At 64.4% G+C, this 115,343-nt stretch carries 83 protein-coding genes, 8 other RNA genes and 2 pseudogenes (1 of these 93 running past the window's edge); 38 read left to right on the forward strand and 55 right to left on the reverse strand.

The genetic code is table 11. The annotated features are described in order from the left end of the window. Window positions 1-55 precede the first annotated feature (55 nt). The 14 genes and pseudogenes from XdyCFBP7245_RS09910 to XdyCFBP7245_RS09975 all read right to left on the reverse strand — a co-directional run bounded on the left by XdyCFBP7245_RS09910 (window position 56) and on the right by XdyCFBP7245_RS09975 (window position 16,870). Complete coding sequence (locus XdyCFBP7245_RS09910; protein WP_104615517.1) at window positions 56-358, reverse strand: DUF262 domain-containing protein; 303 nt, start codon at window positions 356-358, stop codon at window positions 56-58. A 41-nt stretch (window positions 359-399) separates the two neighbouring features. Continuing rightward, window positions 400-3,177, reverse strand: a complete 2,778-nt coding sequence (locus XdyCFBP7245_RS09915) for a DEAD/DEAH box helicase (protein WP_104615518.1) — start codon at window positions 3,175-3,177, stop codon at window positions 400-402. 11 nt (window positions 3,178-3,188) lie between these two features. Beyond that, window positions 3,189-3,695: a hypothetical protein gene (locus tag XdyCFBP7245_RS09920; protein WP_104615519.1), complete on the reverse strand. Its 507-nt coding sequence runs from the start codon at window positions 3,693-3,695 to the stop codon at window positions 3,189-3,191. Then, a complete protein-coding gene (locus XdyCFBP7245_RS09925; protein WP_104615520.1) occupies window positions 3,695-6,916 on the reverse strand; it encodes a site-specific DNA-methyltransferase in 3,222 nt (1,073 codons plus the stop codon). Before XdyCFBP7245_RS09925 ends, XdyCFBP7245_RS09920 begins: the two co-directional genes overlap by 1 nt. A gap of 12 nt (window positions 6,917-6,928) precedes the next feature. Continuing rightward, on the reverse strand, window positions 6,929-7,930 hold the full coding sequence (locus XdyCFBP7245_RS24035) for a hypothetical protein (RefSeq protein WP_104615521.1): 1,002 nt from the start codon (window positions 7,928-7,930) through the stop codon (window positions 6,929-6,931). Continuing rightward, complete coding sequence (locus XdyCFBP7245_RS09935) at window positions 7,930-10,659, reverse strand: DUF499 domain-containing protein (RefSeq protein ID WP_104615522.1); 2,730 nt, start codon at window positions 10,657-10,659, stop codon at window positions 7,930-7,932. The genes XdyCFBP7245_RS24035 and XdyCFBP7245_RS09935 overlap by 1 nt, the downstream gene beginning before the upstream one ends. Next, on the reverse strand, window positions 10,659-10,889 hold the full coding sequence (locus XdyCFBP7245_RS09940; RefSeq protein ID WP_104615523.1) for a helix-turn-helix domain-containing protein: 231 nt from the start codon (window positions 10,887-10,889) through the stop codon (window positions 10,659-10,661). The genes XdyCFBP7245_RS09935 and XdyCFBP7245_RS09940 overlap by 1 nt, the downstream gene beginning before the upstream one ends. A gap of 529 nt (window positions 10,890-11,418) precedes the next feature. Beyond that, window positions 11,419-11,613, reverse strand: a pseudogene (locus XdyCFBP7245_RS09945) (IS3 family transposase); the annotation flags it as partial. A gap of 41 nt (window positions 11,614-11,654) precedes the next feature. Next, window positions 11,655-12,005 (reverse strand): hypothetical protein, encoded by a 351-nt coding sequence (locus XdyCFBP7245_RS09950; RefSeq protein WP_104615524.1) that lies wholly within the window; start codon window positions 12,003-12,005, stop codon window positions 11,655-11,657. Window positions 12,006-12,269: 264 nt separating this feature from the next. Next, window positions 12,270-12,512 (reverse strand): hypothetical protein, encoded by a 243-nt coding sequence (locus tag XdyCFBP7245_RS09955; protein WP_104615525.1) that lies wholly within the window; start codon window positions 12,510-12,512, stop codon window positions 12,270-12,272. A 55-nt stretch (window positions 12,513-12,567) separates the two neighbouring features. Next, on the reverse strand, window positions 12,568-13,119 hold the full coding sequence (locus XdyCFBP7245_RS09960; RefSeq protein WP_104615526.1) for a glutathione peroxidase: 552 nt from the start codon (window positions 13,117-13,119) through the stop codon (window positions 12,568-12,570). A gap of 84 nt (window positions 13,120-13,203) precedes the next feature. After that, window positions 13,204-13,410 carry a hypothetical protein gene (locus XdyCFBP7245_RS24905; RefSeq protein WP_386276053.1) on the reverse strand — a complete coding sequence of 69 codons (207 nt, stop codon included), beginning with the start codon at window positions 13,408-13,410 and terminating at the stop codon, window positions 13,204-13,206. Window positions 13,411-14,110: 700 nt separating this feature from the next. Then, window positions 14,111-15,631, reverse strand: a complete 1,521-nt coding sequence (locus XdyCFBP7245_RS09970) for a DNA recombination protein RmuC (RefSeq protein WP_211287674.1) — start codon at window positions 15,629-15,631, stop codon at window positions 14,111-14,113. Between the two features lie 231 nt (window positions 15,632-15,862). Further along, window positions 15,863-16,870 carry a zinc-binding alcohol dehydrogenase family protein gene (locus XdyCFBP7245_RS09975; RefSeq protein ID WP_104615529.1) on the reverse strand — a complete coding sequence of 336 codons (1,008 nt, stop codon included), beginning with the start codon at window positions 16,868-16,870 and terminating at the stop codon, window positions 15,863-15,865. A gap of 96 nt (window positions 16,871-16,966) precedes the next feature. On the opposite strand from XdyCFBP7245_RS09975, the gene XdyCFBP7245_RS09980 reads away from it, so the two are divergent. Further along, window positions 16,967-17,878, forward strand: coding sequence for a LysR family transcriptional regulator (locus XdyCFBP7245_RS09980; protein WP_104615590.1), 912 nt, complete (start codon window positions 16,967-16,969; stop codon window positions 17,876-17,878). A gap of 385 nt (window positions 17,879-18,263) precedes the next feature. After that, window positions 18,264-19,679 (forward strand): amino acid permease, encoded by a 1,416-nt coding sequence (locus XdyCFBP7245_RS09985; protein ID WP_104615530.1) that lies wholly within the window; start codon window positions 18,264-18,266, stop codon window positions 19,677-19,679. A gap of 435 nt (window positions 19,680-20,114) precedes the next feature. Here XdyCFBP7245_RS09985 and XdyCFBP7245_RS09990 read toward each other — a convergent pair whose 3' ends face one another. The 3 genes from XdyCFBP7245_RS09990 to xopAH all read right to left on the reverse strand — a co-directional run bounded on the left by XdyCFBP7245_RS09990 (window position 20,115) and on the right by xopAH (window position 24,615). After that, complete coding sequence (locus XdyCFBP7245_RS09990) at window positions 20,115-22,589, reverse strand: GH92 family glycosyl hydrolase (protein WP_104615531.1); 2,475 nt, start codon at window positions 22,587-22,589, stop codon at window positions 20,115-20,117. A gap of 268 nt (window positions 22,590-22,857) precedes the next feature. Next, a non-coding RNA gene (locus tag XdyCFBP7245_RS09995) (sX9 sRNA) lies at window positions 22,858-22,934 on the reverse strand. 172 nt (window positions 22,935-23,106) lie between these two features. Then, entirely contained in the window at window positions 23,107-24,615 is a 1,509-nt protein-coding gene (gene xopAH, locus XdyCFBP7245_RS10000; protein WP_104615532.1) for a XopAH/AvrB family type III secretion system effector, read from the reverse strand. A 582-nt stretch (window positions 24,616-25,197) separates the two neighbouring features. Here xopAH and XdyCFBP7245_RS10005 point away from each other — a divergent pair. Then, a non-coding RNA gene (locus tag XdyCFBP7245_RS10005) (sX9 sRNA) lies at window positions 25,198-25,268 on the forward strand. A gap of 54 nt (window positions 25,269-25,322) precedes the next feature. On the opposite strand, the gene XdyCFBP7245_RS24910 is transcribed toward XdyCFBP7245_RS10005, so the two are convergent. The 6 genes and pseudogenes from XdyCFBP7245_RS24910 to XdyCFBP7245_RS10030 form a co-directional block, all read right to left on the reverse strand. Continuing rightward, entirely contained in the window at window positions 25,323-25,526 is a 204-nt protein-coding gene (locus XdyCFBP7245_RS24910; RefSeq protein WP_244907795.1) for a TonB-dependent receptor, read from the reverse strand. Continuing rightward, on the reverse strand, window positions 25,469-26,155 hold the full coding sequence (locus XdyCFBP7245_RS10010; RefSeq protein WP_244907796.1) for a hypothetical protein: 687 nt from the start codon (window positions 26,153-26,155) through the stop codon (window positions 25,469-25,471). The genes XdyCFBP7245_RS24910 and XdyCFBP7245_RS10010 overlap by 58 nt, the downstream gene beginning before the upstream one ends. Before the next feature lie 394 nt (window positions 26,156-26,549). Beyond that, window positions 26,550-26,942 (reverse strand): DUF2628 domain-containing protein, encoded by a 393-nt coding sequence (locus tag XdyCFBP7245_RS10015; protein WP_104615533.1) that lies wholly within the window; start codon window positions 26,940-26,942, stop codon window positions 26,550-26,552. A 146-nt stretch (window positions 26,943-27,088) separates the two neighbouring features. After that, on the reverse strand, window positions 27,089-28,837 hold the full coding sequence (locus XdyCFBP7245_RS10020; protein ID WP_104615534.1) for a sensor domain-containing diguanylate cyclase: 1,749 nt from the start codon (window positions 28,835-28,837) through the stop codon (window positions 27,089-27,091). Between the two features lie 144 nt (window positions 28,838-28,981). Beyond that, a pseudogene (locus XdyCFBP7245_RS10025) lies at window positions 28,982-30,148 on the reverse strand (glycerate kinase); the annotation flags it as partial. A gap of 84 nt (window positions 30,149-30,232) precedes the next feature. Continuing rightward, window positions 30,233-31,471 (reverse strand): dipeptidase, encoded by a 1,239-nt coding sequence (locus tag XdyCFBP7245_RS10030; protein WP_104615535.1) that lies wholly within the window; start codon window positions 31,469-31,471, stop codon window positions 30,233-30,235. Window positions 31,472-31,780: 309 nt separating this feature from the next. On the opposite strand from XdyCFBP7245_RS10030, the gene XdyCFBP7245_RS10035 reads away from it, so the two are divergent. Continuing rightward, window positions 31,781-33,631, forward strand: a complete 1,851-nt coding sequence (locus tag XdyCFBP7245_RS10035; RefSeq protein WP_104615536.1) for an Svx/AvrXca family virulence/avirulence protein — start codon at window positions 31,781-31,783, stop codon at window positions 33,629-33,631. 336 nt (window positions 33,632-33,967) lie between these two features. Here XdyCFBP7245_RS10035 and XdyCFBP7245_RS10040 read toward each other — a convergent pair whose 3' ends face one another. Together XdyCFBP7245_RS10040 and XdyCFBP7245_RS10045 are read right to left on the reverse strand one after the other, a co-directional pair. Further along, entirely contained in the window at window positions 33,968-34,288 is a 321-nt protein-coding gene (locus tag XdyCFBP7245_RS10040) for a hypothetical protein (protein ID WP_104615537.1), read from the reverse strand. 321 nt (window positions 34,289-34,609) lie between these two features. After that, the gene (locus tag XdyCFBP7245_RS10045) at window positions 34,610-35,776 is read right to left on the reverse strand and encodes a class I SAM-dependent rRNA methyltransferase (RefSeq protein WP_104615538.1); all 1,167 of its coding nucleotides are present in this window, start codon (window positions 35,774-35,776) and stop codon (window positions 34,610-34,612) included. A gap of 264 nt (window positions 35,777-36,040) precedes the next feature. On the opposite strand from XdyCFBP7245_RS10045, the gene XdyCFBP7245_RS10055 reads away from it, so the two are divergent. Both XdyCFBP7245_RS10055 and XdyCFBP7245_RS10060 read left to right on the forward strand, forming a co-directional pair. Then, complete coding sequence (locus XdyCFBP7245_RS10055; RefSeq protein WP_104615539.1) at window positions 36,041-36,997, forward strand: TerC family protein; 957 nt, start codon at window positions 36,041-36,043, stop codon at window positions 36,995-36,997. 351 nt (window positions 36,998-37,348) lie between these two features. Beyond that, window positions 37,349-38,134, forward strand: a complete 786-nt coding sequence (locus XdyCFBP7245_RS10060) for a rhomboid family intramembrane serine protease (RefSeq protein WP_104615540.1) — start codon at window positions 37,349-37,351, stop codon at window positions 38,132-38,134. Window positions 38,135-38,635: 501 nt separating this feature from the next. Here the strand turns inward: XdyCFBP7245_RS10060 and XdyCFBP7245_RS10065 are convergent. Continuing rightward, complete coding sequence (locus XdyCFBP7245_RS10065; protein ID WP_170068599.1) at window positions 38,636-39,736, reverse strand: glycerophosphodiester phosphodiesterase; 1,101 nt, start codon at window positions 39,734-39,736, stop codon at window positions 38,636-38,638. A gap of 77 nt (window positions 39,737-39,813) precedes the next feature. Between XdyCFBP7245_RS10065 and XdyCFBP7245_RS10070 the strand changes: the two genes are divergently transcribed. Then, window positions 39,814-39,888: non-coding RNA, sX9 sRNA (locus XdyCFBP7245_RS10070), on the forward strand. Between the two features lie 104 nt (window positions 39,889-39,992). On the opposite strand, the gene XdyCFBP7245_RS10075 is transcribed toward XdyCFBP7245_RS10070, so the two are convergent. Beyond that, window positions 39,993-42,299 carry a TonB-dependent receptor gene (locus XdyCFBP7245_RS10075; protein WP_104615541.1) on the reverse strand — a complete coding sequence of 769 codons (2,307 nt, stop codon included), beginning with the start codon at window positions 42,297-42,299 and terminating at the stop codon, window positions 39,993-39,995. A gap of 198 nt (window positions 42,300-42,497) precedes the next feature. On the opposite strand from XdyCFBP7245_RS10075, the gene XdyCFBP7245_RS10080 reads away from it, so the two are divergent. Next, complete coding sequence (locus XdyCFBP7245_RS10080) at window positions 42,498-43,337, forward strand: acid phosphatase (RefSeq protein WP_104615542.1); 840 nt, start codon at window positions 42,498-42,500, stop codon at window positions 43,335-43,337. A gap of 781 nt (window positions 43,338-44,118) precedes the next feature. Continuing rightward, the gene (locus tag XdyCFBP7245_RS10085) at window positions 44,119-47,163 is read left to right on the forward strand and encodes a TonB-dependent receptor (RefSeq protein WP_104615543.1); all 3,045 of its coding nucleotides are present in this window, start codon (window positions 44,119-44,121) and stop codon (window positions 47,161-47,163) included. A 102-nt stretch (window positions 47,164-47,265) separates the two neighbouring features. Here XdyCFBP7245_RS10085 and mnmE read toward each other — a convergent pair whose 3' ends face one another. The 6 genes from mnmE to rpmH form a co-directional block, all read right to left on the reverse strand. Further along, window positions 47,266-48,609: a tRNA uridine-5-carboxymethylaminomethyl(34) synthesis GTPase MnmE gene (gene mnmE, locus XdyCFBP7245_RS10090; RefSeq protein WP_104615544.1), complete on the reverse strand. Its 1,344-nt coding sequence runs from the start codon at window positions 48,607-48,609 to the stop codon at window positions 47,266-47,268. A 95-nt stretch (window positions 48,610-48,704) separates the two neighbouring features. Continuing rightward, window positions 48,705-48,781, reverse strand: a non-coding RNA gene (locus XdyCFBP7245_RS10095) — sX9 sRNA. A 120-nt stretch (window positions 48,782-48,901) separates the two neighbouring features. After that, window positions 48,902-51,607, reverse strand: a complete 2,706-nt coding sequence (locus XdyCFBP7245_RS10100; protein WP_104615545.1) for a polysaccharide deacetylase family protein — start codon at window positions 51,605-51,607, stop codon at window positions 48,902-48,904. 90 nt (window positions 51,608-51,697) lie between these two features. Continuing rightward, complete coding sequence (gene yidC / locus XdyCFBP7245_RS10105; RefSeq protein ID WP_104615546.1) at window positions 51,698-53,422, reverse strand: membrane protein insertase YidC; 1,725 nt, start codon at window positions 53,420-53,422, stop codon at window positions 51,698-51,700. A gap of 25 nt (window positions 53,423-53,447) precedes the next feature. Next, window positions 53,448-53,885 (reverse strand): ribonuclease P protein component, encoded by a 438-nt coding sequence (rnpA, locus tag XdyCFBP7245_RS10110; protein ID WP_104615547.1) that lies wholly within the window; start codon window positions 53,883-53,885, stop codon window positions 53,448-53,450. A 38-nt stretch (window positions 53,886-53,923) separates the two neighbouring features. Continuing rightward, a complete protein-coding gene (gene rpmH, locus XdyCFBP7245_RS10115) occupies window positions 53,924-54,064 on the reverse strand; it encodes a 50S ribosomal protein L34 (protein WP_002805908.1) in 141 nt (46 codons plus the stop codon). 242 nt (window positions 54,065-54,306) lie between these two features. Here rpmH and dnaA point away from each other — a divergent pair, with 242 nt between their 5' ends. The 14 genes from dnaA (at window position 54,307) to XdyCFBP7245_RS10190 (ending at window position 69,409) form a co-directional block, all read left to right on the forward strand. Beyond that, the gene (gene dnaA, locus XdyCFBP7245_RS10125) at window positions 54,307-55,614 is read left to right on the forward strand and encodes a chromosomal replication initiator protein DnaA (protein WP_104615548.1); all 1,308 of its coding nucleotides are present in this window, start codon (window positions 54,307-54,309) and stop codon (window positions 55,612-55,614) included. A gap of 276 nt (window positions 55,615-55,890) precedes the next feature. Continuing rightward, window positions 55,891-56,991, forward strand: a complete 1,101-nt coding sequence (dnaN, locus tag XdyCFBP7245_RS10130) for a DNA polymerase III subunit beta (RefSeq protein WP_005991691.1) — start codon at window positions 55,891-55,893, stop codon at window positions 56,989-56,991. 1,001 nt (window positions 56,992-57,992) lie between these two features. Beyond that, the gene (recF, locus tag XdyCFBP7245_RS10135; protein WP_104615549.1) at window positions 57,993-59,099 is read left to right on the forward strand and encodes a DNA replication/repair protein RecF; all 1,107 of its coding nucleotides are present in this window, start codon (window positions 57,993-57,995) and stop codon (window positions 59,097-59,099) included. 256 nt (window positions 59,100-59,355) lie between these two features. Beyond that, the gene (gene gyrB, locus XdyCFBP7245_RS10140; protein ID WP_104615550.1) at window positions 59,356-61,800 is read left to right on the forward strand and encodes a DNA topoisomerase (ATP-hydrolyzing) subunit B; all 2,445 of its coding nucleotides are present in this window, start codon (window positions 59,356-59,358) and stop codon (window positions 61,798-61,800) included. 67 nt (window positions 61,801-61,867) lie between these two features. After that, complete coding sequence (locus tag XdyCFBP7245_RS10145) at window positions 61,868-62,704, forward strand: CPBP family intramembrane glutamic endopeptidase (RefSeq protein WP_104615551.1); 837 nt, start codon at window positions 61,868-61,870, stop codon at window positions 62,702-62,704. A 205-nt stretch (window positions 62,705-62,909) separates the two neighbouring features. Continuing rightward, window positions 62,910-63,716: a M48 family metallopeptidase gene (locus XdyCFBP7245_RS10150; protein WP_104615552.1), complete on the forward strand. Its 807-nt coding sequence runs from the start codon at window positions 62,910-62,912 to the stop codon at window positions 63,714-63,716. A 286-nt stretch (window positions 63,717-64,002) separates the two neighbouring features. Continuing rightward, entirely contained in the window at window positions 64,003-65,199 is a 1,197-nt protein-coding gene (locus XdyCFBP7245_RS10155) for a tetratricopeptide repeat protein (protein WP_104615553.1), read from the forward strand. Between the two features lie 152 nt (window positions 65,200-65,351). Further along, entirely contained in the window at window positions 65,352-66,023 is a 672-nt protein-coding gene (locus XdyCFBP7245_RS10160; RefSeq protein ID WP_033897859.1) for an energy transducer TonB, read from the forward strand. Between the two features lie 85 nt (window positions 66,024-66,108). Next, window positions 66,109-66,870 (forward strand): TonB-system energizer ExbB, encoded by a 762-nt coding sequence (exbB, locus tag XdyCFBP7245_RS10165; protein ID WP_005912445.1) that lies wholly within the window; start codon window positions 66,109-66,111, stop codon window positions 66,868-66,870. 46 nt (window positions 66,871-66,916) lie between these two features. Next, window positions 66,917-67,339 (forward strand): ExbD/TolR family protein, encoded by a 423-nt coding sequence (locus tag XdyCFBP7245_RS10170; RefSeq protein ID WP_005912447.1) that lies wholly within the window; start codon window positions 66,917-66,919, stop codon window positions 67,337-67,339. A gap of 3 nt (window positions 67,340-67,342) precedes the next feature. After that, window positions 67,343-67,756, forward strand: coding sequence for an ExbD/TolR family protein (locus XdyCFBP7245_RS10175; protein ID WP_039411682.1), 414 nt, complete (start codon window positions 67,343-67,345; stop codon window positions 67,754-67,756). A 256-nt stretch (window positions 67,757-68,012) separates the two neighbouring features. After that, window positions 68,013-68,088, forward strand: a non-coding RNA gene (locus tag XdyCFBP7245_RS10180) — sX9 sRNA. 468 nt (window positions 68,089-68,556) lie between these two features. Beyond that, window positions 68,557-68,964, forward strand: a complete 408-nt coding sequence (locus XdyCFBP7245_RS10185) for an ExbD/TolR family protein (protein ID WP_104615554.1) — start codon at window positions 68,557-68,559, stop codon at window positions 68,962-68,964. A gap of 368 nt (window positions 68,965-69,332) precedes the next feature. After that, a non-coding RNA gene (locus XdyCFBP7245_RS10190) (sX9 sRNA) lies at window positions 69,333-69,409 on the forward strand. Window positions 69,410-69,540: 131 nt separating this feature from the next. Here the strand turns inward: XdyCFBP7245_RS10190 and XdyCFBP7245_RS10195 are convergent. From XdyCFBP7245_RS10195 to cls, 3 genes are all read right to left on the reverse strand, one after another. Next, entirely contained in the window at window positions 69,541-70,305 is a 765-nt protein-coding gene (locus XdyCFBP7245_RS10195) for a pyridoxine 5'-phosphate synthase (RefSeq protein ID WP_104615555.1), read from the reverse strand. Between the two features lie 11 nt (window positions 70,306-70,316). Beyond that, window positions 70,317-70,586, reverse strand: coding sequence for a hypothetical protein (locus XdyCFBP7245_RS10200; protein ID WP_104615556.1), 270 nt, complete (start codon window positions 70,584-70,586; stop codon window positions 70,317-70,319). Window positions 70,587-70,657: 71 nt separating this feature from the next. After that, the gene (cls, locus tag XdyCFBP7245_RS10205; protein ID WP_104615557.1) at window positions 70,658-72,118 is read right to left on the reverse strand and encodes a cardiolipin synthase; all 1,461 of its coding nucleotides are present in this window, start codon (window positions 72,116-72,118) and stop codon (window positions 70,658-70,660) included. A 139-nt stretch (window positions 72,119-72,257) separates the two neighbouring features. Between cls and XdyCFBP7245_RS10210 the strand changes: the two genes are divergently transcribed. Beyond that, window positions 72,258-73,352: a PA0069 family radical SAM protein gene (locus XdyCFBP7245_RS10210; RefSeq protein ID WP_104615558.1), complete on the forward strand. Its 1,095-nt coding sequence runs from the start codon at window positions 72,258-72,260 to the stop codon at window positions 73,350-73,352. 265 nt (window positions 73,353-73,617) lie between these two features. On the opposite strand, the gene XdyCFBP7245_RS10215 is transcribed toward XdyCFBP7245_RS10210, so the two are convergent. Both XdyCFBP7245_RS10215 and XdyCFBP7245_RS10220 read right to left on the reverse strand, forming a co-directional pair. Then, window positions 73,618-74,319, reverse strand: a complete 702-nt coding sequence (locus XdyCFBP7245_RS10215) for a 2OG-Fe(II) oxygenase (protein WP_104615593.1) — start codon at window positions 74,317-74,319, stop codon at window positions 73,618-73,620. Between the two features lie 359 nt (window positions 74,320-74,678). Further along, a complete protein-coding gene (locus XdyCFBP7245_RS10220; RefSeq protein ID WP_104615559.1) occupies window positions 74,679-76,019 on the reverse strand; it encodes an outer membrane protein transport protein in 1,341 nt (446 codons plus the stop codon). Between the two features lie 217 nt (window positions 76,020-76,236). Here XdyCFBP7245_RS10220 and XdyCFBP7245_RS10225 point away from each other — a divergent pair, with 217 nt between their 5' ends. The 3 genes from XdyCFBP7245_RS10225 (at window position 76,237) to XdyCFBP7245_RS10235 (ending at window position 78,338) form a co-directional block, all read left to right on the forward strand. Then, complete coding sequence (locus XdyCFBP7245_RS10225) at window positions 76,237-76,929, forward strand: rhomboid family intramembrane serine protease (RefSeq protein WP_104615560.1); 693 nt, start codon at window positions 76,237-76,239, stop codon at window positions 76,927-76,929. Window positions 76,930-77,037: 108 nt separating this feature from the next. Continuing rightward, window positions 77,038-77,355, forward strand: coding sequence for a DUF1820 family protein (locus XdyCFBP7245_RS10230; RefSeq protein ID WP_055852962.1), 318 nt, complete (start codon window positions 77,038-77,040; stop codon window positions 77,353-77,355). Further along, window positions 77,355-78,338 (forward strand): D-2-hydroxyacid dehydrogenase family protein, encoded by a 984-nt coding sequence (locus tag XdyCFBP7245_RS10235; RefSeq protein ID WP_104615561.1) that lies wholly within the window; start codon window positions 77,355-77,357, stop codon window positions 78,336-78,338. The genes XdyCFBP7245_RS10230 and XdyCFBP7245_RS10235 overlap by 1 nt, the downstream gene beginning before the upstream one ends. Before the next feature lie 630 nt (window positions 78,339-78,968). On the opposite strand, the gene XdyCFBP7245_RS10240 is transcribed toward XdyCFBP7245_RS10235, so the two are convergent. Both XdyCFBP7245_RS10240 and XdyCFBP7245_RS10245 read right to left on the reverse strand, forming a co-directional pair. After that, window positions 78,969-80,528: a S41 family peptidase gene (locus XdyCFBP7245_RS10240; RefSeq protein WP_104615562.1), complete on the reverse strand. Its 1,560-nt coding sequence runs from the start codon at window positions 80,526-80,528 to the stop codon at window positions 78,969-78,971. Window positions 80,529-81,033: 505 nt separating this feature from the next. Further along, entirely contained in the window at window positions 81,034-82,338 is a 1,305-nt protein-coding gene (locus XdyCFBP7245_RS10245; RefSeq protein WP_104615563.1) for a murein hydrolase activator EnvC family protein, read from the reverse strand. A 97-nt stretch (window positions 82,339-82,435) separates the two neighbouring features. Between XdyCFBP7245_RS10245 and XdyCFBP7245_RS10250 the strand changes: the two genes are divergently transcribed. Together XdyCFBP7245_RS10250 and XdyCFBP7245_RS10255 are read left to right on the forward strand one after the other, a co-directional pair. Next, entirely contained in the window at window positions 82,436-83,092 is a 657-nt protein-coding gene (locus tag XdyCFBP7245_RS10250; RefSeq protein WP_104615564.1) for a hypothetical protein, read from the forward strand. Window positions 83,093-83,147: 55 nt separating this feature from the next. Beyond that, window positions 83,148-84,974 (forward strand): M28 family metallopeptidase, encoded by a 1,827-nt coding sequence (locus XdyCFBP7245_RS10255; RefSeq protein ID WP_104615565.1) that lies wholly within the window; start codon window positions 83,148-83,150, stop codon window positions 84,972-84,974. Between the two features lie 264 nt (window positions 84,975-85,238). Here the strand turns inward: XdyCFBP7245_RS10255 and XdyCFBP7245_RS10260 are convergent, their stop codons facing one another. Together XdyCFBP7245_RS10260 and XdyCFBP7245_RS10265 are read right to left on the reverse strand one after the other, a co-directional pair. Next, window positions 85,239-85,682, reverse strand: a complete 444-nt coding sequence (locus XdyCFBP7245_RS10260) for a PepSY domain-containing protein (RefSeq protein WP_170068600.1) — start codon at window positions 85,680-85,682, stop codon at window positions 85,239-85,241. A 246-nt stretch (window positions 85,683-85,928) separates the two neighbouring features. Further along, window positions 85,929-87,041 carry a glycoside hydrolase family 5 protein gene (locus XdyCFBP7245_RS10265; protein WP_104615566.1) on the reverse strand — a complete coding sequence of 371 codons (1,113 nt, stop codon included), beginning with the start codon at window positions 87,039-87,041 and terminating at the stop codon, window positions 85,929-85,931. A 402-nt stretch (window positions 87,042-87,443) separates the two neighbouring features. On the opposite strand from XdyCFBP7245_RS10265, the gene XdyCFBP7245_RS10270 reads away from it, so the two are divergent. Continuing rightward, a non-coding RNA gene (locus XdyCFBP7245_RS10270) (sX9 sRNA) lies at window positions 87,444-87,519 on the forward strand. Window positions 87,520-87,541: 22 nt separating this feature from the next. Here the strand turns inward: XdyCFBP7245_RS10270 and XdyCFBP7245_RS10275 are convergent. Beyond that, on the reverse strand, window positions 87,542-88,591 hold the full coding sequence (locus XdyCFBP7245_RS10275) for a glycoside hydrolase family 5 protein (protein ID WP_170068601.1): 1,050 nt from the start codon (window positions 88,589-88,591) through the stop codon (window positions 87,542-87,544). Between the two features lie 670 nt (window positions 88,592-89,261). Beyond that, window positions 89,262-90,338: a glycoside hydrolase family 5 protein gene (locus XdyCFBP7245_RS10280; RefSeq protein WP_104615567.1), complete on the reverse strand. Its 1,077-nt coding sequence runs from the start codon at window positions 90,336-90,338 to the stop codon at window positions 89,262-89,264. Window positions 90,339-90,643: 305 nt separating this feature from the next. On the opposite strand from XdyCFBP7245_RS10280, the gene XdyCFBP7245_RS10285 reads away from it, so the two are divergent. Then, the gene (locus tag XdyCFBP7245_RS10285; protein WP_104615568.1) at window positions 90,644-91,702 is read left to right on the forward strand and encodes an NAD(P)-dependent alcohol dehydrogenase; all 1,059 of its coding nucleotides are present in this window, start codon (window positions 90,644-90,646) and stop codon (window positions 91,700-91,702) included. Window positions 91,703-91,862: 160 nt separating this feature from the next. Here the strand turns inward: XdyCFBP7245_RS10285 and XdyCFBP7245_RS24485 are convergent, their stop codons facing one another. The 5 genes from XdyCFBP7245_RS24485 to XdyCFBP7245_RS10315 all read right to left on the reverse strand — a co-directional run bounded on the left by XdyCFBP7245_RS24485 (window position 91,863) and on the right by XdyCFBP7245_RS10315 (window position 99,987). Then, window positions 91,863-92,690 carry a hypothetical protein gene (locus tag XdyCFBP7245_RS24485; protein WP_244907797.1) on the reverse strand — a complete coding sequence of 276 codons (828 nt, stop codon included), beginning with the start codon at window positions 92,688-92,690 and terminating at the stop codon, window positions 91,863-91,865. A 32-nt stretch (window positions 92,691-92,722) separates the two neighbouring features. After that, window positions 92,723-94,204 carry an FAD-dependent oxidoreductase gene (locus XdyCFBP7245_RS10300; RefSeq protein ID WP_104615570.1) on the reverse strand — a complete coding sequence of 494 codons (1,482 nt, stop codon included), beginning with the start codon at window positions 94,202-94,204 and terminating at the stop codon, window positions 92,723-92,725. A gap of 582 nt (window positions 94,205-94,786) precedes the next feature. After that, a complete protein-coding gene (gene gltB, locus XdyCFBP7245_RS10305) occupies window positions 94,787-99,259 on the reverse strand; it encodes a glutamate synthase large subunit (protein ID WP_104615571.1) in 4,473 nt (1,490 codons plus the stop codon). A 210-nt stretch (window positions 99,260-99,469) separates the two neighbouring features. Further along, window positions 99,470-99,546: non-coding RNA, sX9 sRNA (locus tag XdyCFBP7245_RS10310), on the reverse strand. 60 nt (window positions 99,547-99,606) lie between these two features. Then, the gene (locus tag XdyCFBP7245_RS10315) at window positions 99,607-99,987 is read right to left on the reverse strand and encodes an I78 family peptidase inhibitor (protein ID WP_104615572.1); all 381 of its coding nucleotides are present in this window, start codon (window positions 99,985-99,987) and stop codon (window positions 99,607-99,609) included. 56 nt (window positions 99,988-100,043) lie between these two features. Between XdyCFBP7245_RS10315 and XdyCFBP7245_RS10320 the strand changes: the two genes are divergently transcribed. Continuing rightward, window positions 100,044-101,357, forward strand: a complete 1,314-nt coding sequence (locus XdyCFBP7245_RS10320) for a DNA topoisomerase IB (protein WP_211287675.1) — start codon at window positions 100,044-100,046, stop codon at window positions 101,355-101,357. Window positions 101,358-101,489: 132 nt separating this feature from the next. Here the strand turns inward: XdyCFBP7245_RS10320 and XdyCFBP7245_RS10325 are convergent, their stop codons facing one another. The 4 genes from XdyCFBP7245_RS10325 to XdyCFBP7245_RS10340 all read right to left on the reverse strand — a co-directional run bounded on the left by XdyCFBP7245_RS10325 (window position 101,490) and on the right by XdyCFBP7245_RS10340 (window position 104,423). Then, window positions 101,490-102,413: an MlaA family lipoprotein gene (locus tag XdyCFBP7245_RS10325; protein ID WP_104615574.1), complete on the reverse strand. Its 924-nt coding sequence runs from the start codon at window positions 102,411-102,413 to the stop codon at window positions 101,490-101,492. A gap of 73 nt (window positions 102,414-102,486) precedes the next feature. Next, window positions 102,487-102,699, reverse strand: coding sequence for a hypothetical protein (locus tag XdyCFBP7245_RS10330; protein ID WP_115584238.1), 213 nt, complete (start codon window positions 102,697-102,699; stop codon window positions 102,487-102,489). Between the two features lie 545 nt (window positions 102,700-103,244). After that, window positions 103,245-103,853, reverse strand: a complete 609-nt coding sequence (locus tag XdyCFBP7245_RS10335) for a DedA family protein (protein WP_104615576.1) — start codon at window positions 103,851-103,853, stop codon at window positions 103,245-103,247. Between the two features lie 6 nt (window positions 103,854-103,859). Next, a complete protein-coding gene (locus XdyCFBP7245_RS10340; protein ID WP_244907798.1) occupies window positions 103,860-104,423 on the reverse strand; it encodes a class I SAM-dependent methyltransferase in 564 nt (187 codons plus the stop codon). A 428-nt stretch (window positions 104,424-104,851) separates the two neighbouring features. Here XdyCFBP7245_RS10340 and XdyCFBP7245_RS10345 point away from each other — a divergent pair, with 428 nt between their 5' ends. The 3 genes from XdyCFBP7245_RS10345 (at window position 104,852) to XdyCFBP7245_RS10355 (ending at window position 109,444) form a co-directional block, all read left to right on the forward strand. Then, window positions 104,852-106,237: an efflux transporter outer membrane subunit gene (locus XdyCFBP7245_RS10345; RefSeq protein ID WP_104615578.1), complete on the forward strand. Its 1,386-nt coding sequence runs from the start codon at window positions 104,852-104,854 to the stop codon at window positions 106,235-106,237. Next, on the forward strand, window positions 106,234-107,424 hold the full coding sequence (locus XdyCFBP7245_RS10350; protein WP_211287672.1) for an efflux RND transporter periplasmic adaptor subunit: 1,191 nt from the start codon (window positions 106,234-106,236) through the stop codon (window positions 107,422-107,424). The genes XdyCFBP7245_RS10345 and XdyCFBP7245_RS10350 overlap by 4 nt, the downstream gene beginning before the upstream one ends. 70 nt (window positions 107,425-107,494) lie before the next feature. After that, entirely contained in the window at window positions 107,495-109,444 is a 1,950-nt protein-coding gene (locus tag XdyCFBP7245_RS10355) for a MacB family efflux pump subunit (protein WP_170068602.1), read from the forward strand. A gap of 75 nt (window positions 109,445-109,519) precedes the next feature. On the opposite strand, the gene XdyCFBP7245_RS10360 is transcribed toward XdyCFBP7245_RS10355, so the two are convergent. Then, the gene (locus tag XdyCFBP7245_RS10360; RefSeq protein ID WP_104615580.1) at window positions 109,520-110,884 is read right to left on the reverse strand and encodes a sensor histidine kinase; all 1,365 of its coding nucleotides are present in this window, start codon (window positions 110,882-110,884) and stop codon (window positions 109,520-109,522) included. Next, window positions 110,881-111,555 (reverse strand): response regulator transcription factor, encoded by a 675-nt coding sequence (locus XdyCFBP7245_RS10365; RefSeq protein ID WP_104615581.1) that lies wholly within the window; start codon window positions 111,553-111,555, stop codon window positions 110,881-110,883. The genes XdyCFBP7245_RS10360 and XdyCFBP7245_RS10365 overlap by 4 nt, the downstream gene beginning before the upstream one ends. 389 nt (window positions 111,556-111,944) lie before the next feature. Here XdyCFBP7245_RS10365 and XdyCFBP7245_RS10370 point away from each other — a divergent pair, with 389 nt between their 5' ends. From XdyCFBP7245_RS10370 to XdyCFBP7245_RS10380, 3 genes are all read left to right on the forward strand, one after another. Next, window positions 111,945-112,610, forward strand: a complete 666-nt coding sequence (locus XdyCFBP7245_RS10370; protein ID WP_104615582.1) for a response regulator transcription factor — start codon at window positions 111,945-111,947, stop codon at window positions 112,608-112,610. Continuing rightward, window positions 112,607-113,998 (forward strand): ATP-binding protein, encoded by a 1,392-nt coding sequence (locus tag XdyCFBP7245_RS10375; RefSeq protein ID WP_104615583.1) that lies wholly within the window; start codon window positions 112,607-112,609, stop codon window positions 113,996-113,998. Before XdyCFBP7245_RS10370 ends, XdyCFBP7245_RS10375 begins: the two co-directional genes overlap by 4 nt. A gap of 464 nt (window positions 113,999-114,462) precedes the next feature. Beyond that, window positions 114,463-115,343 carry the 5' portion of an efflux RND transporter periplasmic adaptor subunit gene (locus XdyCFBP7245_RS10380; protein ID WP_211287673.1) on the forward strand. 325 nt of this gene lie beyond the right edge of the window, so the window shows 881 of its 1,206 coding nt (coding positions 1-881); it begins with the start codon at window positions 114,463-114,465; its stop codon lies beyond the right edge, outside the window.

Consider the following 115,343-nt stretch of genomic DNA (forward strand, 5'->3'; position numbering starts at 1 on the left):
ATTCTCTACTTTCGAATGGCAAGGTAATCGGGGGTGGGTCAATCAACCCCGGACTCTAAACCCGATCGCTACTCAGGGCGGGGGGACGTCGCGCGCACAGCAGCAGGAAGAAGGTGGTCAGGCGCTGCTGGCCGTCGATTACCTCGTAGTGGTTCTTCTGCTCGGTGGGCGACACCAGCACGGTGCCGATGAAGTACTCCCGCGTCGTGCCCTCATCGATCTGCTCGCCTATGTCCTCCAGCAGCTGATGCACTTCCTTGTCCGTCCAGACGTACTCGCGCTGGTAGTCGGGGACGATGTAGAAGCACTCCCGGAAGGCTTCCTCGATGCTGTATTTGTGGTTCTCGATACGGGCCATGTTTCCTGTCCTTTTCTTTTTCTATGCGCCGCGTTGCGACGTCAGGCGCTTTGCGCGACGATCTCGACGTAGCCGATCAGCTCCGCCGAGTAGCTGCCGTCGCCATTCGCAGCCCCCTTGTGCTTCAGTTCCCGCTGCAAGGTCGGCTCCACGACGTGGGTGAACAGTTCGCTTCGTTGCTCGGGCCGAAACATCGGTGTGGTCGGCGGAGCCTGTAGGTACTGCTCGCAAAGGCGTTCGACTGTGGGGATGCGCGTGCCGTCCTGTTTCACGGCGATGGGCTGCACCACCACGCGACGCTCGCCGTTGCCGAGCGACGCTTCGACCATCCACAGCGACAACAGCACCGGCTCGTCCATGTCGCCCGACACGGCGATGCCGATTTCCTCCGGCGGCACGCTGCGCCAGCGACCCAGTTCCTCCTGCACCAACGGGTGATCCAAACCCATCAGTTGCAGCGCATCCTGATTCGTCGCCGCTTCTCGGTTCAAGGTGAAGCGGGCGCGGCGCGCGCCTTCGGCGGTGACGAGGTCGTAGGTCGCATCGTCGACCTTGACCAGCTTCTGCTGGCGATCTGCGACCGCCGCCGAGAGGAAGCGCACCAGCCGATCCAGACTGGACGACACGTCCGAGAAGGGCTTGTAGTCGTCGAGGCTGAAACCGTCGAGATCTTGGAACAGATCGAACACCACCTGCCGCGCCTCGCGGGAGTTCGACAACGCCGCTTCCAGTTCCACATGCGTGCGCTTCAGTTCCGGGTCGGACAACGCCTCCTGATACAGCCGGTCGTAGTTCAGGCGTTCGGACAACTGCCCGAGAATCTGCGCGCGCAGGTCTTCGGCCACGTTGCCTTGCTCATCGACCTTACCCACCGTGCGCGCGATCTCGGTCAGCTTCTCGTCGAGCAGCAGGAAGATACGGCCTTCAATGGTGTCCGACAGCACCAGGTTGTAGACCTGCGCCGTGTGGCTCTGGCCGTAGCGGTGGATGCGCCCGATGCGCTGCTCCATGTCCATCGGGTTCCACGGCAGGTCGAAATTGAACAGGATGCGGGCGAACTGCAGGTTGATACCTTCGCGCCCGGCCGCCGTGCAGACCAGCACACGCGGGCCGTCCCTCAGGCGGAAGCGCCGTTCCGCCGCCACCTTGGCTCCGTGGTCGCCGCCGCGCAGCACCACCACGCCCTGGCCGGGGAAGGTCTGTTCGATCTCGCGGGCGATCATGTCCACCGTGCCGAGGTAGGTGGCGAAGATCACGATCTTCTCGGTCGGGTTCTGCCGCCACAGCGTGCCCAAGCCATCGAGCAGCTTCTGCATTTTGGTCTCGCGCTCTGCCGGGAACACGCGCAGCAGGTCGCCGATGCGCAGACGCTCCTCGGGCAGATGCAGGTTCACTACCGCCGACGCGGCTTCTTCCGCGTGCGAGGACGAATATTCGCTGGCGTACGGGTCGGAGGCCATTTCCAGCGCCTCCTCGTCCAGCTTCTTCACCAGCCGGTACTTCAGATCGGCCAGCACGCGATCCACCTCGCTGCGCCCGACGCTGTCGCGCGACAGGTTGAACTCCTGATGGATCAGCTCGCGCGCCTCCTCGGTCAGGCGCTCGCGGCCCTCGATGTCCAGTTCCTTGTCGCGCAGAAACGCCTCGTGCAGCGTCAACATCAGCAGGCGGCGCTTCAATGTGCGGCGCACGGCGGCGAAGCTCGATGCTGCGATCTTCTGGAAGATCGCCATCAGGAAGCCCAGCGCGCGCCCCTGGCCACCCTGACGGCGCGCAAGGTCAAAGCCGTCCTCCAGATACTCGCGCAGCTTCTCGTAGAACAGCCGCTCGGCTTGCACCATCACGAAGGATTCGGTGTGAACCCAGCGCCGCGCGAACAGCGGTGAACCATCGGGCTGGCAAGCGTCGGCTTTGGTGCGGCGGAACATCACCGTGTTCAGCCGGTGCCGTTCTTCCAGCATCTCTTCGGGGCTGCGGAACAGGGTCGGGTTCAACAGTTGCGCCAGCATCCAGAACTGGAAATGGTTGCCCTGGTGCGGCGTGGCCGACAACAGCAGGAGGTCGCGCGAATGATCTTTCAGCGCCTCGGCCAGCTTGTAGTTCTCGGTCTTGCGTACCTTGCCGCCGGTGCGGTAGGCGGTCAGATGGTGCGCTTCGTCGAACACCACCAGATCCCAGCGCGGCGCGTCCAGCAGGCGCTTGATGCGCGCCGGGCGCTTCAAGGTGTCGATGCTGGCGATCAGCCGGTCGTGCTTGGCGAAGGCATTGGTCTTGCGGTCGGTGATGTCGCCCTCGGAACCAAACACCTCGAACTCGAGGTTGAACACCTCATTCAATTCGCGGTGCCAGTTGTTCACCAAGCCTGCGGGCACCACCATCAAGGCGCGGGTCAATTCGCCCCGGCTGGCCAGCTCACGCAGGATCAGCGCGGTTTCGATGGTCTTGCCCAGACCCACCTCGTCGGCGATCAGGTACCGCCGCGGTGACGCGGTGGCGATGCGGTGCGTCAGCACCACCTGATGCGGCAGCAGGTCGATCTTGGCCGAAGTCAGCGCCGAGGCGCTTTCCATCATCGGCAGCGCGTGCGCCTCGTAGGCCAGCCACGCCTTGCGCCCGCGCTCCGCGCTGCCGTCCACGGCGCGCAGGATGCGCTCGGTGCGCGTGAGTTCACGCCGCAGCGACGCCACCGGCACCCGGCGTTCGCCGACGCCGAAGAACGCACGCAGATAGCCGTCACGCGCCGGGTCGAGAACGACGCCCTGGCCGTACTCGTGGTGAGTGATGCGCTCGCCGGGTTGGAACTGAATCTCTGCCGTCACTCAGCCGTCCCTCAGGTAATCCGCAGGTGGAACAGGCCAGCGGGCTTGCCGCCGTCGCGCAGCAAGATTTCCTGCGGGTACTCGTTGGCTTGGCCCCACAGGATGCGGCCGAGGTCGATCTGATGCCCGTGGGGCGCGTGACAGAGCCAGCCCACCTCATCGGTGGCTGGGTGCGCCCTGACGCGGTTGTGGCCGCCGGGCAGCCAGAACACCAGCGCGCCATCGCTTCCCCAGTCGTCCTGAAAGGACAGGATGGCGGGCTTGATCGCGTCGCCCAGCCACGCCTCGGCATCCGTGGGCGTCAGCAGATCGAGGCTGCCATCCAGCCCGGCCACCACCAGCGTCTTGCCGCCATTGCTGGGCAGATCGTCCGGCCAGCTGCCCGGTGCTTTGCTGGCGCGCAGAAACTGGCGCAGGCTCCACACCTCGCTGGCCGCGCAGATCTGATTGCGCGCTTCTTCGTCCCACACCCAACTGGTGCCGCGCCGCTGCCACACCGTGTCGCGCAGTTGTCGCATCACTCGTACTCCCCATCGTCATCGAACAAGGAACCCTGCGCGGGCTGGGGTGCCTGGCTGGCGTGCCATGCGTTGTAGATGGACACCGCACGCGAGGCCGCGTTGCGGGTGGTCTGATCCGGGCCGTTGCGGTGTAGCCATTCGAGCAGCGGCTTCAGCGCGACGTGCGGCTTGAAGTTGTCGTTCTTCAGCGTGTCCGAGGCATTGATGCCGCTGCCGTCAAAGCACGCGCCGATCAGCACCAGCGCCTGATCCAAATCGGACGTGAGGCGGCGGCGGTGCTTGCCTGACCATTCGCGGGCGAAATCCAGCGCATCGGTGCGGGTGAAGACCTTGTTCTTCTCCGCGCACCAGCCGCGCTGCACGAACTCGTCTGGCGTGGTGATCGAGCCCTTCAGGAACTTCTGCAACTGGTCACGCTTCAGCTCGGCGGCATGGCCGAAGGTGCGCAGGAACTGCCGCGAAATCGGCTCGGCGTTGACCGGCGGCGCTTCCTTGCCCTTGTCGGCGTCTTCGTCGATGAGCTGGTTGATGCCGACCAGCGCATCGCGCACGGAGATGGTGCGGCCTTCGTCGACATAGACCTTGCCGTAGTGGCGCGAAAAATATTCCAGCGCCTTGCCACGCCGGATCACCTGGATGTCGGCGGCGGGCAGGCCTTCCTTGGCGTGGTTCTCCAGCATCGCCTGCAACTGGCGCACGTCGGCCATCACCTCGCGGCGCATCCGGCCCCAGCTCACCGGCTTGGGTTCTTCGGTGCGCTTGCGGCAGACGTGGATGATGTCGTACTCGATGGTCTGCGACCCGAAGGTGCCCGGTTTCGCGCCTTCGCCCTTGGTCTCGTCGGAGCGGATCGGATACGTCGCTTCGAGGTAGTAGCCCGCGTCGAACAGCGACTCCAGCACCGCCACCCACGGCTCGTCCTCGCTGTGGTGGAAAGTGAAGGCGAGGATGCCGCTGGGCTTGAGCGCGCGATGCGCCTCGCGCCAGCACTGGGTGAGCAGGCGCTGGTAAAAGCCGTCCGGGTCTTCCGGCTCGCGCGCGCGATTGGCGACTGCCTCCAGCGACTTGGGTGTGTAGTCGGGGCGGAAGTAGTCGGGATACTCGTCCTTCAACGCAAGGCGCAGCCAGACGTAGAAGAAATCGGCCAGTTCCGAGTAGTGCAGAAGCCCGCCGAAAGGCGGATCTGTAACGACCAGATCGAGGCTCGTCGTTGGGATATGACTGAGGTCCGTGGACGAGCCTTGGAACACGCCGACTTCGCCAACGGGATCGCCCGGATAGACCTTCTCGCTCTTACCCGTGATTTGGGCGCCCAGTTCTGGTGATCGTCGTATCAATGACTCAACGGCGACCGATTCCCATGGAGTGATCGCCCATTCGCGCCCCTCGACAACACCTTCAACACATGAGATCCAGTTGCCGCGCCCAAGGGACGAGAACACGCAGTTCTCAATAATGTTGCTCTTGGGGTGGTAATTGTTGTTGCTCATGTGCGGAGCCAAGCCGTCTCGACTGATGTCCCAGAAGCAAAACATGTTCTGGTTCCGCAGATACTGCTGATACGAGCCGAGCACGTATTCCCGCACCTTCCAGTCATAGCTGCCAGCTTCAACAATGGCCTTGAGCAGTTGCGCATGAATCAGCAACTGGCGTGGATTGAACATCGTCCACCAGTGCGTGTAGCCGTGGTTCGGAATCCCGCCGTTGTTCATGTGGGTCATGAATCCATACGGCACTTCGGAACGCGGCCAGTAGTCCCTCAGGTCGTTGTCCTTGCGCGCTTCCCATTCCGCGAACGCGGCGTCGTATTGCCGCGCGTGCGCGACGTCGTAGGCAGCGAAGAAGCGCCCGCCGTAGGGCTTGCCCGCCGCGTCGCGCTTGGGCGCGTAGCCCTGCACCGCGTAGGCCGCCATCGGCCCGGTCTTGCCCGTGGCCTTGATGGTGGTCAGCACATCCTGCACCGTGCCGCAGGCCGAACAGGCGTAATGCGACTTCTTCGGCACCGTGCCTTTCTCGGGCACGAACGTGACGCCCGTTTCCGGGTCGGTCACTTCATCCGGCAGCGAGCCGCGTACTTCCAGTAGACGAATCGTCTCGGCGCGTGCTGCATCCCATCGCGTGGTGGTCGTCACCTCGTCCTGCGCCGAGCCGCCGTAAGGCTGGCCGTTCGCATCCTGCTTCGCCTCGCCCGCCAGCCACTGCGGATGCACCAGCAGGCTCAGCTCCACCTTCTTGTTCTTGCCCTTGCCGAGATTCACCATCGCGGTGTGCCCGCAGTGCGGGCAGATCACGCCTTTCCTGCGGTCGAGCACGGAGTACGGCGCTTCGCTCGGCGCGACGTAGAACGGCGCGTCGGGAGCCATGCGCGCGGCTTCTTCCTCCACATCGAATGCTTCGCCGCACTTGCCGCAGCTGTGTTCCCACGACTTCACCGTCAGCGTCTTCACCGCCATCACCGGACTGCTCATGATCGGCGTGCGGTGGCCGCAGCCTGTCACCTGACAAGGCCCGTGCTTGGCCCAGAAGGTGTAGATGATTTCCGGGCCTTCGTAGCGGAAATCCTTGCGCTCGTCGCGCGGGATGGCGAGCGGGTCGAATTCGGCGGGCATTGCCTTGTTCGTCGGCAGGTGCGTCCATGTGCCTCGTTCACCCTGCGGGCCGTCGCAGAAGTAGTACGGCATGATCTGCGGCTTGACCTCGGCCTCGATGTCGGCGAGCAGCTTCTTCACTTCCTCCAGATCGACATTGGCCAGTTCTTGCTTGACCACGAACCACGCGACGGGGTTGAGGTCGTTGCCGACCATCTGCATCCCGAGGCGCGAGCCTTCCACCAGCGTGGTGCCGCCGCCCATGAAGATGTCGGCCACCTTCAGGTGCTTGAACGCGCCGCGCTTCTGGTGGTTGGCGTAGTAGTTGTCCCACACCAGCTTGGCCGCGTGGGAAGGGTCATCCGGCGCTTTGGTGGCCGCCGCGATCAGCATCGAGCGGAACACGCTGGAGCGCCGCCGTGCCCACCACTTTGACATCTGGTAGATCGGCTTGCCCGCGTTGCCTTCGATGATCGCCACCTGATTGACGGGCAGGATCGGGAAGTCCACCTCCAGGCAGGTCTTGGGACGGTTGGGGTCGTTGAAATCGACGGTTTCGAGCGCGACCGCCTTGCCAGCGCCGACGGCCTTTGCGACCTCTTGAGCGAGTAGTTGTTTTTTGGTGGCCATCAGCCGCAATCCTTACTTGGTCAGCTCAACGAAGGGCGACAGCACTTCCAGCAGCGACAGGCCGCCATGCGTGAGCGTCGGGTAGCCGCCCTGGCTGCGCCATTTCCTGCGGCCCAAGGCCAGAAGGTGCGCGCCGTGCGGGCTGGTGATCTGCAAGGCGACGGGCGGCGCGAATGGGCCACAGTCGTTTTGTGTCAGGCCCGCACCCGGCTTGCTGCGCCCGCTTGAAAACGTCTGCTTGAGGAACTGGCCGACGTCGCCATCCGCGTCGGGGAAGTAGCCGGTGGCCGCGTAGCCATGGTCGGAGGTGATGACCAGCCGCCGCCCGGTGGCGAGGCGCTCAACGAAGGCCCAGAAGGCGTCACTGGTCAGTTGCTCAGCCGCGTCCTTGGTCAGCGGCTCCAGCCCCTGGCCTGCGCCGGAGCCGTCGTGCAGTTTGGCATCCGGCCAGTGGTGCCAGAAGATCTGGTTCGGCGCGCTGCCGATCAGGTTCTCGCAGTCCTTCCACGGCAAGTCCACCGTCTCGGTGCTGGCGGCTTGCAGCTTGTGCGCGAGGCCTGCTCCATTGCTCTGGAGCTTGCTGCGGCTGGCGAAGCCGAGCGCGCGGGCGAACTCGTCGGTTTCGCCGGGCAACTCAGAGGCGCAGGCAGCAACCTCGTGCGTGGTGAAGCCGCGCTCCTTCGCCCCCTGCAACAGCCACGGCAGTTCACGCAGCGAGAGGCCATCGAGGATGAGCACCGCCTTGGCGCTGAAGGGTTCTGCCCACCAGCGCAGCAGGCGATCCGAGGTGCGCTCCACGCTGCCGCCGAAGGCTTGCCACAGATCCCAGCCGCTGGAGGAGAGGAACAAATCCAGCTCGCCGATTTCGCGGTCGCGCTTGACGACTTCGCTGGGCGCGTTGCCTGCGGCCAGAGGCTTCGACGCGATCCCGACCGCGTGGTCGATGATGACGCGCCAAGCGTCGGCGTCCGAGCCTTGCGTCAGCGATTGCAGTGCGCTGGCGGTGAGTGCCATCAGTCGTCCTCCTTCTCGAGGTTCAGCTCGAAGCTCATGCCTTCGGGCAGCTTCTTGAGCAGTTCCTTGAGCTGCGCGCCGGTCGCGGCAGACACCTTGATGGACACCTCCGCCACCTTCGTGGCCGGGCCGATGCCCCAACCCTCGATCTTGCCGATCAGGTTGAGCGGCGACGTGGCCGGGTTCGACAGCGGCGTGCGCGGCTTGGTGGTGCCGGGTTCACCGCCGAAGATGCCGCCCGGCGTGGGCGTTGGCGTGGGAGCGGGAGAACCACCAGGTGTGGGTTCGGGCACGCCCGGCGTGGGGGCAGCGCCACCGCCCGGCGGAATACCCCCCGGCGGCGGCGCGGGCGGCGTGGAGCCGCCGGTCGCGGGCACGGCCGAGGGCAGCATCACGAACACGTCGTCGAGGTGGCGGCCCGTGAGGGAGAGCTTGGGGCGCAGACGCCGCCACGCGGTATCTTCGTCCTCGCCCGGATTGGTTTGCAGGTACTCCATGCCGCGCACGTTGATGGCGACCTTGCCCTTGGCGCACAGGCGCAGCAGGCGTTCCTTCATCGCCGTTTCGCCCAGCCACGGGATGCAGTCCTGTCCGGCCGGGCGCGGCTCCTGAAGCTCGCGCAGCAGCTTTCCGACTGATTCGTTGTTGCCGGCGTATTCGAGTACCAGTTCTTCGAAGTCCTCCGGTACGAACAGATCGCCGGTCAGTGCCTCCTCGATGGCTTCGGGAATCTGCGAACCCTGCTTGTCGAGGCGTTCGACGCTGAACTTGCACTGCGCGGGGTCGGCGAAATTCCAGCGTTGCAGCACGGCGAAGCGGTCGAAGCGCTTCTTCAGGTTGTCGCGCAGCGTGTTCTCGAATTCCTTGTGCAGCTTCTTGTATTCGGGGTTCTGGCCGCTCCATTCCTGCGCCTTCATTTCGGCGCGGGCGAGGATGAGCAGGTCGCGATCCATGAAGGAGTTGGTGCTGCCTGCGCGCGGCAGCAGGAAGCGCACGGTGTTGCGGCGCTTCTGCAACTGGTCTTTGATCCAGCGGCCCAGCGTGGCGTCGAGCTTGTCGGCTTCCTCGGGCAGCACGAGGATGGGCAGACGGTCGTCCCACTTGTCGGGCTGCTCGGCTTCATCGAGCGCTGTCCACGGATCGTTGACCCACGATTTCGGCAGGGCGATCACGCGGAAGGTCTTGGCGACCTCGTCGCTACCGCCGATGACGTAGCGCACCTGCTTGGCGAGCTGGGCCTGATCGGCACCGTCGGCGAACAGCTTGTCGTTGCGCGCGTAGGCCATGAGCTTGGCGCGCGGGTTCTCTTCCTCGCGGAACAGCAGCTTGGTGCCTTCCTGGTGGATGTTGAAGCTGTTCTCGACGATGGTCGCCAGCTCGACCTGGAAGGCGTTGTCGTCCACCGGCTTGTCGCGGGTGATGTCCAGTTGCAGCGTGGGCGGTTCGGCACCGGCGAGGTTGCCCACAGCAATCGAGCGCAGCCACAGCGCGCCGACGATCTCCTGCAGGTGCGGCGCGATGCTGGCGTGGTCGTGCCGCGCCTCCTGCACTGAAATGATGTTCTGCTGCGCCTTCTCGCGCAGCGTGCGATGGTGCTGGTTGGCAACGGCTTCAAGCAGAGCGCCGATGCCGGAGGCATCGTCGTCCAGCCGGAAGTCGGCGGCGGTGAGCACCGGCACGGCGTCGCCACGGCTCTTGTAGGTGTTGGCGAGGATGCGGATCAGGTCGCGCGTTTCCTGCGCGTCGGTGGCGATCAGCACCTGCTCTTCGAGCAGGCGCAACAGGTGCGGCGCGTAGGGCCACGATTCGGTGAACTCGCGGCGCTTGCGCTCCTGCTCGGCAGGCGGCACGTCGAGCAGGCGGAAGGATTCGGCGACGTGCTGCGCAACCAGCGATTCGATGGTGCCGCTGGCGATCTGCAAGCGGTTGTCGAACAGGCGGTGCAGCAACATCCGGCGGCGATCCTGCTGGATGCGCTCGGCGCTGCCGCCCGCCTTGAAGTCGATGGCGACCGGGTTGACGCGATGCACCTGCTGGTAGGCATCGCTGCCGCCGTTGCGCACCGAGATGACCAGCACCAGCAGGTCGGGGCGCTCTTTGGCGATCTCCGAAAGAATCTGGATGAAGTTGAACGCCCAGTTCTTCCACGGGTACTGCTTGGTGTTGGTGAGGCCGTCGTACCACGTCTGGAACTCGTCCAACAGCAGCATCGTCGGCTTGTTCTGCAGCAGCTCGATGATGAGCTTGTCGGACGGGATTTCCGTCTTGGACGCGCCTTGCCCCTCCCACTTGCCCTTGATGTAGGTGCCGTGCGGATGGTTCTCGAACAGCACGTCCCACAGGAACTTGTAGCGGTGACGGTGCAGGCTTTCGCCGATGACGTGCATCCCATCGCGCAGCGTGATCTTGCCGAGGTTGGGTTCGGCCAGCGTGGTCGCCCACGCATTGAGCCACGCGCCCGTCGAGATAGGATCGGTGACCGCGTGGTAGAGCGCGGCCATCAAGTGAGACTTGCCGAGGCCGCGTTCGCCGATCACGACCACGGGGCGTCCCTGATTGGGGCCGACGGCCTCGATTCCCTTCAGCAGGTCGTGCGTGGGATAGGTGATCTCCAGGAACTGCTGGGCCGCGATCTGGGTCGCGCCCGTGTGCTGGTCGTTGGACAGCTCGATGGCTGTGCCCTTGAGGCGCTTGCCCCGAAATTCTTCTCGTAGCGTCAGTCCAAGCATTACTTCCGATCCCCCTTGTTCGATGCCTTGCTCGCGGCGCGTTCAGGACCGCCCGCCGATTGCTGCTTGATCCAGCTCTCGATGTCGCTGCGCGAGAACCGCCAAGTCCCGCCGAGCTTGAACGCCGGGATCTCCCCGCTCGCCGCGAGCCGATAGATCGTGCGCTTGCCTGCCTTCAGGTAGGCCGCGACCTCGTCCAAGGTCAGGATGTCGCCATCAGGCTCTGCCATTGCCGTTCCTATGCAGACGTTGAATTTTTATTGCCAAGTCTTGCAGATTTTCCCACAACACGGCGACGGTGACCAGTCGGAACCTGGGCCCGAACTTCAATCGGTTTCTGGGGTGAACGGGGCGATGGACTGGCCGCGTACTGGTGGCCAGTGTCCGACTCGAAACGGCCAAATTCTCTAAGGCGTGTCCAAAGGGCCGGACGCGTTACTATTTACGCGAGAACGCGGACGCGGGTTCGATTCCCAAATCCACCACCACACAACGGTCCTAAGAAGACCGACTAAGGCCGGGAATTCTCGCAAGAGGTTCCCGGCCTTTTTCATGGGCGCGGCTAGCAGCGACGCCGCTAGCGCCATCGCCTGCGCTCGCCACTGCCTGCCGCGTCAATTAGTGACGCGGGCTGTCGACTCGGATGTTGTGGCGATCGACCCTGCGAGAGGGCGGTCACACGCGTGGGCTAACGCAACGTCGCCGCGGAGTTGGTCGAACTGAACCGCCCCGGGAATCGCGGAGGCTGTTTGATCGAAGTCAGGCTGCCATCGCGGCGGCTTGACTGGCGCGTTGTTGATAGTAGTTTGCTTCGGCTTCTGCTGGCGGGATGTAGCCGATGGATTGGAGCAGGCGCCGGCTGTTGAACCAGCTCACCCATTCCAGTGTGGCCAGCTCTACCGCCTGGCGGGTCTTCCATGGCCCGCGGCGATGGATCATCTCGGCCTTGTAGATGGTCGGCAGGGATTCATGTAAAAACCTTTGCTGCCAGTGAGTTAGCTCACTTTTGGCTGTTTTTTACATGAATCCCTGCCGACCCTCTCATAGGGTTCAAGGCAATCGAGATCGCCGATCGCGATGCCGTCTTCCCGGTAGTGATCGACCAGCGAATGAACCTGATCGTGGAGTTCGACACTTCGGACGAGCAGACCGTCATTGCCGAACATACCGAACGGCATCTCGATGACGAAAAGGCCGTTGGTCGTGCCGTAGCCGAATGTGCGTGCAAACAGCGCGTAGGAAGGCGGCAGCGGGCCGATCTGCGCTTGGAGGTCTGAAATCTCGTCGGCAGATGCCGTGCGCGTGATGGTCGCACGATCAAAAAGCTGGGTGAGGTCGTCGGTCATCCCGGGTTCCTTCGAAAAGACGCCAGGCCAGTCGCTCGTTATCAGCCGGCGCAGCAAGTGCTCGCCTCCAACGCCGCGTCTACTGCTGGTGCGCTGTCGTTGCGAGGCGTAGGTGATTCGTTAGCGTCGCGCGGATCTCCATCATTTCCCCTGCCTCGCCGCGGCCGCGCTTGATTCGCGTGCCTGGTTTGGCAGGACATGCTCGATGCAGGCGGTTACTGTCATCTTCAATCGCAAGAAAATCGACGCATCATCTGCGCGTGGTCACATCCGTTTGCGGAGGCTTGGGATTTTGAACGATAGCCAGGAAGCCAACAGGCAAAACGCAAAGCCGACCACAAGCACAACCGCAATCATTGGCCACTTTTCCATCCATTCGATACGGTAAAAGCACGTTGCCGGCTCGCCATTGATGAGCGCGCCATCAGGACATGGATTGGCCAGGCGGCTGTGGTACCACAGCGCCAGACCGGTGACGCAGGCAAGCACGCTGATCAAGATCAGCATCAGAACACCGGCTCGAACGCGTGTCTTGCCTGGCATTGAAGGACGGCTGCCTGCGTTATGCAGCCGCAGCCAATGCGGCATCCACCGCTGCGCGCAGGCGTGCATCGTCGGCCGGCACATCCGGAGCGAAGCGCTCGATGACGGCGCCGTCGCGGGCGATCAGGAATTTTTCGAAGTTCCACAGCACGCCCGGTGCGGGGTTTGCGGCGATGCCGTAGCCGGCGAGTTTCTCGCGCATCGGGCCATCGCCGGTGGCGCTCGGGCGCGCGCTGGTCAGAGCCTGATACAACGGATGGGTGTCTGCACCGGTGACGGCGATCTTGGAGAACATCGGGAAGGTGACGTCGTAGGTGAGCTGGCAGAACTGGGCGATTTCCGCCTCGCTGCCGGGTTCCTGGCCGTTGAAGTCGTTGGCCGGGAAGGCCAGCACTTCCAGGCCCGCCGCATGCTTTTCGCGGTACAGCGCTTCCAGGCCTTCGTATTGTGGGGTGAGGCCGCACTTGGAAGCGACGTTGACCACCAGCAGTACCTTGCCGCGGTAGTCGGCCAGGGTGGCCGGTGCGCCGTCGATGCGTGTCACCGGAATGGCGTGGATGCTGGAAGTCATGGGTGCGTCCTGATTGGCGGGAAGCACCAGAGCATAAACCGCCGGGCGCGCGCGAGCGATGTCGCCCGCGCGCGCATCAGCCGGTCAATCGATACACAGCGCCGCCTGGCCTTTGCCACCCACCACAGCCTGGCGGCAGCCGAAACGATCGCTGTCGCGTTGGCAGGTGCCGGTGGTGACGGTACCGGTCGGCACGATGCTGGTGACCAGACAATCGCCGCTGCAATCGGCCTTGTCGGTGCAGGTCTTGCCGGCATCGGCATACGGCACGATGCAACGCGGAATCTGCATGCGGCCTACCGGACGTAATTGGCCGCCTTTTGCGGTGCACGCGGCTGCGTCGGCAGACACTGCATTCGCAGGCGGTGACGCACTCGCTGCAGCGCCGGACTTGGCGGGCGGCGTAGCGCTACATGCGGTCAGCAGCAGCGCGCACATCATTGGGTGGATCCATCGAGCCGCCATAGAAATCTCTTCTCGGACAAGGTGCATGCAAGCATCGCGGGAGCGCTGTCTGCGTGATGTGGTTGGAATGCGACGCAGAAAGATAACGTCTTGAACCTGCTGTTGTTGTAGGAGCGCAGCCGGGCGCGATGAGGCGTTATCGGTACAGCCCCGTCGCGCCCGGGTGCGCTCCTACGATGGGCTGTGTGTTGGCTGGCGTCTGCGGGTGGATCATTCCTGCTCGTCGCAGGGAGCGCAGTCGGTGCCGTTTGCGGCGGCCGGCGTTGTAGGAGCGGACCTGGCCGCGATGGGGCGTTATCGGTACAGCCCCGTCGCGCCCGGGTGCGCTCCTGCGATGGACTGTGTGTTGGCTAGCGTCTGCGGGTGGATCATTCCTGCTCGTCGCAGGGAGCGCAGTCGGTGCCGTTTGCGGCGGCCGGCGTTGTAGGAGCGGACCTGGCCGCGATGGGGCGTTATCGGTACAGCCCCGTCGCGCCCGGGTGCGCTCCTACGGTGGGCTGTGTGTTGGCTGGCGTCTGCGGGTGAATCATTCCTGCTCGTCGCCGATGTCATCGTCGGTGCCGTTGTCGGCATCGTCCAGCAACGCTTGGGATTGGTCGCCGGACAGCGTTTCCACGCCGCGCAGGCGGCGTTCGATGGTGCGGGTCTTGCGGCTGGCTTCGCCGAGGCTCTTGCCGACGGTGCTGATCTGCCGCTCGGCCTTCTCCAGAATATTGGCGAACTTGCCGAACTCGCTCTTCACTGCGCCCAGCACCTGCCAGACCTCGCTGGAGCGTTTTTCGATGGCCAGCGTTCGGAAGCCCATCTGCAGGCTGTTGAGCAGGGCGGTGAACGTGGTCGGGCCGGCCAGTACCACGCGATGTTCGCGCTGCAGCAGATCGACCAGGCCGGCGCGGCGGATGACTTCGGCGTACAGGCCCTCGGTGGGCAGGAACATCACCGCGAAATCCGTCGTGTGCGGCGGGCTGACGTACTTGTCGCTGATGGATTTGGCCTGCACGCGGATGGCGCGCTCCAGCTGCGCGGTCGACTGCTTGATCGCATCCAGGTCGCCCTTTTCCTGCGCGTCGATCAGGCGTTCGTAGTCCTCGCGCGGGAACTTGGCGTCGACCGGCAGCCACACCACCGTGTCGTCGCCGCGCCCGGGCAGGCGGATGGCGAAGTCCACCGCTTCGGCGCTGTCGGGTTTGACCCGCACGCCGCGCGCGTACTGCTCCATCGTCAGCGTCTGCTCGAGGATGTTCTCCAGCTGCACTTCGCCCCAACCGCCGCGGTCCTTGACGTTGCTGAGCACGCGCTTGAGATCGCCGACGCCGGTGGCCAGTTGCTGCATTTCGCCCAGGCCGCGTTGCACCTGTTCCAGGCGCTCGGAAACGAGCTTGAAGGACGCATCCAGGCGCGTGTTGAGCGTGGTCTGCAGCTTTTCGTCGACGGTGGCACGCATCAGCTCCAGCTTGCTGGCGTTGTCGCTTTGCAGGCTGGCCAGTTGCTGTTCCAGCGTGGCGCGCATCTCGCCGATGCGCAGTTCGTTGCGCTGGGTGAGTTCGCTCAGGCGCTGGCCAAGCGCTTCGGTGAAGCGTTGCTGCGACTCGCCGGCTTCGGCGCGGCCCTTGCGGGCATCCTCGGCCAACGCTTCGCGCAACGCGGCCATATGCGTGTCGGTACGTGCGATCAGGTCGGTCAGTTGCTGGCCGAACACGTGGATGCGGGTTTCCTGCTGCTGGCCGAAGCCTTCGAGCTGGGTGCGCAGTTCGGTGAGCCGCAGGGTCAACAATTCGCCGGTGCGTTGCTGGGCCAGGCTGCTTTCTTCGCGCGCCTTGCGGGCATCTTCGCCAAGGGCGTCGCGCAGCAAGTCCAGACGTTGATCGGTGCGGGTGGACAGCTCGGTGAGGTTACGCGCGAAGGTTTCCAGACGCGCATCCTGCTGCCGCGCCAGGCCTTCGAGTTGCTCGCGCAGTTCGCCGCGGCCGTCGCGTTGTTCGGCGCGCAGCGCCAGTTCCAGACCGGTGGTGGAAGGACGCCGCAGCAGGGCGAGCAGCTGCAGCACGAGGACTGCAACCAGCAGTCCGAGAAGGATCAGGGATTCGGATGACATGCGCGCAGTGTAGCGGGGCCGGTCGCAGCGGCTGCGTCGGTGCAATGCGGGTTGGGTCGTCGGCGATCACGGCGCAGGCGCCTGGGGCTGTCCGAAGCCGGCATGCCGTCCAAGCGCTAGCTCGGTGGCAAGCACGCGTTGTTCGGCGTGCCGGAACGCTGCGCGATCGCGACGTCAGCGCCGTCAGAACCCTTCCAGCACCAGCTTGCCGCGGGTGCGATGCGATTCCAGTGCGGCGTGGGCGCGGCGCAGGTTGTCGACGCTGATGCGGCCGTAGTGCTCGCCCAACGTGCTGCGCAGCGTGCCGCTGTCCACCAGCGCGGCGACGCGGTTGAGCAGGTGGTGCTGGGCGATCATGTCGTCGGTGGCGAACAGCGAGCGGGTGAACATGAATTCCCAGTGCAGCGACGCGCTCTTGCGCTTGAGCGGCAGCACATCGAGCGTGGCCGGGTCGTCGATCAGCGCCAGCTGGCCTTGCGGTGCGAGCACGTCCACCAGCTGGGCAAAATGCTGGTCGCTGTGGGTCAGGCTGGCGACGTGCTCGACCTGAGCGATGCCGATGCGCTGCAGGCCCTCGCTCAGCGGCTGGGTGTGGTCGATGACGTGGTGGGCACCGAGCGCGTACACCCAATCCTGGGTCTGCGGGCGCGAGGCGGTGCCGATCACGGTCAGCTTGGTCAGCGTGCGCGCCAGCTGCACCAGGATCGAGCCGACGCCACCGGCGGCGCCGACCACCAGCAGGGTCTGGCCCTGCCCGCCGTCTTCGGCGATGCGCAGGCGGTCGAACAGCAATTCCCAGGCGGTGATTGCGGTCAGCGGCAACGCGGCGGCCTGAGCGTCATCGAGCGTGGCCGGCTTGCGCCCGACCAGGCGTTCGTCCACCAGGTGGTATTCGGCATTGGTGCCGGGGCGATTCAAGGTGCCGGCGTAGTACACCGCATCGCCGGGCCGGAACAGGCCGACCTCGCTGCCCACCGCATCGACCACGCCGCTGGCGTCCCAACCAAGCACGCGCGGCGCGTCGACCGCGGCATTGGCGCGCACCTTGGTGTCGACCGGATTGACCGAGATGGCATGGATACGCACGCGCAGGTCGCGCGGGCCGGGCTCAGGCAGCGGCAGCTCGAGCGCGACCAGCGCGCGCGGGTCGTCGATGGGCAGACCGTGCTGCGGGTAGGCGATGGCTTTCATGGCGGGCGTCGTGCGGGGAGAGGACTACATGGTCGGCCGCCGGGATTAAGAGAAAAACGGGCAAACTGCGCAAGCACTTTCACAGCTGGAGTGAAGATGGTCCGCTTCGACGATTTGGCGCTGTTCGTGCGCACGGCAGCGCTGGGCAGTTTTTCCAATGCCGCGCGCGAGGCCGACCTGCTGCCCGGCCAGGTCAGCGCGGCGGTGGCGCGGCTGGAGCGGGCCCTGGACCTGCGCCTGTTTGCGCGCTCCACGCGCAGCCTGCGGCTGACCGCCGAGGGCGAGCAATACCTGCCCTACGCACGCCAGGTGCTGGAGCTGCTGCGCGATGGGCGCGAGCAGGTGCGCGGGCGCGACAGCGAACTGCAGGGCGTGCTGCAGGTGACCGCCCCGTCGGATCTGGGCCGCAATGTGCTGCTGCCGTGGCTGACCGAGTTCCGCGCCGCACATCCACGCCTGCGCCTGCGCCTGCATCTGTCCGACCAGGTGGCGGACCTGTATCGCGCGCCGGTGGATGTGGCGTTCCGGCTGGGGCGTATCGACGATGCGGAGCATGTGGCGCTGCCGTTGGCGCCGCACAACCGGCGCGTATTGGTCGCCGCGCCGTCGTATCTGCAGCGGCACGGGCAGCCGGCCACGCTGGATGCGCTGCGCGAGCACGCCTGCCTGTTGTATCTGCTGGCCGGGCGCGCCTACGACCGCTGGCAGTTCGCGCTGGAGGGGCGTCGCCACATCGTGCCGGTGCGCGGGGCGATGCTGTGCGACGACGCCGACATCGTGCGGCGCTGGGCCGTGGCGGGCGAAGGCATCGCCTACAAATCCTGGCTGGATGTGTGCGCCGACGTGCAGGCCGGGCGCTTGCAGGTGCTGTTCCCGGACTGCGGCGACCGCCTGCCGCTGCACCTGGTGTGCCCGCATCGCAAGCAGTTTTCGCCGGCAGTACGGCAGTTGTACGCGCTGTTTGCGCAGCGCTGCCAGGCGATGACGGCGTTGTATCCGCTGGCTTGATGTGCGGTGATCCTGCTGCGTTAGAAGATCGGCGCGTTGGATGGACATGCGCGCTTGGGCGCGTGCCGGCCGCTGGCACGCACTCGGTCAACAGCGCTCGCCGCCTGCGATCTGCACTGGAGTCACGTCCCGCCAGACATTCCGTAGTCCGGCATCCACGTCCGGCCAAGCCAGCCCCAGCGCCACAAGGTCTACTCCGGCTGTCTTAAGTCCAGGCGATGGCGCGTTCGTTGCGGTGATCGCGTCATGGATGTTGCGACTGGTCATGCTGCTGCCAGATGGCACGCGCGCCCTGCCCGCTGCGGCCGCATGACCTTGGACAGATAGCTTTGCTGCAGCGCGTTGGGCGACACTCGGCGATTCTTTTGGTTCCTTCGAGGTCCGCATGTCGTCTTGGCTCCGGCGCAAATCCATCGATCAGGTCACCGTGCACGAGGCCGGCCGGCAACTGGTGCGCAGCCTGAGTTGGCCGCACCTGATTGCGCTGGGGATCGGGGCGATCGTCGGCACCGGCATCTACACGCTGATCGGCGTGGGTGCGGACAAGGCCGGCCCGGCGGTGCTGCTGTCCTTCGTGGCCGCCGGCATCGTGTGCGCCTGCGCGGCGCTGGCGTATGCGGAAATGGCCACGATGATGCCGGCCGCCGGCAGCGCCTACACCTACAGCTACACCGCGCTCGGCGAGAGCATCGCCTGGGTGGTGGGCTGGAGCCTGGTGCTGGAGTATTCGCTGGTGGTCAGTACCGTGGCGGTGGGCTGGTCGGGCTATTTCGTCGGGTTCCTGCAGTGGTTGGGGGTCAACCTGCCGCATGCATTGATTGCCGGGCCGCACGCCGGCGGCATCGTGAACCTGCCGGCGGTGGTGATCACCTTTTTGGTGGCCGGCATGTTGATGGCCGGCACCAAGGAAAGCGCCACGCTCAATGCGGTGCTGGTGGTGCTGAAGATCATTGCGCTGGGCGTGTTCGTGGCGATCGCCTTGCCGGCGTTCAACAGCGCCAACCTGCAACCGTTCATGCCGTATGGCTTCTCCAAGGCGATGGGGCCGGACGGCGTGGAGCGCGGAGTGATGGCGGCGGCAGCGATCATCTTCTTTGCGTTCTACGGGTTCGATGCGATTTCCACCGCCGCCGAAGAGACCAAGAACCCGGGGCGCGATCTGTCGATCGGTATCGTCGGTTCGATGATCGGCTGCACGCTGATCTACGTGCTGGTGGCGCTGTCGGCCGTGGGCGCGTTGAGCTTCACCGTGTTCGGCAAGAGCCCGGAGCCGTTGGCGTTGATCCTGCGCGAGCTGGGCCACGGCAAGGCGGCGTTGGTGATCGGTGCGGTGGCGATCATCGCGCTGCCGACGGTGCTGCTGGCGTTCCTGTACGGGCAGAGCCGGATCTTCTTTGTGATGTCGCGCGATGGGCTGTTGCCGCGTGGTTTGTCCAAGGTCAACGCCCGCACCGGCACGCCGGTGGCGATCACCTTGTTCACCGCGGTGCTGGTGGCGGCGTTGGCGGGTGTGGCGCGGCTGGACAAAATCGCCGCGTTGGCCAATGCCGGCACGTTGGCCGCGTTTACTGCCGTGGCGGCATGTTTGCTGGTGTTGCGCGTGCGCGAACCCACCCGTGCGCGGGCGTTCCGCACGCCGCTGGCCTGGGTGGTGGGGCCGGTGGCGATCCTGGGCTGCCTGTACCTGTTCTGGAGCCTGCCGAGCACCACGCAGGGCTGGTTCCTGGTCTGGAACGTGCTGGGCGTAGTGGTGTATGTGGCGTATGGGCGGCGCAATAGCCGGCTGGCGAAGGCTGGTTAGTCCCTTCTCCCATCGGGAGAAGGTGCCCGTAGGGCGGATGAGGGGCGCCCCAGATATCTTTCAGTGCCATGCATGACGAACGCGTCGCCACGCGCCTTCAAGAGTGAATCATCGACGGGAAGGTCTTCGCGCTAACGGTCCTGTGCTGCGCGACTGCTTGCGGATGCGCGCTGACCACTCCCTTCTCCCATCGGGAGAAGGTGGCCCGAAGGGCCGGATGAGGGTACGGGCGAAGCCTGGTGTTATCCAACTTGGTCAGGGGCTTCGCTCCGTACCCTCACCCCAACCCCCGCTCCGCGCCCCGGCCCGCGCTAGCAGCGCGGGCGCTCCCAGGCACGCGCGCCAGTGGCGCGCAAGCTGTGCCTTATCGCCCCGGGGGAGAGGGGCTTCAAGCTGCGCGCTGCTGGTCAGTGCTTTCGGCGTCGAGGCTTCCGGTTACTGCGCTGCTGCAGGCGTGGCGCAGAACGAGGTTGGGAGTGCATCCGCTTGGGTGCCCCAGCCTTGCGTGGGCGCCTGCTTGGTGAGCGCAAACGACAACGTGCCGCCTTGCTGCAATTGCGCCCAATCCAGGAAGACCTTGGTCTGCGGCGTGCCGTTCAAACGCACGCCCTGCACGTACTGCAGCGCGCGGCCATCGGCGCCCGGGGCGTCGATGCGCAAACGTTTGCCGTTGCCCAGGTCCAGCGTGGCGCGCTTGAAACGCGGCGTGTGCAACAGGAACTCGCCGCTGCCAGGCACTGCCGGATACAGCCCCAAGGCGCTGAACAAATACCATGCCGACATCGTGCCGAGGTCGTCGTTGCCGGTGACGCCATTGGGCGCATTGGTGAACAACTGCTGCGCGGCGCGCACCACGGTGGCGGTCTTCCACGGCTGGCCGATCAGCGTGTACATCCACGGCGCGTGCAGGTCGGGCTCGTTGTTGGGGTTGTAGCGGTACTGGTTGTAATAGCTGTACGGGCCGACCACCCAGTGCGTGCGCGCGCCGTTGAGCGGGTCCTTGAGCAGGTCGTCGTAGGCGAAGAAGGTGTCCAGGCGTTTGCCTGCCTGGTCGCTGCCATGCATGGCCTGCAGCATGCCGGGGATGTCCTGCTGCACCAGCCATTGGTATTGCCAGGCAGTGCCTTCGTGGAAGCCATGTTGCGAGCGTGGGCTGTACTGGTCGTTGGACGGCGCGTACCAGCTGCCATCTTCCAGGCGTGGACGCGGGAAGCCGACAAAGCTGGTGTCCGCATCGCGCACCGTGGCGTCCCAGACGTGATGCCAGTTGCCGCCGCGCGCGCGTAGCTGGGTGCTGTCGTCGGCATGGCCCAGGGCTTGGGCCATCTGTGCGAGCGCGCAATCGGCCAGGGCGTATTCCAGCGTGGCCGAGCCGCCGTGGTGCGGGTCCACGTCCATGCCCTTGGAGGGAAACGCGCGGTCGTATTGCACGAAGCCATTGGCGAGATAACTCGCGTTGCCCGAACGCCCGGAATGCCGCGAGTTGATCGGCGGTTGGCCGAAGGCGTTCTGCCGTAGCGCGGCGTAGGCCTCGGCCTCGTTGCCCTGCAGCGCGCCGAAGCGCCACAGGTCGACCAGGAACGGCGTCACCGGGTCGCCGGTCATGATGTTGGTGTCGTAGTTGGCGTAGCCCCAACGCGGCAGCCAGCCGCCCTGCTGATGGATCGCCAGCAGCGAGCGGCCGATGTCGCGCGCGCGCTGCGGGCGCAGCAAGGCGAGCAGCTGATTCTGCGAGCGATAGGTGTCCCAGAGCGAAAAGTACTCGTAGTAGGTCCAGCCCTCGGCACGATGGATCGCATCGTCATAGCCGCGGTAGCGGCCATCGGCATCGCTGCCAGTGAGCGGCTGCAACAAGGCGTGGTAGAGCGCGGTGTAGGCCACGCTGCGGTCGTCCTTGCTGGCGCCGTCCAGCTGCAGGCTGGCCAGTTCTTTGCGCCAGACCTGCTGCGCGCGCTGGCGCATCTGCTCCAGGCTCAGCAACGTGCCGCCCTGCATGCCATCGGCACGCAGATTGGTGCGTGCGCCGTCGGCATCCACGTGCGAGATGGCGCTGACCACGGTCACCGCGCGCGCGTCCTTGCCCTTGCCCAGCGGGAAGCTGAGCCAGGCGCCATTGGGTTTGAGCTCGCCCCCCATGCCGTGACGCGCGCCGGGCACGCCGCCGTCTTCGCCCCACACCCCGTGCGCGGTGAACGGGCGGTCGAATTCCAGCCGGAACCAGGTGGTGTATTCGTGGCCGCCACAGAAACTCTGCGTGACCAGCTTGCCTTCCACCACGCGGTCGCCGACCAGCTGCACCTGGCTACCGATCACCACGTGGCGGTCGTTGGCCTGGGCCACGTTGATCAACAGATGGCCGGTGTCGGCGCCGGGCGCGAAGGTGTAACGCTCGGCAGCGGCGCGGGTGAGTGCAGTGGCTTCGGCGTCGATGCCGCCGTAGTCGGTGAGCCGCACCTTGTAATAACCGGCCTGGCCCACTTCGCCGGCATGCGTGTAGCGCGCGGCATAGCGCTTCTGGTCGAAGGTCTTGGCGTCGGCGGTGTCGAAATCGCCGCCCGGGCCGATGCTGCCGGTCACCGGCAGGATCGACACCTGCCCGCCCTGCTCCCAGCAACCCGCGCCGGACAAAAACGAATGCCCAAAGCCGCGGATGTTGGGGTCGTCATAACGCCAGCCGGCGTAGTGCGCGCCGATCGGGCTGACCTGGATCAGGCCGAACGGGGCGGACGCGCCGGGATACGTATTGCCGTCGTCCTTGCTGCCGATGAAGGTGTTGACCTGCGCCGGGTCCTGCGCGGCCAGCGGCGGCGCAACCGCCATGCCGAGCAGGCAAAGGGCAGCGGCGCGACGCCACAGCGAGGTTGATGGAAGAGGCAACAAAGAGCGATACGATGCAACAGCAAAGACCATGCAAGACACCTCGGAGAAGAGGGCGGCCGGGGCCGCAGGTGAGAGCGCGCGTACCGGTCGCCGCAAGACGCGGCGACCGGCGCAGGACGAGCGTGCGCGAAGACCGACGCATGCCACAACCCCGGATGGCGTCAGGCGCAGCAATTACCTTGTCTGGATGCACCGCTCTACGTCGCACTCACTCCGCACAGAACACGCGCCGATGGCGACGCAGCGGAGGATTGCCACGTCCTGATTGCCCTTGAATTCAGCCAAACAGCTTAAGAGCGGCTCACACACCGTACCGAGCAGTCGTCAGGTGGGTGCGGACGGCGCTCTCAGCACCGGGGTGGACGCGTGGACCATGCCGCACCGAGCAACGGCCGCGCCCGCCTGGCGGTGGGCACAGTCGTTTTGTTAGCTGCTCTTAGGAATCGTCCAGGCGGCACGGCGGTGTGGCACGACCTGGTCAGGGCTCCGACATGGTGCCCGCGTTCTCTTGGACCAACCTCCACTCCGGCCGACTCCTGGCGGCGCGTCAGTCGCGCGTGGAGGCAAGCGTTTGGTGATCCGGCGGTTCGAACAGATCTGCGTAGCGCGCACTGAAGCTTTCACGGTCGGTGACGAAGGCTTCCAGGTCTGGCACATTTCCGCGCGCGAATGGGGGCAGCTCGACCCCATGCGCGTTTGCCAAGGCACGGATGGCCAATTCGGTCTTTGCCGCGCTTCCTCGCCGGTCAGGCATCGCATGAGCCATCCACCAATGCAGGTTGCCAAGCGCCGGCATCAGCTCGGCGGGATCGTGGCGTCGGGCAACCAGGTCGCCGAACAAGTTCTCGACATGGTTCATGATCGGCTGTACCAGTTCGAAAGGAGTGTGCTGGATGCAGAATGGAAAAGCGGCGGCTTCAACCGGTCCATCCTGTTCTGCGCGCCCCTGTTGGGCGAGCGGGTGGTGAAAGTCGTCCGGATTCACTGCCAGCCGTAGCTGGGTGAGCGGAATCTTTTCCCCATTCAATTCGCCCACCATTTCGAAGACGTCATGCGCCATGAACCCGTCGGGCGTCGTCAGCCCAGCATCCGCAGCAAGGCCATTGGCTTGCCGAACCAGCGGAAGCTGGCGCACTCGTTGTCGCAGATGCGCATAGTGCGGTGAGAGGGGTGTGGTGACGTTGGTCTGCCGTGGGTAACCAGCCGCAAATGGCTGAGCATCCCCTTCTTTCGGTTTGCCGGGACCACCTGGCTGCGCTGTTTGCTGGGTGGCCCAGCTATGACGCGCTGCGCCCGAGAAATCCCACAGTTGGCGGAAGGTCTGGATCTGCCCGCTTGCGATGCGTGCGCCTCCTTCCCGGGCCGTGGAATGAAAGCGGCGACCATACTGTTGATTTTCTGGTGTCGATTCCTGGTTGACGCGTAGATCTGGCCACCGTGCCACACCGGTCAACGCAATCTGTGTGGGCGAGAGTTTGCTTTGCGCCACAGGTCCTGGCAGTGCGTGACGGATGGGTGGCGATACGGCGGTGAACAGATGGTCCAGCCCCTGCGTACCAGGTGCCAGCGCCGCCGATGCCGCGGCCTTTAGCAACATCTTGGGTCCGTGCGTCGTGACGGATTGAATTGCCGGCTCATGGAAAAGACTGCTCTCGATGTGCAGCCTGCGTGCGCCTTGCTCTTCGGCGTAGAGCAGCTGCAACTGCACATCCGAACTGATCCGTTGCTCTGGAGTCAGCGCCTCGGAGGGACGGTGGCGCTGTAGATCCACGGTCACTTTTTCGCCCGGTCTGGACAGTGCCATCTCGATACCTGCCAAGGCCGCATTTACCGGCTGCATTGGCAGTGTTTGATGACTCGCACCTTCGGAAGTGTTCGCTGTTTCCTTCGTGCCGGCACAAAGCATGCCGGGAAGCGCTTTTCTCACCTTCCGTTTGAGTCCGCTCAGGGGGCCGACGGCGGTCGTCGATGCCTGCGGCGCATCTCTCAGTTGCGGTGACTGCGGTGTATCGCTCGAGGCAATGCCGCTGTGCGATGGCGCTTTGTTGATCTTCATAAGATCCGGTAGTGCAGGACTACGGTGTTTGTTTTTTGAACATAGCGCACAACGACTTGCATTCAGACGATGGGCTGAGAAAGTGGTGGCGCTTCAAGCGAAGCGTTCGTCTGCCCTAACCAAAAATGCAACAGTTCTGGCGGTGTCCCCCGGACCCGAAGCACCAGGAGACGTCTGCGCGCAGCTGCGGTGCTCCAAGCATGCGAACACGTCCGTGCTGCAGTTTGTGGATCGTGAGCGCACAAGGAGGTAGAAGACCGGCGCGCCTGCAAGCGCAGTGTCTTGGATCCACCGCATCGGTTCGAGCCGGTTCCAACGGGTGCCGTCCTCACCCGTTTTGCAGCGAGCAAACGTCATTGGAAATCTCGTCGCTCAACAGCGCATTGGCAGCCATAGCCCATTTTTGAATACGGTCGGCAGGGACGCGACCACGCTGCCCAGCAGCTGCTTGACGCCGATCAGGCGCGAGGCCTTGCGCAACTGACCAATGCTGAGCACCTCGATACAGCCGAAGAAGGCATTCGGAAATCATGCCGATCTTGACCGTTCAACCGACGCTCGGCGTCTTCGGCGACTTTTTGCAGGCCGCCTCCTTGGTTCTGAGTGCGCCGTCCACATCCACATGACGACTGCTCGCTACGTTTTTGTTGGCCGCTCTGAACGTATCGAGCCGCATTCATGACGACATGCGGTGGGCGATGGTCGGCTCAGAAATCGAACACGTATTCTGCCGCGATCTCGCGGCCGATCGGGCTGAACAGGCGACTGTTGTAGCACTCGTAATCGAGTTTGTACGGGTCCTTGTGGTTGTAGCCAGTGCTGTTGAAGACGTTGTTGACGTAGAGATTGAGCTTCATCGCCGGGGTGATGCGGTAACCGAGATTGACGTTCCAGGTGATCGCCGCGCCCACGCGGCCGTCGTATTTGCGTGTGCTCTGGCCGACGGTGGGGCTGGCCGGATCGGTGTCGGTGTCGGTGCAGCCGGCACGGTCGTCGGGCACGCCGCCATCGGCAAACGGTACGCAGCCGCCGGGTTGTCCAGCCGGCCCAGGCCCCAGTGCGAACGCACGCCGGGCACCGCGCCGACGCGGTCGCCGTAGACGGTGGCGTTCCAGTTGCCATAGAGCCAGTTCACGCTGCCGCGCAGCTTGCTGCGGATGTCGCGGTCGCGGCGCTCGGGGTTGGGGTCGGTGCGGTAGGTCTGCTCGCGCATCGAACGCAGCTTGGTGTAGTCGAGCCAGAGCGAGAAATCGCCGATGCCGGTCTTGAGCTGGTAGCGCGCCGACAGATCGATACCGCTGACATCGCGCTGGGCCAGGTTGATCGGGCCGCGCTCGATGGCGGTGATGGCGCCGCTGCCATGGCGGTGCACGCGCGCCAGGATCGAGGCGCAGTAATCGGCGCCGCCCCGGGTGGACCAGGCCTGGCCCGGGGCGACGGTCAGCCCGGTGCGGCAGCCGGCTTCGTCACGCAGGATGGTGGTCTCGTCGATGTCGCGGATTTCCTTCTCCAGGTGGATGCGCACACGGCGCCGCAACAATCCCGGCGGGCTCTAGCGGACCAGCTGTTGCGTAATTCCTTGCAGATCAATTGCTTGACGCGTTCAGCGATTGCTGACGGAAATTGCCAGCTGCGCTAAAGGATGAGGTCGTCTTGGGCAGGGGCTGGCCGGCGGTTTGACCGCTGCGGGTGTCCTTCTCCCGTGTACGGGAGAAGGTGCCCCGAAGGGGCGGATGAGGGCCGTGTTTCAGGCAGGAATCCGTCCTGAAAGCATCCATCCCCGGCCTTCAAGGCAGAAGCGACGACACACCAGCAACGGCGCGGGCGATGGCTCGCCAGTGTGGTGGCATCCACAAAAAAGCCCGGTCATCGGACCGGGCTCGGCAACACGTTGGCGGCGGCGGGAGGGGCCGGCGCTGCGGTGTGCGGTGACGTCAGATCCAGCGCATGCCTTCGAACGGGTTCCAGCTGGTGCTGCCCTTCGCCTTGTCCAGGTAATAGGCGTAGTTGGCGATCATGCCGGTCAGCAACGACAGCGGCAGCCACAGCACATTCTGGAACGCGGCCGGCAGGAACGAGGCCACGATGCTCAGCACGATGCTGATGCCGATCAGGCTCAACGCCTTACGCCACAGGCCGATGATGAAGAAATAGATGACGCCGAAGAAGAAGGCATAGAAATTCATGCCGATCTTGACCTTGTCACCAAAGCTCAACGTCTTCAGCGCTTCCTTGTACGCCGGCTCCTTGGGGCCGCCATGACGGTCGAAGAAGTCGAAGCGGAATTGCCACTTGGGGTTGAGCTGGGTGCGATCAAAGGTGTCCATTCCAATCCATGTAGTTGAAAACGGTTACATGATAGGCGATCGCGTATTCAGGAGCACGTGTTTTGCAGCGAACTCGGCAATCCGCGGCCGACCCACACCGGCCGGGGATTACCCGGCCACCCCCAACCATCTCCCAACGCCAGCCGCTACCGCTGCTGGTTGACCCCGCTGCCGCGCCGTGCGCGTCGCAGGGCGTAGAGCGAATGGTCGGCGCGGTCGACCACCGCGGTCAGCGCTTCGCCTTCCTGGCGCAAGGCCGTGCCCAGCGTGAACAGGATCGGCGCATCGTCGCTGGCCGCCATGTAGGTGCGCACCAGCTCTTGCAACTGCTGCTCGCTGGCCTGGTGCAGCAGCACCAGAAACTCATCGCCGCCCAGCCGGACCAGGTGGTCCTGCCGGCGCAACGGGGCATTGAGAAACCAGGCCATCTGCACCAGCACTTCATCGCCGCGCTGGTGGCCGTAGGTGTCGTTGATCAGTTTGAACTTGTCCAGGTCCACCACCACGCAGCCCCAGCGCACGCTGGCATCGCGCTTGTCCAGGTCGTCCAGGAAGCGGCGATTGAAGCAGTTGGTCAGCGGGTCGGTGAACGACCATTCCAGCAGCTGTTTTTCCTGCTGATGCTGGTTGGTGATGTCCTGGGCATGGGCCAGGACGATGGTGGCGTCAGACTCCACGTCGAGCACGTTGTGGTATTTCCAGTGGCGCAGGCTGCCATCGCCGGCCACCAGCTCGATCACGCCTGAATCCTGGCCGTCGAGCACCATGCGCGACAGGTAGCCGCGCACGCCGTCATGCCGTTCCGGGCGGATCAGCTCGAACAGCGAGCGGCCTTCCATCTCCTCCACGCTGCGGCCCAGCGAGCGCGCGGCCGCCGGGTTCACGCTGACCAGCCAGCCATCCATGTCGTGGGTGCAGATCAGCCCCAGGCTGTACTGGAACATCTTGCGGAACTTGCGCTCGCTGGCCGCCAGCGCGTCCACTGCGCGATGGCGGTCGGTGACGTCCTGGATGGCACCGATCAGGCGCATGCGACCGTCGACATGTTCCACCGCGCCGGTGCTGTGTACCCACAGGCGGCGGCCGGTGCTGCTGATCAACGGCAGTTCCAGATCCCAGGGCGTGCCCTCGTGCACGCACAGTTCCACCGCCTCGGTGATGACCGCACGCGCTTCCAGCGGGTAGAAGGTGACCGCTTCGGCCAGCGTGGGCTGGTAGCCCGGCGGCAGGTCGTGCAGCCGGCAGGTTTCGTCCGACCAGGTCAGCGTATTGGCGCTCACATCCACTTCCCAGCCGCCGACGCCGGCCACCCGCCCGGTGCGCTCCAGAAACGCTTCGCTCTCGCGCAGGCGCTGCTGCAGCCGGGCATTGACGTCGGCGCGTTCGAGCATCACCCGGCGCTGCTCCAGACCTTCGGCAGCGACCTTGGCCAGCTGTTGCAAGGCCGCCAGCTGGGCCAGCTGCAGCTGACGCGGGCGCTGGTCGATCACGCACACCGTGCCCATGCGCAGGCCATCGGGCAGCACGATGGGGGCGCCGGCGTAATAGCGGATGCCGGGTGTATCGGTGACCAGGGCGTTGTTGCAGAAGCGTGGGTCGGCCGGCGCGTCGGGCACCTCCATCACCGCGTCGTCCTGGATGGCGTAGGCGCAGAACGCCAGCTCGCGCGCGGTTTCGGACACCCCCGGCAAGCCGATGTTGGCCTTCCACCATTGCCGATGCTCGTCCACCAGCGACACCAGCGCGATCGGCGTGCCGGCGATGGCCTGCGCGGCCGCCGCCAGGGCATCGAAGAACGGCTCGGATTCGGTATCGATCACATGCAACAACGCCAGCCGCGCCAGACGCTGCGCTTCGCTGGTGGTGGATGACTCAACGGTGTCGCGCTGATTCAACGGCAAGCTCGCTCGTACCCGTGCAATCGGTCCAGTCTAGCGGACTGGGCATCCGTGCCCATCGGGGCTTGCGTGCGCCAGCACACAGGATGCGTCGTGGGCGCTGTCGGGGCCGTTGGCGGGTGCTGGCCGTGTCCGTGCCGCCCCGTGTTGGCTGCGGTCGGTGGCAGACCACAGCGTGCCGCCCGCCTGCAGCACCGCCGCCACGTTACGCGCGGTGATGCGCACATTGCGGGCAGCATCGGCCAATGCCTGCTCCAGGCTGCAGGCGCCAGGCACTACCGCAAACATCGCAGCGATGCCCTGCGCGTGCAGCTGTTCAGCGCCGTGGCCCAGCGATCCGGCAATGGCGATGACCGGCGTGCCGTGCCGCTGCGCCAGGCGTGCCACGCCGACGGGCGTCTTGCCGCGCAGGCTTTGGCTGTCGATACGGCCTTCGCCGGTGATCACCAGATCGGGTTGCGCGATCAGCGCCTCCAGCCCCAGCGCCTGGGCGACGACCTCCACGCCCGGACGCAACTGCGCGCCCAGGAAGGCCAGCAACCCGGCGCCCAGCCCGCCGGCCGCACCGCCACCAGGCAGCGCGTGCAGGCGCACGCCCAGATCGCGCTGCACCACATCGGCGTAGTGCCGCAGGTTGGCGTCGAGCTGGCGCACCATCGCTGCGGTGGCGCCCTTCTGCGGGCCGAACACCGCCGCGGCACCGCTCGGGCCGATCAGCGGGTTATCGACATCGCAAGCCACCTCGACGTGGCAATCCTGCAGACGTGCATCCAGGCCAGCGATGTCGATGCGCGCCAGCGCCGCCAGTGCCGCACCGCCGGGGCCGATCGGCGTGCCATGCGCATCCAGCAGCCGCGCCCCCAGCGCTTGCGCCATGCCGGCGCCGCCATCGGTGCTGGCGCTGCCGCCGATGCCGATGATGAAACGCCGCGCGCCGGCATCCAGCGCGGCCAGGATCAACGCACCCACTCCGGCGGTGCTGGCATGCAACGGCGCGCGCTGCGCCGGCGGTATCAGGGCCAGCCCGCTGGCGGCGGCCATTTCGATCACCGCGGTGGCGCCGTCGCCGGTCAGACCGAAAAAGGCCTGTACCGGCGTGCCGAGCGGGCCGCTGACCGTGCATGTGATCACCCGCCCGCCAGTGGCAGCGACCAACGCATCCACGGTGCCTTCGCCACCATCGGCCATGGGCACGGTGGTGTAGTGCCACTGCGGGAACACCTGGGCAAACCCGGCTTCGATCTGCGTGGCCACCTCCAGCTCAGACAGGCTTTCCTTGTACGCATCCGGGGCGATGACGACCCTCACCAGCGACACGCCTGCGATAGAGGACACCACGCGGCTGCGCCGATGCGCTGCGGCGATGCCACCTGCAAGGTGCAACGCATCGCCCTACGTCGCCTTGGCCTGCCTGGCCGCGTAGTCCTGCGCCTGTTGCATCACCCGCAGCAGGTTGCCGCCCCAGATGCTGGCGATCTGCGCTTCGGTATAGCCCTTGCGCAGCAGCCAGGCGGTGATGCGCGGGAGCTTGGAAACATCGTCCAGCCCGACCACGCCCCCGCCGCCGTCCCAATCCATGCCGATGCCCACATGGTCGGGCCCGACCACGGAAAGCACGTGCTCCAGATGCGCGAAGAAGTCCTCTTCGGTGGCGCGCTTGATCGGGTAGCGCGCATCCAGGTCCTTGAGTGCGGCGCTCAGGGCGGTGCCGTCGGCGATCTTGACGTGTTCCCAGCCGCCATACTGGTCGGTCAGCGCCTTTTCGGCGGCCTTGCGCTCGGGGCTGGCGCCACTGTCGACCAGATAGCCGCCGTAGGAATTCACCTGGATCACGCCGCCGTGCTCGGCCAGCACCTTCAGCCGTGCGTCGTCGATGTTGCGCGGATGATTGAAGACCGCACGGGCGCCGCTGTGCGAGAGCACGATCGGCACCGGCGATAGCGCAATCAACTGATCGAACACCGCATCGGAAGCGTGCGATTGATCGATCACGATGCCCAGCGCCTGTGCCTGTTGCACCAGTTGCCTGCCGGCAGGGCTCAAGCCCTTCCACTCCGGCCCCTTGGGGTCGGTGGCCGAGTCGGCGAACTCGTTGTTGAGAAAGTGCACCGTGCTCATCAGGCGCAGCCCTTGAGCGTAATAGAAGCGCAGCAGCGTGGGGTCGGCCGCCAGCGGGCTGGCGTTTTCCATACTGATGTACACCACGCGCTTGCCGTCGGCCTTGATACGTGCGGCATCGGCAGGCGTGGTAGCGGCAGCGAAGCGCTGCGGTTGTGCGGCCAGCAGATTATGGATCTTCATCAGCCGCTGCAGCCCGGCATCGCGGTCGTCCAGGTGCGCGGTCGCACTGCGATCGCCCTGGGCGGTGTAGACCGCCCAGAAGCCGCCATCGAGCGCGCCTTCGACCATGCGCGGGTAATCCACCTGCGATAGCCGGTTGCCAGCATGCGCCTGCAATACGTCGAAGTCGGGCCGCTCCAGATTGGCCGGCGTGTCCAGATGCGAATCCAGCGTCACCAGGCGCTTTTGCAGCGCGGTGGCGCGCGCCAGTTCGGCCTTGGAAAACTCCAGCGCGTGCGCCGAGCCAGCCAGGCTCAGCAACACGGCCACACATAACAGTTGCAGGTTCATGCGCGCTCGCAGACAGGTGGGGTCCTCCGATCATAGCCGCAGCGCGGCCGCGCGCTGGCCGCGCATCGTGCACGCAAATGGCCCCGTCATGGCCCGCACAAGTTCAACCAGCGCCACACCACGAGCGCCGAACACGTTGCAGTTATAAAAAATACATAGTCAAAGCAATTGCGCGGCGGCCGCCGCTACGCACACTTGCGCGGCCGTCGCTGGCGGCAGTCCCCCACTCCCGATACCGCAGACCGCCGTGCTTTGAGCGCGCGACGTGCGGGTGTGCGCAACACCTTCCCTCTTTGGCGAGACCCCTCTATGTCCATCGCATCGCGTGCGCTGCACAGGCGCTTGCTCATCCTTGGTTTGATCGCCACCGGCCTGGGCGCGGCCTCTGCCGCGAGTGCGGCCTGCACCGCCGGGACCTGGACGGCGCGCGTCAACGAAATCGGCATGCCGCCGGTGCGCTACGAAACGGCGCATTTCGCTTTGCGCTGGAATGGCGACGGCGTCTCCGATGCGGATGTCCGCGCCGCCGGCGAGCATCTGGAAATGGTCTGGGATACCTTCATCAATCGCCTGCAGTTTCCCGAGCCGTTCTGCAATGTCGCCACCAAGTACAAGGCCAACCTGCACCTGGATCCGAGCTTCGGCCTGAGCGGCGGTGCAACCGGCAGCGGCGGCATGGGCATGTGGATGGCGCCGGGCGGCCTGCGCGACCACTGGGGCTTGGCGCACGAACTCACGCATGCGCTGCAGTACCAGGCAGGCGGTTTGCAGGAGTCCGAATACACCGGCTGGATCTGGGAATCGCACGCCAACTGGATGACTCACCAGCTGCCGGAATTCCACGGCAGCGACGTGCATTGCTCCAGCATGCTGGTGAACTACCCGCACGTGTATCTGGGTTCCACGCGCGACCGTTATTGCAACTGGCAGTTCATGGAGTATCTGAAGAACCGCTACGGCTACGCCATCATCAACGACATGTGGAGCAAGGCGCCGCGCATCGACAACCCGGCGCGGCGCAGCGCCGATCCGTTTTCGGTGATCAAGACCAACATGGGTTGGACGCAGTCGCAACTGAACGATGTGTTCGGCGACTGGGCGATGCGCAACGTCAACTGGGATTACACCAATCCCGACGGCAGCGACCAGGGCGTGCTGTATCGCGCGCGCTATGGCAGCAATCTGTCGTTCGACCCGCAGCGCACCCAGGACTGGGACAACCGCGACCGCGCGTTGCGCATGACCGTGCTCGACCCGGTGGCCGGCCAGGCCAACCGCTATCGCGTGCCGTTCGAATGGGCACCGCAGCGCTGGGGCTACAACTTGGTGCAGCTGATCCCCGCCAGCGGCGCCACCACGATCCAGGTCGCCTTCGAGGGCCAGGTGCAGAGCGCAGCAGCCGTCACCAGCCTGCCCGGCCTGCTCAACGACCCGACCAGTATTCCCACACCGGACTCGGACTGGCGCTGGGGCGTGGTGGCCATCGACAGTGCCGGCAAGGCCCGTTACAGCACGCTGCAGCGCGGCGCTCAGGCCAGCGTCGGCATGCCGCTGAAGAGCGGCGACCGCGCGGTGTATCTGATGGTGATGGGCGCGCCCAGCACCATGCAGCAGATCAAGTGGGACCAGTCGTACTACGCGATCTACCGCTACCCGTGGAGCGTGACGCTGACCAATGCCGCGCCAGCCGGCAGCCAGCCCAATGCGCCCACGCCCACCCCGGTGGGACGTCGTCACGCCAACGGCGGCGGCTGGGTCGCCAATACCGCCAATGTCGCCTCCACCGCCTACGTGGGGCCACGCGCACGCGTGCTGGCCGGCAATGTGCTGGGCAATGCGCGCATCGACGGCCATGCCACGGTGATGGGCGGCACGGTGCAGGGCAATGCGGTGCTCGGCGGGCTCACCGTGTGGCATCCGGGCGCCACCATCGGTGCCACTGCGCAGGCGCATACCGTGTTCATGGGCCCGGGGGCGTTCGGTGCCATCAACGTCGGCGGCACCGCACAGCTACGTGGCGATGTCGAAGAACAAGGCGCCTCGCCCACGCAGGGCGTGTTCTACGGATTCGTCGATTCGGCCACGATGACCAACCCGGAGTTCGGTGCAGACCTGCGCCAGGCGGTGCCGGAAATCACTGCGCGACCCGCTGGTTGGTGATCTTGCGCAGCTGCAGCAAGTAGCTGCGCATCAGCGCAAGAAGACTCCACACACAGGGCCAGGGACGGCCATCGATGCGCGCGCACAACGCACACGCCGCATGCGCGCGGCATTGGCAAGTGTGGTTTGTTCGGCCTGTGCACGTCGCGTTTGATTTGGCTGTTTTGACCACGTTACCGAACGACCGCTACCCGGTTCTGAAAACCGCTGGTGGTCCTGCGTGACGGGTGTGGCGGCGATCGCATGCAGGCCTGCGTCTACTCGCAGCGTTCTGGCCGCAGGCACACCAGCACTGCACATCGACGTTGCCGTGCACGCTGCACGCCTAACGCAGGCTCAATCGTCGAGTTCGGCCAGCCGTGCGCGCACGCTTTCCACATCGATGTGCTCGCGCACATGCGGCCACTGCCGCGCCCACACCGAGCGGAACACGATCCACGCGCCGAACACACCCAGACAGGTCGAGCCCAGCGCCAACAGTAACGGATGCAGCGGCGAGCCGGTGCCGGTCTGAAACAGATACATGAACGCCCCGGAAAACAGCAGCCACACGCCGAACACCGGCCAGTTGCTGGCCAGCAGGCTGGCATTGGGCCGCTCGATCTCGCGCAGCAACCGGCGCAAGGCCTTGCGTTCGTCTTCGTCGCTGGACGTCATCGGCTGGTGCTCCCTAGTGAATGTCTGCGTTGAAGTCCTGACTGCAGCGCGCTGCGATCACCCATTGCCATGGCGCACAGACCTGCATCCGCTGCGCGATGACGATGACCGCACCGCCTCACCTGCACCATATGGAACAGCGCACGCCACGCGCTGCGGCGGCAGACGAGAACGCCCGCCTTGCACCGCTTACCTGCAGTGCAACGCAGCCGCACAACGGCGCCGTCATCGGGCGGCCACGACTGCAATGCCACCAACCTGCAGCTGCACAAGCACGCAGCAGGCATCAAACATCGCCCGCTGCCTCGGATCCGCCGTCTGTCACATCACGCGACAGAACACCGCCTTGAGATAGCGCGATTCCTGCACGTGCGCCATGAACGGATGGTCCGGGCCGGCGCCGGCCACTTTCAGGATCTGGATGGTGCGGCCGGAGAAATACGAGGCGCGACGCAGCATGTCCAGAAACTCCTGCTCGGCCACCAGGCCGGTGCACGAGAAAGTGGCGAACAGGCCACCGGGCTTGACCACGCCCAGCGCCAATTTGTTCATGTCCAGGTACTTCTTCAGCGCCGGGATCACCTGCTCGCGGTCGCGGGTCATCTTGGCCGGGTCCAGGATCACCACATCGAACTGATCGCCGCGATTGGCCGCATCGCGCAGCCACGGAAAGATATCGGCCTGCACGAATTTCGGACGCACGTTGTTGAGCTTGGCGTTGCCCTTGGCAATGGCGATGACGTCTTCGTCGATATCCACGCCCAGCACCTCGGCCGCACCGCGTGCGGCCGCATACACCGCAAAGCCACCGGTGTTGCAGCACAGGTCCAGCACGGTCTTGCCTTCCACCTGCTCGCTCAGCCACTGGCGGTTATCGCGCTGGTCGGCAAAGAACCCGGTCTTGTGCGCGCCGGCCGGGTCGGCACGGAACTTGATGCCGTGCTCGGTGATCACGGACGCTTCGGTGGTGGTATTGCTGTGGAAGTCGAAGCTTTCCTGCTTTTGCACGTGTTCGTCGGCAAAGCTGTGGAAGCGGCAGCCCGGGAACTGCTCGCGCAGCGCCTCGTAGATCCATTCGCGGTGGCGGAACATGCCGGCGGCGAAGAACTCCACCACCACCAGGTCGCTATAGCGGTCCACCACCAGGCCGGACAGGCCGTCGCCTTCGCTATGCACCACGCGCCAGGCATCGGACACGCCGTCGAGCTTGAGCCAGTCGCGGCGCAGGCTCACCGCCGCGGCGATCTTGCGCGAAAACCAGCCCGCATCCACCGGCACCGACTGGTCGATTTCCAGGATGCGCACGGCGATGCGCGAGTGGCCGTTATAGAAACCGCGGCCGAGCCATTCCCCATCCACGCCGACCACATCGACGATGGTGCCGGGTTTGGGCTTGGCGATAGGCTTTTCCACCAGCTTCTGGAAGATCCACGGGTGGCTGGAACGCCACGCATTCTTGAGTCGGACGACGGGGACAGGAGTATTCATTCACCTATTGTATCCGGCTGGATTGACGCGCCAGGCCCCTGCCCGCAGAATCAGCCCCAGAAGGGGAGTAGCTCCCAACGTTGTCGCCGTCATTACGAGTCCTGCTCCGGCAGACGCTCCGGTGCAACGGCAACCGGTCTGGCCGGTTGCGAGCGAGACCTTCGCCGCGCAGGCGAAGGTCCGTCACCCGGAATCCACGATTTCCGTGTCACAAGGCCTCAGCCCAACCGGCTGGCCAGGTCGTTTCACTTTTCGGGATTCTTTATGCAAACCATTGGCAATGTCTGGTTATGGGGCGGTTTCGGGGTCGTGGTGATCGCCGCGCTGCTGATCGATCTGGTGCTGATGCGCCACGGCGGCGCCCACAAGGTCACCTTCAAGGAAGCCACCTGGTGGAGCATCGGTTGGGTGCTGCTGGCGCTGGCCTTCAATGCCGGGCTGTGGTGGTACCTGCAGGGCACGCTGGGCGATGCGCAGGCCGACCAGATCGGGCTGCAGTTTCTGACCGGCTACCTGGTCGAAAAATCGCTGGCGGTCGACAACATCTTCGTGTTTCTGATGGTCATGACCTACTTCGGCGTGCCCGAAGAACAGCGCCAGCGCGTGCTGATCATCGGTGTGCTGGGCGCCATCGTGCTGCGCGCGATCATGATCTTCGCCGGCTCGATGCTGCTGGCCAAGTTCCATTGGCTGCTGTATGTGTTCGGTGCGTTCCTGCTGCTGACCGGCATCAAGATGTGGTTCTCCGCCGGCAAGGAGCCGGATCTGGAAACCAACCCGGTGTTGCGCTGGATGCGCAGCCATCTGCGCCTGAGCCCGCAATACCACGGCAACCTGCTCAGCGTGATCAAGGATGGCAAGCGCTGGTTCACCCCGCTATTTGTGGTGTTGATCCTGATCGCGGTGATCGATGTGATCTTTGCGGTGGACAGCATCCCGGCGATCTTTGCGATCACCACCGACCCGTTCATCGTGCTGACCTCCAACGTATTCGCGGTGCTGGGCCTGCGCGCGATGTTCTTCCTGCTGGCCGGCATGGCCGACCGCTTCCACCTGTTGCCCTACGGCCTGGCGGTGATCCTGGTGTTCATCGGCACCAAGATGATGATCATCGATCTGTACAAGATCCCGGTGCTGGTCTCGCTGGCGGTCGTGGTCACGATCCTGGTGGCCACCATCGTGCTGAGCCTGTTGCGCCCAGCCAAGCCGGCCGGGCACTGAGGGGCTGGGAATCGGGAATCGGAGGTGTGCTTTGCTGCAGATGCTGGTGCAAGGGACGCCGCGGTTTCGCTTCGTCTCTTGCCACTGAGCCCGGTCGTGGTCTTCGGCCTTGATCGGTGGCTACGCCGCACACTGCTCGGCTGGGCAGCAGCGCACCACAGGCGATACCGGAACATCGGCGCCGCGCCCTGGTTGCCACCCGATCATCTGCGTTGAATTGTTTGCCGCCGCGGCCTGCCTGCCGGGCGTTGCATCAGCCCGGCAGGCGGCGGGATTGTCCCGTCGCCGGATCCGGTTATCCCGTGCTAACGGGGCTTGCAAAGGCAAAACCACGCCGCCATCCGTGAACGTATGACACCGCATTCTGTTGCCTCCGATGCCACCACCCAGAGCCGCCTGGACCGCTCGCGGGTCCTGCGCGCCTTCAACATCAGCCTGGCCGCCGTGTTGCTGCTGGTGGCGGTGTTCACCGCGCAAGGCATGTTCGACTGGCGCGCCTGGGCGGTCGCGCCACTGCAGGCCGACGGCCTGATCGGCATCCTCACTGCGCCGCTGTTGCACGGCTCGCTCGCGCATCTGGGCGCCAATGCGGCAGCGCTGCTGATCCTGGGCACATTGGCCGGCAGCGTGTATCCGCGCGCCACGGCCATGGCACTGCCGCTGCTGTGGCTGGGCTCGGGGCTGGGCGCGTGGCTGTTGGGCGAGCCTGGCAGCCGCCATCTGGGTGCCAGCGGCGTCACCCACGGCCTGATGTTTCTGGTGTTTGTGCTGGGCCTGCTACGGCGCGACCGCCCGGCCATCGCCACCAGCATGATCGCCTTCCTGTTCTACGGCGGCATGTTGGTGACCATCCTGCCCCACGAAACCGGGGTGTCCTGGCAATCGCATCTGGGCGGCGCGGTGGCCGGCTTGATCGCCGCGCTGCTGCTCCGCCTGCGCGACCCGCAGCAGGCCAAGCCGCGCTACAGCTGGGAAGACGAGGACGAAGACGCCGCCTGGGAAGTGCGCAACGCCGAGCACGCGATGCTGGAACCCCCGCCGCCGCGTCAGGTACCGGTGCTGTGGCAACGCCAGGACGACGGCTCGGAAAACGTGGTGCTGCATTTCCCGCCGCGCGAGCGCCCTCCGGGCAATTAGTGCCGGCGCGGAGCGATGATCGAAACAGTCAGTGACCTCCCGTAGGAGCGTGTCTGCGCGCGAGGGCATTACCGATGATGCCCGGCACGGTAGTTACCCGAGGGCCTTGCAACATAAGAGCGGTGTTGTATCGCCAAATGCATCGTCATCGCATCGCGTACAAACGGGTTGTAGTGCGCTGATGCTTTCCCGGTCATGCGCGTCGCGCGCAGGCACGCTCCTACGAACGTGGTGCTGCACGTCTCGCGAAGGCACGTAGCGCCTCTCGTAAGGTCAACATCCAACCAATCGGGCCGCTACACCGCGTTACGTAGGAGCGTGCCTGCGCGCGACCGGGCGTTACCGACGATGCCGGCACGATGGGTACCCGAGGATCAAGCAACGTGAGCGGTGCTGCAACGCGAAGTGCATCGTCATCGCATCGCGCGCGAGTGGGCGCGCGCGATGGAGCTATCCCGATGATGCCCGTCGCGCGCAGGCACGCTCCTACGACAGCATGAATTATCGCGGTGCTTGCCCGTGCAACGCATGCCGTGCCAGACCCGGATCATCGGCAAAGAATGCATCGATGCCCGTATCCAGATAGGTCTTGAGCTCGGCCAAGGCACCTGCGTCGTTACGCTCAGTCACCGCGCCGCTGCTGCGGTTATCGGCGGCCAGAAAGTAATTTTCCGGACGGAACGTATACGGCTGCACCTGCAATCCGGCCGCATGTGCATCGCGCACCAGGCTGGTCGGCGTACCCAGCCGCTGCTGCGCATCCAGCGGAATGATGGCGCGGATATCCGGCCCGATCGCATTGGCGTAGCCGGCCACCTGCTTGAGCCCGGCCGGGGTCATCAATTGCGCATAGGTGCCTGGCGCGTCGCCCTTGCCCGCATCGGGCAACGGCATCTGCGCGCCACCCAGCAACTGCAGCAGGCGGATGTTGCTTTGCCGCCCGATCTTGCCGCGCAGGTAGCGCAGATTGCCGGTCTCGAACGACTGGATCACCACCGGCGCCGTGCGCGTATACGCATGCGCGTGCAAGGTGGCCAGCACCTTGTCTTCCATCGGCAAACCCAGCGCACTGAAATAGCTCGGATGCTTGATCTCCGGAATCAGCCCGATCGTACGCCCGGTTGCAGCAGATTCGGCCGCGACGAAATCGATGATCTCATCGAAGGTCACGATCTGAAACTGTCCGTCCCAGCGCGTGCCACGTAGTTGCGGCAACCGCTCGCGCGCGCGCAGCGTCTTCAACTCGTTCAGGGTGAAGTCTTCGGTGAACCAGCCTTCCATCGATTGCCCATCGATGGTCTTGCGGGTCTTGCGCGATGCAAACTCCGGGCGGCTGGCCACATCGGTGGTGCCACCGATCTCGTTTTCGTGGCGCGCCACCAGCACACCATCTTTGGTCGATACCAGATCCGGTTCGACAAAATCCGCGCCATCGACGATCGCCTTGGCGTAGGAGGCCAAGGTGTGTTCCGGACGCAACGCACTGGCGCCACGGTGCGCAAAGATCTGCACCGTCTTGGCCAGCGGTGCCTCGGCCAAAACGGGCCCGCTCATGCCGACCATCATCGCTCCCAACACCAACGCACGGTGAAACTGCATCATGCCTATCTCCAACGAAAAAGCAGCCATCAACACCAGCGCGTCATCGCCAGGCCAGCTTGGCCGACGATCAAGCAGAGATGCACGCCCGTGCATCCCGCTTCCTCCGCATCGTCCGCGCCCGCCCGACAATCGCTCGCGAGGTGGTGCCAGCCACTCTAAGACTATCCACGTCGATCAACATCGGAAATCAATCAACAGCACCCAGATCCGCTATTACGATTCCCGATTCCCGATTCCCCACTCCCAAATCCCGTCCTCAGAACTTGGCATCCAGCGTCAGGAACACCTGCCGCGGCGCACTGGCGTGAAACGCCAACTGCCGCCCGTTCGGATCACTGTTGGCGAACGCGGTGAGGTTGGAGGCGTAGCGCTTGTCGGTGAGGTTGGTGACGTTGAGCGAGAGCTTGAGCGACTGCAGCACGCTGACCTGGCCGAACTCATAGCCGGCACCGGCATCGAATGACGTGTAACCGCCAAAGCCCTGATCGTTGGTGTAGGTATAGAAGCGCTCACCGGTGTACTTGCCGCGCAGGTTGACGTTCCAACCGGCGTAATTGAAGGCGATTTCGCTCGCGAACATACGCTTGGGCGTATCCACCGTGGTCTTGCCGGCGGTGGCAATGGTCACCCCGTTCTGCACGTAGTTGTCGTCGTAGGTGGAGCGGTTGATCGAGGCCGAGTTGTACCACTGCAGGTAGCTGGTGGGCTTCCAGATCACCGTCAGTTCGCCACCGCGGCTGCTCACCGAGCCTACGTTGAAGAAGCGCGTGGTGCAGGCCGGCGTGGTGCCCTGCTGGATGCTGGCGCAGGGATTGAGCGAGAGCAGGCGGTTGTCGAAGGTGACGTCATAGCCCACCAGCGAGGCCTCGAAGCGATCGCGCACGAAGCGGTAACCGGCTTCCACGGTGCGCGACTTTTCCGGCTCCAGCGCACCGACGCTGGCATCGAACGACGCTTGGGTCACCAGCAACGGACCACCGGCGCCGCCGCCCTGAAACGCAGCGATATTTTCTGCGTAGGAGGCAAACACTTCCTGGCCTTCGGCAAGGCGATAGCCCAGCCCGATCTGCGGCAACACCGACTCGCTGGCCTTGATCGACCCGGTCGCCACCGGCGCTTCCACCGCGATGCCCGGCGTCTCGCGTGCGGTCATTTCAGTACTCGGGCTCTTGATGCCCAGGTCAAGGCTCAGGCGCTCGTCGAGAAACTTGAAGTTGCCCTGCACGTAGAACTGCCGGGTGGTGATCACGTAGTTCTGCGAGAACAGCCGACGATTGGGATTTTGCAGAAACTTGTCGTCGTCCACCGGCCCGGTGATCCAGTAGAAATTGCGTTCCACATCGTGGTGGTTGCGCTCGTACCACAGCCCGGCTTCCAGATGATGCGGGCCCAGGTCCCAACCCAGCGAGGCGATGCCGCCGGTACGGTTGATCCAGTAGTTGGTGCTGCGGATCGAGATCGGCAGTGCCTGCGGTGTGCCCGGATTGGAAGCCTGGCCCGGCGACCACCAATGGCCCTGCCCCTTGTTTTCATGGTGATAGACCTGCGTGTGCAGGCTGATCGCATCGTTGGGCTGGAAGTCGCCGGCGACATAGAACAGATCGTCGTCGCGCAATGCGCGGCTCTGGTAGTACGCATCGTCGACGTTATCCACGCCACCGCTGAAGCCGCAGCGTGCGGCATTGCGCGTGGCTGGCGCGCAGTACGCCGCGGCCAGTGCACGGTTCCAATCCGGCGCGTACAGATTCCAGTCCCAGCCCAGTCCACGTGCCATGCCGCTCTTGGACAGATAGGAATAATCGGCCTGCGAGGTGCGCGAGGTATCGGCGAACGCAGTCAGCTTGCCGCCGTCGAACTGGTACACGCCCTTGGCGTTGAACTGCCGCGTGGTGGTCGGCGATTCCGGACGCGCCCACATGTCCGCGGTGGCTTCGATGCCCGACAGATACGCAGAAAACCCGTTGTAATCGCCGGTATCCACGCGCAGGAAGGTGCGACGGTTGGCATCGGACCCCAGCGTCTGCGAGACCTGCCCACCGAACACGCTGGACGGGTCGGCCGAGTAGTACTGGATGGTGCCGCCGAGGTTGCTGGTGGAGGCGGTGCCCAACGCACCGATGCCCGAGGCCAGCTCCACACCACCGAAGTTTTCCGCGATCAACGCGCGGCTGATGTTGAGGCCGTTGTAGTTACCGTAGGCGTTATCGCCCAGCGGCAGACCGTCGAGCGTATAGCCCAGACGCGTGCCGTTGAAGCCGCGCAGGCTGATCGTCTGCGATTCTTCATTGGCACCGAAGGCATCGTTGGATTGCACGTTGACGCCCGGCATGCGGTTAAGCAGCTTCTGGATGCTGGTACCCGGCGGCAGCACCGGAATGTCCTGCTGGGTGATGCGCTGCACCTGACGCGTTTCGCCCTGGCCAATCACCGACACCGCATCGAGTTGCTGCACGGTGGAGCCGGTGTCGGCAGACACGTCGGCCGGTGTATCGGCGGCATGTGCGGCCGGCGACAACACAAGCGCGGTGAGAACGGCAGCACTTAGGAGATGGGTCTTGGGCATGAGCGGCGTTGGGGACGAGTCAAAAGATGACGGCAAGCGTGCGACAGCTGTCTTGCGTCGATGCGACGCACAGATGACAGTGCCGAGACAGCTGCTGCGCATGCCGCGCTGTCGCTGCGTTGTGCTGGCATGCACGTGTCATCTGTACGTCGTAATCTGCGCGACTCTTCCCGTCGTACTGCTTTCGAGGAATCGTCCATGGCCCACCGCATCACCCACTCGCAACGCACGCTGGCACGCGTCGCCATTGCTGCCTTGGTGATCGGCAGCGGCGTGGTCAGTGCCCGGCAACCGGCAAAGCCGGCGGATTCGGTGCTCGCCACCGACGAGCGTGGATACCTGGAAAAACAGCAGCTGCCCGACAGCTTGCAGCTGGTGCCACCCCCGCCGCAGGACGGCAGCGCCGCACTCGCCAACGACGAGGCCATCGCCAAGTCCATGCTCGCGCTGCGCGGTACACCGCGCTGGGATCTGGCCGCGCGCGACGCGGTGCTGAGCTTTCCCGACGCCGCCAGCCATTTCAGCTGCGCGCTCGGCGTGCAGATCGATCAAGCCAGCACACCGCATCTGCTGCGCCTGCTCGAGCGCAGCATGCGCGACGCCAGCAGCAGTACCAGCGCCGCCAAGACACGCTATCAGCGCCCGCGCCCGTTCATGCGCAACGCGCAGCCGATGTGCACTCCGGCTGACGATGCGGCACTGCGCAAGAACGGCTCCTACCCGTCCGGCCACACCGCCATCGGCTGGACCTGGGGCCTGATCCTGTCCGAGATCGCTCCCCCCCGACGCAACGCGCTCCTGGCACGCGGCCGCGCCTTCGGCGACAGCCGCCTGGTTTGCAACGTGCACTGGCAAAGCGATGTCCAGCAAGGCCGAATGATGGGCGCGGCCACCGTCGCCGCATTGCACGACAACCCGGGGTTTCAGAAGGATCTGGTTGCTGCACGCCGCGAAATCGCAAAAGCCAAGCCTGCTGCACCGGATGCATGCGCATCAGAAACAGCAGCCTTGCAGCTCGTGTTGCCAGGAGTGATGTAGGTAGCGGCGACGCTTGCCCTGCCTGCGAGGAACTGCCACCCCGACCTGAGCGTACGCGTCTGGGCACCGTGCTCTTGTTGAGATGATCGGTCAGCGACCGTCGGGCGCTGTGCGGCCCGATGCACGTATGACGAGGACGCGGGAGCCTCTTCGCGCACCAGCAACGCTGGCAGCGGCGCGCTAGCGATCCGGCGATGATCGATGCGCCGCTTGATGCGCGGATCGGAGCAGCCAAGCCACGCAACCACGCAGGACCGGCATCAGACCGGGCAGTGGCGTGGACTCTGCTGCTGATACTCCAAGCAAGCTGGACGCGGCTTCAAGACCGCGCTCTCACTAGGGTCCTGAAGCAGCGCTGCCTCCCTGGTCGGTGGATCCGCGCTGGCTGGTTAGGTCAGACACCCATCGACCGCCCAGGCGAGCGCGATGCCTGTCTTGCGACATCCGACCCTGCTTGCCGCAGCTTGGCCTCGCACCGTTTCGACGGCCCTGCAGCCGCCTTATCGACGCCGATCCAACGCCGCTACGCGACGGCCGGGTCCTTCATTCGCATACAGCATCCGCGCGTCCGAATCTCGGCCCAAAAGCACCGAATTTGGCAATCGTTGCCGGATGATGACATTTCCGTACATCTTCGATTAATCTTCAGACAGGCTTCAGGAATGTGACAACCGTTCAGGTTGTCGGCATGACGCCCTGAAGCCCAGTCCCCCTCGACTGCGCTCGCAGTCGAGTCCCACGTCTGCAGTATCCGCGACCGAATTCATCAGGAGAGAGAGGAATGACGCGTCCAGGGGTCCGTAGTTCGTTGTCCAGGAACATCAAGCGCAGCGCATTGAGCCTGGCACTAGGCATGTGTGTGATCGGTGGGGTGCAGGCGCAGAGCGCGGTAGGCTCCATTTTCGGTAGTGGGCAGCCCGGCAGCACCATCGCCATCCAGAGCCCGCAAACGGGCGTGAGCCGCTCGGCCACCGCCGCCGCAGATGGCAGATTCACCTTCAGCCAGCTGCCTCCGGGCAAGTACATCATCACCTCCGATGGAGTGACCCGCGAGGTCGAGGTCAAGGTTGGCAGCGGCTCGCAGGTCATGCTCGGCAGTCAGGCCAAAACGCTTGACCGGATCGAAGTGGTGGGCGCGCAGGCGTTCAACCCCATCGACGTCTCTTCGGTGGAATCGACCACGGTGTTCACCGCCGACCAAATGGTCTCGCTGCCGGTGGCCAGCGACGTCTCTTCGGTCGCGCTGCTCGCGCCTGGCGCGGTCCGCGGCGATAGCGGGCTGGGTGCGGGCAACCTTGCATCGTTCGGCGGATCGTCGGTGGCCGAAAACGGCTACTACATCAATGGCTTCGACGTCACCAACATGCGCACGTTCCTGTCGTTCGCCAATCTTCCGTTTCAGAGTATCGGCCAGCTGCAGGTCAAAACCGGCGGGTACGGCGCCGAATACGGCCGCTCGCTGGGCGGCATCGTCAGCATCGTCACCAAGGCCGGCTCCAACGAATGGCACTACGGCGGCAGCGTGGAATGGGCGCCGGACTGGGGCGCCGCGGCAGGTAAAAACGTCCGCGAGCGCGACCCCGATGCGGCAGACCCGCTGTACCAATACCGCAGCGACGATCAGTTCGACAGCACCATTTACTCTGCGTATGCCAGCGGCCCGATCATCAAGGACCGCTTGTTCTTCTTTGCAATGGTGGAAGGCCGCCAGGAGACTGAAGACAACTTCTACGCGCTGACCAGCCGGCGCGTCAGTGACACCACCCCGCAGGGCCTGGTCAAACTCGATTGGTATATCAACGACAGCAACCTGGTCGAATTCACCGGCATCTACAACCAGGCCAAGACCAAATACCGCACGTACGAATACGCCACCGACGCCAACGGCGATAACCGCTACAACGTTGGACGACACGAGGTGCCGATCGAACAGTACGAGATGGAAAACGGCGGCAAGATCGGCATCCTCAAGTACACCGGCTACTTCACCGACAACTTCACGCTGTCGGCGCAATACGGCTACCTGAGCAATCTGATCGACTCCCGCCTGCCAGCCAATCCTGCGGGCGGCGAGTGCCCATGGGCCTACAGCTTCGGCCTGACCACCAGCGTGGTCGACCGTTACATCGGCTGCAACCCGGGCACGATCAGCACCATCGCCGACCGCAATGCCGAGCCGGACGAAGACATCCGCAAAGCGTTCCGTGTCGATGGCGAATGGGTGCTGGGCGATCACCGGCTGCGCTTCGGCGTGGATCAGGAAAAGTACGAATCCAGCCACCGTGGCCAGACCTACGCCGGTGGCATCAACTGGGCGTATTACACGGTGCCCGGCACTTCGGTGGCCACCGGCGCGTTTGCAGGCCGGCCCGGCCGCACGGTCAACGGCCAGCTGGTGCCGCGCGGCGCGCTGTATGCACGTTCGCGCGTGTTCCAGAGCAGCAGCTCCACCTACGAAAACACCAACAGCGCGTTTTATCTGGAAGACAACTGGCAGGTCACCGAAAACTTCCTCGCCGTGCTCGGCTTGCGCGGTGAGAAGTTCGAAAACAAGAACGGCGATGGCATTGCCTGGATCGAATCCGATTACAAAATGGCCCCGCGCCTGGGCTTCTCCTGGGACGTGCTGGGTGATTCCAGCTTGAAGCTGTTCGGTACCGCAGGCCGCTACTACATCCCGGTGGCGACCAACTCCAGTATCCGCGCAACCGGCGCCGAATCGACGGTGTCCAACTGGTACTTCGTCAATGGCTGGAGCGAAGCCGATGGCACGCCGGTGGGCCAAGGTGCGCAGATTGGCCAGACCCAGACCAATGGCTCGCTCACCGCGCCCAATCCGGCCTCTGTCGCGTCCACCAACCTGTCGCCGATGTACCAGGACGAGGTCATTCTCGGTGGCCAGCTGCAGTTGACGGAAAACTGGATGGCGGGTGTGCGCATGATCCGCCGCGAAGTGAAATCCGGGATGGACGACACCTGCACCACCAATCCGTGGATCGATTGGGCCGCGGATAACGGCTACCCCGATTTCGATCCTGGCTCGGTGCCCAGCTGCTACTTCTTGAATCCGGGCAGCGATGTGACCATCAACGTCGATCTCAATGGCGATGGCGAACTTGAACTGGCAACCTTGCCGGCCTCGTATCTTGGCCTGCCGGAATATCGCCGCCTGCATACCGCTCTTGAGTTCTTCTGGGAGCGCACTGGCGAGAAGTTCAACTTCCAGGGCTCGTATACGTTCGCCAGGACACGCGGCAACGTGGAAGGCTACGTCAATTCAACGCTGGAACAGGAGGACGCCGGCCTCACCCAGGACTTCGACCACCGCCTGTTCACCGATGGCACCTATGGGCCAACCCCGAACGATCGTCAGCACACGCTCAAGCTGTTCGGTGCTTATACGATCACGCCGGAATGGCAGCTTGGCGGAAATCTGGTCCTGCAGTCCGGGCGCCCGATCAATTGCCAGGGCTATATCCCGCTGGACGACATCCCGCAGCCTGACCAGGGCACCCTGAGCGGCTACAGCGGCTCGAGCTTCTATTGCTTGAACGCAGACGGCACCCGCGTGCTACGCCAACGTGGCGACGAAGGCCGCACGCCGTGGACCTGGACCTTCGATCTGGCCGCCGCTTACGTGCCCAACTGGGCCGATAACAAGCTGCGCATCAAGCTCGACGTATTCAACCTGTTCAACAACGACCGGGTCACCGAGTACAACGAGTTCAGTGAGGCCTCGCGTGATGTGATCAGCCCGAACTATCTGAACGATCAAAATTATCAGACACCACGCTCGTTCCGATTGACTGCCCGCTACGACTTTTAAGTAGTCGCATCAATGTGTGCATTACGAATCCGGCCTGAAAGGGCCGGATTTTTAGTTATCGGCTCACGAGATTGTTTGGCGACCGCATCGCGCAGCGCTGGCTCACTTACCGATACAAAAACTCGAGAAGATCTTGCCCAGCAACTCATCGGCGCTCAGCTTGCCGGTGATCTCGCCCAGCGCCGCATGCGCCAGGCGCAGCTCTTCGGCGGCCAGTTCGAGTTGTTCGAATCCCAGTTCCAGATCGGCTGCATCGGCATGTTGCTCGGCACGCCGTAATGCATCGACATGCCGGGTGCGTGCAGAGAATTCGCCGTCCACACTTTCGACGCCATCGCCTAACGCGAGCTCCCGCAGGCGGGTGTGCAGCTGTTGCAATCCCTGTCCGGTCGTCGCCGAAACCGCCACTGCATAGGTATCGAGCAGCGGTGCGCTGTTGTCCAGCAGATCGCATTTGTTGTGAATCCACAGCTGGCGCGGGACGGCGTCGATGGCATCGCCAATCGCCTCGCGTGCGGCTTGCGGGTCGCGTGCGTCGAGCACCACCAGCGCCAGATCGGCGCGCTGCAATTCGGCGCGCGCGCGGCGCATGCCTTCGCGTTCGATCGCATCGCCACCCTCGCGCAGGCCGGCGGTATCGACCAGCGTCAATTCGAAGCCATCGAGCAGGATCGCTTCATGCAAGGTGTCGCGCGTGGTGCCGGCCACATCGGTGACGATGGCACGATCGCTGCCGGCCAGCGCGTTGAGCAACGAACTCTTGCCGGCGTTGGGTGGGCCGATCAACACCGCATGCAGGCCATCGCGGAGCTTGCGCCCGCGTTCTGCATCGCGCAGCAGTTGCGCCAACAATGTGCGCGCCTGCTGCAATCCTTCGCGCACTTGCGTGCCCCCCAATGTATCGAGCGGTTCGTCGGCAAAATCGATCGCCGCTTCCACATGCACGCGCAAGCGCGTCAGGCTGTCACTTACCGCATCGACACGGCGGGAGAACACGCCATCCAGCGAACGCCGCGCGGCACGTGCCGCACGCACATCGCCGGCAGCGATCAGATCGGCAATCGCTTCGGCCTGGGTCAGATCGAGTTTGCCGTTGAGAAAGGCGCGCTCGCTGAACTCGCCGGCGCGTGCCTGACGTGCCCCCAGCGCAACGCAACGTGCAACCAGTTGGCGCAACACCACCGGGCTGCCGTGCCCCTGCAGCTCCACCACGTCTTCGCCGGTAAAGCTGCGTGGCGCGTTGAACCACAGCGCGATGCCGTCATCGATCACCTCGCCCTGCGTATCGCGAAAGCGCGCGTAGTGCGCATGCCGTGGTCGCAACCCCGCAATGCCCAGCTGCGTTGCGATCTGCACCGCTTGCGGCCCGGACAGCCGCACGATACCCACGCCGCCGGTTCCGGCAGCACTGGCGATGGCAACGATGGTGGACGTGGAAGAGGACATGGGGACTGCTCTTGCGTGGATTGGAACCGAATGGGTGACGATCAAAACACCTGCACAGCCTTCAGGCGCATGTCGAATAGCCGGGCTTTAAGAGCTGCTCACACAACGTAGCAAGCAGTGCGCTGGTGGGTGTGGACGGCGCTCTCGGAACCGGAGTGTACGAGAGGTCCATGCTGCGCCGAACACCGGCCACTCCCGCCTGGCAGTGAGCACCCTTTTTCTTGTTCGCTGCTCTTGGTTGGCATCCGTCTTTTCAGAAAGTGCATATGCACACGTTGCTCACCACTGTGCATTAAAGCGTCTGCAACTGCGCGCGCGCCTGCGCCGCACCGCTGCCTTGTGGCTGCAGTTCCAGGTAGGTGGAATACGCCTTGCGCGCTTTGTCGCGATCGCCGGCCTTGGCGTAAGCATCGCCAAGATTGAGATACGCCACTGCGCGCGATGGATCGATCTTGAGCGTGTTTTCCAGCCAGCGCGCCGATTCGGCAAAACGCTCCTGGCGGTAATACACAAACCCAAGATTGTTCGCAGCCAGCGCAAAATCCGGGCGCAGCTTCAAGGCTTCGGCAAATTGTTCGGCAGCTTCGGCGTAACGTTTTTCCTTGTACAACTGCAAACCGCGCTCGTTGGCCAACTGCGCGCGTTGGCGATCGCTGCTCTTCACTGCGGTCGGCAAGATCAGCTTGGCTTCGCCACCTTGTAAGGTCTTGACCGTGACCGGCGCAGCCGCCACCGCAGCGCCGGTAGTCGCAGCAGCAGGACGCGCGGCGTCCACGCGTCCGTTGAGTGCGATCGCATCGGCCGACAACTGCGCGGTATCGGCGGTCAGGAATTCTTCGCCGCTGGGCACCTGAAACACGAACTCGCCGCCTTGCGACCCCGGCAGGCTGCCGAATGCCGGCGTCTGCGCCGATACCGCCGACACCGCCGGTGCGACATACGCAGCCAATTCCGTCCCGGTGATCAAGCCATCGCCATTGAGATCGCCCTTGCCGGCCAGCGCCTGCAGCAGCACCCAGGTAAACACCGAATGCCCGTTCGGCCCGCTATCGGCCACTTGTTGATCGGCACCGCCGGCGGTGAGCATCTGCCGCGCGATGCGCCTCGCGTTCTCGCGCAGGTACGCACTGGAGGTCGGCCCGCCGCGCGTCAGACCCAACCCGCTGTAGCACGCATCCATCACGAACAACACGTGCTTGGCCTGCAGGCTTTCGGCGATGTTCTGCAGGTCGCTCATCGCAATCGCATCGCTGGCCAAATGGTCGGGATCCGAGTCGACCGGAATGATGTAGCCCAGGTCGCGCCCGGAGGCGAGCCGGCGCGTGGCGCCGTGGCCGGCGAAGAACACGAACACGCGGTCGTTGGTCTGCGCGCGCCCTTCCCCAAGCCGGTCATGGAAGGCGGCCAGGATATTGTTGCGTGTGGCTTCGCTGTTTTTCAGCACGATCACTTGCGACGACGGAAATCCCAACGGGCCGGTCAAGGTGCTGGCGATCGCTTGCGCATCGTTGGCTGCATATTCGAGCTTGGGCCAGTGCGCGTAGTCGTCGATGCCGATCACGATCGCCCACGACTTGGCATAGCCGGTGGTCACCGTTGCGTCGGCCACGGCACTGGGTGCACGCGCGACCGAAAACTCGCGGCCGTTCCAGCCGGCGAACTGGTAGCCATCGGCGATCAAGCGATCCAGAATCTGCGGCAAGGCTTTCACTGCGCGGTCGTGGATGTCATGGAACAGCACGATGCCGCGCTGTTCCTTGTTCACCTGGTCGAGCACGCGTTGCACGATCGACTCGGGCACCGGGTCGGCCCAGTCCAGCGAATCGATGTTCCACATGATCGACTTGAGCCCGGCTTCGCCGAGCAACTGCAGCCCTTCGGCATTGCGCGCGCCATACGGAAACCGAAACAGCGGCGCACGCTTGTCGTCCACCGCACGCAACAGCGTGTCGGTATCCAGCACCTGGCTGCGCAATGCATCGCCGGTGGTCTTGGACAACTGCGCATGGGTCAGGCTGTGATTGCCCACCGCATAGCCTTCCTCCATCAGCGTATGGCTGATCTTCGACAGTGGCGCCAGCTTGGGCTTGCCATCGGCGTCCAGGCTGCCGAGGTTTCGCCCCACTTCGAAGAACACGCCGGGCACGTCGTAGCGCTTGAGGATCGCCACGATCTCTTCGGTATAGGCCTTGTGCGGGCCGTCGTCGAAGGTCAGCACCACCGTCTTGGGCGGCAGATCGCGGCCGAACACTTCGCTTTCGCTATCGCGCGCGGAGAACGGATACGGCTCTACCACACCATGGTCGCGCAGGATCTTTTCGCGTGTGTACAAGGTGCGCAAATGCGCCACGTAGTCGTCCCACTTTTCGCGCTTGGGCACGATGGCCCGGGTGCGATCGAAGCGACTGAAAATCTGCGTCAGTTCGGTGTTGTAACTGCGCTCGATCTCGTCGAGCGCCTCCAGATCCTCGCCGATGCGTTGATGCAGTTTCACTGCCGGCAGCGCCGAATCCTTGCCGATACGCGCATGCAGCTCGCGCAGCACCTCGCGAAATGCCAGGCGGTCGGCATCGAATAGATCCGGCGCCGACTCCACTTCGTCCAGTACCGTGGCGATCGCAGCGAAGCGGCTTGAGTCGCGCGAGCTCAGCACGGTTTCAAACGCGGCGGCAATGCGTTCGCGTTGTTCCAGATTTTCATGGAACAGCTGCTGCCCCACGCTGCTGGAGGTAGCGCGATCGCGCGGGCTTTGTTTGTCCTCATCGGCCAGCAACACGATGATGCGGCGGTGCCGATCCAGCTGTTCGCGCAGCTGTGCAATCAGCGCACGGGCCTTGGCAGCGTCGCCCGTTTGTACGGCGGCAGTGGCAGTGCCGCTGGCCGGCGGCGCCGAAGCAGATGCCTGGGTACCGGCATCGCGCTTGCCGCAGCCGGCCAGCACCAGCAGTCCCGCGCAACTTGCGCACAGCAACAGGCGATGCAACGGCGATGGCTTCACGACGACGTCCTTGGCAATGGCGACAAACGGAGAGGGCTTGGCATGCAGAAAGCCCGCCTTGCGGCGGGCCTTCTTGAACCTTTCTTAGACTTACTTGGCGTTGGCCTGGATGATCTTGCTCGGCTTCTCGCCGTGCTGGCGGATCATCCACCACTGGATCAGCAAGCCAAGGCCGCCGTTGACCACCCAGTACAACACCAGGCCGGCCGGCATGAAGGCCATCATGACGCCGAACACCAGCGGCATGAACTGCATCATTTTGGCTTGCATCGGGTCCATGCCCGGGGTCGGCGTCAGCTTCTGCGTGGCCCACATGATGGAAATGTTGAGCACCGGCAGGATGAAGTACGGATCGCGCGCGGTCAGATCCTGGATCCAGCCCAGCCACGGTGCCTGACGCAGCTCCACCGATTCCACCAATACCCAGTACAGCGCGAAGAAGATCGGCATCTGGATCAGCAGCGGCAGGCAGCCGCCCATCGGATTGATCTTTTCCTTCTTGAACAACTCCATCGTCGCCTGCTGGTACTTGGCGCGATCATCGCCATAGCGCTCCTTCAACTGCGCCAGGCGCGGCTGGAAGCGGCGCATCTTGGCACCGGACTTGTACTGCGCGGCCGACAGCGGATACAGCGCCAGACGCAGCAGCACCACCAGACCGATGATGGCCCAGCCCCAGTTGTGCAGGAAGCTGTGCAGGTGGCTCAGCACCCAGAACAGGCCCTGGCCGATGATGGCCATGATCGAGAAGCGGCTGTAATCGACTACGCGGTCCAGACCCTTCACGTCTTCCTTGGCGATCAGGCTGACCAGCTTCGGGCCCACCCACAGGCGCGCCTCGGTGCTGGCAGTCTGGCCCGGCGCCACGGTGAAGGCCGGGCCGCGCAGTTCGGCCACGTCGCGCGGGCCATCCTGGTTCAGCACATACAGCGAGGCCTGATCCTTCTGCGGGATCCATGCAGTGAAGAAATGATGCTGCAGCAACGCCACCCAGCCACCGGTGATCTGGCGATTCAGGCCACCATCGTCCATGTAGTCCTTGAACGCGCGACGCTCGTAGCCTTCCTGCGGGCTGTACCAGGTCGCCCCGTTGAAACTGAAGGAATCCGGATTGGTCATGCCGCGGCTGAGGATGGTCGGCACCCGGCTCAACTTGCGGAACACATAACCGTTCCACGGCGCTGCGCTCTTGTTGATCACCTCATCCTTGATCGAAATCGCATAACGACCGCGCTCCAGGGTGAAGGTGCGGCGGATCGACACGCCGTTGGGGCCATTCCACACGAACGGCACCATCAGGGTGTTCTGGCCCTTGGCAAGCTCGAACGCGGTGCCCGGCTGTTCGGCGCGGAAGCCGCCCACGCCCGGCACCGGCGAGTGCTCGCTGGCCCAGCCGCTGGTGGCGTTATAAGGGTGCACAGCATCTTCGGTCAGCAGATCGACCGGCGCGGTGCCGTCCTTGGTCTGCGGAAACTGCAGCAGTTCGGCATCCAGCACGCTGCGGCCGTCGAGTTTCAGGCGCAGCACGTCCGAGGTGAGGGTGATCACCGGCGCAGCGCCAGCCGCTGCCGGCGTTGCTGTGGTCGTGCTGGTGGCCGCCGGTGCGGCACCCGGCACGCCCGCCTGCGGGATGGCCTGGGCGGCAGGCACATTGGCCGCCGGCGCCGTGGCATCCGGGTCGCGCGCAGCCGGTACCGATTGCGTGACCACTGCGGCAGGTGCGTTGGCGGCCGCCTTGTCCTTGCCCCACTCCATCCACAGTAGCGCCGCGACCATCAGCCAGGCAAAGATCAGGAAAACACGGGTCTGGTTCATCGGGCAGCAACTCGCTCAGTCGGAACTAAAGTTCCGGCTCTGTCGGGGAAAGGGAGGATGGGTGCATCGTCCTGGCGGGCGGCATTGTGCCGGGCGCAGCAGGCAGGGGCAATGCGCCGGCACGGCGCAGCAGACGCACAAAGGCGTCACGAATCTGTGGATTGGTCGCTTTTGCAGCTGCGGAGCGGGCCACAATGACGTAATCGCCACCGGCCAGATCGGGCAATAGATGCCGCATGGCATCGCGCAGGACGCGCTTGATGCGATTGCGTCCGACAGCGCGCGTGTCCACCTTGCGCGACACCGCCATGCCTAAGCGTGGCGGCGTATCGCCGGTGCGCCAATGCAGGCTGAGCAGCGGATCCGAGGTGCGACGCGCGGTATCGAAGACGACCGTATATTGCGCACGCGTACGAACCCGCGCAGAGCGAGGAAATCGCCTGCACGGGTTCGATGCGTTCACGGTAGGACTTGCCTCGGCCGCGGAGAGCGGCGCGGCAATCAAGCGCTCAGGCGCTTGCGGCCCTTGGCGCGGCGGCGAGCCAGGATCTTGCGGCCGTCGGCGGTTGCCATACGTGCGCGGAAGCCATGGTCGCGTGCTCGCTTGAGGTTGCTGGGTTGGAAAGTACGCTTGGTGGCCATGGGGCCCTCTGCATGGATGGAGACGAATAGAACCGGAAATTCTATAGGACCGCCCCGGGCCGGGTCAACTCCCCCGTTGCTTTACCAACCGTGAGCCTGCGCACGCCCTGTGGATGGACCTGTGAATAACTCTGGGAAAAGCCTGCGCGCGGTGCTAGTCTGGCCCATCCTCTTTTCACTTCCGGGCTGCGTGCACGGCGCCTTGCTGCGCGCCGCAGCCAGCAACAGATGATCACACTTTGATGGATGCTTGGCCCCGCTGTCTGGAACGTCTTGAAGCTGAATTCCCGCCCGAAGATGTCCACACCTGGTTGAAACCCCTGCAGGCCGAAGACCGCGGCGACAGCATCGTGCTGTACGCGCCGAACGCCTTCATCGTCGACCAGGTCCGTGAACGCTACCTGCCGCGGATCCGCGAATTGCTGGCGTATTTCGCCGGCAATGGCGAAGTGGCGCTGGCCGTGGGCTCGCGCCCCCGTGCGCCCGATCCGTTACCGGCACCGATGGCCGCGCCGATCGTACCGTTTGCCGGCAACCTGGATTCGCACTACACCTTCGCCAATTTTGTGGAAGGCCGTAGCAACCAGCTCGGTCTGGCGGCGGCAATCCAGGCGGCGCAGAAGCCGGGCGATCGCGCGCACAACCCGCTGCTGCTGTACGGAAGCACCGGGTTGGGCAAGACCCACCTGATGTTTGCCGCAGGCAACGCACTGCGCCAGGCCAATCCAGCCGCCAAGGTGATGTATCTGCGCTCGGAGCAGTTCTTCAGCGCGATGATCCGGGCGCTGCAGGACAAGGCGATGGACCAATTCAAGCGCCAGTTCCAGCAGATCGATGCGCTGTTGATCGACGACATCCAGTTTTTTGCCGGCAAGGACCGCACGCAGGAAGAGTTCTTTCACACCTTCAACGCGCTGTTCGATGGCCGCCAGCAGATCATTCTCACCTGCGACCGCTACCCGCGCGAAGTCGAGGGCCTGGAGCCGCGGCTGAAGTCGCGTCTGGCCTGGGGCCTGTCGGTGGCGATCGATCCACCGGATTTCGAAACCCGCGCGGCGATCGTGCTGGCCAAAGCGCGCGAGCGCGGTGCCGACATTCCCGACGACGTGGCGTTTTTGATCGCCAAGAAGATGCGCTCGAACGTGCGCGATCTGGAAGGCGCGCTCAACACGCTGGTGGCACGCGCCAACTTCACCGGCCGTGCGATCACCGTGGAGTTCGCCCAGGAGACGCTGCGCGACCTGTTGCGGGCCCAGCAGCAGGCGATCGGCATCCCCAACATCCAGAAGACCGTGGCGGACTACTACGGGCTGCAGATGAAGGACCTGCTCTCCAAGCGGCGCACCCGTTCGCTGGCACGCCCACGCCAGGTCGCGATGGCGCTGGCCAAGGAACTGACCGAACACAGCCTGCCCGAGATCGGCGACGCGTTTGCCGGGCGTGACCACACCACCGTGCTGCATGCCTGCCGGCAAATCCGCACGCTGATGGAGGCCGACGGCAAGCTGCGCGAGGACTGGGAAAAGCTGATTCGCAAGCTCAGCGAGTGAGGGATTGTTGCCCTTGCCGGCACGTTTGGAAAAAAGCGTGGATGAGTTGGGGTCAAATGCGGGAGAATCTGTGGATAACGTTGCCCTGCAATCCGGGCGGAAAACTATCCACAGGTTTTTCTAGCAGACCAGGGGTACTAGTCCAACGGCTTTTGGGTGCTGAAATTCTTTTGGAAACAGAGAGTTATGGTGGTTATCCGCTGAAAACGGCCCTACCATCACCACCAAGCTTTTGATTTATCCATTATTTTTTAAAGCATAGGGGCACGGAACCACATGCGTTTTACACTGCAGCGCGAAGCCTTCCTCAAACCGTTGGCCCAGGTGGTCAACGTGGTCGAACGCCGTCAAACCCTGCCAGTCCTGGCAAACCTGCTGGTGCAGGTGAAGGACGGCCAGGTGTCGTTGACGGGCACGGACCTGGAAGTGGAAATGATCTCGCGCACGATGGTGGAAGACGCGCAGGATGGTGAAACCACGATCCCGGCGCGCAAACTGTTCGACATCCTGCGCGCCCTGCCCGATGGCAGCCGCGTCACCATCTCGCAGACCGGCGACAAGGTCACCGTGCAGGCCGGACGCAGCCGCTTCACCCTGGCGACGTTGCCGGCCAACGACTTCCCCTCGGTGGACGAAGTCGAGGCGACCGAACGCGTTGCCGTGCCGGAAGCGGCGTTGAAGGAGCTGATCGAACGCACGGCGTTTGCGATGGCCCAGCAGGACGTACGCTATTACCTCAATGGCTTGTTGTTCGATCTGCGCGACGGCCTGCTGCGCTGTGTGGCCACAGACGGTCACCGTCTGGCGCTGTGCGAAACCGAGTTGGAAAAAGCCGGCGGCGCCAAGCGCCAGATCATCGTGCCGCGCAAGGGCGTGACCGAGTTGCTGCGGTTGCTGGAAGCGGCCGACCGTGAGGTCGAGCTGGAAGTCGGTCGCAGTCATATCCGCGTCAAGCGCGGCGATGTGACCTTCACCTCCAAGCTCATCGATGGCCGTTTTCCGGATTACGAAGCGGTGATTCCGATCGGCGCCGACCGTGAGGTCAAGGTCGACCGCGAGGCGCTGCGTGCGTCGTTGCAGCGTGCGGCGATCCTGTCGAACGAGAAGTACCGTGGCGTTCGCGTCGAGGTATCTCCAGGCCAGTTGAAGATCAGCGCGCACAATCCCGAGCAGGAAGAGGCGCAGGAAGAAATCGAAGCTGATACCAAGGTCGACGATCTGGCAATCGGCTTCAACGTGAACTATCTGCTGGATGCGTTGTCGGCATTGCGCGACGAGCATGTGGTGATCCAGCTGCGCGACGCGAATTCGTCCGCCCTGGTGCGCGAGGCAAGCAGCGAGAAGTCCCGCCATGTGGTCATGCCGCTGCGTCTCTGACGTTGCGTTCCACGTGGAACATGAAAGCCCGGCGAGAGTCGGGCTTTTTTGTGTCCAGGGTGTCAGGTAGCGCCCGCGTGAGCTGAAGAGCTTCGGCAATGACCACAGCGAAGGGATTTGGGGGGGGGGGAAGAATCCGTTCCGCATGCAGAGGCTGTTCGCTGCAGATTGATGGGAAAATTGACGTTGCTTTACGTACGCCCGCATGACTCGTACGCCTCAGCGGTCTTGTCATCTTCCTAGCCGAAGTATGCTGGAATCAGCGCACAGCGCGGTCCCTGGGACGGCAATCGCACTGGCGCAACAAGCGTTGCAAGGGTATCTGCGTCAGTGGGCAGTCGGTGCACATCGCATGGCTTTCGTCCGACTAAGCGCGTCGAGACTAGGCGTGGGGTCACTTTGGTCGCATTAACGACCAGCTGCGCATGAAATCTACGCTGTCTCCGTTTTGCCAACGCATTGCATGACGCTCTCGCGTTTCGACTGCGCCGAGGCAAAGCGCTACATGTGAACCTCAGAATCTTTGTCTCAAGCTAAATGAGAATACAGAGAATTTCTTCCCTGAATGCGTTCTCCGATGTGATCGCCTTGCTGACCGCCGAACTTGTTCTGCGGAGTTCGGAGAACGGGCAGTTTTCACGAAGTCTGTTTTCGTGCTGCTCGAACGCACTTTTTTGACTTATGCACATCGAGCTTTGCTTTTAAAAATAGAAATAACTTAAGACTTGGTGGTGATGGTAGGGCCAGATTTCGCGTAGAAGTAGGTCAAGCTCTTGTTTTAATTGAACTTCATGGCCTCGAAACCCTGTGTTTTAACCCCTGATTACGGACTTGCAACCTGTGGATAAGCCGAAAGGCCTCTTCAAACGTTGATTTTGTCCCCAGGTTATCCCCAGGCTGTCCGATCGTGCTTGCGTCTGGTCCTCGCGCGTATTTCAGGCCGATCACGTATCCTGCGCACCGACCGGGGATCCGGATCACAGCCCGGAGCAGATTGATCGATGCACGTCGTGCGGTTGTCCATCCATCGGCTTCGTCGCTTCGAGACAGTCGACCTCTACCCCGCCAGCAGCCTGAACTTGTTGACCGGTGACAACGGCGCCGGCAAGACCAGCGTGCTTGAAGCACTGCATTTGATGGCGTATGGCCGCAGTTTCCGTGGGCGGGTGCGCGATGGGCTGATCCAGCAAGGCGCCACCGATCTGGAAGTGTTCGTCGAATGGCGCGAACGCATCGGAGAAGCCGGGGAACGCACACGACGTGCAGGCTTACGCCACAGTGGGCAGGAATGGACGGGGCGGCTTGATGGGGAGGACGTTGCGCAACTCGGCTCGCTTTGCGCCGCACTGGCGGTAGTCACGTTCGAACCGGGAAGTCATGTCCTCATCAGCGGTGGCGGTGAGCCGCGCCGCCGCTTCCTGGATTGGGGTCTGTTCCACGTGGAACCTGACTTTCTGGCGCTCTGGCGTCGTTACGCGCGGGCACTCAAGCAGCGCAATGCCCTGCTTAAACAGGGAGCGCAGCCGCGGATGCTCGATGCCTGGGATCATGAGCTTGCCGAATCAGGGGAAACGCTGACCTCCAGACGCTTGCGCTACCTCGATCGGCTACAGGAACGCCTGGTACCGGTCGCCAATGCGATTGCTCCCTCACTTGGGCTGTCTGCGCTGGAGTTCGCGCCGGGTTGGAAGCGCCACGAGGTCTCGCTGGCGGACGCACTCCTGCTCGCGCGCGACCGCGACCGCCAAAACGGCTACACCTCGCAAGGCCCGCACCGCGCCGACTGGGCACCTCGCTTTGACGCGCTTCCCGGCAAGGACGCCCTGTCGCGCGGCCAGGCCAAGTTGACCGCCCTGGCCTGCCTGCTCGCTCAGGCCGAGGATTTCGCGCACGAGCGCGGCGAGTGGCCAGTGATTGCGCTGGATGACCTCGGCTCTGAGCTCGATCGGCACCATCAGGCCAGCGTGCTGCAGCGCCTTGCCGCCGCACCAGCGCAAGTGCTGATCACTGCGACGGAAACGCCTCCCGGCCTGGCTGAGGCCGGCAAGCTCCTGCATCGGTTCCACGTGGAACACGGCAACGTCAGCCCTGGGGTCGCGGCTGACTAAAGGCACCTAGCCAAGTGGAGCGAGTAACCGTCAGACCGGGTGGACGGCGCGTTCAGGCCTGGAGTGGACGAGCAGGACAGGCGCACCACACCCCAGCCGCGCCCACCTGGCCACGGGGAACGTGCCTTTGACAGACGCGCCAAGCCCACGGCCAGAGCGGGCCGACTGGTATAATTCACGGGCTATCCCCCTTTTCCCACGGTGCGAAGCGGCGTGTTGCCGTTGGCGCCCGTGTTGTGGAGTTAACGGCACGCGCATGACCGACGAACAGAACACCCCGACGACACCCAACGGCACTTACGATTCCAGCAAGATCACCGTGCTGCGCGGCCTGGAAGCCGTCCGCAAGCGCCCCGGCATGTACATCGGTGACGTCCATGACGGCACCGGCCTGCATCACATGGTGTTCGAAGTGGTCGACAACTCCGTCGACGAAGCCTTGGCTGGCCACGCCGACGACATCGTGGTGAAGATTCTGGTCGATGGCTCGGTGGCGGTGTCCGACAACGGGCGCGGTGTGCCGGTCGACATCCACAAGGAAGAAGGCGTCTCGGCGGCCGAGGTGATCCTCACCGTGCTGCATGCCGGTGGCAAGTTCGATGACAACAGCTACAAAGTGTCCGGCGGCCTGCACGGCGTGGGCGTGTCGGTGGTTAACGCGTTGTCCGAGCACCTGTGGCTGGACATCTGGCGCGACGGGTTCCACTACCAGCAGGAATACGCGCTGGGCGAGCCCCAGTACCCGCTCAAGCAGCTGGAAGCCTCGACCAAGCGCGGCACCACGTTGCGCTTCAAGCCGGCCGTGGCCATCTTCAGCGATGTCGAGTTTCACTACGACATCCTGGCGCGCCGCCTGCGCGAACTGTCGTTCCTCAATTCCGGCGTCAAGATCGCGCTGATCGACGAGCGCGGCGATGGCCGTCGCGACGATTTCCATTACGAAGGCGGCATCCGCAGCTTCGTCGAGCATCTGGCACAGCTCAAGTCGCCGCTGCACCCCAACGTGATCTCGGTAACCGGCGAGCACAACGGCATCGTGGTGGACGTGGCCCTGCAATGGACCGATGCCTACCAGGAAACCATGTACTGCTTCACCAACAACATCCCGCAGAAGGATGGCGGCACCCACTTGGCCGGCTTCCGTGCCGCGCTGACGCGCGTGTTGAGCCAGTACATCGAGCAGAACGGCATCGCCAAGCAGGCCAAGGTTGCGCTGACCGGCGACGACATGCGCGAAGGCATGATCGCCGTGCTGTCGGTGAAGGTGCCCGACCCCAGCTTCTCCTCGCAGACCAAGGAAAAGCTGGTCAGCTCGGACGTGCGCCCGGCGGTGGAAAATGCCTTCGGTGCGCGCCTGCAGGAGTTCCTGCAGGAGAATCCGAACGAAGCCAAGGCCATCACCGGCAAGATCGTCGATGCCGCGCGTGCGCGCGAAGCCGCCCGCAAGGCGCGCGATCTGACCCGCCGCAAGGGCGCGCTGGACATCGCCGGCCTGCCCGGCAAGCTGGCCGACTGCCAGGAAAAGGATCCGGCCCTGTCGGAACTATTTATTGTCGAGGGCGACTCGGCAGGTGGCTCGGCCAAGCAAGGCCGTAACCGCAAGAACCAGGCGGTGCTGCCGCTTCGCGGCAAGATCCTCAATGTCGAACGCGCGCGCTTCGACCGCATGCTGGCCTCCGACCAGGTCGGCACACTGATCACTGCGTTGGGCACCGGCATCGGCCGCGACGAGTACAACCCGGACAAGCTGCGCTACCACCGCATCATCCTGATGACCGACGCCGACGTGGACGGCTCGCACATCCGCACCCTGCTGCTCACGTTCTTCTACCGGCAGATGCCGGAGCTGATCGAGCGCGGCTACATCTACATCGGCCTGCCGCCGCTATACAAGCTCAAGCAGGGCAAGAGCGAGCTGTATTTGAAGGACGACGCGGCCCTGAATGCGTACCTTGCCAGCAACGCGGTCGAAGGCGCAGCCTTGATTCCGGCCACCGACGAGCCGCCGATCACCGGCGAAGCGCTGGAGAAGCTGCTGTTGCTGTACACCGGCGCCAACGAGGCGATCGCCCGCAACGCACATCGTTACGACCCGGCGCTGCTCACCGCGCTGATCGACCTGCCGCCGCTGGATGTGGCGCAACTGCAGGCCGAAGGCGATGTGCATCCCACCCTGGATGCGCTACAGGCGGTGCTCAACCGCGGCACCCTGGGCACTGCGCGTTACCAGTTGCGCTTCGATCCGGCGACGGAAAACACCGCCGCAACTCTGGTCGCCATCCGCCGGCACATGGGTGAGGAGTTCACCCAGGTGCTGCCCATGGGCGCGTTCGAAAGCGGCGAGCTGCGTCCGCTGCGCGAAGTGTCGCTGGCACTGAACGACCTGATCCGCGAAGGTGCGCAGATCGTGCGTGGCAACAAGACCCACCCGATCACCAGCTTCGCCCAGGCGCACGCCTGGCTGTTGGAAGAGGCCAAGCGCGGCCGTCAGGTGCAGCGCTTCAAGGGCCTGGGCGAAATGAATGCCGAGCAGTTGTGGGAAACCACGGTCAACCCGGACACACGCCGGCTGTTGCAGGTGCGCATCGAGGACGCGGTGGCCGCCGACCAGATCTTCAGCACCTTGATGGGCGATGTGGTGGAGCCGCGTCGCGACTTCATCGAGGACAACGCGCTGAAGGTGTCCAACCTGGATATCTGAGCCGCCTGTGTCGTACCGGCGCGACGCTGCGGCGTTGTGCCGGCGACCCGGTGTTTTCAGGACGACGATGAGCACAGACCTTCCGCTCTCCCCGGCACCGCGCCGCGCTGCCGGCCGTCCCCCGCTGCCGCCCGTGCTGCTCGGTTTCGGCATCGACGTCTTGATCGCCGTCGGCCTGTTGCTCAGCCTGAGCGTGGCCGGTTTTGCGATCTGGGGGGCGATACGGGGCATCGGGTACGCGCAGACCGCCAAGGCGCAGGGCCTGACGCCCTCCCCTGCCGAGGTGATGGCCGCGATCGGCCAACCCGGGGTGATGGTGCAATTGCTCACTGCCCTGGTCAGCACCGCCACGCCGGCGGTGCTGCTGTACTACTGGCGTCGCCGCGCCACGCCAGTTGAGCAGGTGGCCTCGCGCGCAGCGGCGCGTCGTGCGTCCACCTGGGGCTGGACCGCCCTGATCGCCACCGCGGTCTTTGTGCTCAGCAACCTGGTCAGCGTGGCCGCTTCGGCACTGGGAATCAAACCGGTGCCGACCAACCTGCCGCTGATGGAAGAAGCCATCCAGCAGTGGCCGCTGGCCCTGGTGCTGTTCGCGGTGGTGATCGCCCCGGCCTACGAGGAACTGTTGTTTCGGCGTGTGTTGTTCGGTCGCCTGCTGGCCGCCGGTCGCCCCTGGCTGGGGGTCGTCCTGAGCGGCGTACTGTTTGCACTGGTGCATGAAGTGCCCGGCATCAGCGGCAATGGCCCGGCCGCCATCGCCCAGCTCTGGCTGGTCTACGGCAGCATGGGCGCAGCATTTGCCTGGCTGTACTGGCGCACCGGCACGCTGTGGGCGCCGATCGCCGCGCACGGTATCAACAACGCCACCGCCCTGGCCGCGCTGTACTTTTTCGGGATCGGCTAAGCCGGCTCAGCTCCGCGACTGGGTGCTGCCAGGCCACCGACGTCAGCGCTTGCGATCCATCCGTCCGTCACTTTCAGCCCCATACAGAGCGCCCCGTGAGCGTCTATCTGATCGCTGATCGCTGCGTTTTGCTGGCCGATCCAGGCCGCTTGACGAAAAGTTAAGACGAGCCTGCCAAAATGGTCGCCTGAGTCAGGGGGATCGAATGAAAGTCAGGCTGTTGATCGTTGTTGCCGTGCTCGCGTTGACGGCATGTGCCACCACAACTTCGCCGACCGGCCGCCGACAGGTGGTGGGTGGGGTGTCGCAGGAGCAGCTCGACCAGTTGGGCGCGCAGTCGTTCGCGCAGACCAAGGCCAAGGAAAAAGTCAGCACCGACGGCAAGCAGAACGCCTACGTGCAGTGCGTGGTCAATGCACTGGTGGCCCAATTGCCGCCGCAATGGCGCGAAACCAAGTGGGAAACCGCTTTGTTCGTCGATGACGAAGCCAACGCCTTCGCCTTGCCTGGCGGCAAGGTCGGGGTCAACACCGGCATCTTCACTGTGGCCAAGACGCAGGACCAGCTGGCTGCCGTGCTGGGGCACGAAATCGGGCACGTGATTTCGCGCCACCATGAAGAGCGCATCACCCGCCAGCTCGGCGCACAGACCGGCCTGGGCATCATCGGCGCCCTTGCTGGCGCAGCCTATGGCGATGGCGCGGCCAGTGCGGTGAACCAGGTCGGCGGCATGACCGCGCAGACGGTGTTCCTGCTGCCCGGCTCGCGCACCCAGGAAAGCGAAGCTGACGTGGTCGGTCAGCGCCTGATGGCGCAAGCCGGCTTCGACCCGGCCCAGGCGGTCACGCTGTGGCAGAACATGATGGCTGCCAGCGGCAGTCGCCAACCGCAATGGCTGTCCACCCACCCCGACCCGACCAACCGCATTCGCGAGCTGCAGGCCGACGTCAATCAGCTCGAACCGGTGTACCAGCAGGCTCGGCAGGCCGGACGCGCTCCACGGTGCGGTTAGGTGCTTGGCGAAGGGACGCTGCCATCGATGCTGACGTGTATCCAAGATCGTCCAGTTGCCTGCTGCTGCAGGCGCGTAGTGACGCGCAGCCGCCACCGCACGCTCACTTCCGATGCCTTACCGTTAGCCGCCCTAAGCGCATGCCCTACGTCCCGATTGCCGCACCACAACATGGAAACCGTTTTCGGGAACTGAGACTTTCTGCTAAGTTTGCCGGCTCAGATTTTTCGTACAGCTTCCATTCCGCTTTTCGCACCGCCCAACGGCGGCTCGTCCGAGGTGAAACATGAAACTGCTCAACCGCAAGCAAGCCCTGTTGTCCCTGTTCATCGCAGCGTCCCTGGGCGGGGCTGTGGTGACCGATGCGGTCGCGCAGTCGGACCGCTCTTCCGAGCGTGCCGCGCGTAAGTCCAAGGGCAACGGCAAGGCCGAAGAACTGTATCCGCAGTCGACCCGTCAGGCACCGACGATCAAGCCGTCGTCCAAGTTGAGCAGTAAGCTGCAGAAGCTGATCGAAACCTTCAACAAGGGCGAAGATTACCCGGGCGTGCGCAGCCAGGCCGACGAGATCCTGGCCAACAGCGCCGCCAACGAAGCCGACAAGGCGCTGGCCGCCCAGTTGGCCGCGCAGGCCGCCTACAACTTGGACGACACCGCCGGCGCCAAGAAGTATCTGCAACAGGCCATCGGCCTGAATGCGCTGGACAACAACGGCCAGTTCCAGTCGATGTTGATGCTGGCGCAGCTGCAGCTGCAGGACGATCAGCAGGCCGAAGGTCTGGCCACGCTGGACAAGTATCTGGACGAGAGCAAGTCGCAGCGTCCGGAAGACCTGATCCTCAAGGGTCAGGCGCTGTACCAGGCTGAGCGCTACAAGGAAGCGATTCCGGTATTGAAGCAGGCCATCGCCGCCTCGCCCGAGCCGAAGGACACCTGGAACCAGTTGCTGATGGCCTCGTACGCCGAAGCTGGCCAGACCGGTGAAGCCGTGGCCGCCGCCGAGGCACTCGCCGCCAAGACGCCCAACGACAAGAAGGCCCAACTCAATCTGGCCAGCATGTACATGCAGGCCGATCAGATGGACAAGGCTGCCGGCGTGATGGACAAGCTGCGTGCCGCGGGCCAGTTGACCGAAGAAAAGGAATACAAGCAGTTGTATTCCATCTACGCCAACACCGAGAACAAGGAAAAGGACGTCATCGCGGTCATCAATGAAGGTATGCAAAAAGGCATCCTCAAGCCCGATTATCAGACATACCTTGCGCTGGCACAGTCCTATTACTACAGCGAGGATGTGCCGAAGGCGATCGAGAACTGGCAGAAAGCCGCACCGCTTTCCAAGGACGGCGAGACCTATCTGAATCTGGCCAAGGTGCTGCATTCGGAAGGTCGCATCCCGGAGGCCAAGCAGGCCGCGCAGCAGGCGATCGCTAAGGGCGTCAAAAAACCCGAAGACGCCAAGAAGATCATCAACCTGAAGTAGAAAAGAAAATAAACCCCCGAAATCCCTGTGTTTTTAGTGGTTACAGGACTCGGGATTGGTATAAGCTTGGGAGTTCCTGCGGTGTCAAAGCCGTCCGAAAACCTGGGGATCATCACAGTGATCCGGGCCCCCACTGAAAGAGCCATTGGCGCATGACGGAACAACTCGTTATCCACAGGCATGACTATGATGCCGGGAACCAGGGTCTGAGCTGGGCCCGCATTATCGGTATTGCTTTTGTAATTGCCCTGCACCTCACTGCACTGATGATGTTGCTGATTCCTGCAGTGGCGCCGAAGGCTCCGGCAGAGAAGGAGCGCACCACCATGGTGACCCTGGTGGATGCACCGCCTCCTCCCCCGCCGCCGCCGCCGCCGCCGCCGCCGGAAGACAAGCCGCCACCGCCGGTCAAGAATCTGTCGCCGCCGAAGCCGTCACCGGTTCCGCCGCCGCCGGAAGCGCCGGTGGTCGATGTTCCCGAACCGCGTCCTAGCGATATCGTCACGCCGCCGAGCCCGCCGTCTCCGCCGCAACCGCCGAGTGACATCGGCGCCAGTGTCGATATCTCGTCCAAGAACATGAACCCGCCGAAGTACCCGCCAGCAGCGTTCCGTGCCGGCGTCCAAGGTGAGGTCATCCTGATCGTGGATGTGGATGCGAGCGGCAACGTGACCAATGTGTCGGTCGAAAAGTCCAGCCGCAACCGCGACCTTGACCGTGCCGCGATGGACGCAGCACGCAAGTGGAAGTTCAACGCCTCCACTGTCAACGGGCAGAAAGCCGCCGGACGTGTCCGCGTCCCGGTCAACTTTGCTCTGAACTGATCCCACGGGCCGGCTACGGCCGGCCCAGGATCCTGTCTTCCTTTCGCTCCACCCTTCATCACCACACACAACAAAGGTAAGCGTCATGCTGCAGGAATTCTTTATCGCCGCCGCTGCAGGGGGCTCCAATCCGTCGGCCGCTCTGTCGCAGATGGGCTTCGAGCACTTGATCACGGAAATGACCTCCAGCCCCGGCGACTTCGCCGTGTCTTGGGTCGTGTTGATCACCCTGATCGCTATGTCCGCCGCCTCCTGGTACTGGACTGTCATCAACATCTTCCGCGCCACCCGCCTGAAGAGCGCTGCTGACCGCGTCACCACCGCATTCTGGGATGCCCCGAATGCCCAGGACGCGATCCGCGCAATGGAAGAACAGCCGGCTTCCGAGCCGTTCTCGAAGATCGCGCTGGACGCAGCCCAGGCTGCTGCTCACCACCAGCGTGCCGAAGGCAGCACCGGTGGTCTGGGCGAGAGCCTGAGCCGTTCGGAGTTCGTCGACCGCGCTCTGCGTCAGGCCGTGACCCGCGAAAGCACCAAGCTGCAGTCGGGCATGACCCTGCTGGCCACCGTCGGTGCGACCGCGCCGTTCGTCGGTCTGCTCGGTACCGTCTGGGGCATCTACGGCGCGCTGATCAAGATCGGTGCAACCGGTTCGGCTTCCATCGACGCCGTTGCCGGCCCGGTGGGTGAAGCGCTGATCATGACCGCGATCGGTCTGTTCGTCGCTATCCCGGCCGTGTTCGCGTTCAACTTCTTCTCCAAGGTCAACAGCTCGGTGATCGCCAAGTTCGACACCTTTGCTCACGACCTGCACGACTTCTTCGCCACCGGTTCGCGCGTTCGCTAATCCGGTCGTAAAGAACGCCTTCGCAACGATTTAGACGGAGCCCGTTATGGCCTTCAGTAGTGGAAACAGCGGTGGCCCGATGGCCGACATCAATGTGACGCCCCTGGTGGACGTCATGCTGGTGCTGCTGATCATCTTCATCATTACGGCACCGCTGATGTCCCATAAGGTCAAGGTGGAGCTGCCAGAGGCCAACTTGATCCAGAAGGAAGATGCGGAGAAACGCGCCGCGCCGATCACTCTGGCCGTTAAGGAAGATGGGTCGCTGTACTGGAACGACGAGCCGATTTCCAAGGAAGCCCTGGAGTCGCGCCTGTCCACCGCAGCACAGCAGACCCCGCAGCCGCCGCTCAACCTGCGCGGCGACCGCACGACCAAAATGCGTACGATCAACGAGATCACCAAGATCGCGCAGGGTCAGGGCATGCTGGACGTCGGTTTCGTTGCAACCAAAGTGAAGGGGCAGTAAGCCATGGCATTTAGTACTGGTGGAAGCCGTGGGCCGATGGCCGACATCAACGTCACGCCCCTCGTGGACGTGATGCTGGTGCTGCTGATCATCTTCATTGTGACCGCGCCGATCATGACGTATCCGATCGCCGTGGATCTGCCGCAGCGGGTGCTCAACCCGCCACCGCAGACGACTGAGCCGCCGCCGCCGATCGAATTGCGGATCGACGCGAGCAACCAGGTGTTCTGGAACAACAGCCCGACGCCGGTTGATCAGTTGCAGCAGAAGATGGAAGAAGTGGTCCAGGCCGATCCGACCAATCAGCCGGAACTGCGCATCGATGCAAATCAGGATGCGGAGTACGAAGTGATGGCGAAGGTACTGGCCGCTGCGAAGAACTCGCAGATGAAGAAAATCGGTTTCATGCAGCAGTAAACGCATCTGCAATACCGCAACACAACAGTCATGACGCGACTGCAACGCCACCGGCAACGGTGGCGTTTTTTTTGCCTGCGACATGTGGGTTGGTGACAGCGCATCTGCGATCTCATCTGCTTGATCACATGAGAAAGCAGGTGGACTGTTCTCCTTGCAAGCGCGAGATACCGAGAATAGCCGGAAGCGATTTAGAAGAGCTCACAAAACGGCTGTGCTCACCGCCACGTGGACGCGGCTGGTGGTCGGGAGCGGCATGCACCACTCGTACACTCCGGTTTTTAGCGCACCATCCACACCGCTTGACAACTGCTCGCTACGTTCTGTTGGCCGTTCTTTATGCAGAAGACTTCTCATTGCAGATAATGTCAATGAAAGCGACTTTCTCGCTTCGAGATTATCTTTGCTTAATCCGCACCGCTCTCTGAAATGGTGGCGACTACCAATGACGTGGGCAAGGCGGTATATGTGTGTACAAACGCCTGGCGTTGCGTAGAGCCACATAAAGACCAATCAGAGAGCAACGTCGGATGTTTACACATTGTGGATCGACACTTTTGGGCGATGAGTTAGACAACAGCTAGCTACACAACACATTGCATGCAGCCGGACCACGAATCCAAACGTTTATGCGATCAGCTATGCGTCTGCTTGGGCGCGCGATTCTTCGCAGAAACACCCCGCTCCCACGTTCACGGCCGTCAATGCTGCGACAAAACTCGATGCCTCTTCCATGGCGTGTTTCCAGGTGTATGCTCGGCCATGCAACACCCACGATCACAACGGCACCGGAGGCAGTCATGGCTTTCAGTACAACAGGGAATCGGGGACCACTGGCGGAGATCAATGTCACGCCGCTGGTGGATGTCATGTTGGTGTTGTTGATCATCTTTATCGTCACCGCGCCGATGGTGACGCGCACGATCACGCTGGATCTGCCGCAGTCCACCCGCCAGCCGCGCGTGCCGCTGGAGCCGCCTGCACCGATCGCCTTGCGGCTTGATGCCGAAGGCCAGGTGTTCTGGAATGCCAGCCCGGTGAGCTTGCAGGACCTGCAGCCGCGTTTGATCGAACAGATGCGCCAGACGGCCGGCAATCAGCCGGAGGTACGTATCGCTGCCAATCAGGATGCCGAATACGCGGTTCTGGCCAAGGTGCTGGCAGCAGCCAAGAACGCGCAGGTAGAGCCCATCGCTTTCGTACAATAAGTCGCGAAGGGACAGCGCGTGCAGTGCAGGCGTCCGACTGGCTCACGCAGCGTAGCTCGATACGCTGCGTGAGCCAGTCGAGATGGATGTGGAAGCAATGCAGCACCGCTCGCCCATCCGACTGGCTTGCCGTGACGCGTCGTTGGCAGCGTTACAGGCTGCTGTGTGGGTTGATCCTCAGGCGCCGCGGCGTGTGCATCCCCGTCCTGGCGCCAAGCGGCGTTCTTCTCTGGCCTTGCTTGTCTGCGGCCAACCGGCCGGACGGCGTAGAGAGAGTATTTGGCAGACCTTGAGTGGTTAACAGACTAGATCGGAAAATAGACCTACTACGCAGCCAACAGGCGGGCGCGGCTGGTGCGTGATTCGGCATGTACCACGCATGCGTTCCGGCTCTGAGTGCGCTGTGTACACCCACCTGCCCACTGCTCACTACGTTCTGTTGGCAGTTTTTGTAAGGTGCACGCAAGCGTCGCTGCAAGGCGCATCGTCTAACGCAGCCACTCGGTGCGCCGCGCACGGTTGGCGAACCAAACACCGAATACGAAAAACACAGCTACGAAAACTACACGCGGTGGCCTACGTGTGCGTACCCACGCCGCGCAGCAGCTGCACATATGCCCGCACGGTCGCATCCAGGCCTGCATACAAGGCCTCGCTGATCAGCGCGTGGCCGATCGACACTTCCAGCACGCCGGGCACGGCGGCGAGAAAATCGCCAAGGTTGGTTTGCGACAGATCATGCCCGGCGTTGATTCCCAAGCCTGCGGCAGCGGCACGCCGCGCGGCGTCGGCAAATAGGGCTAGTGCCGTCTGCGGCTGCCCGCTGGCATGCGCGTGCGCGTACGGACCGGTGTACAACTCGATACGGTCCGCACCCAGCGCGGCAGCCTGGTCAAGACGCGGATTGCCGGCATCCACAAACAGGCTGACCCGGCTACCGAGCGCCTTGAACGCAGCGATCAGTTCGCCCAGGTGCGCGGTGTCCTGCGCAAAATCAAAACCGTGGTCGGAGGTCAGCTGTCCATCGCCGTCGGGTACCAGAGTGACCTGCTCCGGGCGTGTGGCACGGCACAGTTCCAGCAGCCCCGGATAGCCGGCGCGCGGCGGTGCGAATGGATTGCCTTCGATATTGAACTCGACACCGTGTTCGCGCGTGAGCGCGCTCAGCGCCCGCACGTCGTCGGCGCGGATATGCCGTTGGTCCGGACGCGGATGCACGGTAATGCCGTGCGCGCCGGCGGCGATGCAGGTGCGTGCTGCCTGCACCACATCCGGGTCGTGCCCACCGCGGGAGTTGCGCACTACCGCGATCTTGTTGACGTTGACGCTGAGCTGGGTCACGACATCGTTCTCTACGCTTGCGGCTCGCCGTCGCGGGTTGCTGCCAGCGCCGCGGCCTTGCGGGCCTCGGCCAGCTCGCGCAGCCGGCGCAGTTCGGCCGGGTCGATCATGCTGCTGGTGTCGCGCTGGGTATCGTCCATGCGCGCGGCGAACCAGCCGCGGGTCCACAACAGCAGCAACAGCAACGCCACCAATAGCGACACCACCAGCAACCACACGTGCGGCGTGCTGAAAGCCAGCACCAGCGCACCCAGTGCCATAAGCAGAAACAGCCAGTGCATGACGAGCTCCCCAATGAGTGGCGGCAGTGTAGCGCCGCGCCCGCTCTGGTTCCACGTGGGCCGGGGGCGGCTCAGAGCAACGGCGACAGCAGCCGCGCGAAGGCTTCGGGCAGACGCGAGCGCCAGAGCGGACGGCGATGCACAAAGCGCACTTCCTGCGCCTGTTGCATGTCGGTGTCGATCATCCCGGCCAGCTCGGCGGCCACCGCCTGGTCGCGGAACAGCATCGACAGCTCGAAATTCAGCCGAAAGCTGCGGCTGTCGAAATTGGCGCTGCCGACAATGCAGACCTCGTCGTCGGCCAGCAGCGCCTTGGTGTGCAGCATGCGCGGGCCGTACTCGTAGATGCGCACGCCGGCTTCGAGCAGTTCGTCGAAATACGAGCGCGCGGCATAGGTCACCAGGCGCGAGTCGCTGACGCGCGGCACCAGCAAGCGCACGTCCAGGCCGCCCAGCGCGGCCGAGGTCAGCGCCATGCGCGCGGCCTCGCCGGGAACGAAATACGGCGTGACCAGCCAGACCCGGTGCTTGGCCTCGTGGATGGCGGCGACCATCAGGCGGTGGATGGCTTCCCAGGACGAATCCGGCCCGGACACCAGCACCTGTGCATCCACCATGCCCTGCGCGCGCGTGGGCACCTCTTCTGGCCAGAGCTTCTGGCCATGGAAGGCGGCGCGCTCCTGCCGGGTGGCATACAGCCAGTCTTCCAGGAAGACCAGCTGCAGGCTGCGCACCACGTGGCCCTGCAAGCGCACATGCAGGTCGCGATAGGCATCGCTACGCACCTGCTCGTTCTCTTCGTCGGTGACGTTGATGCCGCCGGTGAAGCCGATACGGCCGTCGACCACCAGCAGCTTGCGGTGGGTACGCAGGTTCAGCCACGGCCGCTTGAAGGGCTTGAGGAACTGCGACGGATGGAACCAGGCGGTTTCCACACCGGCATCGCGCAGCGTGCGCAGGGCGCGCCGGGTCATCGCCGAGGAGCCGATCGCGTCCATCAACAGGCGCACCTTCACCCCGGCGCGGGCGCGTTCCATCAGCGCATCGCAGATCGCGGTGCCGCTGTGGTCGGGCTGGAAGATGTAGTACTCCAGATGGATGTGGTCGCGAGCGCTGCGGATCGCTTCGATGATGGCCGCATAGGTCGCCGCGCCATCCACTAGCCAATGCACTTCGGTGGCGCTGCTCGGCGCCAGCCCGGTGGTGGACTGGGCGATCTTGGCCAGCTCGGTGCAATCGGCATCCGGCGGGCAGACGCTGCTGTAGCTTTCCATCCCCGAACGCGAGCGCCCACGCCGCAGCCGCTGGCGTTTCACTTTTTGCGGGCCAAGCCAGTAATAGATCAGCAGCCCCAGGTACGGCAACGCGGCCAACGACAGCACCCAACTCAGCGTGGCCACCGGCTCGCGCTTCTGCAGCACGATCCAGCTGGCGATCCACAGCAGGTAGAGCACGTAGGCGGCGAGGAGGAGCGCTTCGAGATGGGGAATGTTGGCCAGCCAATCCCACGCGCCCTGAGCAAATGCGAGCATGCGCGGATTCTACGGCGCGTGCGCCTTGCTGCGATGACCGTGGCGCCAATGCGGTGGCGCATCGACACCGGCCTGAAAGCTTCATTGTGTCGAACGCCTGGTCGCGGCGTATGAGACCTGCCGGCCGTACGATGCGTCGATGGCAAGCGCAATCAAGGGCCGGGGTGCGACCGGTTATCTGCCCGGACGGTTCGAGGTCACCACCGAGCAGGCGGTGGACGATGGCTGGCACGTGGACGACAGCGAGGAGTTCGCTGCAGGCGTGCTGCGCACGCAGGTCACGGAGGAGACCGCGCGCAGCATCATCAGCCGCAACCAGTCGCCGGACATCGGCTTCTCGCAATCGGTCAACCCGTATCGCGGTTGCGAGCACGGCTGCAGTTACTGCTTTGCGCGGCCCTCGCATGCGTATCTCAATCTCTCGCCCGGGCTGGATTTCGAGACCAAGCTGTTCGCCAAGACCAACGCGCCGGACCTGCTGCGGCGCGAGTTGGCGCGGCCAAGCTATGTGCCCAGCCCGATCGCGCTGGGCATCAATACCGATGCGTATCAGCCGATCGAGCGTAAGCGCGCACTGACGCGGCAATTGATCGAAGTACTGTGGGAAACGCGGCACCCGTTCACGCTGATCACCAAAAATGCATTGGTGACACGCGATCTGGATCTGCTTGCACCGCTGGCGCGCGAGAACCTGGTCAACGTGTATTTTTCGGTGACCACGCTGGACCCGCAGGTGTCGGCCAAGCTGGAGCCGCGTGCCTCCGCACCGCATGCGCGCATGCGCGCGATGCGCACCTTGCACGAGGCCGGCGTGCCGGTGGGTGTGATGGCCGCGCCGGTGATCCCGTGGATCAACGACCATGAGCTGGAAGCGATTCTGCAGGCCGCTGCCGACGCGGGTGCGAGCAGTGCCTGCTATGTGTTGCTGCGGCTGCCGCACGAAGTGGCGCCCTTGTTCCGCGACTGGCTGCAGACCCATCACCCGCAGCGCGCCGCGCATGTGATGAGCACCATCCAGCAGCTCCGCGGCGGCAAGGATTACGACAGCAGCTTCGGCACCCGCTTGCGTGGGCAAGGCGTGTATGCCGATCTGCTGGCGCGCCGCTTTGCGCTCGCGCATCGCCGCGCAGGATTTGATGCACGCACCATGGCGACGCTGGACTGCAGCGCCTTCCGCCGCCCTGCCGCCCCGGCCAAGCCGGTGCCCGACTCGCCGCAGGGGCAGTTGTTTTAGCTGCCGGGATTGGGGAGTTGGGATTTGGGATTCGCAACGGCAGTGGCGCTTCTACCGATCAGTTCCGCTTGGCTGATATGAAACGTCTGCAATGTCTGGGGCGATCTGGTTGATCGCGATGAACGTGCTGTTGTCACTCGCGCAGACACGCGGATCAACCCAAGACGGCTGTTCTGGCAGTAGCAATCAGCCATAGGAATGAAAGCCGCCAGGCAACAGCAACGACGCGCCGCTGTTGCCGTTGCGATTCCCCACTCCCGATTCCCTATTCCCCGCCGTAAAGCGCCTGCGCCGATTGGAACAGGATCCAGCTGGTGGCGATGAACTTGTCGCCGCCGACCGGGCGGTTGCCGCGGTGGGTGTGGGTGAAGGCAGTGGGGGCGATCAACAGGCTGCCGGTGCGCGGGCGGGCCTTGCGTTGCTGGAACAGGAATTCGGTTTCGCCCTGCTCGAAGTCCTCGTTGAGATACAGCGTCCACAGCAGGTGCCGATGCAGCGTGTCGGCGCTGGCATCGCGTGGATACAGCTCGCAATGCCAATACGGGTAGCCGCCCTGGTCGGCGGTGTACCACTGCAGATTGATCGCGCCCGGACGCAGGCAGGTGCGCGCCAGATCGCCCAGCGCCTGGTCGCTCATCTGCGCGATGTCCTCGGCCACCAGCCGATGCGGTGTGCCGTCGGCGGTGGTGACCTGCAGCATCAACGGCGAGATCAGCGCCTGCGGATACTGGCGCAGATAGGTCAGCACACCGTCGAACACCGCCTGTTGCAGGCGGCTTTCCACTTCGGCCCACTCGGCCACACCGCTGAGGCGTAGATCGCGGCTGTGTTTGAGTTCGGGAAACACGCCGCCACCGATGCGGCCCGGATGCAGCTGCTGACTGTCGCGCATGCGCTGCACGATCGCGGCGCAATCGGCGGCAGAGATGGCGTTGTCGGTGATCTGGATAAAGTCGGGTTGGCTCATGCGCACGACCATAGCAATGTAAACGCGCTGCGGTAAGCAGCGTGATCAAAGGATTTCCAATGCGTCGAGCCTCATGCATTGACGCTCGGAAATCCGCGCGCCTTCGATCACCGTGCTGCGTCGGCGGAATGTCGCCCATCACTGATCGCCGTCGCTTTGTTAGGTCGGCGGCGTCGCGCTGTGATTGCGGAGATGACGTAGCCCCAAACTGCCAGCAACAAGATCACCGCGCAACGCGTCCGTCGATGCAGCTTATCGGCCCAGCCGCCCAGTGCGCCCACGCACCATGCCAACGCACAGCCCCAAAGAAAAACCCCGCCGAAGCGGGGTTTTTCATCACACAACGCGGCTTGCGACGATCAGAACTTGTAGTTGATCGAGGCAGCCAGGATGTTGCCCTGCACATCGTAGCTACCCGCCAGGCGGTCGCCGGTGGCGCTGCGGGTGTCGCTGGTGGGGTCGCTGACAAACAGATGGGTGTAACCGAAGTTGTATTCGGCCTGCTGCGACGGACGCCAGCTCAGACCCAGCGAGACCCACTTGCGGCTGGAATCGGGCACGCGCACGTCACGGTGCTCGGCGGTGGTCGGGGTCTGGTCGTAGGCCAGGCCGCCACGCAGAGTCAGCGTGTCGCTCATGCGGTAGTCGGCACCGATCGAGGCGAAGGTGGTGTCGCGGTAGGAGAAGTCCAGCACGCTGTCGGGCTGGTTGGAGGCGAAGTCCACGGTCACCTGGTCGAACTTGCTCCAGGCGGTGCGGGTGACGTCGGCCATGATCGACCACTGCTCGTTCACGTTATGCGTGAAGCTGGCGGTGGCGCTGGCGGGCAGCTTGACCGTGGCGCGGCCCTTGGTGTCGATGAAGGTACCCGGTGCGGCGCGGGCAAGCACGGCAGCGGCATTGCCCGGCGTGGTGAAGTCGGCATCGCCGTCGGTGATCTTGTGCTCCACTTCCGAGCGGTAGCTGAAGCCGATGTGGGTGTTCTCGTCGATGCTGAACAAGCCACCGAGGGTGAAGCCCACTTCGGTGCTGTCGCCCTTGATGCGCGAGTAGCCGTCGGCGCTGCCCGGCGCAAAGCCCGGCACGCGGCGCGCGGCAAGGATGCTGCCGAAGTCCACGGCATTGGCCAGATCGATATCCAGACGTTCGGCGAACACCGAGGCGCCGAAGGACACGTACGGGTTCACGTCGTAGGAGAACGCGACGTTGAAGTCGATCGCCTGCAGCTCGGTCTTGGTGCCGTGGTAGCGGCCCACCCAGTCACGGTCGTATTCGGTCTTGAAGCCGAACGGCACGGTGAGCGAGGTGCCCAGGTGCATGTTGTTGTTCTCGCCGAACGGCAGGTGGAAATACATCGCCGGGACCGGCGCGATGGTGCCAGCGTCGCCGCCGTTGCCGCCGGAGACCGGGGCGCCGTTGGCGTAGTTGCCGCTCTCGGGCGTGAACTTGGCCGAGAAGTGGATGGCGCTGACGTCGGCCTGGAACAGGCGACCGTCCAGCTGGCGCATGCCGGCCGGGTTGTTGACGATGATCGAGGCGTCGTCCGGGGCGCTGCCCGAACCTGCGAATGCGCGGCCGAGGCCCTTGGCGCTGTTTTCCTTGAGCTGGAATGCGGCGCCGTGCGCCTGGCCAACGGCCAGAACGCCAGCGATACCAACAGCCAGCAGGGTGGCGCGGCTCAGAGTGGAAGCGGTAGACATGAGTTGTAGCTCTCCGGATAAAGACTGCAATGGTCGGTTCAGCGCCCGCGCCCAGCACCAATCCAGTGCCTGGAGCGCGCCGGAGACCCCCCCCGACATACGACGCCGTACGCAGTATACCCACCACGATTAACCGAACAATAACGACTTGCGTCCTGAACACGCGGTTGGGTTGGGGCTGGGTTCAGGCCCGTGGACCGGCTATTGTGCGTCTGCGATGTTCGTTTCCCTCCCCTCCCGCAAGAAACCCACCCCGCGCTGGGCGGTGCCGCTGTTGTTCGCCACGGTGTGGCTGGCCTATCTGTGGTCGATCAGCCGGCCGGGCGAAGCGCGCAATACGCTGTGGCTGGACTGGGGCGCGCTGTCCAGCGGCGTCTCCAATCTGGGCGACTGGTGGGCGACCTTGCGCGATGGCAGCGTGCTGCGGCTGTTCACGGCGTTGTTCCTGCACGCGGATTGGTCGCATCTGCTCGGCAACCTGGTGTTCCTGCTGATCTTCGGGCTGCCGGCCGAGCGCATCCTGGGGCCGTGGCGCTTGCTGCTGCTGTTTCTGGTGGGCGGCGCGGCCTCCAACCTGGCGGCGATCTTTGCGATCGGCACACCGGACCGGGTGATCATCGGCGCCTCCGGCGCGGTGTCGGCGTTGATCGGTACCTACCTGGCGTTGTTCCCCGGCGCCAAGCTGGGCGTGGTGCTGCCGCTGGGGGTGTTTCTGGAATTCATCCGCGTGCCGGCACCGTTGCTGATCGGTGCCTGGGCACTGCTGCAGGTGGTGTTCGCCTACATCGGCCCGGCCTTCGGCATGGTGGCGTGGTCGGCGCACATCGCCGGCTTCCTGTTCGGCATCGTCTACGGGCTGTACGTGCGTGCGGCCATCGCGCGACGCTTGCGCAAGCGCCACGGGTTTTAGCGCGGCAAGCGACGCATCGGGGACGCGGGCGTGTGGCGGCGCGTGCGCGTGTGGCAGGCCAACGCGCGTACGCTGCGTCCATCGCGATGGCGCGCCTATAATCGGCGCATGTCCAAGCCCTTGTACAAAGTCACCTTTCTCAATCACGGCAAGGTGTACGAGCTCTACGCGCACGAAGTGACCGGCAGCCATCTGTGGGGCTTCAACCAGATCGGCGAGCTGGTGTTCGACGTGCACGACGGCCTGGTGGTGGATCCCACCGAAGAACGCCTGCGCGAAGAGTTCGGCAATACCAAGACCTTGCACCTGCCGATGCAGAGCATCGTGCGTATCGAAGAAGTGGAAAAGAAAGGCCAGTCGGTGATCCGCGATGCCACCACCGGCGACAAGGTGGTGGCCTTTCCGGTGCCGACCAAGCCACGTTGATGCGCATTCTGGTGCCCGACGATTACCAGGGCGCAGTGCGTCAGCTGCCCTGTCTGCAGCGGCTGCAGGGCCACGATGTGCAGGTGCTCGGTGCATTGGCCACCGATCCCAACGAATGGGCCGAGCGCCTGGTCGAAGCCGATGCGCTGGTGCTGATCCGCGAACGCACCCGCGTGGACGCGACGCTGTTGCGGCGGTTGCCGCGGCTCAAGCTGATCAGTCAGACCGGACGCGTGGGCACGCATGTGGATGTGGCCGCGTGCACCGAGTTCGGGGTGGCGGTGGCCGAAGGTGTCGGTTCGCCGGTGGCGCCGGCCGAGCTGACCTGGGCGCTGATCCTGTCGGCCAGCCGCCGCCTGACCGAGTATCAGCGCGCGTTGCACCAGGGCCGCTGGCAAGCGATTGGCGACCCCGGCCTGGGCCGATCGCTGCATGGGCGCACGCTGGGGATCTGGAGCTATGGGCGCATCGGTCAACGCGTGGCCGGGTTCGGGCGCGCGTTCGGCATGCAGGTGCTGGTGTGGGGCGGCGAAGCATCGTGCGCGCAGGCGGCGCGCGATGGATACGCGATTGCGGCCAGTCGCCAGGAGCTGTTCGAGAGCAGCGATGTGCTGTCGCTGCATCGCCGGCTCACCGCGCAGACGCGCTATCAGGTGACTGCGCAAGACCTGGGCCGCATGAGCTCCGATGCCTTGCTGGTCAACACCAGCCGTGCCGAATTACTCGCCCCCGGTGCATTGCTGGCCGCACTGGATGCCGGCCGGCCCGGGCAGGCGGCGGTGGATGTGTTCGAGCGCGAGCCGGTGGACCCGCGCGACCCGCTCCTGCAGCACCCGCGCGTGCTGGCCACACCGCACCTGGGGTATGTGGAGCGCGACAGCTACGCGCTGTATTTCGAAGCGGCCTTCGATAATGTGCTGGCGTTTGCCGCCGGCACCCCGCGCAATCTGGTCAATCCTGAAGTGTTGGCGATGACGCGCTAGCGCGTGTTTCGCGTGGTGAGTCGAATATGCATGCGCGAAGAACTACGCACGCGAAGGCGCAGCGATGCGCACAGGAAAGCATGGACAGGGTTGCAAGCGCGCTGGATTGGGTCGGGCTTCAACCAGCGTCCGACACGGTGCTGCAGGCCGCAGGCATGCCCGTGCAAATGGTCGATCTGCAAAGAGCGACGATTGCGCGATCAATGCAGCTCTGAGCGAGTGATTGAACGACGAATGCGCCGCATCGAACGCGCTGTTTCTGCCGAGCAGGCGCGCAAACGCGCGATTGTTTCCGCGCAAATATCCACGCGTAGCGTGCAGCGACATTCCGTCCGGAATGGCGATAGCGCCTCTAGCAAAAGCAGCATTCCGCCAGTGACTGGCGCTGCCACTCACTCACACGATGACGAACATTCGGGATACGCCGCGTCGTGCGCGTGTTCTGCACTGCAGCCATTACGGCAGTCATCAAACGATGCAGCGTCAAACGCGATACCCGCAGCACGCACTGCCTGTTCTGCAATGCGACGCCAGGTTTGATCGGACGGCTGCACACACTGGCGCGCACGCGGCCGGTGGCAGGCGTGCGATCTGCATAGAGCCGACCGCACACGCATCTTTTCGCGCCGCTTATTTGGTCGGTTCGACCGGTGCCGGCGTATCCGTAGGCGCGACCGGTTCCGCAGGTGCTGCGGGCTTGGCCGGGTCAGCTGGGGTGGCTGGCGTGTTTTTTTCCTTTGGCGCTGCCGGCTTGGCTGGGTCGGTTGGCTTGGCCTTGTCGGTCGCCGCCGGATGCGCGGCTGCCGGCTTGGGCTCGGTGGCCGCCTTGGTGGCTGCCCTCGCCTTCTGTGCGGCCTGGGCTTTTGCCTTGAGCGCGGCCTGCGCCTTGGCGGCCGAGCCGGGCTGCTTGAGTTCGGACAGCGCTGCAGCAATCGGGCCATCGCCCTGCAGCACATCGCCGGCGCTATAGCCTTCTTCGCCTTCGTCGTCGCCGCGCAGGTGGCCTGGCAAGGTGGCTTCGCTGTAGTCGGTCAGGCTGGCCGGCACGTCGGCGTCGCCCGGCTGCGGTTCGGGCATGAGTTGCACTTCCGGCACGATGCCGCTGGCCTGGATCGACTTGCCGCTGGGCGTGTAATAGCGCGCGGTGGTGAGCTTGACCGAGTCGCCGTTGTCCAGCGGCAGCACGGTCTGCACCGAGCCCTTGCCGAAGGTGCGGCTGCCGATGATGCGCGCGCGCTGGTTGTCGCGCAGCGCGCCCGCCAGTACTTCCGACGCGCTGGCCGAGCCGGCGTCCACCAGCACCACCACCGGTGCACCGCCGAGCAGGTCGCCCGGAGTGGCATCGAACTTGGCGTCGCTGATCGAGATGCGCCCGCGGGTGCTGACGATGTTGCCCTTGTCGAGCAGATCGTCGGCCACCTGCACCGCCGAGGTCAGCAGACCGCCCGGGTTGCTGCGCAGATCCAGCACCAGCCCGCGCAACTTCCCGCCGGCCTGCAGTTGCTTGAGGTTTTTCTGGAAATCGGCACCGGTATCGGCCTGGAAGGTGCTGATGCGGATATAGCCGTAGCCCGGCTCCAGCACCTTGCTGCGCACGCTGGCCACGCGGATGGTCTGGCGCTGCAGGGTCACATCGAACGGCTTTGGCGTCTTGTCGCGCACGATGGTCAGGGTGACCTTGCTGCCGGATTCGCCGCGCAGCGGTTCCATCGCCTTGCTTGCATCGATCGGCTTGCCGTCGATGGCCACGATCACATCGCCTGCGCGAATGCCGGCACGCGCCGCCGGGGTGTCGTCGATCGGCGCGATCACCTTGAGCGTGTTGTCCTGTTGCTGCAGCAGCTCCACGCCGATGCCGTCATAGGCGCCGGTGGCCTGTTCGTCGAAGGCTTCGGCATCTTCCTTGTCGAAATAGGTGCTGTGCGGGTCCAGGTCCGAGAGCAGGCCGCGGACCGCAGCGTGCATCAGCTTCTTGTCTTCGACCGGGTCGACATAGGCCTGCTTGACCGCGTTGTACACCGCCACAAAGCGGCGGATTTCGTCCAGCGGTACCTTGGAGACGGCGGCTTCATTGGCTTCCGGATCGTCCGCAGTGGCCTGGGCGGCGGCGGCGGGACGGGCGGTCTGCGCCCAACCAGGCGACGCGAACAAGGCCAGCGACAGGGCAACGGACAGGACGGCTACGCGCATGAAGCACTCCGACAAAGAGATAAGACGCCCCGCACGACGGAGCTGAGCGGATTATGCGCGAAGCAGCGGTAAATCCGCGTTGAATTGCGCGCAGGTTGCAGGGGCCGTTCGGTCGCGCCCAGCGGGCTGGCCACACAAACGTGGAGGTGCCAGGCTTTGGCGCCGGCCGGTCGCTGCCATCCGCGTGCGGCCCGCGTGCAGCGCATGGGGATCTGGCTGCATCTATCCGTCGGCGACAGAACGCGGTGTCAGGCACTGCCCCGGTGCGTCTCCGCACACCGCCGCGCTGCAAGATCCTGCGGGATTGGTGGCATGGCGCAGCGGCCAAACACGCTGCATCGGTGCGATGCCGCCCCAACACGCTGGCGAGCAGCGCCTGGTCGATGCGATGACCGGACCCTACGCGACACCGAACCGACGCTGATCAGCGAGTACGGCAACGACCGGCCGTGCGTGAGCGATCTGTGCGATGCCCAGTGTCTGGACACGCGCACGCACGCAGCGATCAGCGCCGCTGCAACCAGCTCGACGGGTCGACAGGCTGCCCATTGCGCCGCAATTCGAAGTACAGCGCCGGCACGCCCTGCCCGCCCGAACTGCCGACCTTGGCCACCGCTTCGCCGCGTTTGATCGCCGCACCGGCATCGCGCAGCAAGGTGTCGTTGTGCGCGTACAGGCTCATGTAGCCGTTGCCGTGGTCCACGATCAGGATCATGCCGTAGCCGGTCATCCAGTCGGAAAACACCACCGTGCCGTCGGCCACCGCGGTGACCGTGCTGCCCTTGGGCGCGCCGATCAGCACGCCCTTGCTGGTGTGACCGTCGGGCAGCGTGGCGTTGAAGCGTGCCAGCAGATTGCCCGCCACCGGCCAGCTGAGCCCACCGACCTTGGGCGCCGGTGCAGTGGCGATGACCTTGGGCGGGGTCTTGCCGGGACGCTCCGGGCGATCGGTCTTGCCGCGCTTGGCCTGTGCGGCGGCTTCGGCGGCCGCGCGCTTTGCAGCCGCGCGGCGTTCGGCTTCGGCCTTGGCCGCGGCCGCGCGCAGATTGGAGAGCAGTTGCTCCAGCGACTTGGCATCCTGGCCCAGCGCCTTTTCGCGCTCGGCCCGTTGTTTGTAGCGATCGTCCAGCTGCGCCACGGTAGCCGCCTGCTGCGAGCGGTCCTTCTGCAAGGTGGCCGCCTGCGCCTTTTGTTGCGCGCGCGCGGCGTCCAGCGCCTGGCGCCGGGTGGCGATGTCCTGTTCCACCTTGGTCAGCGCATCCAGCTGCGTGGTCAGCGCGTGGATCCGCTGCGCGCGTGCGTTCTGCACGTAGCGGTGATCGGCGAGCATGCGGTTGGCATCGCCTACCGTATCCTGCGACAGCAACACCTTCAACGGCGCGTTGCGGCCTACCTGATCGGCGGCGCGCAACAATGCGGCCAACTGCACGCGCTGGTTCTGCAGGCCGCGCTGCAATTGCGCGCGGTCCTGCTGCAGCGTGGAAAGATGTTGTTCCTGTGCACGCATCGCCGCTTCGGTTTCGCTCAGGGCGCGCGAGGTCTTGGCGACCTTTTCGTCGGCCTGGCGCAGTTGCTGCGCGGCGGTGCCGCGCTTGCCTTCCAGCTCGCGCCGGTCGGCGCTGATGGTCTTGAGCTCATCGCGCAGCTGCTGCAGCTTGCGCTCGGTCTCGCGCTGGTTTTGCGCGCCCGCGCCGGCGCTGCCGAGCAGCATGCAAGCCAGCACGCTCGCGGCCAGCCAGCTGCGCCCGACGCCGGTGGCGGAGACGGAGACGAGCGGCGGACGCGGCAGCGGTGCGGGCGAAAGGGGCAACGAAAGGTCCAGTGACTTCAGGCAGGTGCGCGATTGTAGCCAAGCATGGTGTGATCGCCGCCACGCCCAAGACAGCCGCCACCGCGCGAGGTTCAGCATGAAGCTCCAGTATCTCCTCTTGGCATTGTCCCTGGCCGGCTCAACCGCCTGGGCCGATGAGGGCATCAGCAAGGTCAACGGCAGCATCAGCGCCGAGGCCGGCAAGACCTACGGCGGCCTGGAAACGGTCAACGGCTCCATCGAGATCGGCGCCGGTGCGCAGACCAGGGATGTGGAAACGGTCAACGGCAAAATAACGATCGGCGATGGTGCCCGCACTGGCGGCGTGTCCACGGTCAACGGCGCGATTTCGCTGGGCCAGAAGATCACCGTCTCCGGTGGGCTGGAAACGGTCAACGGCAGCGTGTTGGTCGAGCGCGGCAGCCAGGTCAGCGGTGGCGTGGAAACGGTCAACGGCAGTATTGGCCTGGTCGAAACCGACCTCGGCAAGGACATCGAGACGGTCAATGGCGACATCACCGTGGGCGTGGGTTCGCATGTGCATGGCGGCATCGAGGTGACCAAGCCGAACTTCAGCTTTTCCTTCAAGCCCTCGCGCAAACCGCGCGTGGTGATCGGCCCCAAGGCGGTGGTCGATGGGCCGCTCCACTTCGAGCGCGAAGTGGAGTTGTACGTGCATCGCACCGCCAAGATCGGTGCGGTCACCGGTGCCACCGCACGCAGCTTCGATTCGGACGTGGCACCCAAGGACTGACGCGCTCACCACGCGCACGTTCTAAGATCGGGACTCCGCTGCACGAGGAGTTCCGATGCCCCGCAAGATCCTGTTGTGCCTGGCCGCGACCCTGGCCCTGGCCGGTTGCAAACGCGAATCGGCCGACACGCCGTCTGCACCGGCTGTGCAAGCGCCAGCCGATACCACGCCCAGCGCACCGGTCAGCCGGCACGTGTTCTCGCCGGAGCTGACCAGCGGCGACTTTGCCGAGCTGGTCAAGACGCTGGCGTCGGACGAGTTCGAAGGACGCGGCCCGGGTACGCCCGGCGAAGAAAAGACCGTGACCTATATCCGCGACCAGATGCAGCGCATCGGCTTGCAGCCGGGCAATGGCGATAGCTGGTTCCAGGAAGTGCCGATGGTGGAAACCACCGCCGATGCGGGCACCGCGCCCAGCCTGCGCAGCGGCGAGCAGACCCGCACCCTCGCCTTCGGCACCGACATCGTGGTGGGCACGCGCACCGGACAGCCCGAGGTCAAGCTGGACAATAGCGAGCTGGTCTTCGTCGGCTACGGCGTGGATGCGCCCGAGCAGCAATGGAACGATTACGCCGGCCAGGACTGGAAAGGCAAGACGGTGGTGATGTTCGTCAACGACCCGGGCTTCCATACCGGCGATGCCAAGTTGTTCGACGGCAAGCGCATGACCTATTACGGGCGCTGGACCTACAAATTCGAAGAGGCCGCGCGCAAGGGCGCAGCGGCGGCGTTGATCGTGCACGACACGCCCGGCGCCAGTTACGGCTGGGACGTGGTCAAGAACTCCTGGTCCGGCCCGCAATACGATCTGCCGGCCAAGGACGACCCGGATCCGCGCCTGCCGGTACAGGGCTGGATCAGCGCCGACACCGCCAAGCAATTGTTCGCCAACGCCGGGCTGGACCTGGCGCAGGCCTACAAGGACGCCAGCAAGCGCGGCTTCAAGCCGGTGCCGCTGAAGGCCAGCTGGTCGGTGGACCTGAAGAGCAGCATCGCCGAAAAGACCTCGCGCAACGTGGTCGGTGTGCTGCCCGGCAGCAGCCACGCAGACGAGGCGGTGCTGTACATGGCGCACTGGGATCACCTGGGCAAACATCCAGGCGAGAGCGGCGACAACATCTACAACGGCGCGGTGGACAACGCAACCGGCGTGGCCGGCATCCTGGAAATCGCCGATGCCTTTGCGCATCAAGACCCCAAGCCGGCGCGCTCGGTGGTGTTTGTGGCAGTGACGCTGGAAGAATCCGGTTTGCTCGGCTCCAAGTACTACGTGGCCAACCCGAGCTTCCCGTTGGACAAGATCGCTGCGGTGATCAACCTGGACGCGATGTCGGTGGCCGGGCGCGCACGCGATGTCACCGTGGTGGGCATGGGCAGCTCGGAACTGGAAGACATCCTCAAGCCGATCGCCGCGATGCAGGGCCGCACGCTGCACGCCGAGGCCACGCCGGAAAGCGGCTCGTACTTCCGCTCGGACCACTTCAACTTCGCCAAGGCCGGCGTGCCGGCGCTGTATGCCGATGGTGGCGAAGACCTGCGCGACGGTGGCACCGCAGCCGGACGTGCGGCCGCCCAGGATTACGGCCGCAATCGCTATCACGCGCCGGGCGACGAGTACGATGCGGCCACCTGGAAGCTCGACGGCACCATCGAAGATCTGCAAGCGGTGTACGGTGTCGGCAAGCAAGTCGCCGCTGGCGATAGCTGGCCCAATTGGTACCCCGGCAACCCGTTCAAGGCCGCACGCGACCGCATGCTGGCCGGCAAGCCGGGCGCAGGCGCCGCGGCAGCGCAGCCTGCCGCAGGCAACACCGATCCGAAGAATGCGAAGCCAAACAATGCCAAGCAGGCAGATGCAAAGAACGCCGCGCCTGCGCGGTGAGGGATGCTGCGTGCGCTGTGGTGCAGGCGCTGGCAGCTGAAGCGAGTGGCGCGCAAGACAAAGGGCCTCCAATTGGAGGCCCTTTGCTTTCAGTCGTGCTTGGTGGTTAGCGATGCGCAATGGTTAGCAATGGAGCGCCGGCTGGCACACACGCTGGCGTCGCCAAAATCTGCATCGATACGGTGCGGGCTGCAACTGCGGGTCATCAACCAGCGCAACCAGCGCACTGCCCTGCCCGCCCGACGCACCCGCGCTCAAACACACTCAGTCGTTGTCGACACTGACCACGTGCCCATCGTCGGGATCCACGTGCAACTCAACCTTCTGCCCGTTGCGCTTTGCATCGGCCTTCCACAGGCCGTCCTTGAACTTGAGGTCGTGCACGTCCGCATAGCCGCCGGTGGACAATGCCGCACGCACGTCGGCGTCGCTCAGTCGCGACGTGGTCTGGTCGCCATAGACGCGGCCCGTGACCGGATCGATGTGCACATCCACATCCTTGCCATCGCCGCTACGGGCATCGGCGGTCCACACGCCGTGCTCGAACTTGACGTCGTGCACCTTGGTGTAGCCCTTGGCGGTCAACATGCTGGTCACCTCGTTGGAGGTGAGCGCCTTGGCCGGCTTGGCGGCGTCCTGCGCAAAGGCGCCATGCGAAACAAGCGTCAATGCGCCGATCAGTGCGGTGGTCATCATGCGATGTGCCATGGTTAGGCTCCTGCTGTGAAGTGTCGCCATGCTGGCCGTCGCGGGATCGTGGCGGGGTGAAAACATCGACTATTCAGTGAGAAAAATTCAGTTAACTGAAAAATCGCGGTCGCTCTTCATCGCTCCTGCACTCTGGATTGACATTCCGGTTTCAGTGCGTCGGCATCGCATGACAGATGTCGACCACCGCCGCTCAAGTCATCCAATGAAAAAAGCCGCCTTGCGGCGGCTTGTCATCTCGCGTGTTCAGCGCGTTGTGCGCGCCGCAGGTGCGGGTGCAGCCAGACGTGCAGCGGCAGTGCCGGGTGCACGGGTTGCGCGTGCGGCCTGTGGCGAAAGAATCGTCATCTGCGGTTTGTCGGTGCCGTCCTTGTTCGGATGCACGTTGTATGCGTAGGACAGGTTCCACCACGAACCGGCCGCCCACCACGTCCAACCCAACCACACGTCGGCATTGCTTTCCATGTAGCCGAGCATGCCTCGCAGCGCCTCATTGCAGACCTGGTTATTGGCGGTACCGAACTCGGCCAGAAAGCCGCGCTTGCCATTGGTGCGCAGCCATGCGGTGAAATTGCGCAAACGCTCGGCGCCGATAGTGGAGCTGACGCACACACTGCTGGTGCCGCTGGAATCGGCGTCCAGATACTGATGCACTTCGAATGCGTAGCGGTTGAGCGGATCCTTGATGGCCGCCAGCGCGGTGGCGTTGGAGTAGCCATCGCTGGTGGGCGAATACCAGCTGTGCGCCCCGGTCCACAAGGCGCCGGGCACCAGGATCAGATTATTGGCACCTGTCCTGCGAATCGCATCGATGGCGGCCTGCGCGGTGCTGGCCCATTCGCTTGACGAGATATTGTTGGGCTCGTTCATCAGCCCGAAGATCACCGTGTTGTCGCCATTGAATGCCAGCGCAAGACGGCGCCACAGGTCGGTAAAGGTGGCCACCGGTACTTCCGGTCCGCCAATCCTGTAACCGTAATACTTGGCGTAATTGTGGATATCGATCACCAGATACATGCCTGCGGCCTTGGCGCGCGCCACCGCCTGTTGCACCAGCGCCAGCTGCGCCGGATCCAGTTCGCTGCGCGCGCTGGGTTGCAGACGTTCCCACAAGATGGGCAAGCGGATCGTATTCATTCCGACGCCGGCGAAATACGTGTAATCGCCGGCCGAGGCGTACATATAGTCCTTATTGAGTACGCCCGGTTTTTTGGAGGATGCGAATTCGGCGCCGGACAAATTGACGCCGGCATAAGTCAGTGCATGTGTTTGCGCATGCGCGGACGACAGCCCGGCCAGCAACATGAAACACAAGGCGCACAGGGCAAGGTGGCGTAGTGAGAAAGAAGGACGTGACATGAAGCAACTCCTGGCGGGTAGATGCATCGCCGCCCCAATGGCGTGCGATCGGCGCGAGGTGCGCTGCATCTGCCTGTTGCAATGCATCACATGTGCCAAATCGTGGCATTTCAGGTATTTAGTCGCGAAATGCGAACTACTGCGCACTGAATGGGCAAGAAAACGGTGTATGCGTGTATGCCGGTTATCACCAGCCTGCGGTATTGGCCGGATACGTAGGGGTATGTGCCGAGATACCGGCGTTATTGGGCGATGCGTCAGTTGTGTGGCGCCATCGCAGCGGCGCGGCCATGCGGCATGTCAATAAACACGATGCCGTCGCGAGCACGGCATCGCTGATAAAGTGACTCATGAAACAAAGATGCGCCTACCAAACCGGCGCGGCCGGAGCCGGAAATCGGCGTGTCCCACCCTGACACGCCGGTTCCGATGCGCCAGCACCACCCGCTTGGCAATCGCTCGTTACGTTTTACGGATCGCTCCAAGCGGGCTGACGTGAATCAGCGTGCGATGCGACGCGCATGCGCACTCAAGATGGACATCTGCGGTTTGTCGCGTCCGCTGCTATCGGGCTGCAGATTGAAGGGGTAATCGGCACGCCACCAGGCGCCGGCCGCCCACACGCTGGAACCCAGCCAGACATCGCGGTTGGCCTCCAGATACCGCAGCATGCCATCGAGCGCGCGCATGCAGGTCGGGTTGGTTGAGGCGCCAAATTCACCCAAGAATCCACGCTTGCGCTTGAGACGCAGCCAAGCGGTAAAACTGCGCAAGCGCTCCGCACCGATGGTAGCGCTCACACAGCCGGCGCTGGTGCCGCTGGAGTCGGTATCCAGATACTGGTGCGCCTCGACGGCGTAGCGGTTGAGCGGGTCGTGGATCGTGGCCAGTGCCACAGCATTGGATTGCCCGGCGACGGTGGAATACCAACTGTGCGCTCCGGACCACAGTGCGCCAGGCACCAGGATCAGGTTGTTGGCGCCGGTGGCGCGGATGCCGTCGATCGCTGCCTGCGCGGCAGCGGCCCAGTTCTGCGGCGCAATGTCGTAGGGCTCGTTCATCAGCCCGAAGATCACCGCGTTATCGTTCTTGAAGGCCACCGCCAACCGCTTCCACAGGTCGGTGAAGGTGCTGATCGGCACGCGCTGGGTGCCGATCTTCTGCCCGTAATATTTGGCGTAGTTGTGGATATCCACGATCAATACCATGTGCGCGGCCTTGGCGTTGGCCACGGCCTGCTGGATCAGCGCCAGCTGTGCGGGGTCCAGTGCGCCTTGCGGCTTGGGTTGCAGCCGCTCCCACAACACGGGTAGTCGCACCACGTTCATGCCGGTGTTGGCGAAGTGCTGGTATTCGCCGGGAGTTGGGTAGCGATAATCGACAGTGACGACGCCGGGGCGTTTTGCCGAGGCGATTTCTGCGCCGGACAGATTGATGCCTGCATAACGCAGTGCACCGCTTTGCGCCCGCGCGCGGGGGAGCGCAGCCAGCAACAGCACGGCCAGCGCACAGCACAGCAGCTGGCGCGGCCAGGTGGGGGAGGGGGACATGGGGAACTCCTGAAGCATCTACGGGGGGAGATGCGCTGCATCGCAGTTGTTCGCAAGCACACGCATCGACCTCAGCCTATGCGCATCTGCCGCGCGCAACTACGGATGCGAGGTATCACTGCAGCAAGCTGTGCGGTGCTTCGCAGTTGCGAGCTGTTTTTGTCGATGCACTGCGCACGTTGCGAGAACGCCTTGAATCAGCGGCTCTGCTGTAACTTCGCAATGGTATTGGTCGCATCAATGCATCGGTGTTGAAGCGATGACAGAGACTGCGCCAACGCTGGCGTGCACGGACACGCACGACGCAACGCGCGTGCGCACACGTGCCTGCATGCGCCGAGCACTGCAATCGCGTAGCACGCGGTGCGGTGATTGTGCTTTGCGCGCCTAGCGGGCGATGCACCGCCGTGATGTTGGTCGATGGCGGTGCATCCATCTTCAAGATGGCAACGCTCTCGGCGACAACGGCAGCTGCATCCACCGAAACCGGACCTGCAGCATCGGCGTGCCGAGGTCCACATCGCGCCAACTTTCGTCTACCGCCTGGCTGCCATCGATCAGCTGCTGTGCTGCCCGATATCCAGCCGGAACCGTGGACACTGCAAGGCGACGCAAAAAAAGCGGGCGATCACATAGCATCGCCCGCGTTTTGCCGCTCACACCGCTGCCATCAGCGCTTGCTGGCGCGGCGTGCGTACTTGCTCAGAATCTTGATCTGCGGCTTGTCGCTGCCGTCCTTGCCGGGCTGCACGGTGAAGAAGTAATCCGGCTTCCACCAGGCGCCTGCGGCCCACCAGGTCCAGCCCAGCCACACGTCGCTGTTGTTTTCCATGTAGGTCAGCATGCCTTCCAGCGCCTTGTCGCAGACCGGATTGTTGGCGGTGCCGAATTCGCCCAGAAAGCCCTTCTGCTTGTTCTCGCGCAGCCAGTCGGTAAAGCCACGCAGCTTTTCTTCGCCCACGCTGTCGCTGGTGCATTCGGGCTTGGTGCCGCTGTAGTCGTTGTCCAGATACTGGTGCGCTTCGAAGGCCAGGTTGTTGCCGGGGTCCTTGAGGATGGTCAGCGCCTTGGCGTTGGAGCCGCCGTAACTGTTGCTGCGCCAGCTGTGCGCGCCGGTGTAGGCCGTGCCCGGCACCAGGATCAGATTGCGGGCGCCGGTCTTGCGGATCGCGTTGATCGCACCCTGCGCCGCCATGGCCCAGTCGGTTGCGGAGATGCCGTTGGGCTCATTCATCAGCCCGAAGATCACCGACTTGTCGTCCTTGAACTCCAGCGCCAGCCGCCGCCACAGATCGGCCAGTGCGGTAGCGGACACTTCGTCGGTGCCCAGGCGCTTGCCGTTGTATTTGGCGTAGTTGTGCAGATCCAGGATCAGGAACTGCTTGTTCGCCTTGGCCGCTTCGAGCGATTTCTTGATCAGCCCAAGCTGCGCGTTATCCAGTTCGCCGTTGAGTTGAGGTTGCAGGCGCTCCCACAGAAACGGCAGGCGGATCGTATTCATGCCCTTGCCGGCGAAATAGCTGAAATCCGATGCGGCCGGGTAGGTGTAATCCTTGAACAAGGTGCCGGGCTTCTTGCGCGAGTTGAACTCGGCGCCGGACAGATTGACGCCGACATATCTCAAGCCGGCAGACTCCTTGTTCGGACCATTGGGCTCTTTGGCGTGCGCCAACGGCAGTGCAGCGAGCAAGGTCAGTGCGAGCGCGGCGCGACGTAAACTCGGGAATTTTTGGGGAGCGCGGAACATGGAAGCCTCCTTCGGCATCGACGTGGGTGGCCGCGGGGGAGGGCACGGCCAGCTGGAATGGTGCAGGGCGATCGGGTAGCTGATGAGCCTAGAAGCTCGCGCGTTAGCGTGCCATTCACGCCTGCAACATGGATTTGATCGGGATAGAACACCTGCGCAGCGCATGATGTTGCTCCGGTAGCGTTCGCAACACGACACACAAGACGCACTGTCGCAGGAGCGCGACGGGTCGCTGTCTTAAGCTACCGACTCGATTTTCTTCTGTTGTTCGCATGTGCGAACGACATCACGCCCCGGAGCCTCCCATGAGCCAAGCCCACGCCTTTGCCGCCCAAGCCGCCGACCAGCCGCTTGCCCCGTTCGTGTTCGAACGCCGCGCGCCCGGCCCCGACGATGTGCAGATCGAGATCGCCTATTGCGGCGTGTGCCATTCGGACCTGCATACCGCACGCAACGAATGGCACAACACGCGGTATCCGGCGGTGCCGGGCCACGAGATCGTCGGCCGTGTGACCGCCGTCGGTGATGCCGTCACCGGCTTCAAGGTTGGCGACCTGGCCGGCGTCGGCTGCATGGTCGACAGCTGCCGCAGCTGCGCCTCCTGCCAGGAAGGCGAAGAGCAATACTGCGAAGCCGGTTTCACCGGCACCTACAACGGCCCGATGTTCGGCGGCGGCGAGAACACCTACGGCGGTTACTCCGACCATATCGTGGTCGACCAGAAGTACGTGCTGCGCATCTCGCACACCGACAATCTGGCTGCCGTGGCGCCGCTGCTGTGCGCCGGCATCACCACCTATTCGCCGCTGGCGCACTGGAAGGTGGGCCCGGGACAGAAGGTGGGCGTGGTCGGCCTGGGTGGCCTGGGCCACATGGGCGTGAAGATCGCCAAGGCGATGGGCGCCACCGTGGTGCTGTTCACCACCTCAGAGAACAAGCGCGCCGATGCGATGCGCCTGGGCGCCAGCGAAGTGGTGATCTCCAAGGACGAAGCGCAGATGGCGGCGCAGTACAACACCCTGGATTTCATCCTCAACACCGTGGCCGCCCCGCACAACCTGGACCCGTTCATCAATGCACTCAAGCGCGACGGCGCCATGGTGCTGGTGGGCGTGCCCGAGGAATCGCACCCGTCGCCGGCCGTGTTCAACCTGGTAATGAAGCGCCGCACCCTGACCGGCTCGCTGATCGGCGGCATCCGCCAGACCCAGGAAATGCTGGACTTCTGCGCCAAGCACAACATCGTCTCGGACATCGAAACCATCCGCGCCGACCAGATCAACGAGGCCTACGAGCGCATGCTCAAGAGCGAAGTGAAGTACCGCTTCGTGATCGACATGGCCACGCTGGATAAGGCAGCCTGATTCGCGATTACGTTAGTTTGCCACCGTCTACGTCCTCGCTGGACGTAGACGGTGGCGGGACGTAAACAGTCGTGGACACGTGGCTTCGGTCGAAATGCCACTAACCTTTCTGCTAGCTAAGCAGAAAGATTACACATACGTTATATTGGTTGGACGAGACTTATTTAACTTTGAAATCAGAAAATATAGGAAGTAGGCCGTCAACTGCAGCCTCTACCCGTTGTTGTCTTACTTCAATCTGATTTAGAAGCTCAGTGACGTCTGTAGTAACACCAATTTCGTTTTTTAGTGCGGCCATTAACCTTGCTTGTGCCGGCTCCATGTACTTAACTTGAGTTTTGACTACATCCAAGAACTGCACATGCAAAGCATTGTGATTTTCCCATGCTTGGTCGCGTTCTTGCCTGTGTCTACTGTATTGACAGTGAAAGTGGTCAAATGATCGCTGAAGTGCAGCCATACGACTGGTGTCAGGATGACCGGACTCGTTTTGCGCCATCATCTCTGCATTAATGCGCTGCAGCTCTTGCATATTCTGGTTGTAAAAATGATCCGCGATCCCAATTTCGGATTTGAGTTCATGCATAGGCTTTGCAGCCGCCATTAAGTGAAACAGTGACTCTGTGAATGATGCGCTTAGCTCATCTGCCTGTTTCATTACTTCGGAACCGCCCACTAGTTGCACCCTGGCAAGCTGTGAAATAACAGCTTGGATTGGCGCCGCGAACTCCGGTGAGGTAGGGTCCTTAACTGATAGCGCACCAAGGTGCCCTTGCAAAGCGGTGATGTCGCTGTAGAGCTGCAGATAAACTTCCTTACGTAGGCTGCCGAGGCGGTCCTTAAGTTTCTCGGCCGCGTCGTGCTGTAGCTGCATACGTAGACGGCGAGAAGTACTCCAATTTGAAAGCAAAACTCCTGCTAGTGAAATCGCAGCAGCGATGATTCCAGACCAGACAACCGTTGGAATACTTAGGCCTTCAAACGCCATATGTAGGTACCATCAGCAGAACCCCATAAGCCTCAAGTCGCAGCCGGCTCCTTGACCTGCGCTTTGACGCCCAGCAGCTGCACGATGCTTGCCGCCGCATCGCGGCCTTCGGCCACGGCCGTCACCACTAGGTCGGCGCCGCGCACGCAGTCGCCACCGGCGAACAGGCGCGGGTTGGTGGTCTGGTAGGGCAGGCGGCCGTTGCCGTCTGCGGGAGCGACGATGCGACCGTTGCTGCCGGCTTCCACGCCTTGCGAGGCAAGCCATTCGGGCAGGGTCGGGGAGAAGCCGAAGGCGATGATCACCACGTCCGCTTCCAGCAGCGATTCGCTGCCTTCCACCGGCACCGCGTTGCGGCGGCCGCTGGCATCGGGTTCGCCGAGGTGGGTTTCGACCACGGTGACGCCAATGGCTTCGTCGTCGGCGCCGGATTCGATCGACAGCGGCTGGCGGTTGAACAGGAAGCGCACGCCTTCTTCGCGCGCATTGGCCACTTCGCGCGCCGAGCCGGGCATGCTGGCTTCGTCGCGGCGGTAGGCGCAGGTGACCTTGGCCGCGCCCAGGCGGATGGCGCTACGCACGCAGTCCATGCCGGTGTCGCCGCCGCCCAGCACCACCACGCGCTTGCCGTTGAGGTCGGGCAGGGCCATCTGGTCTTCCCAGCCGGCGATCGGGCGGCCGTGCGGGTCGTTGCCGCTGACGATGCGGCTGTTCTGCACCAGGAACGGCAGCGCCGGCAGCACATTCTTCAGGTCCTGCCCGGGCAGGCCGCCATCGGTGTAGCGGTAGGCGCCTGTGCCCAGGAACACGGCATCGTATTCGCCCAGCAACTGCTCGATGCTGACGTCGCGGCCGATCTCTACGCCCAGGCGAAACTGCACGCCCATGCCTTCGAGGATCTCGCGACGCTTGCCGATCACCGACTTGTCCAGCTTGAAGCTGGGGATGCCGAACTGCAGCAGCCCGCCGATCTGCTCATAGCGGTCGTAGACCACCGCTTCGATACCGGCGCGCGCCAGCCGGTCCGCACACGACAGCCCGGCCGGGCCGGCGCCGATTACCGCCACGCGCCAGCCAGTGGGCTGCACGTTGCCCAGATCCGGGCGCCAGCCCATCTTGAAGGCGGTGTCGACGATGTACTTTTCCACCGCGCCGATGGTGACCGCGCCGAATTCTTCCAGCGTGCAGCTGCCTTCGCACAGACGGTCTTGCGGACACACGCGCCCGCACACTTCCGGCAGCGGGTTGGTGGAATGGCACAGCGCGGCGGCCTCGATGATGCGATCTTCCTGCACCAGCTGCAGCCATTGCGGGATGGCGTTGTGCACCGGGCACTTCCAGCTGCAGTAGGGGTTGCCGCAGTCCAGGCAGCGGCCGGACTGGTACTGCGCGTCGGCCTTGTCCAACTTGCCGTACAACTCGCCCCAGTCGCCGGACGTGCGCAACTCCACCGGGATGCGGGTGGGCATTGTTCGCGGCAGGTCGAGGAATTGGAAGGCTTGCTTGCGGCTCATAAGAAAATCCGTGGCTGATTCCCTTCTTCCGTGTAAGGGAGAAGGTGCCCCAAGGGGCGGATAAGGGTCGGCGAGGCCTGTGCCCTCACCCCCGGCCCCTCTCCCGCAGGCGGGAGAGGGGAGTGCTGCGATGACTCTGACGATGCGCTGTCAGCATTGCGATTGCGGGCATCCTTCTCCCGTGTGCGGGAGAAGGTGCCCCGAAGGGGCGGATGAGGGTTGCGGGCCAGAAGCCCTCACCCCCGCCCCCTCTCCCGCAGGCGGGAGAGGGGAGTACTGCGATGATTCTGACGATGCGCTGTCAGCATTGCGATTGCGGGCATCCTTCTCCCGTGTGCGGGAGAAGGTGCCCCGAAGGGTGCGGATGAGGGTTGCGGGCCTGTGCCCTCACCCCCGACCCCTCTCCCGCAGGTGGGAGAGGGGAGTACTGCGATGATTCTGACGATGCGCTGTCAGCATTGCGTTTGTCCTTCTCCCGCGTGCGGGAGAAGGTGCCCCGAAGGGGCGGATGAGGGTTGCAGGCCTGCGCCCTCACCCCCACCCCCATCCTCCTCTCCCGCAGGCGGGAGAGGGGGGCACAACTCAGGCGGCGCGCCGCAGCGACTCGGTCAGCGACTCGATGCTGGCGGCCTTGGGTTTGACCAGCCAGAACTTGCCGATGTAGTCGCGGAACTCGTCCAGGATCTGCTGCGCCCAGATGCTGCCGGTCAGCTCGCGGTGGCGGCTGATCAGGGTGTGCAGATGCTGGCGATGGTTCTCGAAGCCCTCGGCGGAGACGCGGTGGATGTCGATCAGCTCGTGGTTGTAGCGGTCCACGAAGTCGCGTTCGATATCCAGCACGTAGGCCAGGCCACCGGTGAAGCCGGCGCCGAAGTTCAGGCCCACCTTGCCCAGCACCAGCACCACGCCGTCGGTCATGTATTCGCAGCAATGGTCGCCGGCGCCTTCCACCACCGCCAGCGCGCCGGAGTTGCGCACCGCAAAGCGCTCGCCGGCGCGACCGGCGGCGAACAGCTCGCCGCCGGTGGCGCCGTACAGGCAGGTGTTGCCGACGATCGGGGTGCTGCGCGCCTCGAAGCGCGCGCCACGCGGCGGACGCACCACCAGCCGGCCGCCGGCCATGCCCTTGCCGACGTAGTCGTTGGCCTCGCCTTCCAGCTCCAGCTGCAGGCCGCCGGCGTTGAACGCGCCGAAGCTCTGCCCGGCGGTGCCGCGGAAGCGCAGGTTCAACGGCGCATCGCTCATGCCGTGGTTGCCGTGCGCGCGCGCGATGGTGCCGGACAGGCGCGCGCCGATCGAGCGGTCGGTGTTGTGGATCAAGAAGCGATGGTCGCCGCCGGTCTTGTTGGCGATGGCATCGGCAAGCAGGCCGTCCATCTGCGTGGCCAGGCTGTCCGGCGATTCGTACAGGCGCTGGGCGGCGCAATGGCTACCGTCGTAGCGCGCATGGGTGAGCAGGCGCGACAGATCAACCTTGACGCCTGCGCGCGGGGAGACCTCCAGCTGCTCCAGCAGATCGGTGCGGCCGACGATTTCATCCAGCGAACGCACGCCCAGGTACGACAACCACTGCCGCACTTCTTCGGCCAGCAGGCGGAAGAAGTGCTCCACACGCTCCGGCAGACCGGTGAAGTAGTTCGCACGCAGGCGCTCGTCCTGGGTGGCCACGCCGGTGGCGCAGTTGTTGAGGTGACAGATGCGCAGGTATTTGCAGCCCAGCACGATCATCGGCGCGGTGCCGAAGCCGAAGCTGTCGGCGCCCAGCAGCGCGGCCTTGACCACGTCCAGGCCGGTCTTCAGGCCGCCATCGGTCTGCAGGATGGTGCGCTCGCGCAGGTCGTTGGCCACCAGCGCCTGGTGCGACTCGGCCACGCCCAGTTCCCACGGCACGCCGGCATAGCGGATCGAGCTGACCGGGCTGGCGCCGGTGCCGCCGTCATGGCCGGACACGGTGATCAGATCGGCGCCGGCCTTGACCACGCCGGCAGCAATCGTGCCGACGCCGGCATGCGCGACCAGCTTCACCGACACCAGCGCGGTCGGGTTGACCTGCTTGAGGTCGTAGATCAGCTGGGCCAGGTCTTCGATCGAATAGATGTCGTGATGCGGCGGCGGGCTGATCAGGCCGATGCCAGGCTTGGCGTAGCGCAGGCGGGCGATCAACTCGTTGACCTTGTGGCCGGGCAGCTGGCCGCCTTCGCCGGGCTTGGCGCCCTGGGCGACCTTGATCTGCAGCACTTCGGCGTTGACCAGGTATTCCGGGGTCACGCCAAAGCGGCCGGAGGCCACCTGCTTGATCTTGGAGCGCTTTTCGGTGCCATAGCGGGCCGGGTCTTCGCCGCCTTCGCCGGAATTGCTGCGCCCGCCCAGGCGGTTCATCGCAATGGCCAGCGCCTCGTGCGCTTCGGGCGACAACGCGCCCAGGCTGATCGCGGCGGTGTCGAAGCGGCGCAACACATCTTCGGCCGGGGCCACCTCGTCCAGCGGGGTGGGGGTGTCGGCACGCTTGAGCTGGACCAGATCGCGCAGCGTGGAGGCCGGGCGCGAGTGCACCGCGTCCACGTATTTTTGCCAGTCCTCGGCATCGCCGGTACGGGTGGCGCGCTGCAGCGTCATGACCACGTCCGGGTTGTACATGTGGTACTCGCCGCCGTGCACGTACTTGAGCAGGCCGCCCACTTCCGGCTTGAGCTGGTCGTTCCAGGCGCGTGCGGTGAGCTCACGCGCCTCGGTGTCCAGCCGCCCCAGATTGACGCCACCGATGCGTGCGGGGGTGTCGGCGAAGCACAGCTCCACCACGTCCGGGTCCAGCCCGACGATCTCGAACAGCTGCGCGCCACGGTAGCTGGCGATGGTGCAGATGCCCATCTTGGAGATGATCTTGGACAGGCCCTTGTAGATGCCCTTGCGGTAGCGGCGGCCGATCTGCGACTGCTCACCGCCCTTGCTCAGCTGCAGGATGCCGCGCCGGCCCAGGTCGAACAGGGTCTGGTAGGCCAGATACGGGTACACCGCGGTGGCGCCGAAGCCGAGCAGGCAGGCCATGTGGTGCGCATCGCGCGCGGTGCCGGTTTCGATGATCAGGTTGACGTCGCAGCGCAGGCCCACCTTGCACAGGTGGTGATGCACCGCGCCGGTGGCCAGCAGCGCATGCGCCATCGGCCGGTCCGGCACCGGGTAACGGTCGGACAGCAGCAGCATCACCGCGCCGTCGCGCGCGGCGGCTTCCACTTCCTGGCAGATGCGCTCCAGGCCGGCCTTCAGGCCTTCTTCGACGCTGTAGGACAGGTCGATCAGGCGATTGCGCGCGACGTACTGCTCCATCTTCAGCAGCTGACGCAGCTTGCGCTGGCTGAGCACCGGCGAATTCAGGATGACGTGGTTCACCGTCTCCGCACCGGCATGGAAGATGTTGGTCTCCTTGCCGAGCTGGGTGGTGAGCGACATCGCGATGCCTTCGCGCAGCGGGTCGATCGGCGGGTTGGTGACCTGCGCGAACGCCTGGCGGAAGTAGTCGTACAGCGGCCGGGTCTGGCGGCTGAGCACCGCCATCGGGGTGTCGTCGCCCATCGAGCCGGTGGCTTCCTGCTCGGTCTCGGCCAGCGGGCGCAGGATCTGCTCCACTTCCTCGGTGCTGAGCTGGAACAGCTTGTGGTAGCTGCGCAGGGTTTGCTCGCTGAAGGGTTCTTCCACCAGCGAGGGGTCGATCAGCTCGGTCTGCAGATAGGTCACGCCCTGCTGCAGCCATTGCTTGTACGGCGCACGCGCACGGTTGATGCGGTCGATGGCATCGGAATCGAGCAGGTCGCCGCGCTTGAGATCGATCGCCATCATCTCGCCCGGGCCCAGCTTGCCCTTGCGGGTGATGCGCTCGGCCGGCAGCTCCCACACGCCGGCCTCGGAGGCCACCAGGAAGTGGCGGTCGGAGGTCAGCATCCAGCGCGCGGGGCGCAGCCCGTTGCGGTCAAGCATGCAGGCGGCATAGCGGCTGTCGCAGGCCACGATGCCGGCAGGGCCGTCCCACGGCTCGGTGTTGAGGCCGTAGAACTCGTAGAACGCAGCCAGGTCGGCGTCCTTGAACTCCAGCGACTGGGTCGCCGGCGGCACCAGGATGCGCAGCGCCTGCAGCAGGTCCATGCCACCGGCGATCAGCAGCTCCAGCATGTTGTCCAGGCTCTGCGAGTCCGAACCGTGCATGGAGATCACCGGATCGAACTCGGCGATATCGAAGCGCGGGGTCTGCCACACCTTGCTGCGCGCCTGCGCCCAGCGGCGGTTGCCCTCGATGGTGTTGATTTCGCCGTTGTGCGCGAGCAGGCGGAACGGATGCGCCAGCGGCCAGCGCGGCAGCGTATTGGTGGAAAAGCGCTGGTGAAACACAATCGCGCTGGACGACAGATCGCTGCGCTGCAGGTCCGGGTAGAACGTGCTCAGCTTGTCCGGCAGCACCATGCCCTTGTAGCTGATGCCGTTGGGCGAGAGCGTGGTGACGTAGAAGTTCTCCACCTCACGCAGCGCCTGCTCGGCGCGGCGGCGCGCCAGAAACAGCGCCAGGGTGAAGCCGTCTTCGGTCTGTTCGGCACCGGCATCGACAAACACCTGCTCGATGCGTGGCAGGGTGTCGCGCGCCAGCTGGCCGCACACGCTGTCGTCGGTGGGCACCACGCGCCAGCCGCGCAGCTGCACGCCGGCAGTGTGCAGCTGCGCTTCCAGTTCGGCGCGACAGCGCGCTGCCTCGGCTTCGTCCAGCGGCAGGAACACCACACCGGCCGCATAGCGCGTGCCCAGCGGGATGCCGGCATCGCGGGCCAGCCCGCGCAGGAAGGCATCGGGTTTGCGGATCAGCAGGCCGCAGCCATCGCCGGTGAGCCCGTCGGCGGCCACACCGCCGCGGTGGGTCATGCGCGAGAGCGCCGCAATCGCGGTGTCTACCAGCGAACGGGAAGGCTGGTCGTCCAGCTGGGCGACCATGCCAAAACCACAGGCGTCGCGTTCGTCGCGCGCGCTGTTGTAGAGACCGTAGTCGTTGAGCCCTTGGCGAGTGCGGGGGGCCATGTCTGCCTCTTTGCGATCTTGGGAGAGCGGCGACGACGTTGCACCGCTCGATCCGTGGAGCGTTTCGAAGAGGTCACCGGATGATCGACTAGACCACAGTTGATGCGGTGCCGCAATACACCGTTACAGCTGCAACGAGGCCTGTCGCAATCCCTTGTGCCAGCTGGCTTGGCGCCTGTCGGGCGACAGGCGCCAGCGCAGCCCTGGAGTGGCTAACAAAACGTAGCGAGCAGTCGTCAGGTGGGTGTGGACGGCGCGCTCAGAACCGGAGTGGACGCGTGGACCATGCCGCACCGAGCACCGACCGCGCCCGCCTGGCGGCTACACAGTAGGGTTGTTAGCTGCTCTTAGCCACAACGCACCGCGGTGATGATGTTCTTGGCGTCCACTTCGAAATTGAGCCGTTCGCCGTTGAATTCCATCGTCACCATCTGACCGGGTTTGAGCACGCGCACCGACTTGGCGCCGGCGTCGCTGCGGGCCTGCTCGCCCACCGCATCGGTGATGGGCTGGCCGACCAGCGACTGCACCTGGGTGGCGTCGCAACTGCCGATCGGCGGCGCTTCCGGCGCTGCATCCGGCACCGGCGCGGACGCTTGCTCGGCCGCCTGCTGTGCGTTGGCCGCGACGGCTTCCTGCTCATCGGGTTGCGGTTTATTGCAGGCGGTCAATGCAGTCAGCACGACCAAGGTGCAAGCCAGGCGGGCAATAGGCAGGACAGCGCGCATCGATGACTCCAGCAAAGGGGGATGCCCAAGCATAAGCACAAAGTTGCGCCGCGGGCATCGCTTGCCCACACGGCGTTGTCGTTGCGTTGACGCGGCCTAGCGCTGCGCGGCCCAACAATCGGTGCCAGTCCTTCGACCTGTACGCAATGAAAGCCAAACGTGTTGTTCGCAATGTCGCCGCCACGGCCAGTGCCGCCGGCACGCTCGCCACCGCCGCCACCGGTGCGGTCGTCGCAACGGCCGCCGTCGCCACCGTGGCCGCGGTGGCACAGGCCAAGGCCACCGCGCGGGCGGCAGGGCTGACCTATGTCAACGATCAGCAGCCAGGCATCAGCCGGCGCAAGGCGGGCAAGAGCTTCAGCTACCGCAGTGCCGACGGGCAGCGCATCGCCGATGCCGACACCTTGCAGCGCATCCGCGCGTTGGCCATTCCGCCTGCCTATACAGAGGTGTGGATCTGCGCTAAACCCAACGGCCACCTGCAGGCCACCGGGCGCGACGCGCGGCGGCGCAAGCAGTACCGCTATCACGCCGATTGGGCGCAGGTGCGTGGCGAAGGCAAGTTCGAGCGGGTAATCGCCTTCGGCACGGCACTGCCCAAACTGCGGCGGCGCTTGCGACGCGATCTGGCGCTGCCCGGCTTTCCGCGTGAGAAGGTGCTGGCGATTGTGGTCGCGCTGCTGGCCGACACCTTGGTGCGCGTGGGCAATGCCGAATACGCGCGCAGCAACCGCTCGTACGGGCTGACCACGTTACGCAACCGCCACATGGAATTTTTGAAAGGCGGGCGGGCACGGCTCAAATTCCGCGGCAAGAGCGGCCAGGATCACGACATCGAAGTGGACGACAAGCACCTGGTCAAACTGATCCGGCAATGTCAGCAGCTGCCGGGGCAATCGCTGTTTCAGTATCGCGACGACGACGGCCAGCTGCAGCCGGTGGATTCGGGCGAGGTCAACGACTATCTGCGCGAAGCGATGGGCGAGGATTTCACCGCCAAGGATTTCCGCACCTGGGGTGGCACGCTGGCCGCCTTGCAGCGCCTGGCGCGGTTGCCGCTGCCCGAGCGCAGCAGCGAACGCGCGCTCATGCAGGTGCAGAACGATGTCATCCGCGAGGTAGCCGATGCGCTGGGCAACACGCCATCGGTGTGTCGCAAGGCCTACATCGACCCCTGCGTGGTCGAAGGCTGGCGCGCCGGGCAACTGCAGGCGATGGCCAGCGGCGTGCGCGGCGAGCGCCAGTGGGAAGCGGCCACGCTGCGCTTTCTGACCGACTCGCGCAGCACGCAACGCAAGGCCACCAAGTCAGGCAAGGCGGCTACGCCGAAGCCTAATCCCAAGCCCAGCCGCCGTAAGCGTGCTGCGTGATGCTGCGAATCTTTGCGAGAGCGCTGGTGAGGTCGTTGGGAGCCACAGGCTGCTTGCTGTGACTGGCAAGCTGCTGATCCAGCGCGTGAACGCCTACACTGAGTTACCGCGCACGCATCGCGTTGGCTGCGATCAGTCGTCTGCAATCTGCTTTTCACGGCGCTGCGCCCAGGCATCGCGCACGAAGCTGTAATCGTCCACGGCATCGCGTCGCAGCGCGTCCATCGGCAGCATCCGTGCGCGGCCGTCGGTGAGTTGCAGGCCGATCAGGGAATTGGCAACGCGCGCATTGTTCATGTAGTTGATCGGCGTCAGCTGCTGGTCGGCGACGCGACCAAAGGTATCGCGTACCGTGCCTGGCCCCAGGATCGGCATTACGAAGTAGCGCGAGTTGTCCCAGCCCCATGTCGCAAATGCTTGTCCGACATCCTCGTTATATTTGGGCATGCCGAAGCGGCTGGCCGGATCGAACAGCCCGGCGACCCCAACGGTACTGTTGACCACGAAGCGCCCAAGCGACTGCGCTGCCTTGACCGGGCGGCCCTGCAACACCTGACTGACCGCAGTGCCCGGCTGACCGAAATTGGAAAACATGTTCCTGATCCCGGTCTTGACCGGCTTGGGTGTGACCTTGTCGTAGGCGACTGCGACGGGACGGAACAGCACCTTGTCGGCACCGTTGTTGAATGCGTGGATCTTGCGGTTGTAACCCTCCCACGGGTCGCGCACCGGTGCGGCACTGTAGAGCGCTTGCGCATCCTGCTCGGCGGCGGTAATGGGAGCGGCCGCTGCAGACACGGCGGGAGCTGCAAGTGCTGCATCCGGCGATGCCGGCGCTGCGTCGCCAGCATCGCTATCGATGGGGCGATCGCTCGCTACCAGCTGTTGATCGGACGGGCCAGGCAGCGGCTGCGCAGCGGGCGGCATCACCAATGTTGCCGTCGACGCCGGGCCGATCGAGGTCCGCATCGATGTCTGCGGCGCGGCGGGGCGGCTCGCGCAAGCCGATAGCAACAGCAGCGTGCCGGCAGCCACCAGGTAACGGGGAATCGTCATTGCAGGGTCCTTGTGGGGTAAGTGATGCAAGGGAGAAGGGCACGACACAACCGCGACCAGCTGCGTGATCGCCCTAGGTCAGCAGGCGGCACATGCACGACCACAGCAACGGGCCGGCCCACAACACGGCGACTGCGCCGCCGGCAATGCCGGCCATCCAGCGCAGCTGCGTCAGCCGCTGACGCCTGGCGTGGTGATGCTGCAGATCTGGCAGGTCCTGCCATGCCTGCCGATTGCTGGTGGGCGACGGCCGCCGTGAAACGGTGGAGGGGCGTTGGGAAATCATGCTGCGCTCCGAAGAGATGAGGCTGCAGTCGCTCGACACCGCATCGGCCTCTGACGAGCGGCCAGATGGATGCGATGGCGAGGTGGCGGTGCTGCAGCGAGGTTGCTGGAAGTGATCCTATGGATTCGCTGCGGATCACGTTTTAAGAGTTTTTTGATCGCTTGCCATTGATAGGCATGCGTTCACGAATACCTTCTGCGAGCGTGTACCGGACGACTCGATCGGCTCCGGCACAAAGGCGGCAGGTAACGCGTGGCGTGGTATCGCGCATACGCCTCGATTTCCCGGATAGCACATGCTGGACATGCAGCGATGCGGGTGGACGACATGCATCACTGCACGGCATGGGCCTCATACGCTTCGTCCGGCGTGCTGCCGATACATTGCAATGCGCTTTGCCCATCCACGTCAGTGCTCGTGAGCGCTGTGCAGCGCTCAATCGCACCCTAAGTACGCATGGCCATCAATGTCGGAGCATGCAAGGACACCGCGCGCAACCAGCGAAGCGGTTCGATGTCATCACCGCGGCGGAACACGCCAGCCGACTAGACGTTCAACGATTTGGCACGCGATTTCTTGCGTATCGAAAAGAACACCACACATTCCAATGCGACCAGCGCTGCGGCGATGACCATGCCGGTGATCAGCGGATCATGTCCGGTTCCGCGCAGGCAGAAGCCGACCAACAGAAAGCACAGGTTGTAGCCTGCAATTCCAAGCGCTGCGGCGAGCAGGAAGGTCCAGAAGCGCACCCGGATCACGCCTGCCGGCAAGGCGAGATAGATCCGTGCCACCGGGATCGCCTGACCGGCCAGCGTGACCCGGAAATCGTTGCGTCGGTACGACAGCGCAAGGCGGTCGTAGGTAGCGATGCGCAGAAACACGAAACGGCCGTAGTTGCGTACCAGGGCGCGCACGTGATCGTTACCGAGCGCACGGCCGATTTCATACCAGCTGACCGTCGCCAGTACCGATCCGGCCACGCTGATAGCCCACACCGCCAGCAGCGCCGGCACGCTCTCGGCGGTCATTCCGACAACCATCAGCATCAGATAGGAGGGGATCACCGGGATGAATTTTTCGAGGTAGGACATCGCCAGCACGCCTGGCAGGCCGAAGCTCAGCACTAGCGTCAATACGTCGTTGGTCTGCATGGTGGCCTAGCCTGTGTACGCGCGGCGCTGCAGACGATAGGTCGTCGCTGGCGGGACGTTCCAATACGTGCGCCCGATCTTGACGGCCTCCAGATCGAGCGCATCGAGAATGTGCGCTGGCACCGAGCATTTGAAGCCGTAGGTAAACAGATACATGCGTCCGCCCGGCTTGAGATGCAGGAAGGCGCCACGCACGATGGCGGCCACCTGATGTGCGGGCATGTTCAAGAAGCCAAGGCCGCATACCACTGCATCGACGCAGGCTCCATCGAAGCGGGGTACCGATTCAAGATCGGTGACATCCATCTGCAGCACTGACGCGTGCGGGAAGCGCTGCGTGAGCAGCGATGCAAACCTCTGGTTATATTCGAGCAGAATGAGATTCTTTTCGCGCACGCCCTTGTCGATCATCGCCCGGGTAAACGCGCCGGTACCCGGACCAAGTTCCAGGACACGCCCGGTACGCTCCGAGAGTTCGGAGGTGATGATGGAGGACAGTGCACGTCCGGAAGGAAGGATTGCCGCAACGGAACAGGGGGCCGTGATCCATTCGCGAAGAAACGAAGCCATATACGAACGTGCCATCTATCCTCACAGCGTTGAAAGAGTTAGGCCAATCTGCGAAACGCAACAGTCATCCGATCGATGGACGACACGCAGTCGGCATCACAAGGCTAGGGCATCAATCTGTCCGCAGTCTGTCGTTGATGCCGAACCGTGATTGAAAGTTCAGCCACGCATCAGCATCGACTACAGCTCGGCAGCGATGCATCGTCGCAACCTTGCGCGGTAACGAACACCTCGCGCGACCGACGATGGCTGCCGTTGGCTGAATGCACTGGGTAACGGTGGACTAAACACGGCAGCAGACAGGCTATCGACAGAGAGCGCTGCCAGCATGCGCGGCAACCGACTCCTGCCTGTGCTGTCGCACTGCCGCCTCGATACGCGCCACATGCGATGCACATTACCGCTGCATAACGACGTTTGAGAACACGATGAGACTTTCAGCCAACATCGCCTATGCGATGGCGTTGCTGGCGCTGGGTGGCTGCGCCAACCTGGCGCCGCAGTACGTGCGGCCGCCGCCACGGATCCCGCAACAGCAAGCGACCTTCGAACATGACTTTGCGATCAAAACGCCGAGCGAGGTGTTCGCCAACCCACGCCTGCGCGATACCGTCGCGCTTGCACTTGAGCGCAATCAGGACCTGGCGCTTGCGATGCTCAATGTGCAGCGCGCCAGGGCGAGCTACCGGTTGCGTGACGCCGAGACGCTGCCGACAGTGACACTGGACGGTAACGGCGTCGATGCCAGTCGTCAGCAAGGTCAACTTTCGGTATCGCTCGGGTTTGCCAGCTATGAGCTGGACTTCTTTGGACGCGTGAAAAATCTCAAGGAAGTGGCCTTGCAGGATGTTCTTCAGAGCGATGAGAATCGACGCACTGCCTCGCTCAGCCTGATCGCCGAAGTGGCGACTGCATGGCTGAGACTGGATGCAGATCAGCAACGCTTTGCGTTGGTGAACAAGACCGCGGGTAATCTGCAACGGGTGTACGAGTTGACGCTGGCCCGTTATAACCAGGATGCGATCAGCGGGCTGGAGTTGGCGCAGGCGGACACCGCGTTGGCGCAGATCGGCACCGAGCAGGCTGGCCTGGAAGCGCAGCTGCAGCAAGATCGCAATGCGCTGACCTTGCTGGTCGGTGCCGAGGTACCCGAGACGCTGTTGCCCGACGCCGACGCGCGTGGTCATGCAGCACTGTCGCTCAACGGTCCGTTGCCGGCAGGGGTTCCGTCGTCACTGCTGCTGCGTCGCCCCGATGTCATGGCCGCAGAGCATGCGCTGATCGGCGCCAATGCCGATATCGGGGTTGCGCGCGCACGATTCTTCCCCCGCATTGCCCTGACCGGCAGCTACGGCAACACCAGCACGGCGTTGTCTACGCTGCTTGGCGGAGGTGGCTGGAACATCGCCGCCTCCGCAGCGGTGCCACTGTTCGATCACGGCGCCAACCGCGCCAACCTGAAGGTGACCGAGCTCGATACCCAAATCGCCCAGGCGCAGTATCAGAAGACGCTGCAGATCGCGTTCCGCGATATGGCCGATGCGTTGGCCATCGGGGGGAGCATCGCTGCGCGACTGCAGGCGCAGACGCAACTGATCGACGCCGCAAGCAGGCAGGTGCGCATTGCCGCCGCCAGATACGAGCGCGGGCAGACCGGATTGGTCGACCTGCTGAATGCCGAGCGTGCGTTGTATGTGGCGCAGCAGGCCTTGCTGGACACCACCCTGTTACGCGACAGCAACCTGGTGACCGCCTATCGCGTGCTGGGTGGCGAATGGATGCAGGCACCCACGCGGGGAGGCAGCGCGCCATGAGCCGCTCCATGCTGTGGTTGCAGCACCTCGGGCGCTACCGTTGGTGGTCGATTGTGGTGCTGTCGCTGTTCGTCGGCTGGCTGGTGAAGGCGCAGTTGTTTCCTGCACCGGTTGCACCGCAGGTGGCCAGCTCGGCGGTGGTGCTGGGGGATATCGAAGAGACCGTGCTGGCGACCGGCAGGATCAACGCCTCGCAGTTGGTGAGCGTTGGCGCGCAGGTCACCGGCCAGGTAGTGGCCCTGCACGTCAAACTTGGAGACTCGGTCAAGAAAGGGCAGCCGATCGCCGAGATCGACGCGTTGCCGCAGCAGAACGCGCTGCGCACTGCACAGGCGCAAGTGCGCAGCGCCGACGCCAGGTTGACGGCACGGTTGGCGAGCTTGCGCCAGGCCACCCTGGCGGACCGTCGCCAGCGCGCATTGATGGCAGAGGATGCGGTAGCCAGGGTCGATGCCGAGGCGGCAGAAGCCACGCTGGCGACGGTGCGCGCAGACATCCAGGCATTACGCGCGGAGCGGGAGCAAGCCACGATCGCGGCAAGCACCGCCGAGCTCAATCTGAGCTACACACGCGTGGTGGCGCCAATGGATGGCGAAGTGGTGGCCATCGTCACCGAGCAGGGACAAACGGTGAATGCCAACCAGAGCGCACCGACCATCATCAAGCTCGCCCGTCTGGACACCATGACCGTCAAGGCGCAGATCTCCGAAGCCGATGTCACCCGGGTATCGGCCGGGATGGGCGTCTATTTCACTTTGCTGGGCGAGCCCGACACCCGCTATCGCGCGGTGCTGTCTGCATTGGAGCCGGGTCCGACCACGATCGCCAGCGATGCCTCCGGCGTCGTGGCGGGCCAGGCGACGAGTGCCGCGTCCAATGCGGTGTACTTCAATGGCATCTTCGATGTGCCCAATCCGCATCGCACCCTGCGCATCGATATGACCGCGCAGACCACGATCGTGTTGGCACGCGCACGCGGTGCACGCCTCATCCCGAGTGGCGCGCTGGGCGAGCGCACCGCCGATGGAAGCTATGTGGTCCACGTGCTGACCGCCGATGGCGGGCGGCAGATGCGCCGCATCCGTGTGGGGCTCAATAACCGCATCAACGCACAGGTGATCGCAGGCCTTGAGCTGGGCGAGAGGGTGATCACCAGCGATCTCGATCTGCCTGCGCAGACGCCTTGATGCGTCGTCGCGTTGTCACGGGCAGGCGCTCATGCACCGCCTGCCCACATCCATCATTGGAGCCTGCGTCATGTCCGCACTGTTGCAAGTGAGCGCGCTTTGCAAAGAGTTTCCGTCTGCCGACGGCAGCGTTGCGATCCTGCGCGATGTCACGCTGCGCATCCACGCCGGGGAAATGGTCGCCATCATGGGGCCATCGGGCTCGGGTAAATCCACCTTGATGAACATCCTGGGCTGCCTGGATCGCCCGACGCACGGGAGCTACCAGGTCGCCGGGCAGGACATTGGTCAACTGGATCCGGACAGCCTGGCGCGTCTGCGGCGTGCCCACTTCGGCTTCATTTTTCAGCGCTATCAGCTGCTGGGGGAGCTGGATGCGATCGGCAATGTCGAAATCCCTGCGATCTACAACGGGACCGCGGCCAGTGCGCGCCGCGCGCGCGCGCAGGCCTTGCTGGAGCGTTTGGGTCTGGGCACACGGCTGCACCGCCGGCCGGGGCAGCTGTCTGGCGGGCAGCAACAACGCGTGTCGATCGCCCGCGCGCTGATGAATGGCGGCGAGGTCATTCTGGCCGACGAGCCGACCGGCGCACTGGATCAAGCCAGCGGCAAGGAGGTCATGACGGTACTGCAGGAGCTGCACGCGGCAGGTCACACCATCATCCTGGTCACGCACGACCCCGAGGTGGCGGCGCATGCGCAACGCATCATCGAGATCCGCGACGGCCAGATCGTGGCCGACCGCCAGCTGCGTCCGGCGACCCCTCGCACCGCGCTCAAGGACACCGTGGTCGCCGATAGGGCGGGGCGCCTGGCAGACCTGCTGGGGCGCTTTGCCGAAGCCGGCCAGATGGCGCTGCGTTCGATGTTCAACCATCGCCTGCGGACCTTGTTGACCATGCTGGGCATCATCATCGGCATCTCGTCGGTGGTGTCGGTGGTTGCGCTCGGCGAAGGGTCGCGGCGGTCGATCCTGTCCGACATCGATGCGCTGGGCACCAATACGATCGAAGTGATGCCGGGGGCGAGCATCGGCGATCGTACGGCCGATACGGTGCGTACGCTCAGTGCCGACGATGCGGTCGCCATCGCCGGGCTGGAGTACGTGGACAGCGCCACGCCCTCGATCTCCACCAGCGCCGGCCTGCGCTATGGGCGCCACGACGTCGCCGCCAGCATCACCGGGGTGGGCGATCAGTTTTTCCGGGTGCGTGGTTACACGTTCGCGCAGGGGCGCGGGTTCGACGCGCATGCGATCCAGGCCAGGGCGCCGGAGGCGGTCATCGACCAGGCCACCCAACGTGCGCTGTTTCCGGGCAGCGCATCGGCGCTGGGCAAGGTGATTCTGGTGGGAGCGGTACCGCTGCGGGTCGTTGGCGTCACTGCCAGGCCAATCTCGGGGTTTGCCGGCGACACCTCGCTCAACGTGTGGCTGCCCTACACCACGGTGATGGCGCGCGTCTCCGGCGATGCGCGCGTGCGCAGCCTGACGGTGCGTGTCTCGACCCAGGTGCCAAGCGCGGTGGCTGAGCGTGGTATCGACACACTGCTGCTGCAACGGCATGGGCGCCGGGATTTCTTTCTGTCCAATTCCGACAGCGTGCGCAAGACCGTCGAACAGACCACCCGCACCATCACGTTGCTGATTTCCTCCATCGCGCTGATCTCGTTGCTGGTCGGCGGCATCGGGGTGATGAACATCATGTTGGTGTCGGTGACCGAGCGGATTCAGGAGATCGGCGTGCGGATGGCGGTGGGTGCGCGTCAGTCCGACATTCTGCGCCAGTTCCTGATCGAAGCGACGCTGGTCTGTCTGGTCGGCGGCACCCTGGGCGTGGCGCTGGCACTGGGTGCAGGCGTCCTCGTCGCTTGGGTGAGCCCGAGTTTCGGAATGGTGTTCTCGCAGTGGTCGATCATCGGCGCGTTCACCGTGTCCACAGCGATCGGCGTGGTGTTCGGTTTTCTGCCGGCGCGGCGTGCGGCACGCTTGGATCCGATCAAGGCGCTGGCACGCAGCTGATGCACGCTGCGGTGAGGTGGATGAACAAGCCCCGCTGCGGTCATCTCCAGGCAAGACCGCGCAGGGATGCCGGCATTACACCGGCGCAGGAAACACCAGCCGGAAGCAGGCACCCGCTGCGCTGTCCGGGACCAGCAACACGCTGCCGCCATGGTGCCGCATGATGGTTTGCACCAGGTCCAGTCCCAGGCCGGCGCCACGGCCGTCCTTGCTGTCACGATGAAACGCCTCGAAGATGCGTTCGCGCTCGGAATCCTTGACCCCGCATCCTTCGTCGGCGACATCCACCGCGCCTGTTGCCGAGACCCGGATCGTGATCGTTCCCTGACGCCCGCCATAGCTGATCGCATTCTGGATCAGGTTGGTGAGTGCGCGCTCGATGGACACTTCATCGCCATCGACGGGCACCACCGCAGCATCGGTCTCGAACGCCACTTGGTAGCCTGCGGCGAATGCCAACGGCGCCAGATCGAGTACCACGCGTTCGGCGATCGTGGCCAGATTCAGACGCGAAAACACGATGGTGTCGGAGTCGAGCCGCTGGATATCCAGCAGCTGCCCGGTCAGTGCGCCGAGGCGGACGGCATCTTCCATCAGCCGCGTCCGCAAGGGGCTGGCCGGAAGCGCGGACAGGCGCGTGGTCAGAATCGCCACGGGGGTGCGCAGTTCGTGCGCGGCATCGGCGATGAACCGCTTGTGCTTGGCCAACGCAGTGTCCAGGCGCGCCAGGGCGTCGTTGATGGCCTGCACGAAGGGCGCCACTTCGGCTGGTACCTGGTCAAGGCCCAGGCGCATGCCGGTGCGATGAAAATCGATCGATCTGGCCTCTTGCGCCGCCTTGTCCAGCCCCTTGAGGCCGCGCTTCACCGCAAGCGGCATCACCAGCATGGTGGACACCGAGACCAGCGCAATGATCAACAGGGTTTGCCACAGCACCGGCAAGGCCAGCCGCAGCAGTTCCCACGTGCTCACCGGTCCGCGTGCCCAGAATGCGATCTGCACCTGCCCGGCATCCGACTCTACCCAGGCCACGCTTGCGCGCGTGTCGGTGGTGCTGGCACCGCCCACATCGAAGCTTGCGGACTCCACCAACGGCAGTGCGGACAGCGCCGGCTGGATGCCCGCTGGCGGCGTTCCCTCCGTAAGGCGCTGCCCGTGTTTGTCGGTGACGATGAACCACAACGTGGTCGACTTGGCACGCAGCTCGGACATGTCTGCGCTCGGGCGCATGTACAGCCGACCCGCGCGGTCGTGCGCGACCGACCGCGTGAGCGTTTCCAGGGTCTGCAACTCGTAGGTCAGGTTGCCGTTGGGAAACTCCATCGTGGCCTGGATGACCAGGACGAAGATGACGACTCCGGCCAGCGCGATCATGGCGGTCTGCGCGGCGGCCAGGCCACGCACCAGACGCCATCGCAACGACGGCGGCTTGTAGGTCATGCGCTTACACTCAACATGTAGCCGACGCCGCGCACCACATTGATCGCAAGCGCGCTACCCGCATCGGACAGCTTGCGGCGCAACCGCGAGACGTGGGTGTCCAGCGCATTCGGTTGCACGTCGTCGTCCATCGAAAACACCGCCTGCATCAGCGTGCCGCGCGCCACCATGCGTCCGACGCGCTTGAGTAACGCTTCAAGCACCAGCAACTCCCTGCGTTTGAGATCCAGCGCCTCGCCGCCGATGCTGGCGGTGCGATTGATGAAGTCGTAGGACAGGTTGCCGGCAGTGACAATATCGGTCTGCAAATGCGCCGGCCGGCGGACCAGTGCGCGCAGCCGGGCCATCAGTTCTTCCACCGCGAAGGGCTTGGCAAGGTAATCGTCTGCGCCGATGTCCAGGCCGACCACGCGTTCGGACAACTCGGCCAGCGCGGTGAGCACCAGCACGGGGGTGACATTGCCCTGCTCGCGCAGGGTCTTGAGAAACCGCAAGCCATCGCCGTCGGGCAATTGCCGATCGAGAATCATCACGTCGAACGCACCCAGTGCGGCCGCGCTGGCCGCCGCTGCCAAGGTCGGGGCGTGATCCACGATCATGTTGTACGTTGCCAGGACGTCGCGGATGGCAGACGCCATCTCGGGCTCGTCCTCGATCAAAAGCACCTTCATGGTTTCGCTCCTGCCCCGGTGGATCGGTCCTTCTACACCCGCGACCTGTCGTGAACATGTCCCGGCATGCGACGCCCCAGCCTACCGCAGGACTTGGCACCTGCAGCGAGCGGGGGGCATGGCGGACTGGAGCGCAAGGCGGTGCAGCCGATCGACCGCAGTGGCGGGTTGCGGCCGGCGTTTTCGCCTACCTGCCTGCCTGCATATGTCCGCTTTCCTGGCGCAAGCGTGTCGGTTGTCGACTGACTGCGACAGGCACAGTGCCAGGACGCAACTGCCCAGCCCGCGCGCGACACTGGCGGACCCGGCCGCCATCGCGGACCGCTTAATGCAGAATTAAACTCACTCCAGCATGCTGTGGCCCCCTAGTGCCTACCGACCAGCACCGAATGAAGCTGCTCCTTGTCGAAGACGACGCCATGTTGGGCGACACCATCTGCGATGGCGCACAGCAGGGCGGGTGGGAGGTGGACCATGTCGTGGATGCCGCTGCGGCGCAGGTGGCGCTGATCGATCATCCCTATGCGGCAGTGCTGCTGGACCTGGGGCTTCCCGGCGAGTCGGGGCTGTCGGTGCTGCGCGGCATGCGCGCCCGGTGCGACCCCACTCCGGTGTTGATCCTGACCGCACGCGGGCAGCTGAGTGAGCGCATCGTCGGTCTGGACGCCGGTGCCGACGATTATCTGGTCAAGCCGTTCCAGTTCGACGAGTTGTGGGCGCGCGTGCGGTCGGTCATTCGGCGCAGCCAGGGCAGCGTGGTGCCGATCTTCAGCTTCGGCGACGTGAAGGTGGACCGGAGCCGCCGCACGGTGAGCAGGGCCGGTGTCGATGTGGTGTTGAGCGCACACGAATACCGCACGCTGCTGGCGTTGATCGAACGCCCCGGCCATGTGCTGACCCGCGACCGTCTGCAGGACCTGGTGTACGGGCCGACCAGCGAGCTGGAGAGCAATACCATTGCGGTGTTCATCCATCAGTTGCGGCGCAAGCTGGGCGAGGACCTGATCAGAACCGTGCACGGCCTGGGTTACGTGGTGGGGCAGCCGACCGGATGAGACCCCAATCCATCACTGCGCAGCTGTTCATGGTGATCGTCAGCGTCATTGCCTTGTGCTGGGTCGCGGTCATCGCGCTGGTGCTCACGCTGCTCTCGCTCAATCTGAAGAGTACGTGGGACGAAAAGCTCGAAGCCATCGCCACGCAGATGCTGATCACCATTCCGGCCAAGAGCAGGTTCGACCAGAGGGCCGGTCCGGGCCTGCAATTGCCGGACACCTTCACCGGTGCGCGCGAACAGTTGGTGTTCCAGGTCTGGATCGACCGCACAACGATGGTGGCACGCACGCCTGGCGCGCCCGATTCGGCGCTGCAGCCATCGTTTACCGATGGGGCGGCCACCACCCTCATCCAGGGCGAACACTGGCGGGTGTACTCGGTCACCGACAGAACCGGCCGTGTCAGCGTGCAGGTCGGCAACCCGCAGAGCGTGGTGGATGCGGACCTGCGCCACGAAGCGTTGCATGCGCTCGCCTTGGCCACCTTTCTGGTGGTGGTGGCGGGCGTGGTGATGTGGTGCGTGGTGCGTCATTCGCTGCAGCCGGTCAGAGCGCTGGGCAAGGCATTGCGGCGGCGCAAGCACCTGGACCTCACCCCGTTGCCGTTGTCCAGACTCCCGCGCGAAATACATGCGCTGGTGGCGTCGTTCAATCATGTGCTGGAACGGCTGGATGCGGCGATCGAAGGCGAACGCCGGTTTATCGGCGACGCCGCGCATGAACTGCGCACGCCGCTGTCGGCACTGCAAGCGCAGGCCGAAATCGCGCTGGGCGCGCAAGATCCGCAAAGCAAGAATCAGGCGCTGTTGAAGCTGCTGCAAGTGGCCAAGCGCAGCACGCGCTTGTCCGAGCAATTACTGGATCTGGCGCGGTTGAACGCGGGACGCAGCGCATCGATGCATCAACCGACCGAACTCAGTGTGCTGGTGCATCACGTGGCACAGGAATTCGGGGTGCATGCGACGCAGAACGGGCGCGCGCTGTATCTGGACATCCATAGCTGTGTCGTTGCGTGCAACGTGGACGAGATCGGCATCTTGCTCCGCAATCTGGTTGATAACGCGATGCGCTATACGTCAGAGGGCGGCAATATCCTGATCAGCTGCGGCTATGTTGCCGATGCGACGAGTGAAGACGGCGCAGATGCCGTCGGCGATGTCTATCTGCAGGTCGCCGACGATGGACCCGGTGTCCCCGAGTCGGAGCGCGAGGCGATCTTCGTCCGCTTCCACCGCGTGGCCGGCACCCCCGTCCGCGGCAGTGGCATCGGGCTGTCGTTGGTCGCCGGTATCGCGGATCTGCACCAGGCCCGTATCGAGACCGGACCTGGCCTGAGCGGGCGCGGGTTCAGTGTGCGCATCGTCTTTCCAGGCCGCGCCGAGGGCTGAGCAGGTGCCTTTGGTCTGTGGCATGCATTGAGTGCAGGGCCTTGATGCGCGTGATCGAGGCGCGGGTCGTGCATTTCGCTGCGGCGGCCGTGGTGTAGGCGATGGGAGCTTGCACGTCATCAACCTAGTGCAGCACGGCGCGACTGCGCTGGCGGCTGAGGCTGAACGCTTCGCCCAGCCGCCCCGGTGCGCTTAAAGAATTCTTCAACGCACTAAAAGTTCTTTAACGGCCGTTTGAAAGGATGCCACCCAGCCACGCTTCGCTGGCGCTTGAGATCCGCTGGTCGCCTACGTTGCAGTGCCGACCTTGCCAACGCCAACGCCTTGGCAGCCGGGCTGACGCCAGAGGTGGCGTCAGCCCGGCTGCCCTTCAGCGCAATGCCGCGGTGCGGTCACGCATCCAGGCGTCCGACGGGAGTCCGGCGTTTTGATGTCCCCCCTTCGCCTCAGATCGCGTAACGACCATGACCCCAACCGACACAACGTCCAGCGCGCGCTCCACCGCTGCGGCATCCAAACGCGGACGGCGACGCGTCGCAATGCCGCTGCTGTGGTGTCTGCTGGCCAGCGGCGCCATCGCCTCTGGCTGGTGGTGGTCCACGCGCGCGCAGCCGCTTAACCAAGCGCTTCCGATCACCGCGTTGTCGGTCACGGCGATCACGCCACGCCAGGTGGAGTGGCCAAGCACGCTGTCGGCGACCGGGATCGTGGCGCCCTGGCAGGAGGCGGTGATCAGTGCGCAAAGCAACGGGCTACGGCTGGTGACGCTCAACGTGGCGGTCGGCGATGTGGTGACGCGCGGGCAGCTGCTGGCGCGTTTCGATACCGCAACCCTGCTTGCGGCACGCGCAGAACTGCGTGCGGAGCTGGCCAAGGCGCAGGCGGCTGCACACCAGGCCGATACCAATCGCATACGTGCCGTGCGCGTGCAGGCGGCCGGGGCGATGAGCGACCAGGAAGTGCAGCGCTACGTGACCGAAGCGGTGACCGCCACCACCCAGATCGCGGTGGCGCAGGCGCAGCTGGATGCCAACCGGCTGCAGCTGCAGCAAGCCGATATCACCGCCCCCGACGACGGGTTGATCAGCGCGCAGAGCGCCACGCTGGGCGCGGTGGCCAGCAGCGGCCAGGAACTGTTTCGGCTGGTGCGGCAGGGGCGCCTGGAATGGCGTGGAGAGTTCACACCCGAGCAGATCGCGCGGATCGCCGTAGGCCAGGACGTCCGGCTGCGGTTGCCCGACGGCAGTGCCGCCGTGGCACGCGTGCGCCAGATCGCGCCGCTGCTGGATGCGCGCTCCCGGCTTGGCGTGGTATATGCGGATATCCAGCCCGACCGCCTGCTGCG

Source organism: Xanthomonas dyei (assembly GCF_002939865.1).
In the GTDB taxonomy this organism is placed as follows: Bacteria; Pseudomonadota; Gammaproteobacteria; order Xanthomonadales; family Xanthomonadaceae; genus Xanthomonas; species Xanthomonas dyei.

What these genes read in the sequence shown, in the direction of transcription:
- XdyCFBP7245_RS09910 (WP_104615517.1), bottom strand. Translation starts at nt 358, where the DNA reads ATGGCCCGTATCGAGAACCACAAATACAGCATCGAGGAAGCCTTCCGG.
- XdyCFBP7245_RS09920 (WP_104615519.1), bottom strand. Translation starts at nt 3,695, where the DNA reads ATGCGACAACTGCGCGACACGGTGTGGCAGCGGCGCGGCACCAGTTGG.
- XdyCFBP7245_RS09925 (WP_104615520.1), bottom strand. Translation starts at nt 6,916, where the DNA reads ATGGCCACCAAAAAACAACTACTCGCTCAAGAGGTCGCAAAGGCCGTC.
- XdyCFBP7245_RS24035 (WP_104615521.1), bottom strand. Translation starts at nt 7,930, where the DNA reads ATGGCACTCACCGCCAGCGCACTGCAATCGCTGACGCAAGGCTCGGAC.
- XdyCFBP7245_RS09935 (WP_104615522.1), bottom strand. Translation starts at nt 10,659, where the DNA reads ATGCTTGGACTGACGCTACGAGAAGAATTTCGGGGCAAGCGCCTCAAG.
- XdyCFBP7245_RS09940 (WP_104615523.1), bottom strand. Translation starts at nt 10,889, where the DNA reads ATGGCAGAGCCTGATGGCGACATCCTGACCTTGGACGAGGTCGCGGCC.
- XdyCFBP7245_RS09950 (WP_104615524.1), bottom strand. Translation starts at nt 12,005, where the DNA reads ATGACCGACGACCTCACCCAGCTTTTTGATCGTGCGACCATCACGCGC.
- XdyCFBP7245_RS09955 (WP_104615525.1), bottom strand. Translation starts at nt 12,512, where the DNA reads ATGCTGATCTTGATCAGCGTGCTTGCCTGCGTCACCGGTCTGGCGCTG.
- XdyCFBP7245_RS09960 (WP_104615526.1), bottom strand. Translation starts at nt 13,119, where the DNA reads ATGACTTCCAGCATCCACGCCATTCCGGTGACACGCATCGACGGCGCA.
- XdyCFBP7245_RS24905 (WP_386276053.1), bottom strand. Translation starts at nt 13,410, where the DNA reads ATGCAGATTCCGCGTTGCATCGTGCCGTATGCCGATGCCGGCAAGACC.
- XdyCFBP7245_RS09975 (WP_104615529.1), bottom strand. Translation starts at nt 16,870, where the DNA reads ATGAAAGCCATCGCCTACCCGCAGCACGGTCTGCCCATCGACGACCCG.
- XdyCFBP7245_RS09980 (WP_104615590.1), top strand. Translation starts at nt 16,967, where the DNA reads ATGGTCCGCTTCGACGATTTGGCGCTGTTCGTGCGCACGGCAGCGCTG.
- XdyCFBP7245_RS09985 (WP_104615530.1), top strand. Translation starts at nt 18,264, where the DNA reads ATGTCGTCTTGGCTCCGGCGCAAATCCATCGATCAGGTCACCGTGCAC.
- XdyCFBP7245_RS09990 (WP_104615531.1), bottom strand. Translation starts at nt 22,589, where the DNA reads ATGGTCTTTGCTGTTGCATCGTATCGCTCTTTGTTGCCTCTTCCATCA.
- xopAH (WP_104615532.1), bottom strand. Translation starts at nt 24,615, where the DNA reads ATGAAGATCAACAAAGCGCCATCGCACAGCGGCATTGCCTCGAGCGAT.
- XdyCFBP7245_RS10015 (WP_104615533.1), bottom strand. Translation starts at nt 26,942, where the DNA reads ATGGACACCTTTGATCGCACCCAGCTCAACCCCAAGTGGCAATTCCGC.
- XdyCFBP7245_RS10030 (WP_104615535.1), bottom strand. Translation starts at nt 31,471, where the DNA reads ATGAACCTGCAACTGTTATGTGTGGCCGTGTTGCTGAGCCTGGCTGGC.
- XdyCFBP7245_RS10035 (WP_104615536.1), top strand. Translation starts at nt 31,781, where the DNA reads ATGTCCATCGCATCGCGTGCGCTGCACAGGCGCTTGCTCATCCTTGGT.
- XdyCFBP7245_RS10040 (WP_104615537.1), bottom strand. Translation starts at nt 34,288, where the DNA reads ATGACGTCCAGCGACGAAGACGAACGCAAGGCCTTGCGCCGGTTGCTG.
- XdyCFBP7245_RS10045 (WP_104615538.1), bottom strand. Translation starts at nt 35,776, where the DNA reads ATGAATACTCCTGTCCCCGTCGTCCGACTCAAGAATGCGTGGCGTTCC.
- XdyCFBP7245_RS10055 (WP_104615539.1), top strand. Translation starts at nt 36,041, where the DNA reads ATGCAAACCATTGGCAATGTCTGGTTATGGGGCGGTTTCGGGGTCGTG.
- XdyCFBP7245_RS10060 (WP_104615540.1), top strand. Translation starts at nt 37,349, where the DNA reads ATGACACCGCATTCTGTTGCCTCCGATGCCACCACCCAGAGCCGCCTG.
- XdyCFBP7245_RS10065 (WP_170068599.1), bottom strand. Translation starts at nt 39,736, where the DNA reads ATGATGCAGTTTCACCGTGCGTTGGTGTTGGGAGCGATGATGGTCGGC.
- XdyCFBP7245_RS10075 (WP_104615541.1), bottom strand. Translation starts at nt 42,299, where the DNA reads ATGCCCAAGACCCATCTCCTAAGTGCTGCCGTTCTCACCGCGCTTGTG.
- XdyCFBP7245_RS10080 (WP_104615542.1), top strand. Translation starts at nt 42,498, where the DNA reads ATGGCCCACCGCATCACCCACTCGCAACGCACGCTGGCACGCGTCGCC.
- XdyCFBP7245_RS10085 (WP_104615543.1), top strand. Translation starts at nt 44,119, where the DNA reads ATGACGCGTCCAGGGGTCCGTAGTTCGTTGTCCAGGAACATCAAGCGC.
- mnmE (WP_104615544.1), bottom strand. Translation starts at nt 48,609, where the DNA reads ATGTCCTCTTCCACGTCCACCATCGTTGCCATCGCCAGTGCTGCCGGA.
- yidC (WP_104615546.1), bottom strand. Translation starts at nt 53,422, where the DNA reads ATGAACCAGACCCGTGTTTTCCTGATCTTTGCCTGGCTGATGGTCGCG.
- rpmH (WP_002805908.1), bottom strand. Translation starts at nt 54,064, where the DNA reads ATGGCCACCAAGCGTACTTTCCAACCCAGCAACCTCAAGCGAGCACGC.
- dnaA (WP_104615548.1), top strand. Translation starts at nt 54,307, where the DNA reads ATGGATGCTTGGCCCCGCTGTCTGGAACGTCTTGAAGCTGAATTCCCG.
- dnaN (WP_005991691.1), top strand. Translation starts at nt 55,891, where the DNA reads ATGCGTTTTACACTGCAGCGCGAAGCCTTCCTCAAACCGTTGGCCCAG.
- recF (WP_104615549.1), top strand. Translation starts at nt 57,993, where the DNA reads ATGCACGTCGTGCGGTTGTCCATCCATCGGCTTCGTCGCTTCGAGACA.
- gyrB (WP_104615550.1), top strand. Translation starts at nt 59,356, where the DNA reads ATGACCGACGAACAGAACACCCCGACGACACCCAACGGCACTTACGAT.
- XdyCFBP7245_RS10145 (WP_104615551.1), top strand. Translation starts at nt 61,868, where the DNA reads ATGAGCACAGACCTTCCGCTCTCCCCGGCACCGCGCCGCGCTGCCGGC.
- XdyCFBP7245_RS10150 (WP_104615552.1), top strand. Translation starts at nt 62,910, where the DNA reads ATGAAAGTCAGGCTGTTGATCGTTGTTGCCGTGCTCGCGTTGACGGCA.
- XdyCFBP7245_RS10155 (WP_104615553.1), top strand. Translation starts at nt 64,003, where the DNA reads ATGAAACTGCTCAACCGCAAGCAAGCCCTGTTGTCCCTGTTCATCGCA.
- XdyCFBP7245_RS10160 (WP_033897859.1), top strand. Translation starts at nt 65,352, where the DNA reads ATGACGGAACAACTCGTTATCCACAGGCATGACTATGATGCCGGGAAC.
- exbB (WP_005912445.1), top strand. Translation starts at nt 66,109, where the DNA reads ATGCTGCAGGAATTCTTTATCGCCGCCGCTGCAGGGGGCTCCAATCCG.
- XdyCFBP7245_RS10170 (WP_005912447.1), top strand. Translation starts at nt 66,917, where the DNA reads ATGGCCTTCAGTAGTGGAAACAGCGGTGGCCCGATGGCCGACATCAAT.
- XdyCFBP7245_RS10175 (WP_039411682.1), top strand. Translation starts at nt 67,343, where the DNA reads ATGGCATTTAGTACTGGTGGAAGCCGTGGGCCGATGGCCGACATCAAC.
- XdyCFBP7245_RS10185 (WP_104615554.1), top strand. Translation starts at nt 68,557, where the DNA reads ATGGCTTTCAGTACAACAGGGAATCGGGGACCACTGGCGGAGATCAAT.
- XdyCFBP7245_RS10200 (WP_104615556.1), bottom strand. Translation starts at nt 70,586, where the DNA reads ATGCACTGGCTGTTTCTGCTTATGGCACTGGGTGCGCTGGTGCTGGCT.
- cls (WP_104615557.1), bottom strand. Translation starts at nt 72,118, where the DNA reads ATGCTCGCATTTGCTCAGGGCGCGTGGGATTGGCTGGCCAACATTCCC.
- XdyCFBP7245_RS10210 (WP_104615558.1), top strand. Translation starts at nt 72,258, where the DNA reads ATGGCAAGCGCAATCAAGGGCCGGGGTGCGACCGGTTATCTGCCCGGA.
- XdyCFBP7245_RS10215 (WP_104615593.1), bottom strand. Translation starts at nt 74,319, where the DNA reads ATGAGCCAACCCGACTTTATCCAGATCACCGACAACGCCATCTCTGCC.
- XdyCFBP7245_RS10220 (WP_104615559.1), bottom strand. Translation starts at nt 76,019, where the DNA reads ATGTCTACCGCTTCCACTCTGAGCCGCGCCACCCTGCTGGCTGTTGGT.
- XdyCFBP7245_RS10225 (WP_104615560.1), top strand. Translation starts at nt 76,237, where the DNA reads ATGTTCGTTTCCCTCCCCTCCCGCAAGAAACCCACCCCGCGCTGGGCG.
- XdyCFBP7245_RS10230 (WP_055852962.1), top strand. Translation starts at nt 77,038, where the DNA reads ATGTCCAAGCCCTTGTACAAAGTCACCTTTCTCAATCACGGCAAGGTG.
- XdyCFBP7245_RS10235 (WP_104615561.1), top strand. Translation starts at nt 77,355, where the DNA reads ATGCGCATTCTGGTGCCCGACGATTACCAGGGCGCAGTGCGTCAGCTG.
- XdyCFBP7245_RS10240 (WP_104615562.1), bottom strand. Translation starts at nt 80,528, where the DNA reads ATGCGCGTAGCCGTCCTGTCCGTTGCCCTGTCGCTGGCCTTGTTCGCG.
- XdyCFBP7245_RS10250 (WP_104615564.1), top strand. Translation starts at nt 82,436, where the DNA reads ATGAAGCTCCAGTATCTCCTCTTGGCATTGTCCCTGGCCGGCTCAACC.
- XdyCFBP7245_RS10255 (WP_104615565.1), top strand. Translation starts at nt 83,148, where the DNA reads ATGCCCCGCAAGATCCTGTTGTGCCTGGCCGCGACCCTGGCCCTGGCC.
- XdyCFBP7245_RS10260 (WP_170068600.1), bottom strand. Translation starts at nt 85,682, where the DNA reads ATGGCACATCGCATGATGACCACCGCACTGATCGGCGCATTGACGCTT.
- XdyCFBP7245_RS10265 (WP_104615566.1), bottom strand. Translation starts at nt 87,041, where the DNA reads ATGTCACGTCCTTCTTTCTCACTACGCCACCTTGCCCTGTGCGCCTTG.
- XdyCFBP7245_RS10275 (WP_170068601.1), bottom strand. Translation starts at nt 88,591, where the DNA reads ATGTCCCCCTCCCCCACCTGGCCGCGCCAGCTGCTGTGCTGTGCGCTG.
- XdyCFBP7245_RS10280 (WP_104615567.1), bottom strand. Translation starts at nt 90,338, where the DNA reads ATGTTCCGCGCTCCCCAAAAATTCCCGAGTTTACGTCGCGCCGCGCTC.
- XdyCFBP7245_RS10285 (WP_104615568.1), top strand. Translation starts at nt 90,644, where the DNA reads ATGAGCCAAGCCCACGCCTTTGCCGCCCAAGCCGCCGACCAGCCGCTT.
- XdyCFBP7245_RS24485 (WP_244907797.1), bottom strand. Translation starts at nt 92,690, where the DNA reads ATGGCGTTTGAAGGCCTAAGTATTCCAACGGTTGTCTGGTCTGGAATC.
- XdyCFBP7245_RS10300 (WP_104615570.1), bottom strand. Translation starts at nt 94,204, where the DNA reads ATGAGCCGCAAGCAAGCCTTCCAATTCCTCGACCTGCCGCGAACAATG.
- gltB (WP_104615571.1), bottom strand. Translation starts at nt 99,259, where the DNA reads ATGGCCCCCCGCACTCGCCAAGGGCTCAACGACTACGGTCTCTACAAC.
- XdyCFBP7245_RS10315 (WP_104615572.1), bottom strand. Translation starts at nt 99,987, where the DNA reads ATGCGCGCTGTCCTGCCTATTGCCCGCCTGGCTTGCACCTTGGTCGTG.
- XdyCFBP7245_RS10325 (WP_104615574.1), bottom strand. Translation starts at nt 102,413, where the DNA reads ATGACGATTCCCCGTTACCTGGTGGCTGCCGGCACGCTGCTGTTGCTA.
- XdyCFBP7245_RS10330 (WP_115584238.1), bottom strand. Translation starts at nt 102,699, where the DNA reads ATGATTTCCCAACGCCCCTCCACCGTTTCACGGCGGCCGTCGCCCACC.
- XdyCFBP7245_RS10335 (WP_104615576.1), bottom strand. Translation starts at nt 103,853, where the DNA reads ATGCAGACCAACGACGTATTGACGCTAGTGCTGAGCTTCGGCCTGCCA.
- XdyCFBP7245_RS10340 (WP_244907798.1), bottom strand. Translation starts at nt 104,423, where the DNA reads ATGGCTTCGTTTCTTCGCGAATGGATCACGGCCCCCTGTTCCGTTGCG.
- XdyCFBP7245_RS10345 (WP_104615578.1), top strand. Translation starts at nt 104,852, where the DNA reads ATGAGACTTTCAGCCAACATCGCCTATGCGATGGCGTTGCTGGCGCTG.
- XdyCFBP7245_RS10350 (WP_211287672.1), top strand. Translation starts at nt 106,234, where the DNA reads ATGAGCCGCTCCATGCTGTGGTTGCAGCACCTCGGGCGCTACCGTTGG.
- XdyCFBP7245_RS10355 (WP_170068602.1), top strand. Translation starts at nt 107,495, where the DNA reads ATGTCCGCACTGTTGCAAGTGAGCGCGCTTTGCAAAGAGTTTCCGTCT.
- XdyCFBP7245_RS10360 (WP_104615580.1), bottom strand. Translation starts at nt 110,884, where the DNA reads ATGACCTACAAGCCGCCGTCGTTGCGATGGCGTCTGGTGCGTGGCCTG.
- XdyCFBP7245_RS10365 (WP_104615581.1), bottom strand. Translation starts at nt 111,555, where the DNA reads ATGAAGGTGCTTTTGATCGAGGACGAGCCCGAGATGGCGTCTGCCATC.
- XdyCFBP7245_RS10370 (WP_104615582.1), top strand. Translation starts at nt 111,945, where the DNA reads ATGAAGCTGCTCCTTGTCGAAGACGACGCCATGTTGGGCGACACCATC.
- XdyCFBP7245_RS10375 (WP_104615583.1), top strand. Translation starts at nt 112,607, where the DNA reads ATGAGACCCCAATCCATCACTGCGCAGCTGTTCATGGTGATCGTCAGC.